The organism is Litoreibacter ponti, assembly GCF_003054285.1.
GTDB lineage: Bacteria > Pseudomonadota > Alphaproteobacteria > Rhodobacterales > Rhodobacteraceae > Litoreibacter > Litoreibacter ponti.
On the sequence record NZ_QBKS01000002.1, the window covers coordinates 892,443 to 1,002,500 of the forward strand.

The following is a 110,058-nucleotide window of genomic DNA, read 5'->3' on the forward strand; positions in this document are numbered from 1 at the left end:
CCGCCGCCAAACCGAAGGAGCGCCGCGTGATCACGCGGGCCTCGACCTCCGGCGGGCGGCACTGGTCGATTTCACTGGGCCACTACAACACCCGCAACACCGCAGAACGACTGCTGCTGAAAACCGCGCTGCAAGAGATCGGAACGCTCGACGAGGCGCTGCGCAAGGTCGTGAACCGTCCGCGCGGATGGCAGGCCAATTTCGTGGGTCTTTCCAAGGAGAAAGCAGCTCAAGCCTGTCAGCGCCTCAGCGCGCGCGGGCATAGTTGCGAGGTGCGCGGCCCCGGGGCCTGACGCGCTATCCGGTGGCCTTGAGATCCAGAGCCGCCGTCAACAACTGACGGGTGTATTCGGTCTTGGGTGCGGTAAACAACGCCTCACCTTCGCCCATCTCGACCACGTCGCCCTGCTTCATCACCAGCACCTTGTGCGACATCGCGCGCACGACCTTCAGGTCGTGGCTGATGAACAGGTAGGCCAGTCCGTATTTCTTTTGCAGGTCGCGCAGAAGCTCGACGATCTGCACCTGCACCGTCATATCGAGCGCCGAAGTGGGCTCGTCCAGCACCACCAGCTTGGGCCGCAGGATCATCGCACGCGCGATGGCGATGCGCTGCCGCTGTCCGCCCGAGAACTCGTGCGGGTAGCGGTGCATCATCTGCGGCTCCAGCCCGACCTCGGTCATGATATCGGCCACCATCTGCCGCTGATCCATGCCTGCCGCTGTGCCGTGAACAGACAGGCCTTCGGCGATGATCTGCTCGACCGTCATGCGCGGGCTGAGCGAGCCATAGGGGTCCTGGAACACGATCTGCATGTCCGCGCGCAGCGGGCGGAGTTGCTTGTTCGACAGCCCTTGCACATTGTCGCCCTGAAAGATGATCGGCCCTTGGGATGAAATCAGCCGCATGATCGCCAGCGCCAGCGTCGTCTTGCCAGACCCGGATTCACCCACGATGCCCAGCGTCTCCCCCCGCCGCACCGACACGGTCGCGGCGTTGACCGCTTTCACATGGCCGGTCGTACGCTTCAGCAGACCGGTCTGGATCGGGAACCAAATTCGCAATTCCTCGGTCGAGACGATCTCTTCCGCGCCGTCCGGCACGGGGCCGGGCACGCCTGTCGCCTCCGCATCGAGAAGAAGCTTGGTATAGGGATGCTGCGGGTTGTCGAAGATCTCCGCCGTTGGGCCTGTCTCGACGATCTTGCCGTGCTGCATCACGCAGACCCGATCCGCGATCTTGCGCACCACGCCAAGGTCATGGGTAATGAACAGCAGCGACATGTTCTCGCGCCGCTTCAGGTCCGCCAGCAGCTCCAGAATCTGCGCCTGAATGGTCACGTCGAGCGCGGTCGTCGGCTCGTCGGCGATCAGAAGCTCCGGCCCGTTGGCGAGCGACATGGCGATCATGACACGCTGGCGCTGCCCACCGGACAGCTGGTGCGGGTAGCTCGACAGCCGGCTCTCAGCATCACGGATGCCGACCTTTTCCAGCAGCTCGATCACCCGGGCGCGCGCCTTTTCACCGCGCAGGCCCTGATGCAGCGTCAGGCTTTCGGTGATCTGCTTTTCAAGCGTGTGCAGCGGGTTGAGCGAGGTCATCGGCTCTTGAAATATGAAGCTGATGTCATTGCCGCGCACAGCGCGCAGCTCCCGCTCGGTCGCCCCCGCCAGATCCCGCCCGTCATAGGTGATCTCGCCCGTGACCGTCGCGCTGTCGGGCAGAAGCTGCACCGTGGACAGAGCCGAGACCGACTTGCCGGACCCGGACTCGCCCACCAGTGCCACCGTCTCGCCGCGATCGACGTGGAAAGAGACCCCTTTGACCGCCTCGGTCGTCTCGCCGTCCTGACGGAAAGAGACCCGCAGATCCCGCACGTCCAAAAGCCTGCTCATTGGAAGGTCTTTCTCGGATCGAAGGCGTCGCGCACGCCCTCGAAGATGAACACCAGCAGCGACAACATGATCGCGAAGGTGAAGAAGGCGGTGAAGGCCAGCCACGGCGCCTGCAGGTTCTGCTTGGCCTGCAGGGTCAGCTCGCCCAGCGACGGGGAGGATGAGGGCAGGCCGAAGCCCAGAAAGTCGAGCGAGGCCAACATCCCGATCGTCCCGGTGATGATGAAGGGCAGGATCGTCAGCGTCGCCACCATGGCGTTCGGCAGCATGTGGCGGAACATGATGACGGTGTTGTTCACGCCTAAGGCCCGCGCCGCCCGGACATACTCGAAGTTGCGCGCGCGCAGGAATTCCGCCCGCACCACGCCCACCAGCGCGGGCCAGCCGAACAGGATCGCAAGGAAGACCAGCAGCCAGAAACTTCGCCCCAGGATCGCGAACATGATGATGATCACATACAGCGACGGCGTCGCGCCCCAGATCTCCAGAACGCGCTGGAAGATCAGGTCGGTGCGGCCCCCGAAGAAGCCCTGCACCGCCCCCGCGGCGATGCCGATGATCGACGAGAAGAAGGTCACGACCAGCGTGAAGACGATGGACAGCCGGAAGCCGTAGATCACCCGCGCCGCCACATCGCGAGAGGTGTTGTCCGTGCCCAGAATGTTTTGCGCATCGGGCCGCGCGGGGGCCGATCCGTCGCGGTCCACGATGGTGTTGTAGCTGTAGGGAATGGGCGGCATCAGGATCCAGCCCTTGTTGATCTGCTCGCCGCCGATTTCGCCGTCCTGCGCGTCATCGATGAAGCCATCCGGGTCGTCGAAACAGTCCTCCAGCCCGCCCGTGATGATCAGGCACTGTACCTCAATATCGCCGTAGGGAGCCTCGGTGCGGAAATCGCCGCCAAAGGCCGTCTCGGGATAGAAGCGGAAGGTCGGGAAGTAATACTCGCCCTGATACTGCACCAGAATGGGCTTCTCGTTGGCGATGAATTCTGCCAGCAAGGACAGCCCGAACAGGATCGCGAAAATCCAAAGTGACCAAAAGGCCCGCCTATTGCGCTTGAAGTTGGTCCAGCGGCGCTGATTGAGGGGCGACAGCGTCATGTCTCGCGGCTCTCGAAGTCAATGCGCGGATCGACGAAGACATACATCAGGTCCGAGAGGATCCCGACGAGCAACCCGATCAGGCCGAAGAAATAGAGTGTCCCGAAGACCACGGGGTAGTCCCGCGCCACCGCTGCCTCAAAGGCGAGCCGCCCGAGGCCGTCGAGCGAGAAGATCGTCTCGATAATCAGGGATCCGGTCAGGAAAATCCCCAGGAACAGCGACGGGAACCCGGCGATCACGATCAGCATCGCATTGCGGAAGACGTGGCCGTAAAGGACGCTCGATTCCTTCAGACCCTTCGCTTTCGCCGTAGTGACATACTGCTTCTTGATCTCGTCGAGGAAGCTGTTCTTGGTCAGCAGCGTCAAGGTCGCGAAGGCCGAGATCGTCGTCGCCAACACCGGCAGCGCGATGTGGTGCAGGTAGTCGAGGATCTTACCAAAGAAGCTCAGCTGGTCGAAATTGTCCGAGGTCAGCCCCCGCAGCGGGAAAATTTGCAAGTATGACCCGCCCGCAAACAGCACCAGAAGCAGGATTGCGAACAGGAAGCCGGGGATCGCGTAGGCCACGATGATCGCACCGGATGTCCATGTGTCAAAGGTCGAGCCGTCGCGCACCGCCTTGCGGATGCCCAGCGGGATCGAGACGACATAGGCGATCAGGGTCGACCACAGGCCTAGCGTGATCGAGACGGGCAATTTCTCCCACACCAGTTCCAGCACACCGACCGAGCGGAAGTAGCTCTCCCCGAAGTCAAACATCAGATAGTTGCCCATCATCGTCAGGAAACGCTGGAGCGGCGGCTTGTCGAAGCCGAACTCCTTTTCCAGCTGCTCGATGAAATCGGCAGGCAAGCCTTCGGCCCCGGCATATTCGCTGGTGCTTGAGCTTTCGAGACTTTGCGCGCCCGCGCCGCTGATCCCCTCGAACACATCACCGCCGCCTTCCATCTGGGCGATGATCTGCTCGATCGGACCGCCGGGGACGAATTGCGTGAGCGTGAAGTTCACGACCATGATCCCGATCAGCGTCGGGATCACCAGCAACAGGCGTCGTAGGATATAACTGCCCATGGCGGCTCCGGGGTCCTGACTGTCGCGGCGCTAGCGCAGGGCGCCTGCGGCGCGCAGCTGCTCGCCCGCTTCGGCGTCATACCACCAGAAATCGTAGAGCCCGACGCCCAGTTCAGGCATGTTTTCGGGGTGACGATACTGGTCATAATAGGCCAGCCAGAAGTCCTTGTTGTACCATTGCGGGATCGAGAACCCGACATGGCGCAGCACCCGGTCGAGCGCGTGAACGCGGGTCTCGAGGTCCTCGAGCGTGTCGGCCTCGATGACCTGCGGGATAATCCGGTCGACCGCCTCGTTGCGCAGCCGCATCAGATTGCGCGAGCTGTTATCCGCGGTGGCGGAATGGAACCACTGGAACAGCACCGTGCCCGGCTCGAACCCCATCTGGAAGCCCTGGTTGGTCATGTCGAACTCACCGGCGCGGCGGCGCTCTACATACTGGGCGGACTCCATCCGCTCGAGACCCGCATCGATGCCGATGCTCTTCAGGTTCTCGACATAAGGATTGATCACCCGGTCATAGAGCGGGTTGAACTGGATGATATTGATCGTCAGCGGCTCGCCGTCTTTGCGGCGGATGCCGTCGTCGCCCGCGATCCAGCCAGCCTCATCAAGCAGCGCACCGGCCTGCCGGAAGACGCGGCGGCTTGGCTTTGCGCGCTCTGGGTCCTGGACGACCGGGACGTAGGCTTCTTCGGTCAGGATCGACTCCGGTAGCAGGCCTTCGGCAACCAATGGCTCAAGGATCGCCAGCTCGCCTTCATCCGGCGCGCCGGTTGCTGCAAGGGGCGTGTTCGGCCAGAACGAGACCGGCCGCGCGAACAGCCCGTCAAAGAGCTTGGCGTTGGTCCATTCGAAGTTGAACATCAGTGACACGGCCTCGCGGGTGCGCGGGTCCTGCCACTTCTCGCGGTCAAGGTTGAACACGAAGGACAGGGCCTGCCCGACATTCCCATCGGGGAGCGTTTCCAGTTTGACATGTCCATCGCGCACGCCCGGGAAGTCGTAGTTCACCGCCCAATCCTTCGCGTCACTCTCCGCACGGAAAGTGTATTCGCCGGCCTTGAACGCCTCGAATGCGGCGGAGCGGTCGCTGAAATACTCGATCCGGATCGCGTCAAAGTTGTTCTTGCCCACGTTGAACGGGTGGTCATTGCCCCAGTAATCCGGGTTGCGCTTATAGATCACCTGCCGGTTGAACTCGTACTCATCGAGCATGTAGGGCCCAGTGCTCATGAACAGCCCGGTGGTGGACTCGTCGAGCCGCGCGCCGGTTTCCTCGAACCACGCTTTCGACCAGACGGGGGTGCCGCCCGCGAAGCCCATGCGGTCGCGCTTCGGCGCGTCGTCGGTAAAGGTGAACTTGATCTTGTAGGGGCTCAGCACCTCGACCGTGTCGATCCATGTCGCGCGCACGGTGCGGTATTCGGGAATGGCCTGCTCGAGGATCAGGTTGAAGCTGAACTCAACGTCATCGGCCGTCACGCCGGTGCCGTCCCAGAACTTGACGTCCTCGCGCAGGGTGAAGGTCACGTAGCTGAGCTCTTCGTCGTATTCCATCTCGGTGCAGATGAAGCAGTAGGCGCCGTAAGGATCATCGAGGGTCGAGGTCAGCAACGCCTCCGACCCGATGCTCGCAAGCGAGGCCGCTCGGCCCGCCCGCGCATAGGGGTTGAACGAATTGAAGTTGCCCAAGGCCCAGGTCGAGATCTCCCCGCCCTTTGGCGCATCGGGATGGACGTAGTCGAGATGGGTGATATCCGCGTCGTATTTCAGCTCCCCGAAGCTGGAATACCCGTGACTGACAATTGCCTCCGAATGCCCGTCGGCCCGCACCATCGTCGCGGCCCCAAGCGCCACCACGGCAGACAGGCCAAGACCCAGGATCCAGCCGCTCTGCGCGCGGGGATGTTCGAGGGCAACGGCACGAGAATGGGGGTGGCGGCGGCGATCATCAGCTGTCATTGGGGGCAGTCCTCCGATTTTTCTGGTCGTCCCGGGCTTCTTTGCGGGCCCGCGTCTTGCCTCGTATATACTAGGGCAGAGAAAATGGCTTTCACATAAAACTCAAGCGCCGATTGCGCGAATGTGAGTGGAAGTGGGTCGTAGACATGAAAAAGGCCGCCCAGGGGCGGCCTTGTTTGCTTGTGTAACTGTGCGGCAGGCTTACCCGCCGATGCTGTCGAGATACGCAATCAGGTTGGCGCGATCTTCGACCTTGTTCAGACCGGCGAAGCCCATCGTCGTGCCGGGGGCCCACTCGCGCGGGGCCTCAAGGAAGCCATTGAGGTTCTCCGGCGTCCACGCCTGGTCCTTGCCCGACAGCGTGTCGGAGTAGCCAAAGCCATCGACTGCGGCAATCTCGCGGCCAACGACGCCATACAGGTGCGGGCCGGTGCCATTCGCGCCGTCTTCAAGCTTGTGGCAGGCGCGGCACTTGTTGAACACGCGCTCGCCCTTGCCGGCATCAGCGGTCTCGAACACGGCTGCGAAGTCGACCTCTTCCTCGACTTCTTCGACCTCATCGCCGCCTTCGACTTCGATGACATAGGCCTGTTGCTTCTCTTCGCCGTGGCCGCCGCCACCGTGATAGATGGTTTCCGCAGCCCAGCTGCCCAGCAAGAACACCAGCAGCGATCCACAGACCGCGCCAAGCGCTTTCGTCAAAGTCATCGTGTCGAACATGGTTGTCTCTCACCTCGTTGGCGTTTGGCGGGTATGTAGTGCCTTCCCAATAGGGAGCGCAAGAGCTACACACCGCGACCAAACGCCCATTTATGCGGAAAAGTTGCATGATCCAGAAAATAGCCTTCCAGGGCGAGCTTGGTGCTTACTCCCACGAGGCCTGCGTCGAGGCGCGACCCGATCTAGAGCCCCTGCCATGCAGCACGTTCGAGGCGGTGATCGAGGCCGTGCGCTCGGGCGAGGCCGCTCTTGCGATGCTGCCGGTGGAGAATACCACCTATGGGCGTGTCGCCGATATTCACCGTCTTCTGCCTGACTCGGGGCTGCATATTGTTGACGAGGCGTTCGTCCGGGTCCGCATTGCCTTGATGGGCAACTCCGGCACGTCGCTTGACGACATCAAACTGGTCCGCGCGCATCTGGTCCTGATCCCGCAATGCCGCGGTTTTCTCGAATCCCATGGCATCCATGGCGAGGCCAGCGCCGACAGCGCGGGTGCCGCAGCAGAGCTGGCCGCACATCCGGAGGCGGGCGTGGGTGTGCTGGCGTCCGAGATGGCCGCGCGAACCTACGGTCTGGACGTGCTCGCCCGCGACATCGAAGATCAGGACACAAACACGACGCGGTTCCTGATCATGTCCCCCGAGGCGAACATGTCGCCGCGCGGTGACACCCATATGATCACATCCTTCGTGTTTCGCGTGCGAAACATTCCTGCCGCGCTCTACAAGGCGATGGGCGGGTTTGCCACCAACGGGATCAACATGACCAAGCTGGAAAGCTACATGGTGGATGGCGAGTTCACCGCGACGCAGTTCTACGCCGATATCGCCGGGCACCCCGAAGATCCAGCGGTCAAGCGCGCGATGGAGGAGCTGGCCTTCTTCACCTCGGAGATCAAGGTGCTCGGCACCTACCCGGCGGCTTTCCCGCGTGACTGACCTGCGCCGCCCCAAGGTCGGCGCCATCGCGGTGGTCCTGCACGAAAGCCGCACGATCCTCGTCCAGCGGCGAAACCCGCCCAATGCGGGTCTGTGGGGTTTTCCGGGCGGCCATGTCGAGCTGGGCGAGACCGCGCTCGACGCCGCCGCCCGCGAGCTGGTCGAGGAGACCGGCGTGATCGCGACCCCGCGCCGCTATCTCACCAATATCGACGCGATCCATCACACCGGCGATGAGGTCGCCCATCATTTCCTGCTGGCTGCCGTGCTATGCGATTACGTGTCTGGCGATCCTGTTGCCGATGATGACGCCTCCGCAGCGGAGTGGGTCACGACGCAGGACGCCCTGAGCGGCGGGCGCGAGATGTCACCGAACGTGGCCAGGGTTCTGCGCCTTGCCCTTGCGGAGCGGCGCTGAGCCTCAGGCCCCCGCGGTGCGCAACGTCTTCTTGTGACGCTCTTCGAGATCGGTGGCGAAATGCGCGATCCGAGTCTTGTAGCGGCGATTGAGCGTGTTGCGGGCCAGCTTGGCCGATTGCATCAGCAGGCGGGCCGACAAGGTTTTCGGGCGCACGTCCAACTCGATCCGCATTCGGGTGCGAGCGCGCGACAGAGCCACCAGCTCTACAAGGAACCCGGCCTCGATATTCTTTGACAGGACTTCGAACCGCATCTGGTTGGGCGCGTCATATTCCGCAAGCCGCGCGTCGAACTCGCGCAGCTTGCCGCGCAGCTTCGCGCGGGCGTGCCAGGTCATGCCAACTCCGGGCCGATCCATCTTATCGGTGCGCGCGACCTCCGCCCCATGGCGCAGAATGGCGCGTTCGAACGCGTCGTAGTCCGACAGCATCGCGAACACGTCGTCTATTGGAACCTCGAGGTCTTCTTTCGTTGAAAACTTCATAACCGCCCGCTTCTTCTTTGCTTGTCAGTCTAGAGTATCCCGTAACCAGTTAAGCAACAGGAAATGCGCGATTGCGCCATTGCGCGCCGGTTTCATCTCTGGATTGTTGCCTGCAAACGTCTCCATCATCTCCTCCCGGGTCACCCATCGCGCGTCTTCGATCTCGTCGGGGTCGATCTTGATCTCGGTCGAAATGGCGTGGCCTCGACACCCAAACATAAGCGACGCCGGGAAAGGCCAGGGCTGGCTCGACAGGTATTCGACCCTGCCGATCTCGATGCCGGCTTCCTCGAATGTTTCGCGGCGCACGGCGGCCTCGATGGTCTCGCCGGGCTCCACAAAACCCGCCAAGCAGGAATACATGCCCTCGGGCCAGCCGGGCGAGCGGCCCATCAGCACCGAGTTGCCATGGGTCACCAGCATGATCACCACCGGATCGGTGCGCGGGAAATGATGCGCGCCGCAGGAGGCACAATCGCGCTGCCAGCCCGCGTTCGAGATTTGCGACTTCGCCCCGCAACGGGCGCAGAAGCCGTGGGTCTCGTGCCAGCTGCCGATGGCCTTGGCCGTCGCGATCAGCTCTGCGTCGCGCGGCTTTAGATGGGTCATGATCGCCCGCAGCTCCGAGAATCGCGCATCGGCGGGCATGCCGGGATAGTGCTGCTCGGATGGGTCGAGAAACTGGTTCAGCGTGTCGAGGTTCTCGTCCGGCTCCCACCCCGACACATCCCGCGAGAACCGCGCGATGCCGTCGTCAAAGCCAAGAAACAGCGGCGCCTCGTCGGCCTCCTCAAAAATCTCGTGATCCGCCACCTGCCACGCCGGGCGATCCCGCCCGTCGCCTGCAATCAAGGGCTTACCGCGCCAGATCGGCAGCACACCGGTGTCGGGCTTGGCCAACAGGGCCTCCAACGCCGCGGCATCGCCGCGCAGATGGGCCGCCCGGTCCAGACCGGAGCCGCCAAAGGTGACCGTTTCCGCAAGTTTCATATCGCTGCCCCTCGTTTGGGGCAGAGAAATGCACTGTCTTGCAAGAATGGCAAGCGCCGCTTATATCAACACTCGAGGGGTTGGCGCGGGCAAGTGCCTCGCCAACCTGGTCAGGACCGGAAGGTAGCAGCCACAACGAGCCCCACTTGGGTCGATGTCCAACCTCTCACCCTATCCTATCCCGCAGTCACTCCGATCTCTGCCAGAGTCAGATCGGCCCCGCCGAGCACCCGGGCAACGACCTTGTCATAAAGCAGGATTTCCGCGCCGGAGCCATCCTCGATATCGCGGATTGTGACATCCGACGCATCGTCGAGGCCGTCCAGATCGAGACTGTCTAAATTGGCGACGAAATCCTCGATAATGATCGGCTGCGGCTCCGCATCCCCGATGGCAGGCGGCAGATACAGCGTGATTGTGTCCGCACCGCGCCCGCCCTGCACAGTATCGCCCTCATCCGCATGGATCGTGTCATTGCCGAAACCGCCACGGATCAGATCCGGCGTCGGCACGGCTTCACTGTCATCATCCAAGCCGATCAACAGGTCCGCCCCCTGGTTTCCGATGATCCGGTTCGCACCGAACCGATCCGACAGCGTGTCGTTCCCGGCACCGCCGCGCACGGTGTCATCGCCAAGCTCCAGCAAGCCCAATGCCCGAAGGTGCTCCGGCTCGTAATCCTCGAGAAACGGATTGAGGCCATAGGTATCATCACCGTGGCCCAAATCGACGCGGTCATTGCCCGCGCCACCGGCCACCAGATCGTCGCCGTCACCAGCAGCGATGATATCGGCCTCGCCGCCCCCGACAACCACATCATCCCCTGCACCGGTATCGATGCGCAACGCGCCGTCGATCCGGGTGGGATCCGGCAAACTGTCGTCAAATTCAGCCAAGACGTCTTCCAGCGTATCAGCATGCTCGTCGGAGACGACAAGGTCGCTCTGGTCGGTAAAGGGCTCCAAGTCCGCATCCGGCCCCGTCGACGGATCATCGCCAGAATTGCCGCCCGCAAGGGACGGCAGGGCCGTCAGCCCGAAGGACAGCGAACCCACGATGAGGGCCAGAATTCCCAGCATGTGATTGGCTCCCGATGTGCGCAGCGTTCGAGCGAGCACACCAGATCCGAAGGGCAATCCTGTGGCGAAGTTAAGGGTTTGTTAAGAATTCAATCCGCGATGATATCGGGCCAGCAGGCGGAGCTGGCCGGGTCGAACACCCCGATATGGCCGATCTTGCGCAAACCATAGGCCGCAGGGCGCAGCGTGGCTTGGGTTTTGCGCGCCTCGTGGTGGCGTTGCATGACCTTCCAGACCGCTTTCGGGGGGACCATCACGTCATCCTCGACCGCGACCATGCGCAACTCGCCGGAGAAGCCGCGCAGGTCCTCGGGCGGCAGCGCGCCCCACAACGCTGTCGAGGCGAAATCCCGCCGCGTGCACAGCGCGCGCCATTGCCAATAGACCTGCGTGGGCAGATCCTGGCCGAAGCCCAGCCGCTTGCCCGGCAGATACCCCGCAACAGACGTGCTAAGCGGCCCGCCGCCATACCAGAAAAAGCGCGCGAGCGCCTGATAGGGCCAAGGATGCTCGGACACATGCACGAAGCCGCTGGCAACGCCGATCGCACGCTCGATCTGATCCAGGTCCTTTTGATAGGACAAAAGCAATCCGCCCAGCGAGTGACCAATGACCCAGACCGGTGAGTCGGGTAGATGCGCACGGGCAGCGTCCCGGGCGGCCTGCGCATCGTGGATGCCCCAATCGAGCATGGTCGCATTGGATTGCCGCATCGGGCCGCGGGCAGACGATCCGAAATCCCGGTAGTCATAGGTCAGGCAGGCGATGCCTTGGCTGACCAGCCATTCCGCGAAGGGGCGATAGAAACGCTGGCGCACTGCCGTTGCCGCATTGATGATCGCGACCGCGCGCGGCGCGCGAACGGGGCGAAACAGCCGGCCCTGCAGTTTCTGGCCGCCGGACAAGATCGCAAGGTCGGTCTGGATCACGTCGGAGGCGCTGGCGATCTGGATATAGGACATGGGCTCTCCGATCAGGGGCGGGCTGGACTAGACTGATTGGTCTAATAGCAACTCTAGACCATTCGGTCTAGGCATGAAATAACCGAACAATCATGTCCCAGACCCTGCCAACCCGCGAACGCCTTGTAATTCAGGCCGCTCTGCTCTTTCAGCAAAAGGGCTATCACGGTGTCGGCATGGCAGAAATTCTGGAGGCGGCGGACGCCCCGAAAGGCTCGCTCTACCACCACTTCCCGAAAGGCAAATCCGATCTCGCCCTCGCGGCCGCGCATTTCGCCTCCGATCAGATGCTGGTGATCCTTGATGCCGCCTTTGCGGAAGGCGATCTTGCCCATGGTGTCACGACCTTTTGCTACAAGATCGCCAAGCTCTTCGACATCAACGGCAAATGGATCGGCTGCCCGGTCAGCGCGACTTTGTTCGAGAGCCCGACGAACGAGGAATTCAAGGACACCGTGCGCGTAATCTTTTCCAAGTGGCTCGACGCGACCTGCGCTCACGCGACCGCCAAACGCGCGACGCAGGCACAGGCCAAGGTTCTGTCAGAGACCCTGTGGATGCTGCTGCAAGGCGCCTGGACCCTGTCGCGGGTGCAGGGCTCGTCCGATCCGATCAAGCGGGTCCCGGCGCTGGTTCTGCGCGCTTCCGAGGTGGACCTTACCAGGCCAGAAGCCTAACCTCGCAAAAGCGACTCGAGGGGGACTTTCATGAGCGACAGCGACGGCGGCTATCAGGTTCTGGCGCGCAAATACCGCCCGGCGACTTTCGCTGATCTGATCGGGCAGGACGCCATGGTCCGCACGCTCAAAAACGCGTTCGAGGCGGGCCGCATCGCGCAGGCTTTCATCATGACCGGCATCCGCGGCACGGGCAAAACCACCACCGCGCGGATCATCGCCAAAGGCATGAATTGTGTGGGTCCCGACGGGCAAGGCGGACCGACCACGGAGCCATGCGACGTCTGCGACAATTGCGTGGCCATCGCCGAAGGCCGCCACGTGGATGTGATGGAGATGGACGCGGCCTCGCGCACGGGCGTGGGCGACATCCGCGAGATCATCGACAGCGTGCACTACCGCGCGGCCTCGGCCCGCTACAAAATCTACATCATCGACGAGGTGCACATGCTGTCCACCTCCGCCTTCAACGCCCTGCTGAAGACGCTCGAGGAGCCGCCCGAGCACGTCAAATTCATCTTCGCCACGACCGAGATCCGCAAGGTGCCGGTCACGGTGCTGTCCCGCTGCCAGCGTTTTGATCTGCGTCGCATCGAGCCTGAAGTGATGATCGCGCATCTGGCCTCGGTCGCTGCGAAAGAGAATGCCCAGATCGCGGAAGACGCGCTGGCCCTGATCACCCGGGCGGCTGAAGGCTCGGTCCGAGATGCAATGTCGCTGATGGATCAGGCGATTTCCCACGGCGCGGGCGAGACCACGGCATTGCAGGTGCGCGCCATGCTGGGCCTGGCCGACCGGGGACGCGTGCTGGACCTGTTCGATCTGATCATGAAGGGCGACGCCGCGGGCGCTTTGCAGGAACTGTCCGCGCAATACGCGGATGGGGCCGATCCAATGGCCGTTCTGCGGGATTTGGCCGAGATCACCCACTGGGTCTCCGTCATCAAGATCACGCCCGAGGCTGCAGATGACCCCACCGTCGGCCCGGACGAGCGCACCCGTGGGGCGCAAATGGCCGAGGGCCTGCCGATGCGCGCCATGTCGCGGATGTGGCAACTGCTACTTAAGGCGCTCGAAGAGGTCGCCGCCGCCCCCAACGCGATGATGGCGGCAGAGATGGCAATCATCCGACTGACCCACATGGCCGACCTGCCATCACCGGACGAGCTGGTGCGCAAGTTGCAAGACGCGCCGCCCCCGGCTCCACCAACGCCGTCGGGCGGTGGAGCCTCTGACGGGGGTGGGATGGCAACCGCGCGGGCGATGACGACGACCCAGACGGTCTCCGCCGGGGGCGGGACATCCGCCGCGCTCGATGTCTCGCCCGAGACCGCGCTGGCGCGCTACCCGACATTTCAGCACGTCACCGGGCTGATCCGCGCCAATCGCGATGTGAAACTGCTGGTCGAGGTCGAGGGCTACGTGCAGCTCGCCCATTACTCCCCAGGTCGCATCGAGTTCGTTCCGACACAGGACGCCCCCCGCGATTTGGCCCAGCGCCTTGGCGCGCGGTTGCAGCAATGGACCGGGCAACGCTGGGCCGTGACGGTGGTCAACGAGGGCGGCGCGCCGACGATCGCGGCCGAGCGGGACGCAGAGATCAACGCGCTCAAGGCAGAGGCCGCGGCGCATCCGCTGATGCAGGCCGTCATCTCCGCCTTCCCGGGCGCGAAGATCCTCGAGGTTAAAACGGCGCAGGACCTTGTGCAGGAGGCCGCGGTCGAGGCCTTGCCCGAGGTCGAAGACGAGTGGGACCCGTTCGAGGATGGCTGAGCCACAAAGCGCAGTGACCATGCGCGGTTTCGCAAGGATCTTGGCGGGTCGGCGCATGGTCGCACTGCCTCCTACCGTGATGGCCTCCATCTCGCCCGCCTGGGCTGAAGTCTGCGACAAGGCCCGCCCGTCCTGGGACGGAGCGCCGGTCTCAGCGCTGCAAGAAGCCGTCTTCCTGTTCTCCACCGTGCCGGCACTAATCCTGGTTATGGCATCGGCGCTCGTGTTGCGCTTTCGCAGCCAGTGGGGCGGGCTCGTGGTCGTGCTTTTGTGGACCGGGCTGGTCACGATGCTGACCATGGTCGACCCGTCCGGTCTGGATGAATTGGCCGTGACAGAGGGCTGCGTCGGCTCCCCGGCCTTGTTCATCAGCGTTGTCGCTGCAATATGTGTGGCAATCGTACTCTACACCCTGCCGCGCGAGACGCGGCTCTGACCTCACGGGAGACAGCAATGCTTAAAGGACTGGGCGGGCTCGGCGATATGGCCGGGATGATGAAAAAAGCCAAGGAAATGCAGGACAAGATGGCCCAGATGCAGGAGGACCTGCAAAACATCGAGGTCGAGGGCGAAAGCGGTGCCGGTCTGGTGCGCGCGAAGGCCACTGCCAAGGGGGTGCTCACGGGCCTCGAAATCGACCCGTCGATCTTCAACCCCGAGGAGAAAGAAGTGGTCGAAGACCTGATCCTCGCCGCGATCAAGGACGCCCAAAGCAAAGCCGCCGACAAGGCCGCCGCCGAGATGGGAAAACTGACCGAAGAGATGGGCATCCCGGCGGGCATGAAGCTGCCGTTCTAGGATGCTCCGCGGCGCGCGTTTCCGCCTCGTTCGGGTGGTGACCGCGGGCGAAATCCCTTAAGTCTGGCAGCATGAGCAACTCCGACCTCGATAACCTCATCGAAATCATGGCCAAGCTGCCCGGGCTCGGGCCCCGCTCGGCCCGTCGTGCGGTGCTGCATATGATCAAGAAGCGCGCCCTGTTGATGGTGCCGCTTGCCGATACACTGCAGCAGGTCGCTACGACCGCGCGCGAGTGCCTGAACTGCAGCAACATCTGCAGCGGGACGGATTTGTGCGACATCTGCAGCTCCGAGAAGCGCCTGAATGGCGAGATTTGCGTGGTCGAGGATGTCGCCGATCTCTGGGCGATGGAGCGCGCGGGCGTCTTCAAGGGGCGCTACCATGTCCTGGGCGGCACATTGTCCGCGCTTGATGCCATCGGCCCCGAAGAGCTGCGCATCCCCAAGCTGATGGACCGGGTCGCCAGCGAGAACGTGCGCGAGGTCATCCTCGCCCTGAACGCCACGATCGATGGTCAGACGACGGCGCATTACATCGCAGGCGAGCTGGAAACCCGAGGCGTCGCCGCAACCTCACTTGCACAGGGCGTGCCGATCGGGGGCGAGTTGGATTATCTCGACGATGGCACGATCACCGCGGCCCTGAAGGCGCGCAAAGCCGTCTGAGCAACATTCGCTTCGCTACATGGAAGTTTGATTTGGGCCTCTGGGTGCTTTTGGGTTAGTGTCCATGAGATTTCGAAGCAGGCACCATTATTTTGAGGGTGGAGATGGCCAAGGTCGGCGACACGGAGAGCCTGACGTGGCGGGTCACACCGGACCTGCTGGCCGTCGTTGACGAAGGGGGCATCTTTCTGGATGTGAACCCGGCTTGGATGCAGACACTTGGGCGAAGGCCTGACGAGCTAAAGAGCCGTCCCTTTCTGGAGTTTCTCCACCCCGACGACGTTGCGGCGACCGAGGATGCCTATCTGAAGCTGCAACACGGCGTCCCGATCCTGAAATTCGAAAATCGCTATAGGCATAAGGATGGAAGCTACCGCTGGCTGGATTGGAATGCGGTGCCCGAGGGCGATCTGATCCTGTGTTCCGCGCGCGATATCACCGAGGCCAAAAAAACCGCACTAGATCTGGCCTATAGCTCTCAGGAAGCGCAATTCCGTGACCAGTTTATTGCCGTGCTGGGCCACGATATGCGCAATCCGATGGCCGCGATTGCGACCTCGCTGCGGATTGCGCTGGAGGAAGAGCAAACTGAGCGCGCAAGGAAATTCCTTGAGATGGCCCGCGAATCGGCCGCGCGCATGTCGGAGCTTATCGACAACGTCACCGACTTCGCCCGCGCCCGTCTGGGCGGCAATATCGGCGTAGAGCCCCAGGATGGCATCGCCCTTGAGCCGGTGGTCAAGAGCGTCGTTCAGGAGCACAGATTGACCGCGCCCGACGCGCTGATCGCAGAACTTTATGACTGCCCGACCCCCGTGCGGTGCGATCCCGACCGCGTCAGGCAAATTGTCTCGAACCTCGTGGCGAATGCCGTCCATCACGGCGAAAGCGGCCACCCGATCGGAGTGCGCGCGTCCGAAGAGAACGGCCGTTTTGTGTTGAGCGTCGTCAATTCCGGACCGCCGATCCCCAAGCGCACCCAAGAGGTGCTGTTCCAGCCCTTCGTGCGCGCCGAATTCCGATCGTCGCAGAATGGTCTGGGCCTGGGGCTTTACATCGCCAAGCAGATTGCCGAAGCCCATGACGGCACGCTGACCTTCACCTCCAGCGAGGAAGAAACCGAGTTCCGGTTCGAAATGCCGCTTTAGCCCCGAAGCCCCGTGACCAGCGCCGCCAGTCCCGACAGATCAGGGATCGCGCGAAAGCGGGGGTGATCCACCGGGGCCTCCGCCTTCTCGATCTCCCACTCGTAGCGCGCGGGCACGTGCACACCCCAGCCGCCGGCCTCAATCGCGGGCACCACGTCGGATTTCATCGAATTGCCCACCATCAGCGCACGCTCCGGCCCGTCGCCGTGGCGCATGAACGCCCGGATGTAGGTCTGGGGGGTTTTCTCTGCGACGATCTCGACAGCATCGAACATCTCACCCAGCCCCGATTGCGCCAGCTTGCGCTCCTGATCCAGCAAATCGCCCTTGGTGATCAGGACCAGTCGGTGATCTTCGCCCATCGCTTCGACCGCGGCGCGGGCGTGGGGCAGCAGATGGATCGGGTGGCTCAGCATCTCTTGTCCGGCCTCGATGATCTGCTGAATCACCGATGCGGGCACGCGGGCGTCGGTCACCTCGATTGCGGTCTCGATCATCGACAGCATGAAGCCTTTGATCCCGAAGCCGTATTGCCCCAGATTGCGCCTCTCCGACTGCAGCAGACGCTGGGCCAAGTGGTCGGGCTCGGCATAGTCGCGCAGCAGGTCGAAGAACAGGTCCTGGGTCAGACGGAAGAACTCTTCGTTCTGCCACAACGTGTCATCTGCATCGAAGCCAATCGTAGAAATACCGCGCGTCACCCGAGCTGCCCCTTTTCTGGACTCACACGGCGCTTATATAGTAGGCCCTGCCACCTGACAGCTTTAAGCCTGAGGGATTCCCGCTCGTGAGCCAGTTTGAGATCAAGATGACTGACAAGGATGATGACGCCGAGGGCGACATCTCCGTTGTCACCAAGACCAAGCCGAAGACGGCTAAGCCGCCGCTCTACAAGGTCTTGCTGCTCAACGACGACTACACCCCGATGGAGTTCGTGGTGCTGGTGCTTGAGCGCTTCTTTGGCCTCAACCACGCGCAGTCGGTCGAGATCATGCTGACGGTGCACAAGAAGGGGCTCGCCGTGGTCGGCGTGTTCGCCTTTGAGATCGCAGAAACCAAGGTCGCGCAGGTGATGGATTTCGCCCGTCGCAACCAGCACCCGCTGCAATGCACGATGGAGAAAGAGTAGGCCGCAAGGCCCGCCCTTCGTCATGATCGATACCCGCTTCTCGCTCGCCCTGTCGCAAGGGGTGATCCCACGGCCCGACGGCGCGATGGCCGTGATCAACCCCGGCGCGGATGTTGACCTATCCTTCGGCGATGTCTCGCAGATCGTGCAGACCTTCTATCCCACCTGCGCGGCCCTCAAGGCTCGCGCTTTCGAGCCTGCGCCGACCCTGTCCGGCCCCGCCACGGGCGCTTTGATCTTCGCCCATCGCGCCAAGCAGGCATCGTTCGATCTGATCGCCCGCGCCGTGGAGGCCGTCACCCCGGGCGGCCTTATCGCCATCGAAGGCGCCAAGACCGACGGGATCGAAAGCATCCTGAAGGCGGCCAAAAAGACCTTTGCGGACGTCGAAACCTACTCGAAAGCCCATGGCAAGCTGATCTGGTTCACCCGGCCCGACACCTTGCCGGACCTCGCCGATTGGCACGCCACGCCGCGTACGCTGCCCGGCGGTTTCGTCACAACCCCGGGCGTCTTCTCCGCCGACGGGATCGACAAGGGCTCCGCCCTGCTGGCGCAGCACTTGCCGCCGCTGTCGGGCCGGGTCGCGGATCTTGGCGCCGGTTGGGGTTACCTGTCCCGCCAAGTGCTGACCTCCGACAAAGTCACCGAGCTTGCCATGATCGAAGCCGAGCACACGGCGCTGGAAAACGCCAAGCAAAACATTGCCGATCCCCGGGCGCGCTTTCACTGGGACGATGCGACCACCTTTACCGGCGCCCCCTTTCAGGCAGTCGTCTGCAACCCGCCTTTCCACACCGGACGCGCCGCGACCCCGGAGCTGGGCCAGCGTTTTATCGCCTCCGCCGCCCGGCTGCTGGATGAGCGCGGTCAGCTCTGGATGGTCGCCAACCGCAACCTGCCCTACGAGCAACAGCTGCAGGAGCGCTTCGTGAAGGTGCAAACCGTCGCCCAAGACAATGGCTTCAAGATCATTCACGCAACGCGCCCGCGTCGCGACACTGGCCCACGCCGCTAAAACCCCGTAATCTGATCGAACCCGAGACCGGAGCCCGCCCATGTCCTTTTCTATCGCCGGCAAGACCGCCATCATCACCGGGGCCGCCAATGGGGTGGGCCTGGCCGTGGCACGCCAGTTCATCACCATGGGCGCTAACGTCATGATGGCCGACCGCGACGAGGAGCGCCTGCGCGCCGAGGTCGACGATGCGAGCGACGAAGAGGGCAACGCCCGAATTTTTGCCTGCGACCTGCGTGAAAAGCTCAGTCAGGCCAACCTGCTTTCCGCCACACTCGATGCCTTCGATCGGGTGGATATTCTCGTCAACGGCTCACGGCAGGTCATGTCGACCGACCCGCTCGACACCGAGGATGACACGATCGAGCAGATGCTCGCCCAGAACCTCATGTCCGGGCTGCGGCTGAGCCAGTTGGTCGCCAAGCGCATGATTAAGCAGGCCGAGGATGACGAGAGCGACGACAACAAGGGCTCTATCGTGAACCTTTCTTCCATTGCCGCGCGCCGGACCCGGCCCGGCCTGATGGGATACTCCATCGCCTCTGCCGCGCTGGACCAGATGACCCGCACAATGGCCATCGCACTTGCACCGGAGCGCATCCGGGTCAATGCCGTAGCGTTCGGCTCGGTTATGAGTTCAAGTCTGAAATATGCGCTGAAAGAGACGGACGGCCTGCGTGACGATATTATCGAGCACACACCGCTTTCCCGCATCGCGTCGGCCAGCGAGGTGGCCGACGCCGTGCAGTTCCTCTGCTCCCCCGGCGCGGGCTTCATCACGGGCGAGATCATCACCGTTGATGGCGGTCGTGCGCTACTCGATCCGGTCGAAACCGCCGCGCACTGACGCGCCGAAGCTACAAGCAATATATGTGGGCCTCTGAGGGCTCACGCCTGCCACGTGCGCCAAGAATCACGCGCGCTTGGGGGCCAGAGGCCATCCAAGCGCACAATCAGGTCACAGCGCGATACGGTAGCGGGCGAAGCCCTCGGGGCCCTCTCCGGCAGGCTCGATGGTCACACCCTTCACGTCATCAATGTACTTCGTGGCCGCTGGCCCAGTGTCAAACAACACCGACGTCCCCTCTAGAGGTTTGAAGGTCCAGTTCGCATCGGCCTTCGGGTCGATAGTCCCCTGCTCCACAATGTAGCGCAAGATCACGTCGCGGTTGGTATCAGGGCCCTCAAACACGACCGTGTCGCCCATCGCACCGGGGAAGCTGCCCCCGCCGGAGGCCCGGTAATTGTTCGTGGCGATGATGAACTCCTGATCCAGGTCGAGCGGCGCGCCGTTGTAGGTCAGGTTCACGATCCGAGAGGCATCCGGGTTCGCCATCTCGCCCTTGGCGGTGAACTTCGATGGCTGGGACAGGTCAATCTGGTATTCCACCCCGTCGATCACGTCGAAATTGTAGCTGGGGAAGTCCGGGTTCAGCAGAACCTGATCCCCCGCCCCCGGCTCCACCTGGTTGAACATGCCCGCAGAGCGTTCCAGCCAGTCCTTCACCTGCGCACCGGTCACGCGAACTGCCCGCACCGTGTTGGGGTAAAGATACAGATCAGCCACGTTCTTGATCGCCACGGCCCCCACGGGAACATCGGTGAAATACTCCGGCCCACCCCGGCCACCGGCCTTGAAGGGCGCCGCCGCGGACAGGATCGGCAGGCCTTCGTGTTCGGTGCCCAGCAGCTGGTCCTTGATGTACCACATCTGGGCGTTGGACACGACCTGCACCGACGGATCATCAGCCACGAGCGCGAAGTAACTGTGGAGCGCCGCGTCGGTCTTGCCCACGGCCCGGCGCACATAGGCCAGCGTCTCTTCATGCTCCTGCGCGACCGAGGCCAGAACAGCCTCGTCGCTTTCCACCAGTGCGGTGACAGAGCGATCTTCGTTCCGCTTCGAGATCGGGCGCGCCTCGCTTTCGTGGCTCACGATCTTCCATTCATCGCCGGAGCGTTCCAGCATCAGGTCGATCACGCCCAGATGCGAGCCCCAGAAACCGCCCATGGCGGCGGGCTTGCCGTGGATCGTGCCCGCGGCGTGGTCGACGCCCGCGAAGCCCTCGTATTTCGGCCCCGGGAACACCAGATGGCTGTGTCCGGTCAGGATCGCATCGATCCCGTCGACCATCGCCAGCGGCACGGACGCGTTCTCCATCCCATCGACCTCATCCGCCGCGCCGATGCCGGAATGCGACAGCGCGATGATGATATCCGCGCCCTGCTCTTTCATTACCGGCACATGAGCGCGCGCGGCCTCCAGAATGTCGCGCGCCTGCACGTTGCCCTCCAGATGCTTGCGGTCCCAGTTCATGATCTGGGGCGGCACGAAGCCGATCAGACCGACCTTGATCGGGTGCGTCTCACCCGCGCCATCCGTCACCGTCCGGTCGAGGATCACAAAAGGCGGCAACAGCGTCTGGTCCTTGGTCGGATCGCCTCCCATTTCCTTGACGACATTGGCCGAGACGATGGGGAACTGCGCCCCCGCCAGCGACTTGGTCAGGAACTCCAGCCCATAGTTGAATTCGTGATTGCCCAGCGTCGAGGCGTCGAAGCCCACGGTGTTCATCGCCTCGATCACCGGGTGCATGTCGCCATCCTTCATGCCGCGCTCGTAGGCGATGTAGTCGCCCATCGGGTTGCCTTGCAGGAAGTCGCCATTGTCGAGCAGCATCGAATTGGTGGCCTCTGCCCGGATCTCCCCGATGATCGACGCCGTGCGCGCGAGGCCCACCGTGTCGCGGGGCTTATCGGCGTAGTAGTCGTACGGGTAGACGTGAACGTGCAGGTCGGTCGTCTCCATGATCCGCAGATGCGCCTGATTGGCGGCGGCGTGCACCGAGAACGGATGGACTGCCACCAAGGCGGCCGATCCGGCCAAGAAGCTGCGACGGTTCAGATGTGGAAATGTCATGGTATAGTCCCCCGGAATGAATGGATCTGCCTACAGTTGGCGGCATGGAGCGCGAGAATCACAACACTATTCTGCCACAGGTACGGATTTTGCGCCCTTTTTTGCCGGAGCCTGATCGGCGGATAGTCACTTCAGGTCGAAATTCCAGTGTTGCAGACACCGGACCTCTGCGGCAGTAGGTGCGCGTGTAACGAAAAGGTGAGTCCCATGTCCGACCCCGCCTCGCGTCTCGAAGGAAAGCATGCCCTTGCCATGAAGGTCTCTGGCCTCGGCACGGGCACCGTCGACTACCTTGGCGACACGATCACGCTCGATGCACGCGCGGCGGAGATTTTCGATCTGGCCGCCAACACGCCACTGTCGCGAGACGCGCTCCATGACCGCATCCATCCCGAGGACCGCCCCGACATCGACCACCGGGTCGACCAGCTTCTGCACCCTGATTACGAGGATGTCATCGACGTCCAGCATCGTATCATCACAAACGATGGCGAGGTGCGTTGGGTCAATGCCCGCAAGCAGGTCGAGTTCGCCACGCCGGACAAGGGTGGCACCCCGGTTCCGGTCTCCGGCCTCGTCGCGATCATGGACATCACCCAGCACAAGCGCGATCAGGAGCAGATCGAATACCTGCTGCGCGAGCTGAACCATCGCTCCAAGAACATGCTAACCGTTGTGCAGGGCCTTGCGCGACAGACGTTCAATTCCGGCCCACCAGAGACGTTTCAGGACAGGTTCTCCAGACGTATCGACGGGCTTGTCTGCAACGCTGACGCGCTGGTGCGCACCACGTGGAGCCACGCGAATCTCGACGATCTTGCCCGCGCGCATCTGCGGGCCTTTACGGATTTCTCCGATGACCGTGTCACTCTCGATGGTCCCCCGGTCCGGCTTCGCCCGGATGCGGCCCAAGCCATCGGAATGGCTTTGCACGAGCTGTCCACCAATGCGGTGAAATACGGCGCGCTGTCCAATGACACCGGCACCATCCGCCTGACCTGGCAGGCCCCGTACGGGGGCGACGACCAGATCGAGCTGGTTTGGGAGGAAAGTGGCGGGCCGCCGGTCACGGCCCCGACCCGCAACGGCTTCGGGCAGACGGTCATGACCGACATGGTCGCGGCCACCGTCGATGGCACGGTGGAGATGGATTACCCCGAGACGGGCCTCATCTGGCGCCTGCGCATGCCCGATAGCAGTCTTAAGTAACAAAAAACGCCGCGCTCCAAAGGGCACGGCGCTTTGTAAAAAGGCTCGTCGAAAAGACGCTTACTTTTCGTCCTCATCGGCGCTCGGCGCGTCAGGCAGGTTGAACAGGCTGTCGGCGTCGACCAGCAGTTCTTCCTCGTCGTCTTCATCGGCATTGCTGTCGTCGTTGCCGGTCAGGCTAAACGTCTCAAGGCCCGAGATCGCGGTCGGCAGCGCCGGCTCCGCCTCTGGCTCCACGCCCAGCGACTGCTCGGTCGAGACAAGCTTGCGGCGCTCCTCGTCAGACATGACCTCGCCATCCTTGGCCTTCTTGGCGTTGGCCTTCTGCACGGCAGCGTCGAGCTCGGACTGTTTACACAGGCCCAACGCGACGGGGTCGATCGGCTGGATGTTCTGGATGTTCCAGTGGGTGCGTTCGCGGATCGCATTGATCGTGGGCTTCGTGGTGCCCACCAGCTTGGAGATCTGGCCGTCGCTGAGTTCAGGGTGGAATTTTACCAGCCACAGGATAGAGGCCGGGCGGTCCTGACGCTTGGACAGCGGCGTGTAGCGCGGGCCACGGCGGACCTGCTCGCCTTCGGCAGCGGCGTTGTACTTCAGCTTAAGGCGGTACTTGCGGTCCTTCTCGGCCCGGTCGATTTCGTCCTGGGTGAGCTGGTTGTTGGCGATCGGGTCAAAGCCCTTCACACCCGCAGCCACGTCGCCATCGGCGATGCCCTGAACCTCCAGCTCATGCAGGCCGCAAAAATCGGCGATCTGCGGGAAGGTAAGTGTGGTGTTGTCCACCAGCCAAACGGCAGTGGCTTTGGCCATAATCGGTAGCGCCATGGGTCGTCTCCTTTAACGTCTCGTCAGACATATCTTTCCCGTCACCCGGCTTAGGGGCTGTCCCGGTTGGAACAAGTTCGTGGTGTTGGGGAACTTGCAGGGTATATAGGGACGGATTGCGCGAAGGGGAAGAGAAAATGCGAAGGTTGCTTGTCGCACTTTGCATGCTGGTGGCGCCCGCATGGGCGGATGGCGAGCGGGCCGGAAACTTCGACTATTACGTGCTCGCCCTCAGCTGGTCGCCGACATGGTGCGCGATCGAAGGCGATGCGCGCGGGTCGGACCAATGCGATGAACGCCATGACTACGGCTGGACGCTGCACGGGCTGTGGCCACAAAACGAGCGCGGCTGGCCGTCCTATTGCCGCACGTCCGAGCGCGACGCCCCGCGCGGTCTGACCCGCTCGATGACCGATATCATGGGGTCGGGCGGGCTGGCGTGGCATCAATGGAAGAAACACGGCCGATGCTCCGGCCTGTCGGCGGAGGACTACTTCGCAGCCTCAAGGCGCGCTTACGCCGCCGTGACGCGCCCGGAGGTCTTTCGCAAGCTGAAAGATCCAGTGAAATTACCCGCGAAGGTCGTGGAAGAGGCGTTCCTGAAGGAAAACTCGGACCTTTCGGCAGATATGCTGACCGTGACCTGTCGCGACCGCCGCATCCAGGAGGTGCGCATCTGCCTGACGAAAGAGCTAGTGCCGCGGCGTTGCGGCGCGGACGTCATCCGCGACTGCACGATGACCGATGCCTTGCTCGACCCGGTGAGGTAGCGCTCAAGGCGCATCGGCGTGAGAGGACTGAAACGGATCCCGGAGATGCCTGAGGCGATATTGGCGCGGCGTCGTCCCGTATTGTCGACGGAACAACCGGTAGAAATAGCTGTTATTGCCGAAGCCGCAGGTCTCGACCACGTCGTCGATGGAGCGCTCGTCGCTGCGCAGCATGTGGGCTGCGAACTCGATGCGAATCTGGTTGATATATTCCGACGGCGACAGGCCGGTGATCGACTTGCAGGTGCGGCAGACATGTTCGTGGCTGCGCCCGGCCGCGGCGATGAAGCCCGCGGTGCCCTTGCTGAAGACCTCTTGCGACTGCGCCGCGCTGCAGGCTTCGGCAAACCAGCGTGGGTGGCGGTTGCTGACGCCGCTTGATGCGTCGGCGACGCGGTTGGTCAGCACCAGCAAGAATTCCTCGATCCGCGCGAGTGAGCGATGCGCCGTTTGCAACTGCTGCGCCACGTTGATCGCGCGCGCGAACCGCGCGGGACCCAAGCGGTGCATATCCGGCAGGGCAGAGGTGGCGTCAAAGAACTTCCCTGAAAGCACGTCACTATAGCGCTGTGTCAGGTGCTCTGCGGTTTCCCGGCGAAACATCACGTTTATGATCTGGCAGCCCTTCGCCCTGTCCGCGCGGAAGGCATGCACATCGGTGGGGCGCACAAAGGCCAGATGCCCGGGCTCAAGCACCTGAGTCTCGCCATTGATCCAATGCAGCGTCTCGCCGCTTTCGATCAGGAACACCTCGAAAAAATCATGGTCATGGGCCGCGTCGGGAAAGCGCGCGGCAAGGCGTTTTCGCGCGAAGTGAAAGGCCTCGTCCGGCCGGATGTAGTTGCCGATCTGGAAGGTCGTCTTCTTCATGCGACAACATTAGCAAACAAAATTGCGACCTAGGGAGCCGAAAATCAAAATAGTGCAGAAAAAAGTCAAACTACGTTGCTGACAAAAGGGGCCGCAAGGCGGATCGTGGTCATGAGGGGGGACTTCGATGTTGGACATTGTTCCGAATCTGAGCTTTCAACCGGTTGACCCGGAGAAAGCAAAAGTTCTGTCAGCCGCAGATATTGCCCACTACAATTCCAAGGGCTTCGTGCAGCCTTTCAACATCTTCGGCGTCGCCGAGATCACGGAGATCCGCCGCTATATCGACGGCCTGATGCAGGACATGGGCCCCGACGGCGCCTACGGCATCAACTGCTACCAAGCGCGACTTTCGGGCCTGTGGGATATCGCCACCGACAGCCGGATTGTCGATCTGGTGCAGGACATCATCGGCCCCGATGTGCTGTGCTGGGCAACCGCGATCCTGTCGAAGAAAGCCCATGACCCGAAGGCAGTACCTTGGCATCAGGACGCGTCTTTCTGGGCCCTGAGCCCGGCGCGCACCGTGACGGTCTGGCTCGCCATCGACGACGCCGATGCCGAGAACTCCGCGATGCGCTTCATCCCCGGGACCCACGACAAGGGCGCGATGAAGGTGCAGGCCACCGGCGTGAACGCGGTGTTCCACAAGGAAACCGCCAATGTAGAAATGTTAGGCGCGCCGTTCACAAACAGCCTGAAGGCGGGGCAGATCTCGCTGCACGCGGATATGCTGGTGCACGGCTCCATGCCCAACACGAGCGACCGACGGCGATGCGGGTTGACCCTGCGCTACTGTCCGCCAAGCGTCGAGATCACCGACCCGGCCTGGGCCAAGGGGGTAGAAGCGATCCTGTGCCGCGGCGCGGCGGGCAAGTGGCGGACCCATCCGCGCCCCGACAACAATGACATCACGCAAACCTTAAGCCCGCATGTCGTGGGGAACAACTGAATGAAGCTGACCTGGTTCGGACACGCCGCCTTCGGGCTGGAGCCCGACGCGGGCCCCACCATCATCACCGATCCCTACACGCCCGAAGGCGTCGGATACGCGCCGATCACACAAGCGGCGGACCTCGTTATCATTTCATCGGATGATGACAGCGCCCATTGCCGCGCCGATCTGATCGACGGCGATCCGGTCGTCGTGAATGCCCTCACCGTAGCGCAGAACGGCGGCGCGACCGAGGCTTTGGGCGTCGAGGTCACCGCGATCGAGGCGGCAGAATGGGATCACCACCCCGAACATGAGGTGCCGGGGCAGAACGGCATGTACCGTTTCACCCTTGATGGCATCCGCTTTGCGCATATGGGGGATGTGGGCAACCCGCTGACTGACGCGCAGCAACGCTTCTTCGAGGGCACGGACGTGCTGTTCGCGCTGGCGGGTGGCTACCTGACGCTGGAGCTGCCGGACCTGATGGAGATGATCCACCGCATGCGCCCAAAGCTGGTCATTCCGATGCATTTCCGCACGCTGACCTACAGGCCGCGCAACACGATGTGGATCGAAAGTTTCCTGAGCCATTTCAAGGAGGACGACATCGATTTCGCCTTCGGTGCGACCCATGACATCAAGAAAGACGATATCCCCGAGCGCACCCGCGTTCTGGTGATGGACTACGTTCGCTGACGCGGACGCAAGAGGGGGCGAATGCCCCGCAAAGGGAGGAAAACATGATACGAAAGACAACTCTTTGGGCAGGCACCGCCTTGGCTCTGGCCGCAATGGCGGGCGCGGCCTCGGCGCAGGATGTCGCGCGCGAGAACACGGTCATCTTCGACCTCGACCGCACCATCCAGGACCCCGAGAATTTCAACTGGATGACCCCGGGCACCAAGCGGATGCATGGCGCGCACCAGACCATGTGGGAGCCGCTTTTCATCCTCAACTACGGCACCGGCGCCATCGACCCATGGCTTGCCACGGGCTTTGACAGCAACGCCGACAGCACCGAGTTTACCATCACCCTGCGCGACGGCGTCGAATGGTCCGATGGCGAGGCATTCAACGCCGACGACGTGGTGTTCACCGTCAACCTCGCCCTGACCAACGAGGAAATCTCCAGCCGCGAGGCCTCGACCATCCGCGCGCAAGTGGCCTCGGTCGAGAAGGTCGATGACCTGACGGTGAAATTCACCCTCAGCAGCGCCAACCCGCGCTTCATCGTCGAGAATTTCGGCGTGCGGATCTTCGGCTCGTTCCTGATCATGCCCGAACACATCTGGGCTGGCGAAAATGCGGCGACCTTTACCTTCAACCCGCCCATCGGCACCGGGCCCTACACCTTCACCTCCGCCGCGTCGAACCGGGCGATCTGGGATCGCAACGACGACTGGTGGGGCGCCAAGACCGGCTTCATGGACCTGCCCGCGCCGCAGCGGGTGATCTTCCTCGAATCCGGTGGCGAGGAAAGCCGCGCGCAGCTCATGGTCTCGAACCAGCTCGATGCGGCGCAGAACGTCACCATCGGCACGTTTGAAGCCATCCAGGCGCAAAATCCCAATGTCATCGCATGGCATGACGGCTACCCCTACGCCGCCGCTGACCCCTGCGCGCGCCAGTTGGAGATCAACACCACCATCGCGCCGTGGGACAATGCCAACATGCGCAAGGCGGTGGCCCGGATCATCGACCGCAGCCAGATCGTGAACGTGGCCTATGAGGGCACCACAGAGGCTAGCCGCACGATGTTTGCGCAATTCGGCTCCATGGCGCCCTTTGTCGACGCGGTGGTCGAGGCGGGCTACGGCCTTCCGGCGGCGGCGGATGTCGCGGCCGGCCAGGCGCTGATCGAAGCGGAAGGCTGGGTGAAGGAAGGCGACTACTACACCAAGGACGGCGAGACGCTGTCGGTCGACATCCACGTGAACTCCGCCTCTACCGAGTACACCCGCACCATCGACGTGATCGTCGAGCAGCTTCAGCGCGCGGGCATCGACGCCAAGGCGGTACCGGTCGAGAATGGTGTCTTCTGGGGCGAGGTCCTGCCGTTCGGGGCCTACGAGATGTCCTATAGCTGGCTGTCCTGCGGCTCGGTGAACGAACCATGGGCCTCGATGGGCCGCTACACCGTCAAGGACGTGGTGCCCGTCGGCGAACGCTCCCCCGGCTTTAACAATACAAGCCGCTGGGATGGCCCCGCCGCAGAGGCCTATTCGGCGATCGTCGATGATATTGCTACGCGCGCCTTGGGCGATCCCGAGGTGCCTGCGCTTGTTGCCGAGGCGTATCAGTATCTCGACGCCGAGCTGCCGTTCATCCCGCTGGTTCAGGCGACCAAGCTGTTGCCGATGAACACCACCTATTGGACCGGTTGGCCGTCAGAGGCGAACTACTACAACCATCCGTTCTTCTGGTGGAACTCGACCCATCAGGTCATTCACAACCTCCAGCCGGCCAACTAGGCCGGGTGCGTGGGGGGCTGGTTTCTCCCTGCCAGCCCCCATTTTTTCGATGGAAGGAGCGGCACAGCCTGTGCCGACAATCCGATCATGTCTTTGGCTCTAGAACGTCCAGTCGATCCTTTCGTGGCAGCGCGTCGCGACCCCGGCGCCGTCGTCCAGCGCTTCGGTGAGGAGGATCTGGTGATGCTGTTGCGCTGGCGCGACGTGCGTGCGGCGGCCAGAGACCACGCGCAGTTTGACAGCGCGCAGCGGGGCCGGGTTCCGACACCGCCAGAGCACGATATTCGCCCCTTTCGCCAACTGCCCATTGAGACCAATCCACCTGAGCACGCCCTCTGGAAAGCGATCGTGTTGCCGTTCTTTCGCCGCCCGGTGAACCCGGACATCATACCGGAATTTCAGGATGTTTTGCGCAGCCACATGCAGCGACTTCTTGACGGAGGGGACGTCGAGGTCGTGCGCGACTTCGCGCTGCCGGTCCAGTCAGCGGCCTTGGCGGTGCTGCTCGATACGGATCGCGACATTGCCCGGGTCTGGCAGGGTTGGGGCCTGCATGCGTTGCGCAGCAATGGCAAAACCGACCCGGCAAAGGCCGCGCGCTTTCTGACGTTCATCGACGAGATGCTGGATCGCGGGCAATCCGACCCTGACATGGGTCTCTTTGCTGCGTTGCATGAGGCGCAGTTTGAGGGGCGGCCCCTCACCCGCGATGAGATGCGCGGCCTTTGTCACCTTGCCCTTGCTGGCGGGCGGGACACACTGATCCATGCCATTTCCGGGACGCTGGCCCACTTGGCGGCGCACCCCGACGACCTGCGGCGGCTCCGCGGCGCGCCGTCCTTGATCCCGCTCGCCGTGGAAGAGCTCTTTCGGGTTCTCTCCCCGCTGGCCATGATCGGGCGCGTCTGCCCGCATGGGCACGAGGTCGGACCCCTGCATATCGCGCCCGACGCGCGGGCTGGATTGTGCTGGGCGGCTGCAAACCGTGACCCGCAGGTGTTCGACAACCCGTTAGAAATACGTATCGACCGTGCCCCCAACCCGCACGTCGCCTTCGGGGCTTGCACCCATACCTGCCTCGGGGCTCCGATGGCACGGCTTATCCTGCGCAGCTTGCTGGCTGAGATCGTTCGGCATGTGGCCGCAATAGCAGTCATCTCGGCCACCCCGCGCGCATCGCCATTTGGCACGCCGTATCTTTACGACAGCCTGACACTCCGCCTGACAAGGATCGAGGACCCATGAGACGCATCCCGCGCGACTACCTCCTCAACCGACTGGTGACGCTGGTGCTGACGATCCTGATCGCTGCGACGATTATCTGGATCATCCCACGCCTGTCCCCCGTGGACCCGGCAGAGATCGCCCTGGGCCGGATGGCCGCGGGCGCCGGGTCGGTGGCAAATTCGGAGGAAATTCTGGCGCAACTGCGCGCGAACATGGGCATCGATCAGCCCTTCATCGTGCAATATCTCAAGTACATCTCCGGCGCGCTGGTGTTCGACTTCGGCCTATCGACGGCGGCCTTCCCCACCCCGGTCTCCACGCTGATCATGAACGCGTTGCCCTGGACGCTGGGGCTGATGATTCTGTCGCTGATCATCACCTTCGTGATCGGCAACCTACTGGGCGCGCTGATGGTGTGGGAGCGGTCGCCGAAGCTGGTGAAGGTCGCCATCCCGGCGGCGATGGTCTTCACCTCGATCCCGCCGATCCTGTCGGGCCTGCTGCTGATGTGGATCTTCGCAGCCAAGCTGCAATGGTTTCCGCTGACCGGCGCCTACAGCATCTTCGTCGAGCCCGGCTGGACCTGGAGCTTCGTGCAATCGGTGCTCTACCACGGGTTTCTCCCGGCGTTGTCCATCGTGGTGGTCACCTTCGGCTTCTGGGCGCTCGGGATGCGCGGGCTGATGATCACCGTGCAGGGCGAGGATTACGTCAAGCTGGCCGAGGCCAAGGGCCTGCGCCCCCGCTACATTCTCTACCGCTACATGATCCGCAACGCGATCCTGCCGCAGATCACGGCCTTTGCTCTGAAGATCGGGCTGCTGATCGCGGGGCAGGTGCTGGTGGAGCGCATCTTCGCCTATAACGGCATGGGCAAGCTGCTTTACGATGCAATCCTCAATCAGGATTTCCCGGTCATTCAAGGCGTCTCCTACGTTATCATCCTGATCACCGCGCTGTCCGTCTTCCTCGTCGATCTGCTCTACCCGTTCATCGACCCGCGCATTCGGCACGAGGCGAATTGAGATGACCAGTCAGGACAACATCCCACCCACCCGGGCCGAGCGCAAACAGGCCAAACGGCTCAAGCGGTTCGACAACCCGTGGATGAACCCCAAGCTGTTGTGGGGTGCGGGGCTTTTGCTGGGCATCATCGCGCTCGGGATTTTCGGACGGCTCGTGTGGAACCTCGATCTGGTGTTCACCGGGTCCAGCCCGCTGAAGCTGCCGCCGCTGGGCTTTGAGAACCTGCGCCGCCAGCCCGGCGTGCTCGATCACCCGCTTGGGACCGATGGCGGGGGGCGCGATCTGCTGGCCCTGATCATCATCGGTGCGCCAAACACGCTGTTCGTGGGGCTGCTCGCCTCGCTCATTGGCATGTCCATTGGCATCTTTCTGGGCTTCTCGGCGGGCTTTCTGGGCGGGCGGATCGACGATGTGATCCGGGTCGGGGCGGATGTGATGATCACGATCCCGCCGCTTCTGATCCTCGTCGTGTTCCAGTCCGCCTTCGGGGACGTGACCCTGACGATGATGGCGCTGCTGATCGCGGGCTTCGTGTGGCAATCGCCCACCCGGCTGATCCGCGCGCAGGTGCTCTCGATGAAGCAATCGGGCTATGTGCAGATGGCGCAGCTCTCCGGCGCCTCCACCGGTCACATCATGTTCCGCGAGATGATGCCGAACCTCGTGCCCTACCTCTTCGGCTCTTTCATCGCCTCGGTCACCACCTCGATCGTGACCGCGGTGGGGCTAGAGGTCTTGGGCCTCGGCCCGCAGCGCATCCCAACCCTTGGCCGCACGATCTACGAGGCGATCAACGCGGGCGCGCTGATCCAGAACCTGTGGTGGTGGTGGGGCATCCCGACCCTGCTTCTGGCGGTCATATTCATCGGGCTTTTGCTGATCAACCTTGGACTGGACGAGGTCTCCAACCCGCGCTTGAGGAAGCTGTCATGACCGACAAACCCGTTCTGACGCTGCGCGATCTGTCGATCGAATTTCCGACCCCGGCCGGGATCGTGAAAGCGGTCAAGCACCTGGACCTGACCATCGAGACGGGCCGACGCGTGGGCTTCGTGGGCGAAAGCGGCTCGGGCAAGACGACGACCGCGCTGGCGGTGATGCAGATGTTGGCCGAGCCCGGACGCATCTCGGGCGGCACCATCGATCTGGCGGGCACGGACGTGCTCGCCCTGTCGGAAGAGGACATGCGTCAGACCCGCCTGTCGCGCATCGCCTACATCCCTCAAGGGGCGATGAACTCGCTCAACCCAGTGATGCGGATCGAGCCGCAGATGTGGGACGGCATCATCGCCCACGAAGGGCACGTGGACCGCGCCGCCCTGAAAGAGCGCTCGGACGCGGCGCTCGTCAGCGTCGGGCTGCCGGTGCACACGGCGGAGCTGTACCCGCACGAGCTGTCGGGTGGGATGAAGCAGCGGGTCTGCATCGCGATGGGGATCATCCTCAACCCAGAGCTCATCATCGCCGACGAGCCCACCTCGGCCCTTGATGTGGTCACGCAGCGGCAGGTGATGCAGACGCTCAAGGACATTCAGCGCACCATCGGCTCCGGTCTGATCCTGATCGGGCACGATATGGGGCTGATGGCCCAGTCGGTCGACGAGCTTGCGGTGCTGAAGGACGGCGAGCTGGTCGAGCACGGCACGGTGCAGCAAATCCTGGAGGCGCCAAAGCATCCCTACACCAAGGACCTGATCTCCTCGGTGCCGCTGGTGGGCGGGGAGAGCTTCCTCAACCCCGATCGTGGCGCGGCTGCCCCCGCCCGCGACAGCAGCGAGCCGCTTTTGCGCTTTGAGCATGTCCGCAAGGATTACGGTGCGGTCACGGCCCTGCATCCGATGTCTTTCACGCTGCAAGGCGACACGCCGCAGATCATTTCTATTGTCGGCCAATCCGGCTCGGGCAAATCCACGATGGGCTCGATCATGCTGGGCTTCAACCCGCCCAGCGAGGGCCGCGTGCTGTTCGAGGGCCAAGACATCCAGTCCATGTCGCAGGCGCAATCGCTGGATTTTCGCAAGAACGTGCAGGCGGTGTTCCAGGACCCCTACGCCTGCTTCAACCCGTTCTACCGGGTGAACCACGCCCTGAAATTCCCTTTCAGGAAATTCGGCCTGGCAAAGAACGAGGCCCACACCCAACGAGCGATGGAGGAGGCCTGCGCCGCCGTCGGGCTGGACCCCGATCTGGTGCTGCAACGTTATCCGCACCAGCTGTCGGGCGGCCAACGCCAGCGCCTGATTGTCGCCCGCGCGCTGATGCTGTCGCCCAAGCTTTTGATTGCGGACGAGCCGGTCAGCATGGTCGATGCGTCCCTGCGCGCCTCGATCCTCGCCAACATCTACGATCTGAAAGACAAATACGGCATCTCGATCCTCTACATCACCCATGATCTGGCCACGGCCTACCATGTCAGCGACTACGTCATGGTGCTGTTCAAGGGGCATGTCGTGGAAGCCGGACCACCCAAAGAGGTCATCGGCGCGCCACAGCACCCCTACACGCAGCTTCTGATCGACTCGATTCCCTGGCCCGACTTGAGCCGCGCTTGGGGCGACGGGCGACTCGATTGGGACCCGGCCGAGAAAGAGGCCGCAGCGGCCAAGGTCGATGCAGTCTACCGCGGCGAAGTCACCGGGTTCGATCTAGCAAAGGCGGCCCGGCGCGCATGACGGGGACCTGGCCCTTCATTGCCGAAAAGATCGCAACCCGCCTTGCCCTGATCGCCCCGCATATCCACCGCAAGCAGCAGCCGCTGCCCAAGTTTCGCTTTCTGCCGCTTCCCAAAGCGGATGTGAACGCACCGATTTTTGGCGATGCCGCGGATTGGGAGACGATCCCGCATAACAGCTACTGGGGCCGCGCCGACCAGAATTTCGTAATGACATGCACCTTTCAGGTGCCGGAAGGGTGGGACCCGGAGCGTGTCGCGCTGCAGTTCCCGCTCGGGGTGATGGGCGATATCTTCAACCACCCGGAGGCGTTGGTCTATCTCGACGACCAGCCGATCGGTTCTGCGGACCGCTACCACCACACGATTCCGCTGCCAGCCTCTGCCAGTGACGGCGCGCCGCACATACTGACCCTTCACGGCTGGACCGGGCTCGCGGGCTGGCCCCCCGACCCGGACAGCGCGGCAAAGCTTTTCATGGGCCGACCCGCGATTGTAGAGCGCGACCCGACGCTTCTGGCCTTTCACCAACTCGCGGAAACCACGCTCGACACCGCGCGCGCGCTCGACCGCGACGATCCTGTCGCCGGCAAGCTGCTCAAGGCGCTTGATCACGCCTTCATCACCCTCGACACGCGCGACCCGATCGGCGACGCACTTTACGACACCGCCACCGATGCGCTGATGGGCCTTGAGGGGGATATCGCCGAGGCAGGTACGCCGCTCGACGTGACGCTCCACGGGATCGGCCACGCGCATATGGACATCGCCTATCTCTGGCCGATCTCTCAAATCCGGCTCAAGAACGCGCGGACCTATACCAACGTTCTGCGGTTGATGGACGAGGACCCGGACTATCGGTTCTCCCACTCCCAGCCGCAGCTCTACGCCATGCTGGCCGAGGACTACCCGGCGATCTTCGAGAAGGTGAAAACCCGCGTCACAGAGGGCCGGTGGGAGGTCATGGGTGGCATGTGGGTCGAGCCGGACCTCAACATCCCGGGCCCTGAAGCCCTGATCCGCCAGCTCACCCTCGGTCGCAGCTATTTCCGCGAGACCTTCGGCGAGGTCGACGCACCCGTCCTTTGGCTGCCGGACACGTTCGGCTTTCCGGCGCAAATCCCGCAGCTGATGAAGCTGGCCGGGCTCAGATGGTTCGCCACCAACAAGCTGAACTGGAATCAGGCGAACCCCGTGCCGTCCTCGACCCACCTCTGGGAGGGGCTCGACGGGACCCAGGTACTCGCCCATGTGCTGACCACCCCGCGCGATGTGCAGTACCTGCCCTTTCCCACCAATTACAAAAGCGATCTGAGCGCGCGCGAGGTGCTTGGCACATGGGCACGTTCGACCGCGCCCGACACGATCCGGGACCTGCCGATTTGCTATGGCTATGGCGATGGTGGCGGCGGGCCGACGGAGACGCTTTTGGCCAAGGCCCGTATCTTCGCGGACATGCCCGGCATGCCACGCATCAAGCACAGCTCCGTGCGCGAGACGTTCGAGGCGTTGGAAGCCTCCGAAGCCGAACTGCCGGTGTGGTCCGGCGAGCATTATCTGGAATGCCATCGCGGCGTGCTCACTTCTCAAGGCTGGATCAAGCGCGCCAACCGCAAGGCCGAGGCCGCCCTGCACGAGGCAGAGGCACTCGCGGCCATGGCAGGCCAGACACCCGAGCTTGGGACAGCGTGGCGACTTCTGTGTCTCAACCAGTTTCACGACATCCTCACCGGCACATCGATCGCGCAAGTGTTCGAGGACGCGCGCGCCGACTTTGCAAGGATCATGGACATTGCCGAGACGGCCAGCCTGCAAGCCGCAAACGCGCTGGCCTTAAGGGAGCCCGCGATTGCGAACGTATCGCCGATGTCTGGCCCACGGGTCGCGCTGGTCGGTGAAGATATCAAGGTCGATGGCCAACTGGTCGAAGGCGGTACACTCGTCCATTTCGACACTCTACCCAGCTACAGCATCACTCCGATCACTGCCGCAACGCGGCCCGCCGCATCTGTCACCTGCGAGACGACAGAAGGCGAGGTCACCCTTGAAAACCCACATCTGCGGGTCGAGATTTCCGCGACGGGACAGGTGACACGGGTGTTCGACAAACGCTCCAACCGGGATGTCCTGATGCCCGGTGAGATCGGCAACCGGCTGATCGCGTTCGAGGACCGCCCGATCTGCTGGGACGCGTGGGATATCGACCCGTTTTACGAAGACCGCCCGGAGATCGTGCAAGGGGATACCAAGGTCCGCACTGTCGAGAGCGGCCCCCTGCGCGCCGCGGTCGAGGTCACGACGAAATGGCGCAGCAGCACGATCTGTCAGCGTATTGAGTTGTGCGCCCATTCCACACGCCTCGACTTCGTCTCCGAGGTAGACTGGCACGAGCGGCACACGCTTATGAAAGCCGCTTTCCCGACGAGCATCCAAGCGACCTCGGCCGACTTCGACATCCAATGGGGCCGCATCACGCGCGCCACGACCCGGGACACCAGCTTCGATGCCGCGCGCTTCGAGGTCCCTGCGCAGAAATGGGGCAGTGTCAGCGACGATGATCTGGCCGTCGCGGTGTTGAACGATTGCAAATACGGATACGACGTCTTGGGTGGCCGGATCAGGATCACGCTCATCAAAAGCTCCACCTCGCCCGATCCCGGCGCGGATCAGGGACATCATGAATTCACCTATAGCTTGTTTTCATTCGACCCTGACCGCCCCGAGCTTCTGAATTCCGAAGCCTACGCCCTGAACATACCGCTTCGGTTGATTGACGCGTCGACCCAGCCCACAGGGCGCTCAGTCGGCCTCATCGAAAGTCAAAACTCGGATATTATCGTGCAGACTCTGAAGCCTGCAGACGATGGGAATGGAATGATACTGCGCGTGTTCGAGACGCTGGGACGCCGAGCCACCACACAGTTGAGCGTGGCGAAAAACATCGAGCGGGTCGAGCGTTGCGATATCTTCGAACGCCCCGGCGACGTGTTGGAATCCAATAAGAATAGCGTTGCGCTAATGTTGGGTCCGTTCGAAATTATGACCTTGCGAATGGTGCTATCGCAGGAGCCCGCGCGGTGATCCTGACCCGTTAATTAAGGCGCGGTCAAACATGTCCCGAGCATCACTTTCTTCGCGCCAGAGGCACCGCTTCGCCTGGTGATTCGCTGGTTCAATTCGCAAGAACTCACGACAATTTGTTCGCTTAATCCCCAAAATAGTTCACGGAGCGTTTTGTCATTTCTCATTGATTCAGAGGCTTACAGGTTTCCAATCCCGAAATCGTTTGGTGAAAACGCTTGGAGCGCCGCATAATTCGCCGTGTTGATTTAACAAGTGATCCCAAGGGGGGAGACATGATTTTAAGAACAACGGCTTTAGCAGGCCTTGCGACGGCAATTTTTGCACTGCCAAGCGTCGCGGCAATCTACAACATCACCAGCATTGAGGACGGCTCCGTTCCCGGTTTCGGGTTCAGCATGTTCCATACCCAATCCGGCGGCCAAATGAGCGGCGGAACACTCGAGGATCCCGATCCTCTGGCGCTCGACTCGGGCAGCTACTGGAACACGACAACGGGAGAGATCTCCTTGAGCTTCGGCCTCGTCGGCGGGGGCAACGTAAGTGGAGCGGGAACGCTCAGCCTCGTGCCAAGTGCAGATTTCGGGTCCAATCTGGCGGTTGGCGGCGATATCTCGTTCAAGTTCTCGGGTGCTACGAATGTGGCCGACGGGGACTATGGCTTCGTCTTCGCGGATGGCCTGCAATCAGGTCCGGCGAACGGCGTAGACAACGCTTTCGGTTTCCTCAGCCTATGGGGCGATCAAGGCAACTACCAGTCAGGCTGCTCGGCACCAACGTGCTTCGGCGTTGACCTGCGTCTCGGACTTGAGCTGAGCGACGACAATGAGCCGGAGCCGGTTCCGCTGCCGGCCTCCATGCTGTTCCTGATGGGCGGTCTTGGTGGGCTGGGCGCATTGCGCAAAATGCGCAAGAAGACGTCCTGAACCATCCCAAAGATGAAAATAACGAAGCGGCGCCCCACGGGGCGCCGGTTTTCGTTTAGCTGACTTTCAGTACGATCTTTCCGATATGGCCGGACGCTTCCATATGGGCGTGGGCCTTGGCGGCCTCTTCCAACGCGAACTCGCTGTCCATGACGGGCGCAATGCGTCCTGCTTCGATCAGCGGCCAAACATCTTGCCGCAGTTTCTCGGCGATCCGCGCCTTGGCCAGATTGCTTTGAGGTCGCAGGGTGGAGCCTGTGATCGTCAACCGGCGCATCATCAGCTGCGCGAAGTTAAGCTCGATCTTGGGACCCTGCAGAAACGCGATCTGCACAAGCCGACCATCATCGGCCAAGGCGCGCACGTTTCGTGGCAGGTAGTCGCCCCCGACCATGTCGAGGATTAGATCCGCGCCGCCCTCGGCCCGCATCATCTCGACAAAATCATCCTCGCGGTAATTCAACGCCTGCTCTGCCCCAAGATCGCGACAGGCCGCGCATTTTTCGTCCGAGCCTGCGGTGGTGAAGACCCGCGCCCCAAAGGTATGAGCCAATTGGATTGCCGTCGTCCCGATGCCCGAAGAGCCGCCATGGACCAGAAACCGCTCGCCCGCCTTCAGCCCGCCGCGCATAAAGACATTTGAATAGACGGTGAAAAACGTCTCCGGCAGCGCGGCGGCCTGCGCCAGCCCAAGACTTTGCGGGATCGGCAGGCAATGCGCGCCCGGGGTGACCACGTATTCCGTGTAGCCCCCGCCCGGCAGCAGGGCACAGACTTGCGTACCGATTTCGACCCCCGCGCCTTCACCTGCGGCGACGACCTCGCCCGCGCCTTCCAGCCCCGGATAGGGCGACGCGCCTTTTGGCGGGTCGTACATGCCTGCCCGCTGAAGCGCGTCGGGGCGGTTGACCCCGGCATAGGCGAGCTTGATCAGCACCTCGCCAGCCCCGGGTTGCGGCACCGGAGCCTCCCGCATTTGCAGCACTTCGGGGCCGCCGGGTTCGGTGATCTCCACCACCCGCATCGTGTCAGGCAAGCTCATCTCGTCAGGTCCTTACTTGGGGGTCATGCGGCCGGGCAGGTTCGGGTCAATTCCCGCCTGCGGCGCCTTGATCTGCGACAGCACCCAGTTCGGGCCCGCCATCAGCTTTGAGGCTAGGGGGTTCGCGTTGACCTGCGCCTTGACCTTCTCGAACTGCATGACATTCTCAATTCGGCGGTCGAGGAATTCCCAGGTGGCCTGATGCCCCTCACTCTCGTCACCCAGCCAATAGAGCACCGTCGCCGCGTAGACGCCCGAGAGCGTCGCGCGTTTGGTGTACCAGTTGAAATCCTGCGCGCTGTCGCCGAGCGTGGTCCAGATTGCGTCCGCCGTGCCCCAGATCAGCTTCGCGCCCTCCGCCGCGTTCTGCGGCAGTGCAAAAAGCGTCGAGCCGCGGCGCACGGCTTCCTTGTCCTCGCCCACGGCCTCGAGCCGGAAACGCACGCCCGCAGCGACCCGGTCGCGGAAGCGCATGGACAGCAGGTTCTCTGCCTTAAGCCGCGCCACCATCTGCGCGTCGCCCCGCTGGTGAAACGCAATCGCCAGATCGAGCGCGCCGCGCGGGAAGATTGCGCGGGCTTGCTCCAGCGGCACGTCCGCGTCTGCGGCGGCGGCGCGAAAGGTGTCCTCCGACCAGCCGTCAAAGGCCACGTGGGGCAGGCTTGCGTCGAGAATTGCGGTCTTGGCGTCTTCCATATCGGGGCCCTCCAAAGGCTTGATGTCCTGTGTAGACAAGGTAGGGGCGCTTTGCTATACGGCCACTTCCTGCAATCTTGCAAATCTAACCTAGGAAGGTGGTGACACCACATGCAGGTAAGCGTTCGCGACAACAACGTCGATCAGGCACTTCGCGCTCTGAAGAAGAAACTTCAACGTGAGGGCGTTTTTCGGGAAATGAAGCTCAAGCAACATTACGAAAAGCCGTCTGAGAAGAAAGCACGCGAGAAGGCCGAGGCCATCCGCCGCTCCCGCAAGCTGGCCCGTAAAAAGGCACAGCGCGAGAACGGGTAAGCCCCGCTTTCAGCACCAAATAGCAGCCCCCCGCAGCGCAAGTTGCGGGGGGCTTGCTCTTTTCGGCCTACGTCGGTCGAGGATCAGTTGGCGGGCAGCTTGCTCGAGTTATCGTCCGGATCGTCATCATAGACCTTGCGAGTCGTGACACCGGGGAGCGCCGCGAAAGCGTCCATCGTCCTTACAGGGAAATAGCTGGACCGAACGCTCTCGAAACCGGGCAGGCGGCTGAGGATCTGTCCTGTGGACAGCGAACACGCCGCCTTCGGGACCGCGCCGTATTCGGCGGCCTCGCGGATGGCCTGATCAGCCACAGCGCGCGGCACTTCGATCTCTTGCAGCACCGTGTGGTAGGTCTCGCGGGTGTGGTAGTCGACATAGACGTCGACCATGCGGTCCGTCATCCCGTAATGCAGATCGTTGCGCTCGGGCGCATTGGGGCTCCACCATGTGCCTGCCGGGTCCCAGACCACGCGCTGCGATCCGTTGATTAAAAGCGCCGAATGCCCGCCCGCGCCGGAGCGGTTGTTGATCACGGTGATCAGCGTCAACGTCGCGGGCCCGCCATGCACATAGGTCTTGGCGCGCACGTCTTCTTCCGGCGCCCAGACGGGCTCCGCCCCGCAGGCCGCCAGCATGGCGACCAGCCCGAGGGCCAGGACCGCGTTTTTCATCCGAGTAAGTTAGCCGTTCACCAGCGCCAGCAGGATCAGGAAGATGATGATCCCGATCACCGAGTAGGTGGTGAATTTCACGAAACCATCAAAGGTCTTTTCCTGATCCTTGATGTCCATGGAGCCGTGTTCGTGCTCTTGATCTGTCATTTTCGTCTCTCCAGCGAAGTGTTTGAGCCGAGTTAGCGGATTCTTGGGCCCCTGTCACGAGGGGGAAGCGGCTTGCGGGTGTGGCATGTTGCGCCGCCGCGCCCCGTTGTCCCACTCGGCGAGCACGTAATTCGGCGAAAGCTCAAGCGATCATCCGTTCTCCAAATCCTGTACCAGCCGGAAGCCGATCCGCTTCGGCTCTGGCTGATCGACATGTTTGGGCAAGGCGCGCAGCAGCACGTTCAACTGGCTGACGTGCTGGATCTGCTGGGTCCGCGCGCCGCCGGGGTCAGAGCCGTAGAAGGTGATGATATCAGGGGCGTAGAAGCCCAACCCCTCGATCCGCATGATGCCTGCATCACCACCGGTAAAGCCCATCGCGACCTCGTGGTCATTGTCGAGCTTTTCCTCGAAATTCTTGATGTAGAGGATCAACCGCTCATAGGCCCATTCGGCGGGGCTTTTCTGCTCGACCGGGGTTTTGGAGACGGACGCTGGCAGCTCTTCTTCCTCGGGCGTGGTGCCGCAATCGGTGACGTGGACGACGCCTGCACGGCGGAGTGCAGCACCCTCAATCGCCTCGGCGGTGGTGCGGATATCGTCGTCCATGGCTTACCCTTTGCGCTGGTAGAGATACGCCCCATCATCGCGCAGAACCCGGGTGGCCTGTCCAGCCAAATAAAGGTGAGCGCAGTGGGCCACGCTTTCGACCAGCGCCAGCCCATACTCGCCGCCGCCGATCTCGCGCTTGAAGAGCGGCATGAAGCAGTCATGCGCCGTGCGCGGCTCGGCCAGATGATCCAGCAGACGCGCCAGCGCGCCGTGGTGGTTGTCGATGAGTTGGCGCATCCGGATGGGCAGGCCGGTGAAGGGCAGCTTGTGGCCGGGCAGGACCAACTGATCCGGTGTCGCATGGCCCCGCAGGCGCTCGCAGGCCTCCAGCCAGTCTTCCACAGGGTCCGCGTCAGGCTCGGTCGGGTAGACGCCAAGGTTCGGGCTGATCGAGGGCAGCAGCTGATCGCCGCCTAACACAAGCCCGTCGGCCCAAAAGGTTGCATGTTCCGGCGCGTGGCCATTGCCGATGCGCACGGTCCAGTCGCGCCCGGCGGCGTGCAGCGTGTCACCTTCGCGAATGCGGCGGTAGCCCAGCGGCATCGGCGCGACGCAATCGGCGAAATTGAACGGACGTTCAGCGGCGCGGGCGGCGAAGATATCCGGATCCATTCCAGCACGGGTCCAGAACTGCAAAGCCTCCGGTGTCGGGCGGTCCTGTTCGTCGAGCACCAGCATCCGGGCCATCAGCCAAGCAGTACGGGTCGTTATCAGCTCCGCGCCACGCTCGGACTGGAACCAGCCAGCCATGCCGATGTGATCGGGGTGGTGATGCGTGACGATCACGCGGGCGACGGGTTTGCCCTGCAGCGGCCCCGCCAGCAGCTTTTGCCACAGCGCGACCCCGCGTTTGGAATAAAAGCCCGTGTCCACGATGGTCCAGGCGTCGCCATCATCCAGCGCGTAGATGTTGACGTGGTCGAGCTTCATCGGCAGCGGCAGGCGCATCCACAGGATGCCCGGTGCGACTTCGATGGCGTCCCCCTCCCCCGGGATGTCCGGGAAAGGGTAGCTCAAAGTGTCGCTCAAGCGGCCAGGTCCTCGTCCGTCAGAGCATAGAGGTCTTGCGCGCCCTGGCGCACATGGTCAGCCAGACCGCCATGCTCTGGCAGGATGCGCTGCACGTAGACTTGTGCCAATCGCGCGCGGGCGCTGTCGGCTCCGGCTGCGTTGGCCGCGCAGAGGTGGTAGTAGCCGCCAAGGACCCGCGCAAAGAGGCGCAGATACGGCACGGCACCGGCGAAACGGTCGTTGAGCTCTTGCTCGACCAGCCACTCGGTGGTTTCGCGCAGCGTCTCGGCGGCGGTGAAGACCGGGCCCGCCAGATCGGGCATCGTACCTTTGCACTCCTCGGCATAGGCCTCGATCTCGTCGATCAGCGCGTAAGCTGCCTCGCCGCCATCCATCATCTTGCGCGCCACGAGGTCCATCGCCTGAATGCCGTTGGTGCCTTCGTAGATCGCGGTGACCCGAACGTCGCGCAGGAATTGCGCCGCGCCGGTTTCCTCGACAAAGCCCATGCCGCCATGGACCTGAATGCCCTGCTGCGAGACTTCAATGCCGACATCGGTGCCGAACGCTTTGGCAATCGGGGTCAGCAGGGCTGCGCGCGCGGTCCACTCGGCCCCGCCCGTGGCGGTCTGCATATCGATGGCCGCCGCACAGGAGGCCGCAATGGCGCGGGCGGCGAATACGTCCGCCTTCATCTGCGCCAGCATCCGGCGCACGTCGGCGTGGCCCAGAATAGTGTCGCCCTGCGCCGCGCGGCCCTGCTTGCGGTCCGTCGCGTAGGCCAGCGCGTGCTGATAGGCGGCTTCCGCCACTGCGATACCCTGCCCGCCGACGCCCACGCGCGCGTTGTTCATCATGGTGAACATCGCCGCCATACCGCCATTAGGCTTGCCGATCATCCAACCGGTCGCACCGTCATATTGCATCACCGCGGTGGGCGAGCCATGAAGGCCCAGCTTATGCTCGAGCGAGACGACCTTCAGGCTGTTGGCCACGCCCGGCACGCCGTTTTCGTCCGGGATCAGCTTCGGCACCATGAAGAGCGAAATGCCCTTGGTGCCCGGCACCGCATCGGGCAGGCGCGCCAGCACAAGGTGGCACACGTTTTCGGAGAAATCATTGTCGCCCCACGAGATGTAGATCTTCTGGCCAGTGATCGCATAAGTGCCGTCGCCATTGTCCTCTGCCTTGGACTTCAGCGCGCCCACGTCGGAGCCCGCTTGCGGCTCCGTCAGGTTCATTGTGCCACACCACTCGCCCGAGATCAGCTTGGGCAGGTAGAGATCCTTGATCGCGTCAGAGGCGTGGTGCTCCAGCGCCTCAATCTGGCCCTGGGTCATCAGCGGGTTCAGCTGCAGCGACAGGCAGGCACCGCCCATCATCTCATTAACCGCGTTTTGCAGGGAATAGGGCAGGCCCATGCCGCCATATTCGGGGCTGGCGGCCATGCCGATCCAGCCGCCCTCCGCGATAGCCTTGTAGCCGTCGCCGAAACCGGGCGAAGTCCGCACAACGCCGTTCTCAAGCTTCGCCGGGTGCAGGTCACCCGCGCGGTTGAGCGGTGCCAGAACCTCGTTCGACATCTTCGCCGCCTCTTCGAGGATCGCGGACGCCACGTCGGCAGTCGCCTCTTCGAAACGGTCGGTCGCGGTCACCTTGTCCAGACCAACAACATGGTCGAACAGGAACTGGTACTCGTCGGCAGGGGCGCGATAGGGCATGATAATCCTCTTTCGGTCACAAGACTTGGGTCAAAGCGTTGGCTTTGGCGGCTTTGCAAGCGCAGCCGCAATCCGCTAAAGGGCGGGTCAATCACGTATAGTTGTGCCGCTCACCTTCGCCCGCTTCAAGCGAAACGCCACGTCAGAACAGGCCCCTGCCCAGATGCCCCAACTCGCCACGGAAGTGCTCGACCCCCCCGCGCTGGAGCGCGCGGCGGAGTTGTTGCGGGCAGGCAGCCTCGTCGCTTTCCCCACAGAGACCGTCTACGGCCTTGGCGCGGATGCCACCAACGGGACCGCTGTTGCCAAGGTCTACGAGGCCAAGGGCCGCCCCGCATTCAATCCGCTGATTGTGCATGTGCCGTCCCTGGTAGAGGCAGAGCAACTGGCCATTTTCGACGATACCGCCCGCGCTTTGGCGCAGGCCTTCTGGCCCGGCCCCGTGTCGCTTGTCGTGCCGCTCAAGCCCGACCACGGCCTGTCCTCGCTGGTCACCGCCGGGCTTGATACAGTCGCCATCCGTGTGCCCGCGCAACCTTTGGCGGTGGCGCTGCTGCGCGCGGTGGGTCGGCCCGTGGCGGCTCCCTCTGCCAACCCATCCGGTGCAATCAGCCCTACCACGGCCGCGCATGTGCTGGATGGTCTCGGCGGGCGGATCGACGCTGTTCTCGATGGTGGTCCCTGCGCGGTCGGGCTTGAAAGCACGATCCTGCGCGCATCGCCCCCCGCCCTTTTGCGCCCGGGCGGGCTTCCGCTGGAGGCCGTCGAGGCTGCTCTCGGCACCCCTCTGACCCACGACACGTCACCTGACACCCCGTCCGCGCCGGGGCAGCTCAGCTCGCATTACGCGCCTGACGCTATGGTCCTGCTGAATCAGAGCGATGGTCCGCTGATGGTGGGCTTTGGAAAGGTCTCCGGGACGCGCAACCTGTCTCCCAGCGGCGACCTGCGGGAGGCTGCCGCGAACCTCTTTGCGATGTTACGCGAGTTGGACGCGATGCCGGGTGACGTGATCCACGTCGCCCCGATCCCGATGACGGGTCTGGGTCTGGCGATCAATGACAGGCTGGCGCGCGCCGCAGCACCACGCGGCTAGGCGGAGCCGCCACCGGGGGACAGCAGCAACGGGTTGATCCCCATCAGCTCCAGGGCGCGGGACCACTTGGCGTCGTTGTCGGGTGAGAAGATCAGCTCCGCGTCTGCATCGCACATCAGCCAGCCATTGCGCTGGATTTCGCCTTCTAGCTGGCCCGGCCCCCAGCCCGCATACCCCATCGCGAGGATGCAGCGGTCCGGCCCATCGCCTTGGGCGATATCCTCGAGAATGTCGAGCGTCGCGGTCAACCCGTATCCACCCGCCACGCGCATGGTGCTGTTGCGGCTGAAGTAATCGCTGCTGTGTAAAACGAAGCCGCGCCCGTAATCCACCGGCCCGCCCACATGCACCTTGATCTGATGCTCGCGGCGGGCTTTTGGGATATCGAGCTGCTTAAGCAGGTCGTTAAATCGCAGATCACGCGACGGCTTGTTGATAATCAGCCCCATGGCGCGCTCGTCCGAGTGGTCGCACATGAAGATGACCGAGCGGTCAAACCGCGGGTCCCCCATGTCGGGCATCGCGACAAGCAGCTTGCCGGTGATCTGGGTCGAATCGAAAGCCATGCAAGCAAGGTGGGGTCTGGTTTGCCCCCGTGCAAGCGCAGGAAGGTCACAGGTCAGGTTCCATGACATTTCATCGCTCAATCGTGAGTTTCTTGTGGCGCAGTGGGCTGTTATGCCAAATCTCATGAACTCGGCCAAAACCTCATTCTTCTGCGCCACAGCTGTGGCGGTCGCAATGACGCCCGCCACAGCTGCGGCACAGGTTTTGGCCGATAACGCCTCGGACGTGGTCGAGGTCAGTCTGCTACCCGGCTGGAGAGAGGCCGACGGCACTCACATGGCCGCGCTGCGCATTACACTGGCACCGGGATGGAAGACCTACTGGCGCGCTCCTGGAGACGGCGGTGTGCCGACGCGCTTTGACTTCTCCAAATCGTACAACCTTGACGAGGCGCGTGTCCTTTGGCCGACGCCCGAGGTCTTTCGGCAGAACGGGCTGCGTTCCATCGGCTACCGCGATGAAGTCGTCGTCCCGCTACAACTTGATGCGCAGGCCGACGCAGATGACATCACGCTGCATGCCTACATGGATTTCGGTGTCTGCGCAGATGTTTGCCTGCCCGTGAACATGGTTCTCGACCACACCTTCGCCGCGGGCGAGGTTTCAAATGTCGATTTGATCGAGGCGGCGTTTGCCGATCGACCCGCACCCGCGGAAACTTCAGGCCTGCACTCAATCGAATGCGACATAAGCTACGGCCCGGAGCAGGCGGAGATTGCGATCAGCATGGAGCTGCCGCAGCTGCCCGGCCGCAACGAAGCACTGGTGATCGAACCGTCCGACCCGTCGCTTTGGGTGAGCGAGCCCAAGGTGACCCGCGACGGTGACCGCCTAAGCGCCAAGGCGTACATCGCGAAGCCCACGGGCGAGCCGTTCACGCTTGATCTGTCCCGCACGCGGATGACCGTTCTGACGACACAAATGGGCGTGGATATTCCCGGCTGCTAGCCGGTCCGGATGCGACGGCCACCGATGGTGGCATGGCCGATCGCTGCGATCACCCAAGCGCTTGCCAGAACTAGGGCGGATCCCCCAAGGAACAGGGCAAATGCCTGACCCGCGGAGCCACCGTCAAGCGTCGGTGAAAGCAGCGCCCACGCCGCCGGTAGTTCCCCCATAACTATGACCGCGCCAAGTGTCGCCGCAAAGAGCGCCACCAGCACCGCCACCAGACCCAGCGTCGCCCATTTGACCCCGGGGGTCGCGCGCAGTGTCCGTCGCATCGCCCGCGTCTGCCGCGAGACATCCGCCTGCATCGCGATCAGCGACGGCACCACCAGCATCACAAGGAAGAACCCGACGCCAAGACCGTAGCATAGGGTTATCACCGTGGGCTTAAGGAACTGCGCCTGCGCCGAGCTCTCGAACAGCAGCGGTGCAAGGCCCAAAACGGTCGTCAGCGTGGTCAGCAGCACCGGACGCAAGCGGTCCGCGGCGCCGTCGATGATTGCGGGGATCAGGCCGCGCTCTTTGGCGTAGTCGTCGATGGTCGAGACCAGCACGATGGAGTCGTTGATGATGATCCCCGTCATCCCGATCAGGCCCACGACCGTGAACATCGACAATGGCACGTCCCAGGCGTGGTGGCCGTATATCGTGCCCACCAAACCGAAGGGAATGATCAGCATGATCACGATGGGCCGGGTCCAGCTGGAGAAAACCCAAGCCAGCGCCAGATAAATTCCGATGAGGCACAGAAGGAAGCCAAGCCCGGCGTCGGTCAGGAAATCCTGCTCCTGCTCGGCCAAGCCCGACATCTGCGTGGCGACGCCAAAATCCTGTTCGACCTGCGGCAGAAGCTCGTTCTCAAGCAGCGCCATGATCTCTTCCGCGCGCACGGGATCGTCCTCCGACAGATCGCCAGTGACCGAGACCAGCCGGATGCCATTCTCCCGCCGCACGGTCGAGAAGCCGGTCTGCGAGGTGACCGACACGATATCGCTCAGTGGCACATACTCCCCTGCCTCCGCCCGCAGGAAGGTGCGTTCCAGGAAATCCGCCGTCAGCTCGCCGCGCGGCAGCTCGACCCGGATCGTGGCAGAGCGTGGCCCGTCAGGATAGGTGGCGGCCTCGATCCCGTTCAGCCGGTTGCGCAGCACCCGGCCCAGCTCGTCAATCGTAAAGCCAAGCGCCTGACCCTGTGCTGTAAGATCAAGGATCAGCTCTTCCTTGTCATAGGCCAGCGTGTCCTCCAGCGCGGAGACCTCCGGGAAGCGCGCAAGCAACGTTTTCAGCTCTTCGGCGGCGGCCTTCAGCGTCTCCGCCTCGGCCCCGTAAAGCTGCACATCAATGGCATCACCGCCGGGGCCGGAGCGCCAGCCGCGGAAGCTCACCGTCTCCAGCATCGGGTGGCGGCGCACCTCGTCCTGCAGCTCGCCCAGGAACTGGAAGCTGGAATAGGGGCGCAGGTCGGCGTCGATCAGCTCAATCGCGATGGAGCCAAGCTGGTCGGTCTCCTTGGTTTCCTGTCCCGCAAGGCCGCGCCCGGTGGTGCCGCCAATTTCCGCAAGGACGTAGTCGATGGGATTGCGGCCATGCTCCTCTTCGTAGCGGGCGGCCAGATCGCGCGTCGCCCGCTGCATCTCCCGCATCATCTCGAACGTGTCATCGCGGGTGGCGCCGGGCAGCATCGAGAAGTTGCCAGAGATCGAACCGCGCTCCGGCGCGTTGAAGAACCGCCAGGTCACGTCGCCCTTGATGAAGAGTGCAGCCTGGCTTGCAAGGATCGCTAGCGCCAGCGCCATTACGGGGTAGCGCGCCCAGATCACGCCCGCGATGAACGGGCGGAACAGCTTGGCGCGGACCCACTCGAACCCGGAGTTTACCGTGCGCGACGGCCAATCGTACCACCGCTCCTTGGCCGAAGACGCCAGCGCGTGCGCCATGTGGTTGGGCAGGATCAGGAAGCATTCCACTAGGGACGCGATCAGCACCACGATCACGGTGAACGGGATATCGATGATCAAATCGCCGAACCGCCCCCCGACCGCCACGAGGCCAAAGAAGGCGATGATCGTGGTGACGGTCGCCGCAAAAACGGGCGATGACATGCGCCGCGCCGCGTTTTCGGCCGCAGACATCGGGTCCTCGCCCAGATATCGCGCGCGGTAGTCGGCATGCTCGCCCACGACGATGGCATCATCGACCACGATTCCGAGCGTAATAATAAGCGCAAAGAGCGAGACCATGTTGATCGTCAGCCCCGCCAGATACATCAGCGCAATCGCACCCAGCATCGCCACGGGGATTCCAGCGGCGACCCAGAAGGCGGTGCGGGCGTTCAGAAAAAGGAACAGCAGCAACACGACCAATCCAAGCCCGACCAGCCCGTTGTCGAGCAGGATGTTCAAACGCCCGGTGATCGCCTCCGAGCGGGTGCGGATCAACTGCACCTCGGTGCCCGTGGGCAGGGTCAGCTCCAGGTCGTCGGCAACCTCCTGCACCTGCGCTTGAATGTCGATGGCGTCGCCCCGGTTGGAACGGTCCACGCGGATGGAGATCGCCGGGTTGTCGTCTACAAAATAGGCACGCTCGCGGTCTGTTCCCCCCACCTCGATCCGGGCCACATCGCCGATCAGCAGCTTGGAGCCGTCGGGGTTCGAGCGCAAAACGATATCCGCGATCTGGGTTGGATCGCGCTTCTCGATGCCCGTGCGCACGCGGGCGTTGGCCCCGTCCACATCACCCGCGGGGTCGGCGGAGGCCTCGCCCCGGATCGCCTCGGCAATCTGCGCCATGGTCACATCATTGCGGATCAGCGAAAGCGATGAGACCTCGACAATCGTCTCTGGCGCGGCCACGCCGCGGATCGTGGCGCGCGTCACCCCGGCGGCAAACAGCCGGGTGACAAATTCATCGGCGAATCGGCCCAGCTGTTCGACCGAGACGGGCCCGGTAATGACCACATCCGTCACCCGGTCGCGCCATGCGCCGCGGCGCACCGTGGGCTCCTCGGCCTCGTCGGGCAGGTTGGTGACGCTGTCAACGGCAACCTGCACCTCGTCGGCGGCGCGGCCCATATCCCAACCCGGCTCGAACTCCAGATCGATGGAGGCGCGGCCCTCGCGCGATGAAGACGACGAGCTTTCCACCCCCTCGACCGCCAGAAGAGCGGGCTCCAGCAACTGCACGATGCCGCTGTCGACATCGTCCGCCCCGGCCCCGTCCCATGTGACATTGACCGACACGCTGTCCACGATGACATCGGGGAAGAACTGCGTGTTCATGCGCGGTACCGCGGCGATGCCCAAGGCTAGCATGATGACAAGGATCAGGTTCGCGGCGGTCCGATGGCGCGTGAAGTAGGACAACACGCCGCCGGGCCCCTTTTTGAACGGCCCGCGCATCCGCTAGCTTCCCATGCGGCTTTCCAGCCGCGTGACCATGTCGGCGGGCACACGCTCTTCCGCCAAGCGTGTCAGCATGCGCTGCTTGACCGCGTCGGGGATGCGCCCATTGCCTTCAACGAAGGCGATCAGGCGGGCGCGGCGATCAGGGTCCAGCTCGACCAGTTCCGGCTCTTCGGGCACACCTGCGGTCGCACCGCGTTGCGGTTTGACCTTGATGCCCGCGCCCAGAAGCTGCGAGCGCTCCGCAACGATCTCGCGCCCGGCAAGGCCGCGCACCCGGACGATCACCTGATCGCCTTGGCGGCGCAAAACGGTAACCTCCCCCTCTTCCAGCCGGTCTTCCTCCCCCAGCACCAGCACCGCGCCGTCAGGCGCGACGGCGGCGGCCGGGATCAGGGCCACCCGATCAAGCGGAGGCTCCTCGATGGACACTGTCACAAAATCGCCGGGCCGCAGGCCGCGGCTCTCATCCAGCTCGGCAAACAGCAAACGGCCCGTTGTGCCTTCCGTCACGGCCGCACTTTCGCGGGTCAGGCGCGCGGGAAAGCTCAAATCGGTGCCGAGCACCTCAAGTGTCACCGTCACGGGTGCATTAATCAGCGCGCCATCGGCGTCCAGCAATCGGGTGTACTGCGCGGTCGAGACCCGAAAGGTCACTTCCAACGCGTTGGGGTCGATCAGCTGCGCGAGCTGCTCATTATTTGCGACCAGCCCGCCCTGCGTCACCGAAACGCCCGACAGCCTGCCGTCGAATTCCGCGTAGATCTCGGTGTCAGCCAACAGGCGCTCTGCATTGGTCAGGTTGATCTGCCGCCGCTCGATCAGCGTGCGGGTCTGGGTCACGCGCGCGTCTGCCTGCTGGATCGCCTGCCTACGCGACAAAACCGCTTGGCGGGCCGACGCGCGGGCCAGCTCCGCGGTCTCCACGGCGGCATCCGTGCCGACCCCACGGGCTTTGAGGTCCTGTTGCCGCTGCAACGCGCGATCCTGCAAGGCAAGCTGGTCCTGCGCCGCCGCCAGATCGTCGCGGGCGAGCGACAGCGCGCTCTGCGCATCCTGCAAATCGGCCTGTGCTTCAACAAGATCGGTGCGGGCGACATCCACGGCCGTCTGGGCATCGGCGGGGTCGATGCGGGCCAGAAGCTGTCCGGCCTCCACCGCTGCGCCTTCGAGGAAATCGGGCGACAGCTCCACCACTGTGCCGCCCACCGGGGCGCGCAGATCAAGCGTTCTTCGCGCCTGAACCTCGCCGAAGCTGGTCAGGATCGGTGTCACAGTGTCCGGCACAAGCTCGATGACCTGCGCGGTGAAGACCCGCTCGCGCGCGGGGCGCGGATTGCTTTCCTTCGACCACCGCTCCTGCAGGGCCGAATAGATCGTGTTGCCGCCCATGGCCAGAAGGCCGGCGGTCAGGGCCAACAAAAACAGACCAACAAGGCTGCGGCGGAAGAATCGCATGGGCGATCAGGCTCCAAAAAAATGTACCCGCTATATGTAAGGCGCGCGGACCGCGTCGTCCAATGAACCTGACACAAACGTGTGAGCCGCCTATTTCCGTCGCTGATGTTCGTCCAATCGCGGAAAAATCTCGACAAAGTTGCAGGGGCGGTGACGGTAATCGAGCTGTTTGGACAGGATTTCGTCCCATGCGTCCTTGCAGGCGCCGGGACTACCGGGCAGCGCGAACAGGTACGTTCCGTTCGCCACGCCGCCCGTCGCGCGCGATTGCACGGCGGACGTGCCGATCTTGTTCATCGAGATGATCGTGAACACCGTGCCAAACGCATCGATCTCTTTTTCGTAGACATCGCGGTGCGCCTCGACTGTCACATCGCGCCCCGTCAGACCCGTCCCGCCGGTAGACAGCACCACGTCGATCTCCGGGTCTGCGCACCAGGCGCGGAGCTGGTTCGCGATCTGGTCCCGCTCATCGGGCAGGATCGTGCGGGCGGCGAGCGTGTGTCCCGCACCCTCCAGCCTCTCGACCAACGTGTTGCCAGAGCGATCATCCTCGGGCGTGCGGGTGTCCGAGACCGTCAGCACCGCGATGCGGACGGGCAGGAACTCGGCGGTCTCGTCAATGCGGCTCATGGGGCTCTTTCCGGGTCAGTTGCTTTGGCAAGGGTCGGCGACAGGCAGGCGGTCGGCCTTCAGGCTGGCATCCAGCGTGGCGCTGAATGTACCATCATCGATCTCGCGCACAAATGGCACCCAGCGCGACATTTCGCGCTCGGAACACAGGCGGCGATCTTTCAGCCGCAGATAGGTTTCGGACATCCTCTGGGCGATCAGGAAGCGCACCTCCCTACGGGGGCGCGGCGGCACATGGTTCTCCGCGATGAACGCGATATGCGCATCGATCGCAGTGTCCATCACCCGCAAGTGATCAGGCCGCGCCAGCCCGCGGCAGGTCTCGGCCATCGCCCGCAATGTCATCGCAAGCTCCAGCGAGCACAGCGCCGGGCGGTGGCCGGAGCGGTCTTCGGCCCTGATCTGAGCACCATGCTTGTAAAGGCGGATATCACCCGGCAAAGCCACATAAGGCGCGACAGGCGATCTAGTCAGGTCCAGCTGCACCTCGCCCGCCACATAAAGCGCGTCCAATTCGTGGGGCTTCGGGGCCAGTTCGTTGCTCCACGCCGTCCCGCAAAGCATCAGCCAAACCGCCAGCGCTCTCACCCGCGCAACCTCGCCTGCAGGCTCAGAAGATCGGCCCAGGTGTCGCGCTTGGCGATGGGCGTGCGCAGCAGATAGGCCGGGTGCAGCATGGGCAGCGTTGGCTTGCCCAGCGCCTCTGACCATGTGCCGCGCAGCTTGGTGATGCCCTTTTGGCCCAAGAGCGCGCCGCAGGCGATGTTGCCCATCAGGACCAGCACCTCCGGCTGCGCCAGCGCCACGTGACGCTCCACGAAAGGCAGCATCATCGCGATCTCGTCGGGCTTTGGGTCGCGATTCTGCGGCGGCCGCCACGGCATGATGTTGGTGATGTAGATCGGGTGCTCCGCCCCGTCGCGACCATGGTCAATGGCGGCGAACATCGCATCAAGCAGCTGGCCCGCGCGCCCGACAAAGGGCCTGCCTTCGCGGTCTTCGTCCCGGCCCGGTGCCTCGCCGATGACCATCACCCGCGCACCCGGCACCCCGTCCGAGAACACCAGATTGCGCGCACCATTCTTGAGCTCGCAATGGGGAAAGGCCGCGACGGCGGCGCGCAGGGCGTCAAGATCTTCCGCCTCGCCTGCCATCTCGCGGGCGACAACGACGGGGTCGGGCCCTTTCTGCGCCGCTGGTGCCGCTGGCGCTTCCGCCTTTACAGCAGGCTTCGGCTTGGGGACTTCCTTCGGGGTCTCGTAGCGATTGATTGGCTCGTCCCCGATGGCCTCATCGGCCCCAAGGTCGATCTGCCACTCCAAGAGCGCCTTCGCCTGATGATAATCCATCGATTCCATGAGGCGCAATCTAGCCCGCCGCCGCACCATTGCCCAGCGAAGCCGCATTGCCTATACGTCGCCCGGAACGAAGGAGGCCGACCATGACATTCCGCGCACAGCATTTGCTGGGGATTGAGCATCTTGGCCCCGATGAGATCAGCACCCTGCTGGACCTCGCCGACCAGTATGTCGAGCTGAACCGCCGCGATGTGAAGCACTCGGAGGTGCTGGCGGGGCTGACCCAGATCAACATGTTCTTCGAGAACTCCACCCGCACGCAGGCCAGCTTCGAGATCGCGGGCAAGCGGCTGGGCGCCGATGTGATGAACATGGCGATGCAGGCGAGCTCGGTCAAAAAGGGCGAGACGCTGATCGACACGGCCCTCACCCTGAACGCGATGCACCCGGACCTGCTGGTCGTGCGCCACCCCCACTCGGGCGCGGTGGACCTGCTGGCCCAGAAGGTCAATTGCGCGGTGCTGAACGCGGGCGATGGCAGGCACGAGCACCCCACCCAAGCGCTGCTCGACGCGCTGACGATCCGGCGCGCCAAGGGGCGGTTGCACCGGCTGTCGATTGCGATTTGTGGCGACATTGCCCACAGCCGTGTGGCCCGGTCGAACCTGATCCTGCTGGGCAAGATGGAGAACCGCGTGCGCCTCGTCGGCCCGCCGACCCTGATGCCTTCGGGCATCTCGGAGTTCGGGGTAGAAGTCTTCGACGACATGCGCGAGGGCCTGCGCGACGTGGATGTGGTGATGATGCTGCGGCTCCAGAAAGAGCGGATGGATGGCGGCTTCATCCCGTCGGAGCGCGAGTATTACCACCGGTACGGGCTCGACCCCGAAAAGCTGGCCTATGCCAAGGATGACGCGATCATCATGCATCCCGGCCCGATGAACCGGGGCGTCGAGATCGACGGGGTGCTGGCCGACGACATCAACCGCTCGGTGATCCAGGAGCAGGTCGAGATGGGCGTCGCCGTGCGCATGGCCGCGATGGAGCTGCTGGTAAAATCCCGGCGCGCCGCCGCCGGTCCGCGCGAGGTCTTGGCGTGAGCGAGCGGGACAGATTGCTTAATGCAGGCGAAGAGATCGTCTGGCAGGGCCAGCGAAGCCCTGCGCTCCGTCTGGAGTTCAAATCACCGATGGAAGGCGCTAAAAGGCAAAACACACACGACCGATGTCGGGTTCGAACTGTTGCAAGACGCCCGTCGTGTTCTCCAGAAAATGCGTGAGATCCAGACGGTCTCTGGCCCAGATGTCGCAGTAAAGGTTTCGGAATGAGTGAAGACCCCAAAGACCCCCGTATGTCCGGTAAGATTGCCACCTATGCCCTCCTTGGCATCTTCGCCTTCACCGGTCTGATGATCTGGCTCGGGAGCTGACAGGTGGTCACCCTGCCTTTCCATCCACTTGAAGTGCGCGAGTCCGAGCATCGCGTCTACCGGCTTTTCACCATTGATCTGGCGACCCATCATATCCCCGCCTTCACCCGGCCCAAGCTCAACAATACCGGCGGCTATGATTACCCGCTGCGCGATGCCCTAGGGCTGTCGGAGCTTGACGACAGCCAGGTTCAGATCCTCAGGCTCAGCGAGCTGGGGGAGCTTGGCCTGACAGGCTACCTCATCGAGGGGCTAGGTATTTCCGAGGCCGATCTCGAAGCCAATGCGGAACGGCTCGATGCCTTGGAGGGTCACGTCGCGGTTCTGCCCTCGCGGGCCTTTTCTGGACCCGCTTTGATCGTGCCGACACCGCCGGTCGCATTGGTCGGCGCATATGCAGAGCATGAGGCGGCAACGGACTTCACCACACTTACCTCTGCGGCGGCGAAACCCGCGCCCCAGCCCGACCCGGTCGCGCCGCCGCCCGTACCCCGTGCGGCGACCCCGCTGTGGTACTGGATCGTGGGCGTGGTCTCTGCGCTGATCATCCTTTACACGCTCTTTGTGATTTTCTTCTCCGGAGGCGCGAGCTGACATGTCCGAGCTGGTTTTGACCAATGCGCGCCTTATCGATCCGGATGCGGGAACCGAGGCGCCGGGCCATCTGCACATCAAGGATGGGCGGATAAACGAAATATTAGCTCAAGATATTGATATATCTGCAAAGTTTACAGCTGTTAACTCGCTCGATTGCGGCGGCAAGGTTCTGGCCCCGGGCATCATCGATATCGGCGTAAAGGTCTGCGAGCCCGGCGAGCGCCACAAGGAAAGTTTCCGCACCGCCGGGCGCGCCGCGGCCGCAGGCGGCGTCACCACCATGGTCACCCGCCCCGACACGATCCCAACCGTCGATACGCCGGAGACGCTGGAATTCGCCAAACGACGCGGCACCGTGATCGCCCCTTTGCGGATCGCGCCGATGGCCGCGCTGACCAAGGACCGTCAAGGGCGCGAGATGGTCGAGATGGGGTTTTTGATGGACGCAGGCGCGGTGGCGTTTTCCGATGGCGATAACGTGGTGACCGACCCCAAGGTTTTGAGCCGCGCAATGACATATGCCCGCTCGCTGGGCGCGCTGGTGATGGGACACCCGCAAGATCCCGGGCTCAGCGCCGGCGCTGCGGTGACATCGGGCAAGTTCGCCTCGCTGCGCGGGCTTCCAGCGGTGTCGCCAATGGCGGAGCGGATGGGGCTGGAGCGGGATTTGGCACTCGTTGAGATGACCGGCGTGCGCTACCACGCCGACCAGCTGTCCACCGCCGCCAGCCTGCCCGCGCTGGAACGCGCCAAGGCTGCGGGGCTGGACGTGACGGCGGGGGTTTCGATCCACCACCTGACGCTGAACGAGCTGGATGTGGGCGACTACCGCACCTTCTTCAAAGTGAAGCCGCCTCTGCGGTCCGAGGACGACCGGCTTGCCATGGTGGAGGCCGTGGCGTCGGGCCTGATCGACGTGGTGTGTTCGATGCACACACCGCAGGACGAAGAAAGCAAGCGGCTGCCGTTCGAGGAAGCGGCCTCGGGTGCGGTCGGGTTGCAAACCTTGCTGCCCGCCGCGATGCGGCTGGTCCATGCGGGTGTCGATCTGCCGACCCTGTGGCGCGCGTTGTCCTTGAACCCGGCCAAGCGGCTGGGTCTGGAGGGCGGCCGCCTAGAGGAAGGCGCGCCCGCCGATCTGGTGCTGTTCGATCCCGACGCGCCGTTTGTGCTGGACCGCGAGACGCTGTTTTCGAAATCCAAGAACACACCTTTCGACGGTCAGCGGATGCAGGGCCGGGTGCTGCGCACCTTCGTGGGTGGCACAGAGGTCTACGCCCGTGCCTGAGATCACTTCCGCCCCCGAATTACTCGCGCTGGTCGCCGTACTGGCCTACCTGCTGGGCTCGGTGCCCTTTGGCCTTGTGATCGCCCGCCTGCTGGGTCTGGGCGATTTGCGAGCCATCGGCTCGGGAAACATCGGGGCGACCAACGTGCTGCGCACGGGCTCCAAGGGCGGCGCGCTCGCCACTCTGGTGCTGGACGCGGGCAAGGGCGGCATTGCCGTTCTGGTCGCGCGGGCTCTCGTGGGTGAGGACGCGGCGCAGCTGGCAGGATTTGCGGCCTTCTTCGGCCATGTCTTCCCGGTCTGGCTGAAATTTCAGGGTGGCAAGGGCGTGGCGACCTATCTGGGCACGCTGCTGGCCCTCGCCTTCCCGGTCGGTTTGGCCGCCTGCCTGACATGGCTCGCCTTCGCGCTGCTGTTCCGTATCTCGTCGCTCGCAGCGCTTGCCGCCGCAGCGCTTGTGCCAATGTGGCTGCAGGTGCTGGGCCTGCCGGAGTTCACCCTGCTCGCCCTTGCCCTTGGCGCACTGATCTGGGTGCGCCATGCGGGCAACATCCGCCGCATCCTCAAAGGCACCGAGAAGAAGATCGCGCTGAAGAAGGAATAGGTCATGAGGCCGTTCGCAGCTTTGAAATCCTGCCTTTTGAAGTCTTTCCGCTGGCGCGGTCGCGCGCCGCGCTCCGAATTCTGGTGGTTCCTGCTGGTCTATTCGGCCGGGTTCTGGGTCGCGCTGATCGAGACGTTGATGCGCCCGGACGAGGTGGTGACCGAGGACGATGTCGGCCCAATGCTGATCTACATGATGGTCTTGTTCCTGCCGATGCTGGCGGTCATGGCGCGCCGCTTGCATGACAAGGGGCTGACGGCGTGGCTCATGTTTTTGCTGCTGCTGCCCTTCGGGCAAGTCGCGCTGTTGATCCTCGCGGCCCTGCCCGGGGATCGTGGCCCGAACGCCCACGGCCCGGACCCGCTGGGTCGCGAGCGCGAGGCGCTGACCTATGGCAGCTCCCGCATCCCGGTGGTGCGCGACGATGACTAGTAGGCGTATTCGTCGTAGATACGGCTCAGGTCACCGCCCCATTCGCCATGGTACTTCTCAAGCAGCTCGTCGGCGGGGGTCTTGCCGCTCTCAATGCTCTCTTTCAGCGCGTTGAGGAAATGCGTCTCGTCGGGCACCAGCCCGCCCGCACCGGGCTTTTCGCGGTTCTTCAGCCCCAGCTCGGAAATAGCGACGACTTCGCGCGCGAGGTCGTGCATCTTTATCCCATTCACCTCTGCCGCGAGCCCATCCACGGAGGCCGCGATGCGTAGGCCTTCGCGGGTCTCGGCGTCCCAGCCCTTGCACAGGTCCCACGCCGCATCGAGCGCCGTTTGATCGTAGAGCAGTCCGACCCAGAAGGCAGGCAGCGCACACAGGCGCCGCCACGGACCGCCATCGGCCCCGCGCATTTCGATGAATTGCTTGATGCGGGCCTCCGGGAACACCGTCGTCAAATGGTCGGCCCAGTCTGACAGCAGCGGCTTCTCGCCCGGCAGCGCGGGCAGCTCGCCCTTCAGGAAGTCGCGGAAAGACTGGCCGAGCGCATCGATATAGACCCCGTCGCGGTAGACGAAATACATCGGCACATCGAGCACGTATTGCACCCAGGCCTCGAACCCGAAGCCGTCCTCAAAGACGAAGGGCAGCATGCCGGTGCGGTCGGCATCCAGATCGCGCCAGATGCGCGAGCGCCATGATTTGTGCCCGTTGGGCTTGCCCTCGAAGAATGGCGAATTGGCAAACAGCGCGACCGCCACGGGCTGCAGCGCCAGCGAGACGCGCAGTTTTTGCACCATATCGGCCTCGGATCCGAAATCGAGGTTCACCTGCACGGTGCAGGTGCGGCGCATCATGGCGGTGCCCATGGTGCCGACCTTTTCCATGTAGTTGTTCATCAGCTTGTAGCGGCCCTTGGGCATCAGCGGCATCTGCTCGTGAGTCCATTCCGGCGCGGCGCCGAGGCCGATGAACTTCACGCCGATCTCGTCGGCCACGGATTTGACCTCGGCCAGATGGGAATTCACCTCGTCGCAGGTCTGGTGCACGGTCTCGAGCGGGGCACCCGACAGCTCGAGCGCGCCGCCGGGTTCCAGCGAGACGTTTGCGCCATCCTTGGTCAGACCGATGATGTTCCCGTCTTCCTCCACCGGTGCCCACTCGAAACGATCGCGCAAGCCGGTCAAAACCGCCTTGATCGAGCGCTCGCCGTCATATGGCAGCGGCTTGTGGGTGTCTTGGCAGAAGCCGAATTTCTCGTGCTCGGTGCCGATGCGCCAAGCCTCACGCGGCTTGCAGCCGTCGCTCAGAAGCTCTGCGAGTTGGTCATGATGGGTGATCGGGCCGCCGCCGGACTGGGGAATGGACATGTGCGAAGGGCTCCGTCTGAACTGTTTGGTCTAGGCGTGCTGGGATTTGCGCGCGATGTCAATGCAACTGCGCCCGCTGTTTCGCCCAGATCACGAAACTCGCATTGGCGGTTGAGCCCATGGCCTTGATCGCGGTATCGAAATCCACGCCTTTGAGCGGGGCGAGCGCATCGAAGAGCTGATCCGCGCCCTCTGCCGAGTTCGGGATCACCAGCCGCCCGCCGCCGTTTTCTTCGAGCAGCCAGTGTACATCTTCCACCGCAGGGCCCTTGTCCGTGGTCAGGATGGTGACCCGTGCGAGATCGTTGATCGACACCGCCCCGCCCTCATAGGGCGCGAAATAGGTGATCTGGCGCTCATCGACCTCGACCACGCCCGGGCCGTCATGGTCTTGCGCGCTGAGCCTGATGCGGCGCCATGCCCCTCCGGCCCATCCCCCACCGATAATGGCCAGGATGATCCCAATGGCCGACCAGAACAGGCTGCTGCTGGTCACGATCCAGATGCCAAGGATGGCAAGGAGTCCGCCCGCGATCACCTCCGCGTAGCGGGTAAAGAACGTAACGATTTCGGGGCGGATCATGTCCAGTCTCCAAGTGCCTGCTGCCACAGCGCCAATGCCGCAACGGCGGCGGTGTCGGCACGCAGGATGCGCGGGCCAAGGCTGATGGCATGGCCCAACTCGCGCAGGCGGGCGCGCTCGGGCTCGGAAAAGCCGCCTTCGGGACCGATGACGATCGCCCAAGGCCCTTGTGGCAGTTGAGACAAGTCGGTGGCCGCGCCCGCGAGCGTCTCGTCGCAGAATAGAAGGTGCCTGTCCGGCGGCCAGTTGTCGAGCACCGCGCCTAGCTTCGCCAGCTCGGCCACCTCCGGCACGTAAGTTCCGCCGCATTGCTCCGCCGCCTCGATGGCGTGGGCCTGCAGCTTGTCCTGGCGGATACGCTCGGAATTGGTGAACTCGGTCGAGACCGGCAGAACGCGCGCCGCGCCCATCTCGGCGGCCTTTTCGACGATGAAGTCGGTGCGCGCCTTCTTGATTGGCGCGAAGAATAGCCAGAGGTCGGGCGGCATCTGCAATGGCAGGGTCTGCGCCTCGCACACGACCATGCCACGCCGCTTGGCGGCGTCGACCACCCGCGCGGTCCATTCGCCATCGCGCGAATTGAACAGCGCAATGCGGTCATCCACCTTCAGGCGCATGACATTGAACAGGTAATTTGCCTGCGGCTGCGTCATCGGGACGGATTGTCCCGCGCCCAAATCGTGGTCTACAAACAGCCGTATCTTCGCGCGTTCCATGGGGCCGACCTTATGACCGAGACAAGCCAAGTTCCAGAGGGGCAAGTCATTGATGCGGTGCCGCAGAACTGGGTGGACACATGGGCCCCGGTCTGGAGCCGCCCCTATCTTCGCCTCAGTCGCGCCGACCGGCCCATCGGCACCTGGCTGCTGCTGCTGCCCTGCTGGTGGGGCGTTCTTCTGGCGGCGGGGGCCGATCCGAAGGGTCTGGCCCTGTTCGATCTCTGGATCATCGCCGGCTGCGCCATGGGGGCGTTCCTGATGCGCGGTGCGGGCTGCACTTGGAACGACATCTCCGACCGGGAGTTCGACGCGCAGGTGGCGCGCACCAAGTCGCGGCCGATCCCCTCGGGCCAGGTCACGGCGAGGCAGGCGGCAGTCTGGATGGTTATCCAGGCTCTGCTGGCGCTTGGTATCCTGCTGACGTTCAAAGCGGCGGCCATCGCGCTTGGGATCCTCGCACTGCTGCCCGTGGCGATCTACCCGTTTGCCAAGCGGTTCACCTGGTGGCCGCAGGTCTTTCTGGGGCTGGCCTTCAACTGGGGCGCGCTTCTGGCCTGGGCGGCGCATACCGGCAGCCTGAGTGCGGCTCCGTTCGTGCTGTATCTGGCGGGGATCGCCTGGACGCTGTTCTACGACACAATCTATGCCCATCAGGACACCGAGGATGATGCCCTGATCGGGGTGAAATCCACCGCGCGGCTCTTCGGGGAAGACAGCCCCAAATGGCTGCGCGCCTTCATGGTGGCGGCGGTGGTCTTGATGAGCGCCGCGGTGATCATCGCGCTGGTGCCCGAGCGCAATGTGATCGCGCTGACCCTTGCGCTGGCCGGGGTCTGGGCCTTTGGCTGGCACATGGTCTGGCAACTGCGCCGCCTCGATACGGATGACCCAGAGAATTGCATGCGGCTCTTTCGGTCCAACCGCGACGCCGGGCTCATCCCCACGCTGTTTCTTGCCGCCGCCGCGCTCCTGTGATTGAACATCGCGCGCGCGCCCGTTACGAACAATCCTGTGCCGCATCCGGCGCAATCGACCACGGTACACTTCGCCCATGAGACTGAAGACTATCGCAGCTTTTGTCGTCGCCGCTGGCCTGTCGGTCGGGGGGGCGTATCTTGCGTCCGGATGGGTTGAGCAGCGCTCCGCCGCGGCTGTCACCTCGACCCTGATCGACGGCGAGCACGAATATATCTCGGTCACGACAGATGGTCTTTTGGTGGCGCTCGGCGGGCAGGCCCCGGACGAGGCCACCCGGTTTCGCATCGTCTCCGCCGTCGGCCGCGTCGTCGATCCCGACCGCATCGTAGACAATATGGATGTCCGGGCCGCGACCCAGATCGAGGCCCCGCGCTTCTCGGTGGAAATGCTGCGCAACGGGGATGGGATTTCGCTGATCGGGCTCGTGCCCGAACGCGGGGATGAGGCGGAAAGCGAAATCGCCATTGTCGAACGGCTGTCGGACGTCGCGGGCGAGGGTGGCGTGACGAATATGCTCGAAAGTGCCAGCTACCCCGTTCCGTTGAATTGGGACCGCGCGCTGGACTTTGCCATCGACGCGCTCCGCGAGCTAGAGCGCTCGAAGATCTCTGTTTCGGCTGATCTGGTCGAAATCACCGCGATATCGAATAGCCCCGAAGATCAGCGCAACATCGAAAGCCGGCTTGCACGGCGCGGGCCGGAAGGCGTGCGGCTCGCTTTGCGCATCTCCGCGCCGCGCCCAGTTATTACACCGTTTACCCTGCGCTTTACGCTGGATGCGGAGGGCCGCGCGGCCTTCGATGCCTGCTCCGCCGACACACCCGCCAGCCGGTCACGCATCCTGCGTGCGGCGACCGAGGCAGGGCAGATCGAAAAGCCCGATTGCGCCATCGGGCTGGGCGTGCCCTCCCCGAACTGGGCGGAGGCGGTCGAGATTGCTATTGCTGGCCTAAAAGATATGGGCGGTGGGTCGCTGACATTTTCGGATGCGGACGTCACGCTGATCGCGCTCGACACGACGCCGCAGGGCACATTTGACCGGGTTGTGGGCGAAATCGACGCCGCCTTGCCCGACGTCTTTTCGATGCATGCGGTCTTGCCGGAAAAGGTCGAGGTGAATGCCGAGGGCGAAGACCTGATCCCGGAGTTCACCGCGACCCGCAGCCCTGAAGGACTGGTCCAGCTGCGCGGCCGTCTCAACGATGACAGCATCGAGCAGATCGTCGGCTCCTTCGCGCGCGCTCAGTTCGGGTCGGACAACGTCTATCTGGCAACGCGTGATGACCCGGGGCTGCCACAGAATTGGGCCGTGCGCGTGCTCGCCGCATTGGAAGGCCTCGCCACTCTGGAAAACGGCTCTGCACTGGTGCAGGAAGACTACGTCGAAATTCGCGGCACAACGGGCGACAAGCAAGCGTCGGACACGATCTCGCGCATGTTGGCCGACAAGCTGGGCGATGCGGAGAATTTCGAGCTGTTCGTGCGCTATGACGAGCTACTCGACACGACGCTGAACATCCCGACGCCAGAGGAATGCGTCAGCCGCATCAACACAATCATCGACGGCGCCAAGATCGTGTTCGAGCCGTCATCTTCGGAGATTACCCCGGATGCCAGCCGCACCATCGACCGCATCGCGGAGATCGCGCGGCAATGCGAGCGGGTGAAGATGGAGATCGGCGGGCACACCGACAGCCAGGGCCGCGAAGTGATGAACGAAGAGCTGAGCCAGCAGCGCGCCGATGCCGTGCTGGCCGCGCTTCTGTCGCGGCGGGTGCTGACGGGCAACATGACCGCGCGCGGCTATGGTGAGGCACAACCGATTGCGGACAATTCGACCGAAGAGGGCCGCGAAGCCAACCGGCGCATCGAGTTCAAGCTGTTGACAGATGCCCGCGCTGCGGCCACACCCGAGGCACCGGCCGAGGATGGCACGGCCGAGACTTCAGAAGAGACCGAGACCCCCAGTGAATAGATCCGAGTTCATCATCGCCACAGCCTTTATCCTGTTCGTGGCGTTCTGCGTGGGCTGGTTCACATGCTGGCTGGTGCAGCGGTTCAGCCGCGTGACGACCGCGGATATCGCAGAGCTCGACGAGATGGCAAAGGCGCTGCATGACGCGGAAGAGACGCGCGATCAGGCGATCACCTACCTGCAGCAGCGCGAGGCGGAGCTGACCAACCAGCTGTCCCAGACAGAGGCCGAATTGAAGGCGGCAATGGACGGGTTGCGCGACGCGCGCCATGAGGCTGAAGAACTGCGCACCTACCTCGAGCGGCAGCAGGGCTAGGCGGGCGGAAGGCCGTTGAACGGCCTTTAAGGCGCGTTGACGCGCCTTACACCCCGCTACGACCAGCGGTCGAGCGCGTCTTCGTCGTCCTGTTTGCTTTCGACCCAATCGGCACCTTGCGCGGTGACCTCCTTCTTCCAGAAGGGCGCGCGGGACTTGAGATAATCCATCAGAAAATCCGCCGCCGCGAACGCATCGGTGCGGTGGCGCGAGGCAGTCGCGACCATCATGATATTGTCGCCCGCTTGCATCAGGCCGTGACGGTGGATCACCAGAACGTCGGCCAGCGACCAGCGCTTTTGCGCCTCTTCACAGATCTGCGTAATCGCGCGTTCGGTCATGCCCGGGTAATGCTCGATCTGCATTTCGCTCAGGCCGCCGGACACATCGCGGGTCACGCCGGTGAAGCTGACAATCGCGCCGATATCGGTGTTGCCGCGGCCAAAGGCGTTCAACTCCGCCCCCGGATCGAACTCGGCCTCTTGCACCACGACCCGCATCGCTCAGCCGCCTGTCATGGGCGGGAAGAACGCAACCTCCCGCGCGCCGTCGAGCGAAGCACCGAAATCGGTCAGGTCCTGGTCCACCGCCACCCGTAGGGATGAGAGATCGGAGAAAGCCAGGGCGTAGCGCTCTTCGCGGGCGCGCAGCTCTTCGACCAGCTCCAGCACGGTCTTGGCCTGCGTCTCAAGCCGCTCCTTGGGCATCCCGATGCGCTCGCGCACCCAGGCGAAGTACAGCACGTCAATCACGACTTCACCTCGTCGCGCAAATACGGCATCGCCTTGCGGAGATAGTCGAACCCGGTGACCAGCGTCAGCACGGCCGCAATCGTCAGCAGCACGGTCCCGATCAGGAAGGTCAGGTTCGCCGCCTCCGAATACCACATCAGCCCCAGCGTATCCTCGGCGCTGCCGCTCATGATCGCCTCCAGCACGGCATTGTCCATGCCGGTCGTCCGGTCGAGGAACTCATGCTCGAACAGACCGGTGGCGAACAGCACGGCGATTGCGACCATCTGCGCTGTGGTTTTCCATTTGGCGAGGTTGGTCACCTTGAGAAGGCCCGCTGTATCGCCCAAAAACTCGCGCAGGCCAGACACGAAAACCTCGCGGAAAATGATCACCGTCGCGGGCAGCAGAATCCACGGGTTCATGCCGGAAAAGCCCGTGATGACGCAAAGGGCAATCACCACCATCGCCTTGTCCGCGATCGGGTCGAGCATCGCGCCGAACTTGCTTTCCTGTTTCCACGCGCGCGCAAGGTAGCCGTCGATCCAGTCGGTCAGCGCCGCGGTGACGAACAGGATCAGCGCGAACCAGTCGGCATAGGGGCGCTGGAAGTAGAGAAACATCACGGCGACGCCGGGGGCGGCCAGCAGGCGCAGAAGCGTCAGGATGTTGGGTATGTTCCACGTCATGGGCCCATGTGTAGCGGAGCCCCGTGGCGGGGGGAAGTCACGAGTTGGGGGGCTGCGCGCGCGTGGTCTTACCCGGCTGGATTTTGACCGGCAGCGCGACACTGCGCGGGGCCTCGACCCCGTGGATACGGGCCAGAAGATTGCGCGCGCCTGTGATGCCCATCAGCTTGCGCGGGGTGGCGACCGTGGTCAGCTCCACCGGCAGCACGGAATTCAGGTCGAGCCCGTTGAAGCCGACGATGCCCATGTCTTCGGGTACGCGCACTCCGCGCGCCTCGCAGGCCATCATGCCACCGAATGCCATGTGATCGTTGAGAAAGAACACCACATCGATCCCGGGCCCGTCCTGCGCCAGCAGCTGCTCCATCCCGCCATGCCCGGTCGCAAAAGCGTTGCCCAGCGCAGGACGCGCGACGGCGACCGATGCGATGCCATCGAACGCCGCGCGCAGCCCCGCGATGCGGGCATCGGCGCGCATGTCGTGGCTCTTGGGCGCGCCGATAAAGCCGGGGCGGCGATATCCCAGCGCGACGAGATAATCGCCGACGTGCCGCCCCGCCTCGAAGTGATCAATGCCGACGTTTAAATCGATCGGATCATCCGTGTGATCCCAAACCTGCAGCACCGGCACACGGGCGTTTTCCAGACGCTCGCGCACCTGCGGGTGGTGGTGGGTGCCGGTCAGGATCACGGCGGCGGGCTGCCAGGACAAGAGCCGCTCGACCCAGGCCTTCTCGGCGTGGATGTCATACTCGGTGGTGTCGATGACGGAGGCATAACCCGCGCTCTCGAACGTGCCGCGCATGCCTTTGAGGATGTCGGCGAAGACCTCCCCCGCGAAGGTCGGAAGCGAGATACCCACGAGGTTGGAGTTGTTGACCGCCAATGAGCGCGCGGCGGAGTTCGGCGTGTAGTTCATCTTGCGCGCGATGCTCAGCACTTCGGCGCGCTTTTTCTCCGAGACGCCCTCGATTCCCCGGATGGCCCGCGACACGGTCATGATCGACACGCCAGCGGCTTCCGCAACGTCTTCAATCTTGGCGGGTTTGCGGGTTCGGGGCAAAGAAGGTTCCTGTCGTTTGAGAGCACGTTACCGAGATTAGGCCATAAGAAACAGAGACCTGAGCGAGATTAACGTTAACGCTAACGTTGTTGCACTATGTTCTCCCTAGCGTCAATCGCCCGAAGCGCCGACACTATCTTACGCTCCGCCTGCGGGGCATCTGCGCGCATCTGGGAGGGTCACGTGCCGAGAATTACCTTTGATCAGGTTCGCAAGGCCTACGGCACCGTTGAGGTGCTGCCTCCCTTTGATCTGGCACTCAATGATGGCGAATTCACTGTGCTTGTCGGCCCCTCGGGCTGTGGCAAGTCGACGACCTTGCGGATGCTCGCGGGGCTCGAAACGCTCTCGGGCGGCGAGATATACTTTGACGACAAGGCGATCAGTACGCTCGAGCCCAAAGAACGCGACATCGCCATGGTGTTCCAAGATTACGCGCTCTACCCGCATATGAATATCGCCAAGAACATGTCATTCGCGCTGCGCCTCGCCCGGGTCTCGAAATCCGAGATCGAGGAGAAAGTGACGAGGGTGGCGAACATGCTCAACATCGGACATCTGCTGGACCGCAAGCCCGCCGAGCTGTCTGGCGGCCAGCGCCAGAGGGTCGCCATGGGCCGCGCACTGGTGCGCGATGCGGGCACGTTTCTGTTCGACGAGCCGCTGTCGAATCTCGACGCCAAGCTGCGCGGCAAGATGCGCACCGAACTCGCAGAGATGCGCGACACCATCGACAAGAACATGGTTTACGTGACCCACGATCAGGTCGAGGCGATGACACTGGGCGAGCGGATCGTCGTCATGGCCGACGGACTGATCCAACAGCAAGGCACGCCAGAGGAGCTGTTCAAGCAGCCGGTCAACAAGTTCGTGGCAGGCTTCATCGGCTCGCCCACGATGAACTTCGTGGATGGCGAGCTGGTGGACGAGAAAGGCCAGATTTGGGTACGCGGCGACGGTTTCATGCTGCCACTGAGCGCCGAGACCTCGTCGCGCATGAAGCAGGGCGCGACAAAGGACGTCACCGTGGGGTTGCGTCCGTCGAGCTTCAGCCAAGACGTGACCACCGGCGCGCCGATCGAGCTGAAAGTGGTCGTAAGCGAATATTTGGGCGCGCAGAGCGTGCTTGTCACTCATTGCGGGGCCGCGGAGGTGCTGGTGGAAACCCAGAGCGCCGCGCCCGTCAAATCCGGAACCATTCAAAGCTTCGGGGTCAACACCGACGAGATCATGGTTTTCGACAAAACGTCAGGGCTGCGGCTCTGATCCAAAAACTAGCATCAGGGAGGAACCAAGAATGCTATCACTCAAGACTATCCTGACCGGGACGGCAGTATCCGTTTCCATGGCAGGTTTCGCAGTGGCCGACGGCCATGGTGGACCCTACGCGCCCTATGCGGGCACCACGCTCGTCATCAACGTCCCGGCACACCCGCATTACAACGCCATGATGAAGGTCTTGCCGCAATTTACCGAAGAGACCGGCATCGAGGTCGAGGTGGACCAGCTGCAATACCTCAAGATGCGCGAGCGCCAGACGCTGGAGCTGACCAAGGATGAGGGCGATTATGACCTGATCTCCTACGTGGTGTTCTCCAAGGCGGATTATGTCTTCGCAGACCAGCTGGAGAACCTTGCGCGTTTCTTCATGAACCCCAAGCTGGCAGACCCGGCCTATGACGCCGAGGACCTGATCGACGGCTATGTCGCCAACATCGGCATCGCGGGCGGCTTCAAGGGCTATCTGCCCGGCGCGACCGGATCGCTGTTCGGTATCCCCTATGGCTCTGAGACCTCGGTGCTTGCCTACCGCAAGGACATCTTCGAGAAGCACGGTATCGCAACGCCGGAAAACTACGACCAACTGCTCGACGCGGCCTGCAAGATCCCTGAAGTCGAAGAAGGCATGGGTGGCATGGCGTCGCGCGCGGCTTCCGGCCACCAAGCCTCACACGCGTTCCTGCTGCACCTTGCCCCGCTGGGCGGGCGCGTGTTTGACGACAACTGGGAGCCGATCATCAACAACGAAGCCGGCGTCGCCGCCGCCAACGCGCTGAAGACCATCGTGGATTGTGGCCCGGAAGGCTCGCAGACCTTCGGCCCATCTGAGGCGGCTGCGGCCTTCAGCCAGGGCCAGGCTGCGATGTTCATGGACTCGATTGCCTTCGCGGCCGGGTTCGAGGACCCCACCAAATCCAAGGTGGCTGGCAAGGTCGGCTACGCGCTGCACCCCGAGGGTGTGCGTCGCGGCTCGCAGACCGGTGGCTTCGGCATCGCGATCCCCAAGAACGCCCAGAACAAAGAGGCTGCCTTCCTGCTGATGCAGTGGCTGACCTCCAAAAAGGGCGATCTGGCTGTGGCAATGGCAGGCGGCAACCCGTCGCGCTTCTCGACCTATGAGAATGCCGAGCTGAACGCGAAATACCCGTATTCCGCGACCTTCGGCGAAGCCCTTAAATATGCCGATCCCGACTGGCGCCCGATCATCCCGACCTGGGGCAAGATCAACGCCGACATCGGCACGACCATGAGCCAGGTGCTGACCGAGGGGCTTGACCCGCAAGAAGCGCTGGACGGTGTCGCCGAGCGTGCGCGTGCCATCATGGACGAGGCCGGCTACTACACCTGGCAATAGTCCCCAGGCGGGGCTTCGCGGCCCCGCACATCAAACACCTCCCCAAGGTCCCGGCGCGCCACAGTTGAGCGTCGGGGCCATGGCCCCCCAAGCCCTCGCACCACGGACCCTGATCTGATGCAAACCGCGAACGTCAACAGGCTGACCCCCTACCTGTTCCTCGCCCCGGCTGCGATCGTGATGGGCGTCGCCCTGCTCTATCCCGTGGGCTACATGATCTACGCCAGCTTCCTTGACTGGAACCCCTCCCAACGCATTGGCGAGGCCGAGTTCGTCGGGCTGCGCAACTACACCAAACTTCTGACCGACGAGGCCTTCCGCGAAAGCTTCTTTGTCACCCTCAAATTCGCCTCGATCGTCGTGTCGCTGGAGATGCTGCTGGGCGTGGGGCTCGCCCTGCTGCTGGACCGCAACATCCGCGGCATGTCCACCCTGCGCACGCTGTTCATCCTGCCGATGATGATAGCACCCATCGTGGTAGGCCTGATGTGGCGCTACATGTACCACCCGACGGTGGGCATCTTTAACCGCACGCTGAAATCGTGGGGGTTCGAGCCGATCCCGTGGCTGTCGGACGGGTCTTGGGCCTTTGCCTCCGTGATCATCGCCGATGTCTGGCAGTGGACGCCGTTCATCTTCATCCTGTCGCTGGCCGCGCTGCAATCGCTGCCGCAATCGGCCATGGAGGCCGCCCGGATCGACGGTGCCAATGGCTGGCAACTGATCTGGTTCGTTAAGCTGCCGCTGATGATGCCGGTGCTGATCGTAACGCTGCTCTTGCGCCTGATCGACGCCTTCAAGGTGCTGGAGGTGATCTTGGTGATGACCAATGGCGGGCCGGGCCTGTCGACAGAAATCCTGTCGCTGCGCATATCGCGCACCGCGTCCGAGTTCCGCGAACTGGGCGAGGCGGCGGCGATGTCGAACTACCTGCTGATCCTCTTGATGATCCTGACGGCGGCGATGTTCCTCTATAACAAGGCGATGGAGGCCCGTGCCGCCCGCCTGCGCGCCGCGGCGGAGGCAGACCTATGAGCGCGAAGACCTACGACAAGCAGAACCCGGCCTTCTACGCCCTGCTGGTGGCGCTGGTCGTGATGGCGATCGGCCCGATCTTCATGATGCTGACCACGTCGCTGAAGCTGAACGTGGACATCACGTCGGACACCTCATCGCTGCTCTTCATGCCGACGCTGCACAATTACGAGACAGTGCTGTGCGACTACCTGTGGTACGAGGCGCCCAACGTCGACTATTGCGACAAGACCTTTGGCCGCGCGCTGGTCAATTCGCTTATCATCGCGCTGATCTCGACCGCGCTGACGCTGGTGATCGGCTGCATGGCCGCCTACGCAATCGTGCGCTTCCGCTTCATGGGGCGCGACACGGTCTCGCTGACGACGTTGATGATGCGCATGGTGCCGCCTGCGGTGCTGCTGGTGCCGGTGTTTGGCATTTGGACCTTTCAATTCGGGCTGGATGGGACGCGTGGGGGGATCATCCTCGTCTATGTCGCAATGAACCTGCCCTTCGTGATCTGGATCTTGCAGAGTTTCATCGTGCAGGTGCCGATCCAGCTGGAAGAGGCCGCCCGCATGGACGGCGCTGGCCCCTTCCAGGTTTTCTTCCTCGTCGTGCTGCCGATCATCAAGCCGGGCCTTGCGGCCGCGTCGATCTTCACCTTCCGGGTGGCGTGGAACGAGTTCCTGCTGGCCAATGCGCTGGCGGATCGAAACTCGCGCACCGTGCCTGTGACCATCGTGAACTCGCTGACCGAGTATGACATCGACTGGGGCGTGATCATGGCGACCGGCATGCTGCTGGCGATCCCACCGATCATCTTCACCTTCGTCGCCTCGCGCCAGATCATCACCGGCATGACCGCCGGTGCGGTCAAGGGCTGATGCTGGAGTGGCTGTTTTCCCCCATGGACGCGACCCGCGGCCATGAGCTGGGTTGGCAGCTGAGCTGGCACGCACGCGCAATGGTCGCGGGTTGGGGCATTTTGGTGCCGTTGGGCATCGTGATCGCCCGGTTTTTCAAGATCGCCCCTTGGCAGGATTGGCCCCGCGCGCTCGACAGTCATTTCTGGTGGAACACGCACCGCATCTGCCAGTATTCGGCCTTTGTCTTGATGTTGATCGGTCTCGCGCTGATCCTGACCGCGCCACCTTTGGCGGCAATCCCCGGCCCCCATTGGTGGCTGGGCTGGGCGGTGGTTATCCTCGGCATTATGCAGGTCGTTGGTGGCATCCTGCGCGGCACGAAGGGTGGCCCGACCGAGCCTGCGCCGGACGGATCATTGAACGGAGACCACTTCGACATGACACCCCGGCGTTTGATGTTCGAATACGTCCATAAGAACCTTGGCTACCTTGCTGTGATCCTGTCTGCTGCCGCGATCCTGTCCGGGCTCTGGCAGGCCAACGGCCCGAACTGGATGTGGCTGACGCTGTGCATCTGGTGGTCCGGCCTGATCGCCGCTTTCGTGGTCCTGCAACGTCGTGGCATGGCGGTCGACACGTATCAGGCGATCTGGGGGCCAGACCCGTCCCTACCCGGCAATCGCCGCCGCCCCATCGGTTTCGGTATTACCCGCCGAGACCAGCAGCCAGGCGAGTAGCCATCTGCGTCACAACGGCTCCGAATTCCTGCGCGATATCGACCGCGAACCCGGCCTCGTCCGCTTGCAGCGGCTCCAAGGTCGCGAATTGGCTGTCGAGCAGGGAGACCGGCATGAAATGCCCCTCACGCTTCGACATACGCGCCTCTATGACTGCGCGGCTGCCCGCGAGATGGGCAAAGATCGTCTCTGGGCACGCGGCGCGGATGCGGTCGCGGTAGGCGCGCTTCAGGGCCGAACATCCAACGAGTGTCGCGCCATCCGCCTCCGCCAGGGCCGCGCCAACCTTGTCGAGCCACGGCGCGCGATCCTCGTCATTCAGGGGCACCCCGGCGGCCATCTTGTCGATGTTGCTTTGCGGGTGCAGATCGTCGCCGTCGAAATAGCGCGCGTTCAATTCCTCCGCTACGGCGGTCCCGACCGAGGACTTACCGCAGCCCGCGACCCCCATGACGATGACCTTCATCACAGCGACGCCGTGATCCCACCATCGACATAAAGCGTGTGCCCATTCACGAAGCTCGACGCTGCGGAAGACAGGAAGATGCAGGCGCCGACCAGCTCGTCGACATTTCCCCAGCGCCCCGCGGGTGTGCGTTTTTCCAGCCATGTGGTGAATTCGGGATCTGCCACCAGCGCCGCATTGAGCGGCGTGTCGAAATAGCCCGGCGCGATCGCGTTGCATTGCAGACCGTGCTTGGCCCAATCCGTGGCCATACCCTTGGTCAGGTTTCCGACCGCGCCCTTGGTCGCCGTGTAGGGCGCGATTCCGGGGCGGGCCAGCGCGGTTTGCACGGACGCGATGTTAATGATTTTGCCCGCCTTACGGTTAATCATATGCCGCGCGACGGCCTGACCGACGTGGAACACGGAGGCGATGTTGGTCTGCAGCAGCGTCTCGAACGCATCCGCCGGGAAGTTCTCCAGCTCTGTCCGGTGCTGCATTCCTGCGTTGTTCACCAGGATGTCGATCGCGCCAGTCGCTGCCTCGAAATCATCGACCGTTTTGCGCACCGCATCGTGGTCGGTCGCGTCAAAAACCAGCGTGTGCGGCGTGTCGAGATCGACCGCCGCCTTTGCCAGCTTTTCGGCATTCCGCCCGTTCAGGATGACCTCGGCCCCGGCCTCTTTCAGGCCTTTTGCCAATGCGTAACCGATGCCTTGCGAAGACCCGGTGACAAGCGCCCGCTTGCCGGTAAGATCGAAAAGGGCTGTGCCTTGGGTCATTGGGTTTTCCTTTAAATATTAACCTGGTTGCGCGTCGATCGCTGCAAGCGCAGCACTGGCGACCGCGATGTCTTGGTCGCCCGTTCCCGAGCCGACGCCGATGCCGCCGACGCACTGTCCGTGCAATATGATCGGAAGGCCACCGGGCAGCCCAGTGACGTCACCATCTGTTGCCAAACCGATGAAAGATCTGACCTGTTCGGGGATGCTCGTGCTCTCCGCCCGAATTGACGCCGCCGTGACCGCTTTTGCTCGCGCACTCTTGAGCGATAGGAATTTTGCCCCACTCATGCGTAGCTCAGCGAGGGTCACTCCGCTGGTATCGACGATAACGATGCACTGGGGTTGGCCGATAGTCTCGGCCTCGGCGACCGCCGCCTGAAGCATGGCGAGCACCGCTGTGTGGGTAAGCTCCAAACTCGCGCGAACATGTGCCATGCGGGACCTTTCAGGTTTGACCGGACTGCGTGTAATCAGTACCATAGTGGCACAAAAATTCCTTGCAGGAAAAGAACTTATGTCATTTTTCGAAGCGGTCGATCCAGTTTTCAACTCCTTTGTTATGGGCAATGCGCCGGTCAAACAACTTGCGACCGGATTCGACTGGGTCGAAGGTCCCGTATGGTTCGGGGATCACGGCTGCCTGCTCTTTTCGGACATTCCCAACAATCGGATCATGCGGTGGTCGGAGGATGGATCCGTGTCAGTGTTCCGCGCGCCTTCGAATTTCTCAAACGGCCACACGCGCGATCATCAGGGCCACTTGATTTCATGCGAACATGGCGCGCGCCGGGTCACCCGGACGGAGCATGACGGATCGATCTCTATCATCGCCGACAGCTTCGAGGGCAAACGGCTGAACTCCCCAAATGATGTCGTCGTGAAATCGGATGGGACGATCTGGTTTACTGATCCGCATTACGGGATCATGACGAATTATGAAGGGTTCAAGTCCGAGCCGGAGCTTCCATTGCAAGTGTACCGCGTTAACCCTGAGACTGGCGAGATTAACGCGATGGTAACCGATATGAACGCGCCTAACGGGCTTGCGTTTTCGCCGTCCGAAGATCTGCTTTATGTCGCGGATACCGGTCGGATGTTCACGGACGATCCGCAGCATATCCGGGTCTACGACTGTAGCGCGGATGGTACACTTTCAAATGGGCGCCTGTTCCATACGGTCGCACCGGGCATGGCGGACGGGTTTCGGATCGATACCGATGGAAACGTCTGGACCAGCGCCGCAGACGGCGTTCATTGCATCGCCCCTGACGGCGCGCTTCTGGGGAAAATATTCGTGCCTGAATTGGTATCGAACGTGTGTTTCGGCGGGCGTGGGAAGCACCGATTGTTCATTACCGCGACCACGTCTGTGTACGCGATCAACCTTAACCGGCAAGGTCTCTGAAACACGGCAAGAGATCGCCTTCGGCTGGTGTCGCCTCGAACACTGCGCGCGAAATCGCGCGGGCAAGACAGGTCGCAGCCGCATGACCGATTTGAGCGAGATCTCCTGTTTTCTGACCATGAGAGACCGCGAAAACCAAATCCCCGTCCATCGGGGTGTGGGATGGGACAATGGCGCGCGCCATCCCGTCATGTGCCGCGATCGCCAAACGTTTCGCCTGTGATTTGCCCAGCTTCGCGTCGGTCGCAACAATTGCGATGGTGGTGTTTGCACCTTCCTGTGCATCGGTTTTCAACGGCAGTCTGGTTTCACCATAAGTGCCAGTATCGGCGCCTAAACCGCCGAATTCTTGGTTAATCTCAAACGGTGCTGCCCAGAATTTTCCACCCGACGTAACCGCCGATCCGACCGGATTTGCAACAACGAGTGCGCCGACGGTCACACCATCATTGAGGGTTAGGGACGCAGAACCGAGCCCTCCTTTCAGACGCGCGCACATCGCGCCGACGCCTGCCCCGACACTTCCGAGACTGAATTCATCCGAAAGCTGAGTTAACGCTTTCTCGCCCAGGTCCGCATAAGGATTGCGGTCCCAATCCTTATCGCCCCCGTTCAGGAGATCAAAGATAATCGCCCCCGGCACGATCGGAACGCGCACGTCCCCGACTGCGAAACCGCGTCCAGTTTTACGCAATCCATTTACCACGCCGGAACACGCGTCCAGACCGAAGGCCGACCCACCGGACAACACCAAGGCATCGACGCTTTGCACGGATTTGTCAGGCTCGAGTAGCGAAAGTTCTCGCGTTCCGGGTGCTCCTCCCATGACGTGAACCGACGCGACAAAAGGCGTATCAGCACTCAGCACCGTGACGCCGGATTTCAGCGTCGCATCGCTTGAGTTTCCAACCTTCAGACCGGCCACATCCGTGATCAGATTTCGCGGTCCCGGACGCATCAGATACACCGTCCACCGTCGACTTCGAGACAGACGCCGGTGATCATGGACGCCTCATCCGAGCATAGGAAACTGGCCGCATTTCCGAGGTCTTCCGGCTGCGAAAACCGGCCCAGCGGGATCGTAGACAGAAACTTTGCCCGCATCTCCGGCGTGTCCTCGCCCATGAAGGATTTCAACAGCGGGGTTTCACCCGCGACGGGGTTCAGCGCGTTCACGCGAACCCCGTCCGGGGCCAGTTCAATCGCCATCGCGCGGGTCGCGGTGATCATCCATCCTTTGGACGCATTGTACCAATTCAGTCGGGGGCGCGGGCTGACACCAGCGGTCGATGCGATGTTCAGAATTGCTCCGGCACCGGCCTTTTTCATTAAGGGAACCATATGCTTAGCCGTCCAAAATACGGACTTGGCATTTACGGCAAGGACCTTGTCAAAATCCTCTTCGCTGACATCTTCCATCGCCTTGGGCAGATGCGTGATGCCCGCATTGTTAACCAAGATATCGATACGACCCCAGGCCGACATCACCGCGTCTGTCAGCTTGGCCACGTCATCACCGGATGACATGTCGCACGCGCAGGACAGCGCACCAACTTCCTCGGCCATAGTCTGCGCCGCCTCGCTATTGATATCCGCGATCATGACCTTCGCGCCCTCGGTCAGAAATTTCGCGACGATGCCCGCCCCGAAACCCGACGCACCGCCGGTCACGATAGCGGTATTACCTTGTAATCTCACAGCTTAACCCTCCCTAGCGCCTCGAAATTATCCATGTTTTGCAGCGACGGTCTTGAGCGCCGAGAAGCCATAAAGCGCCTCGAAACCCTTTTCGCGGCCGTGTCCGGACAAGCCCGTCCCGCCAAAGGGCAATTCGACCCCACCGCCGGCCCCGTAGTTGTTCAAAAAGACCTGGCCGGAGCGAAGCGCCTTCGCCAGCCGCATCTGACGCGCGCCGTCGCGCGACCAGACCGACGCCACGAGCCCGTATTGTGTGCCATTTGCAATTGCGAGCGCTTCTGCCTCGTCGTCGAATGGGATCACGACTTGCACGGGGCCGAAAATCTCGTCCTGTGCCAAGACGTGGGCCGGACTGACGCCCGCGAACAGGACCGGAGCGACGTAGTGACCGCCATCTGGCGCACCTTCGATGATTTGGCCCGAGGCCGCTTTTTCAAGCGAGGATCCTTTCTCCAAAAAACCTTCCACGATCGATTTCTGACGCGCGGAAATTAACGGACCAACGTCCAGATCTGACATCGCCGGACCGACCTGCAACTCGCCATAGCGCGCCGCCATCCGGTCGAGCACCTCGTCGAAAACGCCGCGCTGGACGAGAATACGAGAGGAAGCGGAGCAGGTCTGGCCCGCGTTCTGGACGCCTGCATTAACCAAGAAAGGCAACGCCGCATCGATATCTGCGTCGTCGAAGACCAGTTGAGGGCTCTTGCCACCCAGTTCCAGAGTCACTGGCACGATGTGCTCGGACGCGTACCTCTGGATCAGCTTGCCGACGCCGACCGATCCGGTGAAGGAAACATGGTTAATGTCACCATGGGCGGCGAGAGCCGCACCGGCTTCTGCCCCAAGGCCCGGCACTACGTTCAAGGCACCCTCAGGCAGGCCCGCCTGCCGCGCCAGATCCGCAAAGGCCAAGGCGGTCAGACAGGCTTCTTCTGCCGGTTTCAGGACACAGGCATTCCCCATCGCAAGCGCCGCACCCACGGAACGCCCGATGATTTGCATCGGGTAGTTCCACGGAATGATATGGCCCGTCACCCCATGCGGCTCGCGCAGAGTGTAGACCGTGTATCCGTCAAGATAGGGGATCGTTGTGCCATGGACCTTGTCCGCGGCACCCGCGTAGAACTCCAAATAGCGCGCGAGCGCCACTGCGTCGGCTTTGGCCTGCTTCAAGGGCTTGCCGACATCAAGCGCCTCGAGCCGCGCAAGTCGGTCCGCACTTTCAAGAACCAAGGCGCCCATGCGCGCAAGGATGCGTCCCCGCTCAAAGGCTGCGGCCCGTCCCCATTCGCCCTGTAACGCATCGCGCGCCGCGGTGACCGCGCGGTCGATATCCTCGGTCCCGCCCCGCGCGATTTCACAGATCACGTCGCCTGTGGACGGGTCTGAAAGCTCCAACACTTCGCCGCTTGCGGGATCGACCCACGCGCCGCCGATGAAGCATAAACTCGGGTCGAACCAAAGCTCTTCCACGCCCATTCACCGTCTCCTTCATGATCTTGCGAGGATGCTATAGGCTGGTCGCCCAAAGGGGAACAGGCACTGGCGCGCACGCGCGGAACTTGCTACGCCCTCTCGCGAAACTGCCGAAGGAAAGGCACGACCCAATGAGCGCCACTGCCCGCAAGTCCGCCCCGATGCCTCAAGATATTCTTGCGCGAAAGGGGGGAACGCCCCTGGTGAGCCTGACGGCCTACACGACGCCGATGGCGCAGATGATGGACGGGATTTGCGACTTTGTGCTGGTGGGCGACAGCGTCGGGATGGTGCTGCACGGGCTGCCCTCGACCGTGGGCGTAACGATGGAAATGATGATCCTGCACGGCAAGGCCGTTCGGCGAGGCTTGACCACATCCATGCTGGTGATCGACATGCCGTTCGGCTCCTACGAAGAAAGCCGCGAGCAGGCATTTCGCAACGCCGCGCGCCTGATGGCGGAGACCGGCGCGGGTGCCGTGAAGCTGGAAGGCGGGCGCGAGATGGCGGAAACGATTGCCTTTCTCGTCGCGCGCGGCATCCCGGTGATGGCGCACATAGGGTTAACGCCCCAGTCGATCAACACGCTTGGCGGATACAAGGTGCAGGGTCGCGGCGAGGCGGCGCAGGGCCTGAAAGACGACGCGCAGGCGGTGGCCGATGCGGGCGCGTTCGCTGTGGTCCTGGAGAAGACACCGGAAGGTCTTTCGAACGACATCACCGCGCAGATCCCGATCCCCACGATCGGCATCGGCGCGTCTGCGGGTTGCGATGGACAAATCCTTGTGGTCGATGACATGCTTGGCCTGTTCACCGCGTTCAAGGCAAAATTCGTGAAGCGTTTTGCGCATTTGGGCGACGACGGCCGCAAGGCAATCGAGGCCTACGCGGAAGAGGTCAAGGCGCGGAGCTTCCCGGGACCAGAGCATGTGTTCGCCGACGAGGCCCCGAAGTGAGCGTCCCGATCATCCGCACACTTGCGGAGCTGCGCGAGGCGGTCAGCACTTGGAAAGCCACGGGCGACAGCGTCGGTGTCGTGCCCACGATGGGCGCGTTGCATCAGGGCCATTTGAGCCTTGTTAGGGCCGCCAAGGCGGGCTGCGACCGCGTGATCGTCACGATTTTCATTAACCCAAAGCAGTTCAACAACCCCGAGGATTACGAGAAATACCCGCGCACCGAACAGGACGACGCGCGCAAATTGGAGCCGTTCGAAGTCGACGCAGTCTATGTCCCGGACGGCGCGCAGATGTATCCCGAAGGCTTCAACACGACGGTCTCTGTCGATGGGCTGACGGATGTGCTTTGCGGCGCGCATCGGCCCGGTCATTTCGATGGGGTCGCGACCGTCGTCTCCAAACTGTTCCTGCAAAGCCAGGCGGACCGGGCGTATTTCGGCGAAAAGGATTTTCAACAACTGCAGGTCGTCACCCGCATGGCGCGCGATTTGGACATGCCGATCGAGGTCGTAGGATGCCCAACCATCCGGGAGGAAGACGGCCTGGCGATGTCGTCGCGCAACCTGCTCTTGTCCGACCGCGCACGCACATGGGCCCCGGAGCTGAACGCCGCAATGGAAGAAATGGCCGAAGGCCTGCTGGCAGGCGTCGACATTCAGGAGCTGCGATCGAAGGCTATTGCGCGGATCAAGCGGGCGGGATTCACCGAGGTCGAATATCTAGACCTGCGGGCCTGCGACACGCTTGAAGAGCTTAACGCACCGACCCGGCCCGCCCGCCTGCTGGCGGCCGCGTGGCTCGCCGGGGTGCGACTGATCGACAACATCGCTGTCGGTTGATCAGATCGAAATATCGGCGGGGGCCTGCCCGTCCCGCCAGCGTGCATGGGCCGCTTCGAACCCGGCCTCGAGCGCACGGGTGTAGCCTTCGGTATCGAACAGCGGCAGCTTAAGCCGCTTTGTCTCCAGATGGGTGCGCAGCGCAGCGCGGCGGTCCGGCGCTTGGGCCAATTCGAGGATCAATGCCTCGTATTCTGCCTCGGTCTCGCAAATCAACTCATCCAGCCCCACCGCGCCGAGCAGGCTTGCGCAGACACGCGCCGCGAACTGGCGTCCGCGCAGGGTGATCACCGGCACGCCCATCCACAGCGCGTCGCTGCCGGTGGTATGGGCATTATAGGCAAACGTATCGAGGAAAAGATCGGCATGAGCGTGGCGGGCCAGATGCGCGTCGTTTGAAGCGCGTGGGGCAAAGACCAAGCGGTCGGGGTCAACCCCCGCCGCGATGGCCTGCGCGCGAAGGTTCTCCTTCGCCCAAGCGTTGCTTTCAAGCAGCCACAGCACCGCGCCATCGACCGCCAAAAGCACCCGCATCCAGATCGCCCATTCCCGCAGCGTGATCTTGTAAGCGCTGTTGAAACAGCACAACACCACGCCATCCTCCGGCAAGCCGTGATCCGCCCGGCTCCCGGCGTCTCGCGGGACGGCACGGCGGTTGTCGTTGGGCTGGTAGCAATGCGGCAGCGCGATCAGCGCCTCGCTGACATGGGCGCGCTCGGACGGGGGCACCAGCATCGGATCGACCACGATGTAGTCCATGAAACCCGCCCCGGACGTGCCCGGAAAACCGAGGTAATTGACCTGCACCGGCGCAATCCTCCGGGCAAACAGCGCGCTGCGGGAATGTTGGGTGTAGCTCGTCAGATCGACGGCGATATCCAGCTTGTCGTCGTTGATGCGCCGTGCAGCCTCTGCATCACTGAGCGCGCGGATGTCAGTGAAATTCGAGAATTCCCCAGCCAGCGCGGCACGCATGTCATCGCCCGTGTCGGGGCCGAATGAGTATCCATAAAGCTCAAATCGGGAGCGATCATGGACGGCCAAAGTCCCCGAAATGAGCCGTGCGACCGGGTGGTTGCGAAAATCGGCTGAGAAGTAACCGATGCGAAGCTTTTCGGGCCTTGCAGAGGCGACCGCAACCGGGCGTGGAGCACCTTCGCCGAAGACGGCGTCCGCGTAGGTCTTCGCCCGGGCCAGCTGCCGCTCCGGCGCGTCCTCCATCGCAAGGAGCGTCAGCGGCGGTATCTCGTCCCCGGCGCATCCAAGCTCCGTCGTCTCTGCAAGTAAGTCGAATGCCCGCCAGTCACACAAATGGGTCATCTGATGCAGCCGCTGCGCCTGCGCCATGGCGTGATCCGGATCAGCCTCAACCGCTTTCTTGTAGGCCGCGACCGCTTCGTCCAGACGACCCATTTTCTGCAGGACCGTGCCGAGGTTATTCAGCGTCGCCGCATCATTTGGGGCAAGATCAACGGCTCGGCGCAGGGCGTCTTCGGCGGGCGCGAGTTGCCCCAGCGCCTGCAGCGTGTTGCCAAGGTTGTTAAGGGCGGCGATGAAATTCGGCTTTGCCTTCACGGCAGCGCGATAGTGATCAACGGCGTCCTGCAGGCTGCCGGAGGCCTTTAGGACCAGCCCGTAATTGTAATGCGCATTCGCGTGGGTCGGATCGCGCTTCAGCGCCGTCTGATAGGCGGCGATTGCCTTGTCGTTGCGCCCCTGCGCCTGATGGATATTGCCAAGATTGGTCCAGATTTCCGGATCTTGCGGGCGCAGCTTGGCGGCGTTCTTGAAGGCCTGCTCTGCTCCTTTCACATCGCCTGCATCCTGCAACGCCGTGCCGAGGCCGTTCCATGCCTCCGGGTATCGCTCGCGCAGTTTGATCGCGGACCGAAAGGACCGCACGGCCTTTTCGGGCTCGCCCATCGCGCGCAACGCAAGGCCCAGATTGTTATGCCCCGCGGGACGCCCCGGCTCCGCCAGAACGGCGGCTCTGAAATTGACCTCTGCCTGCTTGGCCTGCCCCAGTTCCATCTGCGCCGCACCGATCAGGGTCAAGGCGGGCACCGAGCCGCGCACGGCCTTCGGCAACGTCTGCGCCCCGCGCAGAACATCGGCAAAGCGGCGCTGCCGGTAGAGCGATTTCAGCCCCGCGAGCGGATCACCGCCAGTGGGTCCGCCCCCCGTTTTTTTCGGAAATATCGGAGCCATGGGAAACGTTCTAAGCTGGATCGAGCAGGTCGACCAGAACCAGCGCCATCACCTTGGCACTGTCGAGCATGTCGTCGACGCCGACATATTCGTCCGGCTTATGCGCCAGCTCCAGCAGGCCCGGACCGTAGGCGATGCAATTGTCGAGCTTGCCAATCCGGTCGATATGCTTCTGGTCGTATGTTCCGGGCGAGACGACATATTCCGCCTCGCGGCCCAGCACGTCCCCAATGGCCTGCGCGACGGAGGTCACCACGGGCGCGTCTTTGGGGGCCATTGTCGGCTCAATCGACCAGATCTCGTTCAGGTCGTAGCGGAATGTCTCCCGCTCGGCGGCGACCTTGTCGAGCACGGCGCGTACCTCGCCCTCGACCTCGGCCTTGGTTTCTTCCATCAGGTAGCGCCGGTCGATGATCATCTTGGCATGATCCGGAACGCAGGCGGATGGAAGACCGGTGAAATCCGGCTGAGGCTCCGCCTGCCCACCGTGCAGCGAATTGATGTTGAGCGTGGAGGATCGCGCGCCGACCGGCACCACCGGCATCGCGGTTTTCTTCCGGGACAGGGCCGGGAACAGGCTCGCCTCCATCTCCGCGATCACGGCGCCCATGTGACGTACGGCGCAGTCTCCCAGAAATGGCATCGAGCCATGGGCGATTTCGCCACGGGTCTCGATCTCGGCCCACCACACGCCGCGATGGCCGAGACATATCCGATCCTTCTGCAACGGCTCAGGAATGATGACGTGTTGCACGTTGGCGTAGTGGCCGTGCTCCGCCAGATAGGCGACGCCACCATAGCCGCCGGTCTCTTCATCGGCGGTGCCGGAGATCTCGATGGAGCCTGCGAAATCCGGATGGCATTCCAGAAACGCCTCCGCCGCGATGATTGAGGCGGCGAGGCCACCCTTCATGTCGCATGCGCCGCGCCCGTAAATCTTGCCGTCCTTTAGAGCCCCGCCAAAGGGGTCTTCCGTCCAGCCTGCGCCGACCTCGACCACGTCAGTGTGGCTGTTGAAATGCACGCAATCGCCCGGGCGGGCGCCGTCGGTCCGCGCGACAATGTTCCAGCGTGGGTAGCGGTCGCTGTCGCCGGGCGTGCCCTCGGCGCGGATCATTTGGCAGGTGAAGCCCCGCGCCTCCAGCCGCGCGCGCAGATACTCGCAAATCTCTCGGTAATTCTCCCCCGGCGGGTTCAGGGTTGGAATGCGGATCAGCTCTTGGGTCAGCGCGATCAGATCATCGCGCTTTTCTTCGATCCGGGACATCAAATCTGAGGTCTTTGCCATAGCCCTAGGCTAGGGCTGCGCACACAGAGTGCCAAGCTTCATATTGGCCAAGAAAGCTACCCCTTCTCATGGAAGAAGTCGTAGATGCTGCGCGCCATGGCTTCCGACACGCCCTCGACCGAGGTCAGGTCGGCGAGGTTCGCCCGCGCCACAGCCTTGGCCGAGCCGAAATGCTGCAACAGCGCCTTCTTGCGCTTCGGGCCCACGCCTTCGATCTCGTCGAGCGGGTTTTTCATTTGCGCCTTGGCGCGCTTGGCGCGGTGGGTTCCGATGGCAAAGCGGTGGGCCTCATCCCGCAGGCGCTGGATAAAGTAGAGAACCGGATCGTTGTGGCGCAACGCGAAAGGGCGTTTGCCGGTGCGGTGAAACTCCTCTTTGCCCGCGTCACGATCAACGCCCTTTGCCACGCCGATCATGGCGATGTCCTCGACCTCCATCTCCCGCATGATCTCGCGCACGGCAGAGACCTGCCCCGCACCGCCGTCGATGAGAAGCAGGTCCGGCCACATTTCCGTCTTGCGGTCGGGGTCTTCCTTTTGCAGCCGTTTGAAGCGGCGCTTCAGCACCTCTTTCATCATTCCGAAATCGTCGCCGGGGACCAGCTCATCGCCCTTGATATTGAACTTGCGGTACTGGCTTTTCAGGAATCCGTCCTCGCCGGCCACGATCATTCCGCCCACAGCATTCGTGCCCTGGATGTGGGAGTTGTCGTAGACTTCGATCCGCTTCGGCGGCTCTGGCAGGTCAAACGCTTCGGCCACACCTTTCAGCAATTTCGCCTGCGTCGCACTCTCGGACATCTTGCGCGCAAGGCTTTCGCGGGCATTGCGCAGGGCGCTGGTGACAAGCTCTTGTTTCTCGCCCCGCAGCGGCACGAGAATTTCGACCTTGCGACCGATCTTCTGGCTCAGAGCTTCGGCCATCAGGTCTTCGTCTTCGATCCCGTGGGACAGGATGATCTGCCGGGGCGGTTCCTTGTCTGAATAGAATTGTCCCATGAACGCCTGCAGCACTTCGGCCTCAGCGGCATTTGCGGTCTTGGGATAGAAATCCCGGTTGCCCCAATTCTGGTTGGCCCGGATGAAGAAGACCTGAACGCAAGCCTGCCCATGTTCGAGATGCAGCGCAATCACGTCCGCCTCGGCGACCGTTTGCGGGTTGATGCCTTGCGCCGTCTGCACCTGGGTCAGCGCGCGGATGCGGTCGCGCAGGGCGGCGGCGCGTTCGAACTCCATCTCCTCGGACGCTTTCTGCATCTCATCGGCGAGCTGTTCCTGCATGTCCGTCGAGCGACCCGACAGAAATCGCTGCGCGTCTTTCACCAACTTGCGGTAATCCGCTTCGCTGATCTTTTCGACACAAGGTGCCGAGCAGCGCTTGATCTGGTATTGAAGGCAGGGTCGCGACCGGGTTTCGAAATCGCTGTCAGAACAGTTGCGCAGCAGGAAGGCCCGCTGCAGCTGGTTCAGCGTGCGGTTCACCGCCCCGGCAGAGGCAAAGGGGCCGTAGTAATCGCCTTTCTCGCGCTTGGCCCCGCGGTGCTTTTTGATCTGCGGGAAGGCGTGAGTCGTCGTCACCAGGATATTCGGGAAGCTTTTGTCGTCGCGCAGCAGCACGTTGAATTTCGGCTTGAGCTGCTTGATCAGGTTCTGCTCAAGCAGCAGCGCCTCGGTCTCAGTCTTGGTGGTCAGAAACATCATCGACGCGGTCTCAGAGATCATCCGCGCGATCCGGGGGCTGTGCCCGTTCGGGTTCGCGTAGTTCGAGACGCGTTTCTTCAGGGCGCGCGCTTTGCCGACATACAGAACCCGCTGCTGCGCATCGAGCATCCGGTAGACGCCGGGTGAATTGTCGATCGTGTTCAGGTAGGACTGAATGCAGGCGTGGCCGGTGACCTTGGGTGAGGTCTCCGACGCGGTCTCGGTCTCAATTTTTGATGTTTCTGGGTCCGACATATTTGGCTACGCGATTCCTTACCTGTCGCTGCAATGTCCCGCAAAGCGGGGCAAGAGAAAAGCTTTCCACTTCTTCTGTGGATAAGCTTGTGGGGTAAAACTCGAGACCCTGAATTTATCGTTGTTTTGCAGGGTCAAACACGGAATGCCTAAAAAATAGGCAACGCACTAGGGCGTTGTTTTAAAAGGGAAAAAATAATGATACATGTCAAATACTTGAAAACATTAAGCTTTTGGTAACAGATTCGTTAAGGATTTGGCACAGGTGGACAAGTCAATGCTGCATCCGCAAATTTCCTCCCCTGTGGCGCAAATTACGCCAAAATGGAACGAACTACTCGACCCCCAGCACATCCGGGGTCTCCCACCCCAAATGCTGCCCTGCGTCGATGCAAAGTAGCTGCCCGGTCAGCGCGGGCGCGCGCAGGATATAGCCCAGCGCTCCCGCAATGTCTTCGGGGTTGGAGCCGCGACCGGAAATAGTCGCTGCGCGCTGTGCCGCGAAATGCTCCGCCGATTGCCGGCCGCCTTGCATCGTGGGTCCGGGGCCGATGGCGTTCACGCGAATGTCCGGCGCAAGAGCCTGTGCGGCGGTCCGCGTCAACGTCCACAGCCCCATTTTGGCCAGCGTGTAGGTCATGAACTCTGGCGTCAGCTTGCGCACGCGTTGATCCGCCATGTTCACCACCGCCGCCCGTGCGATCGGCTCGCCATTCGCATCGGTGCCAGCCTTGGGCGCCTGCGCCGCGAAGCGTTGGATCAGGATAAACGGCCCCTGCAGGTTGGAACGCATATGGCGATCCCAGCTGTCCCGCGTCGCGGTTTCGATCGTGTCATGCTCGAAGATGGAGGCGTTGTTGACCAGAACTGACAGGGGCCCGCCAAGACCGCTTGCGGCAGCATCAATCAACCCTTCGGCGGCATCGAGGTCCAGCAAGTCGGCCTGAACCGCACAGGCCTTGCGCCCCATCGCGGTGATCTCGCCCACGACCCTCTCGGCCGCGTCAGAGGAAGACCCGTAATGGACCGCCACGTCGAACCCCATTTCCGCAAGCCTCAAAGCCATGGCCCGGCCAAGGCGGTTGGAGGCTCCGGTGACCAGCGCGCGTCCTTCGATCATTTAAACGTCCTCAAATCTCAGTGCTCAGCACAACGATGATGTAGGCGACATATAGCGCGCAAAGCACCGTCCCCCAGCGCTTGCCCATCCTCTGATTGCGATAGACCACCGGGAACAGCATGAGCGACGCCGCGAGCATTACCCACAGATCGAAGCGGAGGAACTCCACGGGGACGGGGACTTCGCCCACAAGGCCCGCGGCGCCGATGATAAGCAAGAGGTTGAACAAGTTCGAGCCGATGACATTGCCGAGCGCCACGTCCGCCTGCTTGCGCAGGGCGGCCATGACCGTGGTCGCGAGCTCCGGAAGCGACGTACCGATGGCGACAAGTGTCAGGCCGATGATCGTGTCGGGAACGCCGAGCCGAGTGGCGATTGCGCTGGCATTATCCACGAGCAGGCCGGCACCCAGCGGCAGCCCCACCAGACCCGCCGCCAGAAAGGCTGCGATCTTCCACCCTTTCATGGTTGGATCGGCGCCGTCCGGGTCGAGGTCGTCGTCATTCTTGCGGCTGCTCAGCGCCTCACGGAACTGATCACCGAGGATCAGGAAGAACCCCGCAAGCAGCACGGACGCGTGCACCCAAGTGATCGGGCCCATGAAACACACCAGTATAAACAGCAGCGTCGCAGCGATCATCTGCACGAAGCTCTTTCGCGTGTCCGCGGCGCTGGCGGGAAGACCCGCAAAAAGCGCAGGAATGCCCAGCACCAGCAGAATATTGGCCGTGTTCGAGCCGACTACGTTGCCCAGCGCCAGCCCGGGAACACCCGCCAAGACGGACTGCACGGAGATCAGAAGTTCAGGAGCCGAGGTTCCAAAGGCTACAATGGTCAGGCTGACAATCAGCGCGGGAATACCAAGGCGCAGCGACAGGTTCACCGCTCCGCGCACCAGCGCGTCCCCGGCCACCAACAGGATGATCAAGCCGCCAACGGCCCCGACGATTTCCAGCATCCCTCAGCCCTTTTTCTGGCAAGGACAGGGGCCCTTGCCGATTTTATAACTTCCGCAGTGTTTGCATTTGCTGACCGGGCCGAGGCTCTTGTCGTCGCGCTTTCCGACCTTCGGCATGCGCAGCTTGCCGAACATGGCGAGCACCGCCATGCCGATCAGGAAGAACGTGATGATCTTGACGATCATGGCCTAAAGACCGAAGCGCGCCCAAAGCGCTTTCTCGTCGAGCTGGTCGAGCGTGTCTGTCAGCACACGGGCACCTAGCCGCTGGAACAGCGACCGACGGGGACCGAACACGTTGAAGCGGGTCTTGTCGCCGAAACGGTCCTTCATCACCGGCACCAGATGGCCAATCCCGTCGGCCAATCCCACATCGACGCCGCGCTGGCCCACCCAGATCTCTCCGGTAAACAGATCCGCATCGTCGGACAGCTTGCCCTCCCGGCGGGTTTTCACGTGGTCGATGAACGTGTCGTGAATCTGTTGTTGCAGGTCCTTCAGCCGCTCCACGTCTTCATCTCGCTCGGGGCGGAACGGATCGAGCATGGACTTGTCCTTGCCCGCAGTGTGCACGCGGCGCTCGATCCCCTGGCGCTCCATCAACTCGTGGAAGCCGAAGCTCGCCGAGATCACCCCGATGGAGCCGATGATCGAAGACGCGTCGAGGTAAATCTCATCGGCAGCCGCCGCCAGCCAATAGCCACCAGACGCCGCGACGTCCTCGATGAAAGCCACCACGGGCAGATCATGCTCGGACGCAAGACGCCGGATACGCGCGCCGATCAGAGAACTCTGAACAGGCGAGCCGCCCGGCGAATTCAGCAAAAGCGCGACCGCCGCCGGCTTGCCCTTTTTGAACGCCTTGTCGAGAAGCGGGGCCATGGCCGCGTCGTTGAGGCTGGCGCCCCGACCGCCGGCGGCGATGACTCCGGTCATCCGCACCACGTTCACCGTGGGCTCGGAGCTCATAAATGGGATAAATCTTTTCATTCCCTGCCATGTAGAGGGCTGCTCCGATGCAAACAAGGTGCATGTCGGAATCAGGCTTGCAGTGATGGCAAATAGGCTCAACGGTGGTCCCAATAATTGCCGGAGGCTGCGAAATGAAGGACGACAATTTCCTCAACGCCCATAACGCGCGCCATATGTGGCATCCGATGGGCCATCCCGGAGCGCTGCAAGAGAAGCCGCCCCGTGTCATCAAATCGGCCGATGGCTCGACGATCACCGATCTGAACGGTCATTCGGTCGTGGACGGCGTTGGCGGGCTGTGGTGCGTGAATGTCGGCTACTCCTGCCAGCCCATCAAGGACGCAATCGCCGCGCAAGTTCAGGAGCTGCCCTACTACTCTGCCTTTGCAGGCACGACCAATGCACCCGCGATTGAGCTCAGCTACGAGTTGCGCGAGATGTTCGCATCGGATGGGATGGGCCGCGCATTCTTCACCTCAGGCGGGTCGGACGCGGTCGAGACCGCTCTGCGGCTCGCACGCCAATATCACAAGGTCCGCGGCGATCATGGGCGCACGAAGTTCCTGTCGCTTAAGAAAGGCTACCACGGCACCCATTTTGGCGGCGCGTCGGTCAATGGCAACAACCGCTTCCGGATCAATTACGAGCCGCTGCTGCCGGGCTGCTTCCACCTCCCCTCGCCCTACCCCTATCGCAATCCCTTCGGCGAGACCGACCCCGCGCGGCTGGCGCAGCTTTGCGCGGCGGCCATGGTCGACGAGATCGAATTCCAGGGCGCCGACACGATCGCCGCCTTTATCATGGAGCCAATTCAGGGCGCGGGCGGTGTGATCGTCCCCCATGAAAGCTTCATGGGGCTGATGCGCGAGATTTGCAGCCGTTATGGCATCCTGATGATCGCCGACGAGGTGATCACCGGTTTCGGGCGCACCGGCGACTGGTCCGGCTCGCGTCATTGGGGCGTGCAGCCTGACATGATGACTATGGCAAAAGGCATCACGTCGGGCTACTTCCCGTTCGGCGCCTGCATGGTCTCCGACGCGGTCGCAGAGGTGTTTGAACAGGGCGACGCCACCGACGCGTCGATCTTTCATGGCTACACCTATTCCGCCCACCCGGTCGGTGCTGCCGCCGCCTTGGCGTGCATTCGTGAAAGCCAGCGCATGGCGATCAATGAGAACGCCGCTCCGCGTGGCACGCAGCTGTTCGAAGGCTTGAAGGCCCTCAAGGACAAGCACGAGATGATCGGGGATGTGCGCGGTGGGCATGGTTTGATGGCCGCGGTGGAGCTTGTCTCCGACCGCGACACGAAAGCCCCGGCCGCGCCTGAGACGCTTACCGCGGTCTTCAACACCGCCTACGAGGCCGGAGCGATGGTCCGCATTGGTGGCAACAACCTGTTGATGTCTCCGCCGCTGGTGATCACCGAGCAAGAGATAACTATCATCTTGTCGGCACTGGATGAGGGGCTTTCCGCCCACGGCGGCTGAGTTCGGCAGAATTTCGCACAGCTGTTATACGGCTGTCATATCGGCTCCTATATGAGCGGTCATGCATCATGTCATCGACCCGCTTATCGAAGACCGTGCGCCGTGGTTGTTCCAAGGCACGCCCGCGGCGAAGGCCGCACGTTGGCTTGCGGAGCGCGCGCTGCGCTACCGCAAGACGCTGGGGGTGGCCGAAATGGTCGCTGACATGCCGACCGCTGAGATCATGTCCACAATGGGCAACACGCTGGCGCGAAAACTGGACGTCGCCGGATTGGCAAACATTCCCTCTGAGGGCCCCGCACTGATCGTTGCCAACCACCCGACCGGCATCGCCGACGGCATCATCCTGCACCATCTTATCGCAGCCCGCAGGCCGGACCTGTTCATCTACGCAAACTCCGACATTCTGCGGGTCCTGCCCCAGATGGAGGACCTGATCCTGCCTGTGGAATGGCGGCTGGACCGGCGCACCCACAGCAAGACCAAGGAGACCCTGCGCCTGACCGCCGCAGCGGTGGAGCAGGGGAGGCCCGGGCTGATCTTCCCCTCCGGTCGACTTGCAAAGCGGCGTCTTCTGAAGCTGCATGAGCGCCCGTGGATGACATCCGCGGCAATGATGGCGCGCAAGTTCGGCTTGCCTGTCATCCCGATCAACATTCAGGCCCGCAACTCGGCGCTTTTCTACCTGCTGGACATGATCCACCCGACGCTGCGCGATATCACCCTGTTCCACGAGACGCTGAACAAGCACCGCCAGCCCTACCGCATCCGTGTGGGCCGCCCGATCCTGCCGCAATCTCTGCCGAAATCGGCCAAAGATGGCACAGATCTTTTGCGCGATGCCTGCCTCAGCCTTGGGGCGCAGTCGAAGCCTGCCGTCTCGCTCGTGCGCACGACCGGTTGGCTGCCCAAGCTGACCTGATCACCGCTTGCGGGTGTAAACCAGTCCCATCGAGTCTTTCAGAACAATCGGCCCGCTCTGATACTCCGGCCCAATCCCTGGCGTGCGCAGTGCCAGCGTCCAGCCTGTGCCCTCGATCCCGGGGATCGACTGGGTCAAAGGCTCGATCACGCTGGTCTCGCCGCCTTCCATGTGCAGGATCGTGAAGACCTGCTCCCCGTCAGGCCCGTGCCGCAGGGAGGTAAAGACCGTCCGCCCGTCAATAGGCTTGAGGTAATCGAAATGATCCTTCGGCCCGTAATTGTCCCGCAGCCACGGCCGCGCGCGGCGGAAGTTGCGTATGTCGAGCGCGAAGTCCAACTGCGCCGCGTCCAGATGCGGCAAGGAATGGGAGACGTTGCAATACTCATGCATGTCGTCCATCCACGCCCGTGCCACGGCCTTGACCGAAGCCACGGTGTAGTCCGGACCCGCCAGGGGCGGCTCCGCCTTGCCCAGAAGCCGGGCGATCTCGTCGAGGTCGTATTCCGTGACCTCCACCAGCGCGGGCAGGAACTCGAAGAACCGCGCGAGATCGGCGCGCGTCTCGTAGCCCAGCGCCTTGAGCCGTTTGAAATTCGCGGGCACCGAGTAGCTGTATTCGTCGACCTGCCAGCGCAGGCTGATCGCCTCTTCCGCCACCACCTTAACGCCGTACTGGTCGTCCTGATTGCGGATGAAGCCCCAGCTTGCCCGCGCCATGGCGTTGAGGAAATCCATCGGCACCCCGGGCAGCGCCACGTAGGTCAGCGCGTGCACCACGGGGTTATCATAAGCCTTGTCGAGGATCTCCATCCGGGTCTGCCCCAAACGGGTGTTGGTGTTCATCTTCAGGCTGACCTGCGTGCCGCGCCGGAGCGTGTCGTGGTTCGAGGTGCCCGAAATCCAGTTCGCGCCGACTTCCAGCATCTCGCGGATGCGCCAAAATTTTGATAGCCAAAACGTATACAGGAACGGCGTATTATGAGCGAAGGTCAGCGGGCCCCATTGAAAGACATCCTCGTCGCGCTGGTTCTCGATCACCGAGCGATAGGTGGAGCTGATCTCCCAATCCTCCGCAGGCCAAGGGCGGCCATCCTCGAAAATGAACCACGGGCGATAGGTAGTGCCTGCTACCTCCTGCTCGATATCGGCCATGGATTGCAGGTACTCGTCGTCATGCTTGAGCTCCTGCGCACCCGCATCCCACCATTTAAAGTCCTGCGCACCGTCTACGCGCACCGCCTCGGCCCCGAAATTCACCTTGCGCCGCTGCATCTCCAAGAGGATCGCCCGCACGGCGGGGTTCTGGTAGTCAAGGTTTTGCCCGTACATGTTCGGCCCGGCAAAATAGTGCGAGCAGAGCGCGCGCAGGCCCTGATTGTCGGAATGGCCGAAAACCACATCAAAGCAAAGCATCTTGGGCTTCGAGGGGAAATTGTGCAGCACCGCGGCGAGGTCGACCAACTCGTCCGGGCGACCTGTCTCAAGAAGCACAGGGTTCACCGTTGCCATGCCAGCGATTACCACATCATAGCCCCAGTTCGTCGTATCCGGGCGCAGCAGCGAGACGCTGACGCTGCTGTCCGTGCCATCACTTTCCTGCCAGAAATCCGGTCCGGTCTCGTAGACGGTTGTGGGCTCTACCGGCAGTAGCTGCACCGCGTCATAGCCCAGAAAGAGCTTGTCGGCGGGCTCCAGCTCCATCCCTGCGGCGACACGCTCCGCGAGCCGCGCGTAGTGGCGTGTCAGACTTGCGAGCGTGCCGCCCGCCGTGGCGGTGGGCACGTGGATTTGCAAGATGTTTGTTGGCGGCCCGAACTTGTGCACGCCGCCTTGGAACTGCGCGAAATAGGCCTTGTCCGCGCGCGCCTCCAACATGGCATCCACGTCATAAAGCTCCGCCGGGGCCATCGCCCCGAAAGGCAGCGACATGGCGAGCGGATCCAGAATGCGGTGCCACGCCCCCTCGCTGTCACGCCAGGTCAGCGCGTAGAAATCGCCAACCTGATCGCGGGTTCCGGCGCGCATCCCGCTCACCGCCGTGAAGCAATGCGCGTCGTTGCGTAGAATGGGAATGTAGGCCCGCTGGAACTGGATGTTCTGCTGGGCGCGGGTGAGATCGACTTCGCCTACGGGCGCGAGCACCTCGAGGAAAATGTCGCCATCCGGCACGCGGTGGTCGAGCAGCTCCGGCGTCCAGAAGCCGAACGTCGCCACGTTGCGGGCCACCTGCCCGCCCAAGTGCCGCGCGACCTGCTGCTCGCCCCCGAACCGGGTAGAGGCGGTGTTGAGAAACGTCCGACACCGGTCGCGCAGCGCATTTGCTGCGTCAGGGTCGTAGGAGATCCGGTCCTTAAGGTCGGTCATCGTGTCCTCCTATACGTGCAGCGGCTAAGTGCGCACATCCGGCGCATCGCGTCCCGTGTGCCGGGTGATCCCCGCGATGGCATCTGCGGCAGCGATGACATCGGCCAGCGCCTCCTGCGGGTCATGGTCGAGATGGTCGGGGCGGGTCTCCAGCCGCTCGAGATAGACGCGCAGGGTCGCACCGTCTGTGCCCGTGCCGGAGAGCCGCAGGACAATCCGTCGCCCGCCTTCGAGCATGATCCGGATGCCTTGGCCCTCGCTCACAGAGCCATCGGTGGGGTCCGTGTAGGCGAACTCATCCGCGCCCTCGACAGTCAGGCCCGCAAAGCTTTGGCCGGGCAAATCATCAAGCTTCGCCCGTAACTCTTCCACGAGCGTGTTTGCCGCAGCGCTGTCGACGGCCTCGTAGTCATGGCGGGAATAGTAGTTGCGGCCGAACTTTCGCCAATGTGCCTCGAGCAGCGCGCCGACCGATTGGCCGGTCTCGGCCAGGATGTTGAGCCAGAACAGCACGGCCCAGACCCCATCCTTCTCGCGCACATGGTCCGACCCGGTACCGGCGCTCTCTTCGCCACAAAGCGTGGCCCGGCCCGCATCGAGCAGGTTGCCGAAGAATTTCCAGCCGGTCGGCGTCTCGTGGCATTCGATGCCCAGCGCCTCTGCCACCCGGTCCGTAGCACCAGAGGTCGGCATGGACCGCGCGACACCCGCCAGACCGCCCTTGTAGGCCGGGGCGAGCGTGGCATTCGCCGCCAACACCGCAAGACTGTCTGATGGCGTCACATAGGCACCACGCCCCACGATCATGTTGCGGTCGCCGTCACCATCTGACGCCGCGCCGAAATCCGGCGCATCGGGGCCGAACATTTCGTCCATCAGCGGCTTGGCCCAGATCGGGTTCGGATCCGGGTGGCCGCCGCCAAAATCGGGGGAGGGCACTGCATTGATCACCGACCCTTCGGGCGCGCCCAGCGCGCCTTCGAAGATCGCCTTGGCATAGGGCCCGGTCACTGCATGCATCGCGTCAAAACGCATGGTGAATCCGCCCGCCAAAAGGGCGCGGATCTTATCGAAATCGAACAGGTCCTCCATCATCGCGGCGTAATCCGCCACCGGATCGACAACCTCGACCTCCAACTCGCCCAACTTCTGGGTGCCGACGCCGGAAAAATCCACGTCCTGCGCGTCGAGGATCTTGTATTCGGTGATCCGCGTCGTCTCTTCGTACATTTTTGCCGTCATTCCCTCCGGCGCGGGGCCGCCGTTGGGTCCGTTGAACTTCACGCCGAAGTCTTCATTCGGGCCGCCGGGGTTATGACTGGCGGACATGATAAAGCCGCCATCCGCACCCCGTTTTCGGATGAGGTGCGAGGCCGCGGGCGTCGACAGCAAAGCGTTCTGACCCACGATCACCTTCATTGCACCTTGCGCCGCGAGCATCCGCAAAATTACCTGCGCCGCGCGGTCATTGAAGTAACGCCCATCGCCGCCGAGCACGTAGGTTTTGCCCTGTGCACCGCCCGTCCCGGTGATCACACTCTGAATGAAATTCTCGAGATAGTGCGGACCCATGAAGACCGCGGTCTTTTTGCGCAGGCCAGAGGTCCCGGGTTTCTGCCCCTCGATGGGCGTGGTCTTGACCGTGTGGATCTGCATGCTGTCCTCCTATCGCCCGGCCTTCGCCATGATCTGCGCCGCGCGCTGGACCCGCTCGTCCTGAGCCAGCGCGTCATGTCCAACTGGCAGGCGCTGCCGCCAGTTGGGATAGGCGTCCACCGTGCCGGGCAGGTTCGGCTGCGCCTCAATGTCCAATATGTTCTCGATCTGCAGTGCGACCAGCCGCGCCGGGGCCTTGGCCAAGAAGGCGTGCATCGCGTCGGGACTGTCGCCGCTGGTTCCGGCCAGGGCGTCGAAGGCCGCGACTTCGAGCGTCCGCTCTCGCTGCATGTCTTCTGCTTGCATCGCATCTATGTCGCCGATGTCGCGTCGCGCATCGATTTCCGCGCCTTCGCGCCAGCCTGCCCAGGTGGGCAGATCATGGGTCGAGAAGCTCGCGATCGTAGCGGCGTCATAGGCCTTTGGCCCGCGGAATGTGATCGGTGGACCCATGTCCTTCTCGAACACCGCCACGCGGCACCCCAAGATGCCGGAGCGCGCCAGATCCTGCTGCAAGCCGTCGGGGATGTTGCCCAGATCTTCGCCGACGATCACTGCACCCGCGCGCGCCGCCTCGATCCGGGCGACGGCCAGCATCGCATCGGTGGGCATCTGAACATAACCGCCAGGGGCGCCCTCCGGTACCCAGAACGCACGCTCGAAGCCAAGGATATGATCAATGCGCAGCACGCCCGCAAAGGATAGCTGCCGCCGCAGCGTCTCCGCCAGAGGGCGGAAACCACTTTCGATCAAGGCGTTCGGGTCGAGCGGCGCGAGGCCCCAGTTTTGCCCCTCCTTCGAGAACGCATCCGCCGGTGCGCCAAGAGACGCACCAAAAGCAAAACTTTCGCGGTCCTCCCAGGTTTCCGCGCCGAACGGATGCGTGCCGACGGCGAGATCAAGATACAAGCCCATCTCCATTCCACCAGCCTTGGCTTGGGCATGCGCAGCGCGCAGCTCTTCCTCCGCGCGCCATTGCAGCCACGCGTGAAAGAGGATTTCTGACTGCAGGTCATCCTGCGCGCGGGCGACCGCGTCACTGCCGGGGTCTTGCAACTCCTCGGGCCAATCGCACCAATAGGGACCGTTCCGGTCCGACAGCGCCTGATGGGTCGCGAAGCGGGTCAGACCCTCGCCCTCGCGGGTCAGATACGCCTCGAACCCGGGCCAGTTTTCGCGCGTGTCGAACTCTGCGCGAAGCGCTGTCATGTGGCGGGGAATTTCAGTGCGGAAATCGATCAAATCGCCCCCGGGCGTGTGTCCTGTCGTCGGCAGATACAGGCTGCTCAGACGACGCCGATGCGAGGGGGTGTAGGGGCTGAAGCCTTCGGGCGCGGTCGGAAATCCCGCATGGACCGGGTTCACGCCCAAATAGGACGCTCCCAGCCCGCCCAGATCCTGACCCAATTGCCCGAGGTCGCGGTAGTCCCCGACACCGCCCTGCTCTGCCGTGCGCAGTCCCGCCAAAGGCACGATCATTCCCCAGCAAGGCTCGGGCAACGGCAAGGAGGCGGGCGCAGAGAGAAGCCAGCACCGCTCACGTCCGATATCCAGTCGGTGAATACCAAGCGGCAAAGCGGGCAGCGCATCTTGCCCTTCGAGCTGCGCGCCATCCTCGAAGGTAAGCTCCCAAGCCCCATCGGGCATCGCCAGATTGGGTTTCGTACTGGTCTCGACCACAAGATATCGCGGCAGCGTGCGTTTCGAAGGAAGACCATCCTCGGGGTCGATCCCCATCGCCGCGAGCAAAGCTGCGGCAGTTTCAGGGGACGTTTCGCGCACCTGTTCCATCTGGTCGATGTAGCGTGGCAGAATGCCATAGTGCGCAGCGCGGGCGACGATGTCCTCAGCCATCGCGGGCCTCCGGCTGCAAGACGAAGGCCACCATGCTGTCGGCCGCGACCGTGAAGCGCGTGGCGGTCTCGCCCTCGACACCCGGGCGCGCGGTATCGACCCCAAGGCTCCACGCCCATCCAGAAGACACCTTGGGCAAAGTGACCTCGACCGCTTCGCCCGCGTTCAACGCAATATAGACCGCGGTCGTCTCCAACCCGTAATTCGGCGTGCCGGAGGCCATGCGCATCTCGGCGCAGACCATCTTGCGGCTGTCGTCCTGCCAGTCTTCAACGCCCATCGGCGCACCATCTGGGCGCAGCCAGAACAGGTCCTCCAGACCGTCAGAAACGCGCTCGCGCGAATGCAAAAACCGCTTCTGCCGCAGGATTGGCTGGGCCTTGCGCAAGGCGATGAGCTGCTTGGTAAAGGCCAGCATCTCGGCATCGGCGCCGGGCCAATCGACCCATCCGATCTCGTTGTCTTGGCAATAGGCGTTGTTGTTGCCGCCCTGGCTATTTCCCAGCTCATCCCCGGCCAGGATCATCGGCGTGCCCTGAGACAGCAGCAGTGTTGCCATCAGGTTCCGCCTGCGCCGGGCGCGCGCCGCATTGATGGCATCGTCTTCCGTCGGACCTTCCACACCGAAATTGTCTGAGTAGTTCTCGCCATGACCGTCGCGCCCACCCTCGCCATTGGCCATGTTGTGCTTCTGGTTGTAGGCGGTCAGATCGGCCAGCGTGAAGCCGTCATGGGCGGTGATCAGATTGACAGACGCGGTCGCGGGTCGGCCCGAATGGTCGAATTGCTGGGCAGAGCCCATCACCCACCCGGCGACCTGTCGGGACTGCCCCGCATCGCCGCGCCAGAAGCGGCGTACCCCGTCGCGAAACTTGTCGTTCCATTCGAGGAAAGGCGGCGGGAAGGCCCCGACCTGATAGCCCCCGGGGCCGATATCCCACGGCTCCGCGATCAGCTTGGTGCGGGTCAGAACCGGGTCTTGGCGGAGCGCATCAAAGAAGGCCGCGCCGGGATCGAAGCCCGTGGCCGTGCGCCCAAGGGTCGAGCACAGATCGAAACGGAAGCCATCGACGCCCATCACCTCCACCCAGTAGCGCAGGCTGTCCATCACCATGCGCAGCACCATGGGATGTTCGAGGTTCAGCGTGTTGCCGGTGCCGGTGTCATTGATGTAGTGGCGCTGGTCCTCATGCAGCCGGTAGTAGCTAGCATTGTCGAGCCCGCGAAAGCTCAGCGTGGGGCCAGTGTGATCACCCTCGCAGGTGTGATTGTAGACCACATCCATGATCACCTCGATCCCTGCGGAATGCAGGCGCGCGACCATGTGCTGGAACTCCCAGATTTGCCCTTGGGAAAGGTAGCGCGGCTCGGGCGCGAAGAAGCCCAGCGTCTGGTAGCCCCAGTAATTCACAAGCCCTTTGTCGACCAGAAAACGGTCGTTCAGAAACGCCTGGCTTGGAAGCAGTTCGATGGCGGTAATGCCAAGGTCTGTCAGGTGATCCAGCATCCGGTCAGACGCGAGGCCAAGAAACGTCCCCTTCGGCTCCGCCGCAGGATGCAAGGCGGTCAGGCCCTTCACATGGGCCTCGTAAATGATTGTCTGGTCGATCGGCGTATCCGGCGGGGTCGTCTCGCCCCATGCGAAGCTGGGGTCTTCGACCACACAGCGGGGCATATACGGCGCGCTGTCACGCGTATCGAAACTGAGGTCCTTGTCCTTGTGGCCAACGGTGTAGCCCATCAGCGCGTCGTGCCATTCGGGATGTCCCGTCAGCCGCTTTGCATAGGGATCGAGGAGCAGTTTGTTGACATTGAAGCGGTGCCCGTCCTTGGGCGCGTAGGGGCCGTCGGCCCGGAACGCGTACCGCTGCCCGGGACGCAGGCCGGAGATATATCCATGCCACACCTCCCCGTCGCGCTCGCGCAGTTCCAACCTGTGGGTCTCGGTCTTTCCGTCCGGAGAGAAAAGGCACAGATACATGCGCCGCGCGTGGCCGGAGAAAACGGCAAAATTCACGCCATCGCCGTCAAAGGTCGCGCCAAGCGGAGCGGCGCGCCCCTCGGTCATCGAAAGGTCAGGGGTCATGCGGAGGATACAAGCTCTTGGAACAGATCAGCATAGCGAGCCGCAGATATATCCCATCCCACGGCCTGCGCCATCGCGTTTTGCTGCATCTTGCCCCATGTCTTTGGGTCGCGAAATGTTTCGCACATCTGGGTCAGTGACTGCTCCAGCGCCTGACGGGTCACCGGGTGGAACTGGAAACCGGTGGCCACCCCGCTTTGCATCGCCGCGGGGCTGGCGGGGATCACCGTATCGGCAAGACCGCCTGTCAGCGAGACCAGCGGCAGCGTGCCAAAACGCAGCCCGTACAACTGGGTCAGCCCGCATGGCTCAAATCGCGACGGCACCAAGATCGTATCCCCGCCAGCGATCAGGTCCCGCGCAAGCGCCTCGTCATAGCCGATGCGGACCGCCACATTCTCATGCTCGCCTGCCGCGGCGTGAAAAGCACGCTCCAGCTCAGCATCGCCGCTGCCCAGAAGCGCCAGTTGCCCGCCGCAGTCGAGAAGCGTGGGCAGCGCGTCGAGCAACAAATCAAGGCCTTTCTGCTCCGTCAGGCGAGAGATGACAACGCACAGTGGTCCCTTCGCGTCCGGCAGGCCCATCTTCTTGCGCAATGCCTTCCGCGCCCGGACTTTACCACGTGGCGTCTTGAAAGGTGGGGTCCAGACATCGGTGTCGATACCGTTCAGAATTCCCACGAGATCAGCGCGCCGCTCGCGCAGCACGCCATCAAGCCCCATGCCGAATTCGGGCGTCATCAGCTCGACCGCATAGGTCGGACTGACCGTCGATATCTTGTCTGTCCAGACCAGCCCCGCCTTGAGCGCGCTGATCTTGCCGTAAAACTCCAGACCCTCATGGTCGAAATATTCCGATGGAAGCTCCAACCGGTTTAGCATCTTTGCAGGGGCGAGACCCTGAAATGCGATATTGTGAATGGTCAGAAGCGTCTTCACCCGCTCCGCGGCACCGCGGCGCTTGAGGTAGAACGGCGTAAGCCCCGCTTGCCAGTCATGCAGGTGCAGGACTTGTGGCACCCATTTTCCGACGCCCTGTTCCCCGATCCGCGCCGCGGCCATCGATAGGGCCGCGAACCGTTCCGGGTTGTCGGGCCAGTCATTGCCGTCTTGGCCAAGGTAAATGCTGCCCTCACGGTCAAAGAGATGCGGCGCATCGAGCACGTAAAGCACCGTGTCGCCCAGCTTTCCCTGCCGGATTACGGCCTTCCCGCCAAACAGCGCACCAAGATCAGCGACCTTACGGGCGCGTTTTCCGATATGGGCCAGCACGGCAGGGTAGCCGGGGATCAGGGTCCGCATCTCGACGCCATGGCCTGCCAGCGCGCCTGGAAGAGCCCCCGCGACATCGGCGAGGCCACCGGTTTTCACCAGCGGCACACATTCCGACACGACCGAGAGAACGCGTAGGCTCATGCGATCGATTCAGCTCGCTTGTCGAGCATTGGCTGCGTGATCAGCGTGACCCCACCTTCTGAGACGCGGAACCACTTGGCATCCTCGTCCGGGTCCTCGCCCACGACAAGGCCCTGCGGGATCACCACACCGCGGTCGATGACTACTTTCTTCAGTCGAGCGGAGCGTTCCACCGTCACATTTGGCAGCAAAACCGCATGATCCAGCTGGGCGTAGGAGTTGGTGTGGACACCTGTGTGGAGCAGCGAATTGCTGACCTCGGTGCCGGAGATGATACATCCCCCCGCCACGAGAGAGCTGATCGCCGTTCCGCGACGCGCATCCTCGTTGTGGATGAACTTCGCGGGCGGCACGCTTTCCGAGTATGTCCAGATCGGCCAGTTGCGGTCCCACAGATCGAGGTCCGGGGAAAAGTCCGTCAGGTCGATATTGGCCTTCCAGAAGGCGTCCACAGTGCCCACGTCGCGCCAGTAGCTCGGCGCGTCAGTCGCATGTTTGACGCAGGAACTATCGAACCGGTGCGCCACCGCTTTGCCGTTCTTGACGATCTCGGGGATCAGATCCCCACCAAAGTCATGGGTGGAATCCTTGTTGTCGGCATCCTGCAACAGCAGCATCCGCAAGAAGGACCACTTGAAGACGTAGATTCCCATCGAGGCCAGCGTCTTGTCCGGATCTTCCGGCGTGCCGGGCGGGTCGGCAGGTTTCTCCAGAAACGAGGTGATGATGTCCTTGTCGTCGATGTCCATCACACCGAAGGCGGATGCCTCCTTGCGCGGGACGGTCAGACACCCGACCGTGACGTCCGCGTCGGTTTCCACGTGTTGGCGGATCATCAGCTCATAATCCATCTTGTAGATGTGATCGCCCGCCAAGATCAGCACGTAGTCCACGTCGTAGCTGTCCACGATGTCTATGTTCTGGGTCACGGCGTCTGCGGTGCCGAGATACCATTTGTTCTCCGCCACCCGCTGTGAGGCAGGCAGGATATCGAGATATTCGTTCCGCTCCGCGCGAAAGAAGCTCCAGCCGCGCTGGCAGTGCCGGATCAGGGAGTGCGCCTTGTACTGCGTTGCGATCGCCATCTTTCGGATGCCGGAGTTCAGCGCGTTGGACAGCGCGAAATCGATGATCCGGGTCTTACCGCCGAAGTAGACCGCGGGCTTTGCGCGCACATCGGTAAGCTCTTTCAGGCGGCTCCCCCGCCCCCCCGCAAGAACAAAGGCCATGGTCCGATTGGACAGCCGATTTGGTGAGTTTGTCATATGGTCCTCCCTCCGTGCGAGCCTCTGCTCGCAGTTCTTTTTCGTCGTCACGTTTCGGGTCGCGTCAGTCCTTTTTCAGGAAAATCGTGGAAAGTGGTGGCAGCGTCAGTTGCGCACTGGCTGGCTGGCCGTGGGACGGCTCCGGCTTTGCCGTCACCTTGCCCAGATTGCCGCGATCGGCCCCGCCATAAATCCCGGCGTCGGAGTTCAGAATTTCCGACCACGCGCCTTCGGACGGCAATCCAAGCGTGTAACCCGTCTGCTCCATCGGCGTGAAATTACAGATCACGACGATATCTGCATCGTCGGCGTCGCCGCGCCTGATCCAAGCATAAACGGATCGATCGGCGTCGTTGGCCTCGATCCACTGGAAGCCGCGCTCTTCGCAATCATACTTGTGCAAGGCCGGATGGGCCGCGTAGGCCTTGTTCAAATCGCGAACAAGGCTTTGCACCCCCCCGTGGCGCGGCGTCGCCGCCGCATCCCAGTCGATCTGGGCGTCGTGGTTCCACTCGTGCGCCTGCGCGAACTCCTGACCCATAAAGAGCAGCTTCTTGCCGGGGTGTCCCCACATAAAGCCGTAATAGGCGCGCAGGTTCGCAAAACGCTCCCAATCATTTCCCGGCATCCGGCCCAGCATCGAGCCTTTGCCGTGCACCACCTCGTCATGGCTTATGGGCAGGATGAAGTTCTCCGAAAACGCGTAATGCAGACCGAAGGTCATCTGGTGGTGGTGATGCTTGCGGTAGATCGGGTCCTTCTTGATGTACTCAAGCGTGTCGTTCATCCACCCCATGTTCCACTTGTAGCCAAAGCCAAGACCGCCCTCATGCACCGGGCCAGACACTTTCGGGTAAGAGGTCGACTCCTCAGCAATGGTCATGATCCCCGGCTGGGCGCCATAGGTGGTGATGTTCATCTTCTGAAGCATGTCGATGGCTTCGTAGTTCTCGCGGCCCCCGTCCTTGTTGGGCACCCATTCGCCCTCTTTCCGGGAGTAGTCGCGGTAGAGCATCGACGCGACCGCATCCACCCGCAGCCCGTCGACATGGTACTCGTCGAGCCAGTAAAGGGCGTTCGAGGACAGGAAATTTGTCACCTCGCGACGTCCATAATTGTAGATCAGAGTGTTCCAGTCCTGATGGAACCCCTCCTTCGGGTCGGCATGCTCGTAAAGCGCCGTTCCGTCGAACTGGCCCAGCCCATGCTTGTCCGTCGGAAAATGCCCCGGCACCCAATCGAGGATCACGCCGATCCCGGCCTTGTGCGCCGCGTTGACCAGATCGCGAAACTCGTGCGGCGTGCCGTGGCGGATCGTGGGGGCGAACAGCCCGACCGGCTGGTAACCCCAGGAGCCATCGAACGGATACTCGCTGATCGGCATCAACTCGATATGGGTGAAGCCCATATCCTTCACATAGTCGACCAGCTCGCTCGCGGCCTCGATATAAGAAATCGCGCGGCCATGTTCCTTGCGTCGCCAAGAGCCCAGATGCACCTCGTAGACGGAGATGGGCGCATGGCGGCTGTTCATCGCTTCGCGCTTGCTCATCCACTTCTCGTCCGACCATCCATAGCCGGTGATGTCTCGGACTACGGACGCATTTTCGGGCGGGTGCTCCGAACCGAAGCCCACAGGATCAGCCTTCAGCGGCAGGGTCTCGCCTTGCGCATCCAAGAGCTCGTACTTGTAGATCGTGCCCTCGCCGTGCCCGGGAATAAATAGCTCCCACACGCCGGTTGCGCCACGACGGCGCATGACATGGCGACGACCGTCCCAATGGTTAAAGCCCCCCACGACGGATACGCGTCGGGCGTTTGGTGCCCAGACGGCGAAATGCGTGCCCAGCACGCCTTCGTGCTCCATCACATGCGCACCGAGCGCGCGCCAGATGTGCTGATGTGTTCCCTCGCCGAGCAGATACTCGTCGATCTCGCCCAAAACGGGACCGAAGCGATACGGGTCTTCAATTTCCCATTCAGTCCCGTCTTCGGCCTGGCCGCGCAGCAGGTACGGTTTGGTTCCAGGGGCTTTGCCAGTGAAGAGACCGGGGTGGCCTTCGATCGGCGCTAGCGGATGCGCCTTGGAGCCGATCACGGCCCACATCTTCGCCGCGCCGGGATCGAAGGCGGTCACATACCGGCTGCGGCCCACCTTCTTGGGTCCAAGAATGTCGAACGGCGCATCGAACGTGCCGCGAATGATGTGATCAAAATCGTTCGGCGTACCGATCTCGGCGAAGCGGTCTGCTGTTTTTGAGGTCATGCGTCGAGTCTAAGCCCTATGTCTCAGACTACAACCAAATCACCTCACCTTAGGTTCCATATCCACTACAGGAGCGAAGAAGCACCCCAGATATCAGAGACATAGCCTTTGATCGTCCGGTCAGAGGAGAACCATCCGCTACGTGCTGTATTAAGCGCAGCCATGCGTGCCCAGCCCTTTTCATCGGCAAACGCCGAATCCACCTCGCGCTGAACCCTCCAGTAATCCGAGAAATCCGAAGCCACGAGGAAGTAATCCGGCCCTGCGATGTTATACGCAATCCCGGCATGGCGATCCGTGTCGCCGGGCGCAAAAGTGCCCTTGCGCACCGCCTCGACCGCGCGGGCCAGACGGGGATCGGCTGCAATCGCCTGGGCTGCGTGATCCGCAACAGAGCGACGGTCCATGACTTCCTGCGCTGTCATGCCAAAGAGGAAGAAGTTCTCTTCCCCCACATGTTCGCGAATTTCGACATTCGCGCCGTCCAGCGTGCCAATTGTCGGCGCGCCGTTCAGCGCGAATTTCATGTTGCCGGTGCCGGACGCCTCCTTGCCCGCGGTCGAGATCTGCTCTGACAGGTCCGCGGCCGGGATCAGCTTTTCGGCCAGCGAGACGTTGTAATTCGGAATGAAGGCCACCTTCAGATAGGGGCTCGTGACCGGGTCCGCGTTGACGATTTCCGCCACGTCGTTGATCAGCCGAATGATATCCTTGGCGAAGTAATAGCTCGGCGCGGCCTTACCCGCGAAGAGCTTCAGCCGCGGGGTCCAGCCCGCGTTGGGATTGTCCCGGATTTCCTGCCAGAGTGCGATCGTCTCGAGAATGTTGAGATGCTGCCGCTTGTACTCGTGCATCCGCTTGATCTGCACGTCGAACATCATGTGCGGATCGGCGGCGAAGCCTTGGGTCTGCCCCATCCAGTTCGACAGTTCGGCTTTGTTGTCCTGCTTGGCCGCGTGGTAGGCGTCGAGCCAGGCCGCATCCTCGATATGGCTCTCGAGGCCCTTGAGCTGCTCGAGATCATCAACCCAAGCGTCGCCGATGGACTCGGTGATCAACCCGCTGAGACGCGGGTTGCAGGACAAAAGCCAGCGCCGCGGCGTCACACCATTGGTCTGGTTCACGATCCGCTCGAGGTGCAGGCGGTGCAGCTCCTCGAAAACGGTTTCCTTCATCAGTCCGGTATGCAGCGCGGAGACGCCGTTGACCTTATGGGCCATGATGAAGGACAGCTCCCCCATCTTGACCTGTCCGTCGCCGCGGGCCGCGACCTTGCGGGTCGGGTTCGCCTTGGCGTGGGCCGCGTCAATGCGGTCGACCAGCGTCAGGTGACGGGGCAACAGGCGACCAAACAGACCCTCACCCCAGCTTTCCAGCGCCTCGGGCAAAAGGGTGTGGTTTGTGTAGGACAGGCACGCGCGTGCGGTCTCTACCGCGTCGTCGAAGGTCATCCCGCGCTCATCGTGCAGCAGGCGCACCAATTCTGGCCCGGCAATGGCGGGGTGCGTATCGTTGAGCTGGATGGCCACCCTTTTGGGCAGCTGCGTGATGTCATTATGCGTGCTGTCGTAGCGGCGCAGGATGTCACGCAGCGAGGCCGCGGTGAAGAAGTACTCCTGCTTGAGACGCAGCTCCTTGCCGGCCTCGGTGCTGTCGTCGGGATAGAGGACCCGGCTGATCGTACGCGCGAGCGCCTCCGGCTCGGCGGCGGCGGCATAGGCGCCTTCGTTGAAGCGGTTGAGGTCGAACGGCTCCTGCGCTTTGGCCGACCACAGCCGCAGAGTGTTCGCCCATTTGCCCTGCCAGCCGACGATCGGTGTATCAAAGCCTTCGGCGTCGACCGCCTCGGCCGGGGTCCAGACCGCGCGTTCGCCCGTGACTTTGACCTTGCCGCCAAAGCCAATGGGCAGCCGCACTTCTGGCCGTTCGAACTCCCACGCGTGCTGCTGGCTCAGCCAGGTCTCAGGAGTCTCCACCTGCCGACCGCCGACGATGCCCTGCTTGAACAGCCCGTGCTCGTAGCGGATGCCGTAGCCATAGGCAGGCACACCAAGCGTCGAGAGAGACTCCAGAAAACATGCCGCGAGCCGACCAAGGCCGCCATTGCCGAGCGCCGCATCGGGCTCGTCCTCGACCACGGTCTGGAAATCGAGACCAAGCGTCTCGAACGCCTCCCGCGCTTCATCCAGAAGGCGCAGGTTGATGATCCCGTCCTCAAGAAGTCGCCCGATCAGGAACTCCATCGACAGGTAATAGACCCGCTTCGCGTCAGCGTCGTAGGTTTTGCGAGTGGCCGCAAACCAGCTTTCCACGATCCGGTCGCGCACGGCGAAAGACAACGCCATGCGCCAGTCGTAGGTCTGCGCATGATCGGGGTCCTTGCCCAGGGTGTAGGTCAAATGGCGCAGGATATCGTCTTTGAGAAGGGTCTCGGACATAAGTGAAATTTCCTGATTTTTCGGGAGCTCTGCGCGACGGCGCGCGGCAGGCAAAGTGTCTCGCAAAGGATATGTCTGTATGGGGCGCACGGCCTTTTGGCACCGCGCAATACTGCTTTTGCGGGTGTTGTCTAAAAGCGATTCCAAAGGAAAGAAAGGCCAAACCGGCATCGGGGATGCGCAAATTTCAGCCTGTGTCAGACCCGTGCCGCCCGGGTTGGGGGCGGCACGGGAGCGCTGCGATCAGTTGCTCGGGGTGAGCTTGTGAATAAAGCCTTCATCCACAGCGGCATAGAGGCTGCCATCCGGCCCCTGTACCAGCGAGCGGAAGCGTCCGGCCTCCATTGGAAGGGTCATTTCGGTGACATCGACCACCGACTGCCCATCCTCGCCCAGCTCGACCACATCGATGCGCTGGCCCATGGGCGTGCCGCCGAAGCCGATGCCCATGATACCGACGACCATGTGGCCATCCCAATCGCCCCACTGCTCGCCGGTCAGGAACTCGGCCGAGGACGTGCCTTGCGACCAGCCGTTGTTGTTCCAGATCGGCGGCATGGCATCTGGGTAGGTCGCGAAGTCGGTCATCGGCATGAACGCCGCCCGCTCGAACCGGTTCATCCCCTCCAGCTGGTTCGGCATGTAGCCGCAATACTCATCCGGGCAGTCGCCCCGTCCGGCCATGTTGGGCCGCGGATCCCAACCGGCATTGCCGCCATTGACCAGCACCGTGATCTCGTCCGAGTGCCACGGCCCGTGCTCTGCCACGATCGGCGTGCCATCGGCAGGGTTGAACGTGATGCCCTGCACATTGCGGTGCCCGTAGGTATAGGTGCGCGGGTCGAAGCCTTCGGGTGGCGCATTGTCAGGCGCGGCATTGCCGTCGGTGTCCATGCGCATCACCTTGCTGCCCATCATGGTCGGGCTCTGCGGCACTGCGCTGTTATGGGTGTCGCCGGTGGTGAGATAGAGGAACCCATCAACCGGATTGAACCGCACGCGTCCACCATTGTGAGCTCCGGAGCCCCCGAACGGGTGGTCCGTCGCGGCCGTCTTGTATGGCACATCATCGACGATATCCGTGCGCTCCGAGACGGAGGTGAAGTCATCGCTTACGACAAGACGCATCAACCGGTTGGTCTGCGGGGTGGACATGTTCGAGGTCGAATAGACATAAATCCGTCGGTTCTCGGCGAAGTTTGGATCGACCGCGACCCCGTTCATCCCGGCCTGCCCGTCGCAGAACAGATCATCCGCGGTGCTGTTGTAGCCATCGCTGCCGGTCATGCCGAGAAGCTTGTTCACTTCCCCAGAAGGGGTCATCACCGAAAGGCCAAGGCACTTCTCGGTAAAGAACATTGTTCCGTCGTCAAGGAAGGCTATGTCCCATGGGCTATCAAGTCCTTCAAGCACGACCGTGTGCTGAAGACTTGTGGTATTCGCAGCCTCGACCTGCGCCGGTGTTGCGGCCATCAATCCAGCGGCAGCAAGCACCGACAAGGCGGTCATCGGGCGTGAATGTCTTTGATATTTCATTGGTTCCTCCCAGAAATGAAGTTTGGCCGGCCGAAAGGCCGAGCGGTTTTCTTCCCCTACGTCAACTGATTACTAAGCCTAAGCTAGGACTGCCGCACGCTCGCATCAACGATTCTCGGCATTCACCAATTCTTAGAGCGGGACACTTAAGACAAAAGAAGAAGAACCGCAGCCAAGGGCCGTGCATGCCGTCCATACTTTTCGTTCACGAGAACTTCCCCGCGCAATTTGGCGGGATCGCCAACTACCTTGCCACCCAAGGCTGGCGCGTAGTTTTCGCAACCGGGAATGAAGGCTTTTCTACGGGTCGTGCGCATCAGGTGAACGGCTTTCAGGTCGTACGCTACAAGAACAGTGGCACGGGCCAGACCGGTCATCCTTATCTGGCGGGGACAGAAAAGGCGCTGCGAAATGGTCAGGGCTTTGCCCGTGTTGCGGCCTCCTTGGCGAAAGGGGGCTTCACCCCGGATGTCATCGTCGCCCACTCCGGCTGGGGATCGGGTAGTTTCGCGAAGGTCGTTTGGCCGAAAACCAAGCTCGTGCAGTATCTCGAATGGTGGTACCGGCATCCCCAAGTCGACACCGTTCCCGGCCAGTCATCCAAACGGTTGGAGGACCATCATGCCCGGACGATTGTCCGTAACCTGCCATTCCTGCTCGATTTTCAGCAGGCTGATCTGGTTCTGAGCCCGACCGAGTTTCAGGCGAGCCAGGCCCCAGATTTCGTGCGAGCGCATACGGTCGTGCAGCATGACGGGATTGATTGTCGGACCTTCCGACCGTTGGTAAAAGACGAGCCGCTGCTGTCCTTGAAAGGCGTACCCGATACTGCGCCGATCTTGACCTTTGCAACCCGCGGGATGGAGCCTCTGCGCGGTTTTCCCGATTTCATGGCGGCCGCAGCCCAACTTCTTAAGGACCGGCCGGATCTGCATGTGGTTGTCGCGGGCGAAGACCGCATCGCCTATGGGCCAAAACTGCCGAATGGCGAGAGCTACAAGACGCGCGCGCTTGCGGCACATGATTTTGATGAAAGCCGTCTGCATTTCCCAGGCATCTTGCCCAAAGGAACCTACGCGAGACTGCTGAGACGCAGCGCAGTGCATGCCTACCTGACGCGTCCATTCGTACTGTCGTGGTCGTTGATCGAGGCAATGGCGAGCGGGTGTCCACTCGTCACCACGAATGTAGATCCGGTGATCGAGGCGCTCGGACCGGGTACCCCAGCCCTCGCGGTGGAGCCGGGAGATATTCTAAAGATCGTGCGTGCCGCGAACACTCTTCTTGATAGCCCCGATATGGCGCGGGCCATGGGACGCGCTGCACGCGAGCGGGCTTGTCGGTTTTATGACAGCAAGGTCTGCCATACACGGCTCGCCGCGATTTTGTCTAATCTGGTCGCAAGTCCTGTGAACGCCAGGGACCAGATCGCATTCTCTCCCACCGCAGCTGCCAGTACGAGTGCTCACATCCCGATGCAGTAGAATGGCCTCAGAAACGCAAATGGCCACCCGAGGGTGGCCATTACACGCTACAATTGGTTGCGGGAGTAGGATTTGAACCTACGACCTTCAGGTTATGAGCCTGACGAGCTACCGGGCTGCTCCATCCCGCGCCAATTGCGAGCCCTGTATCTACGGTTCATGTCCTGAGTCTTCAATAGGAAATGCGGAAGTTTTTAGCATTTCTTTCGGCTGTAGCAATTGTCCATGGCTCTCCTGCAGGCTAACCGCTACGGAAGTCCCGATGAAGCAACATGCGGCGCTCTCGGCTGGCTGAGATCGCCCTCACGATGGCCCTGCCAAGATGTTTTCATGTTCGAAACCGGTGTTGCTCGAGGCGTTCGACTCGATCCGTATCGGCGTTTAACGAACAGCCCGCTCAGGGTCTCATCGCTGTATTATGGCGAAAAGTAAGACTCGAGAACGAGGGGAACAATCGTGACTTGGCTTGAATAGCTCGACGCAAGACACAAAAAAGCCGCCACAAAGGGCGGGATTTCGTATTGATCATCGTCAGAGAGATACATGATGTTGCTTGTTAGGTTTGGCGGTGACCTACTCTCCCACGTCTTAAGACGCAGTACCATCGGCGCAAAGGCACTTAACGGCCGAGTTCGGGATGGGATCGGGTGTTTTGCTCTCGCTGTGACCACCAAACCAAACAAACAACATCATATCCAAGTCAAACTGCATTGTGCAGCTCTCTTGAAATCCAGCTTCTACTGGATCAAATCAAGCCTATCGAACAATTAGTACCGGTCAACTGAACGCATTGCTGCGCTTACATCTCCGGCCTATCGACGTAGTGGTCTACTACGGTTCTCAGGGATACCTTGTTTTGAGGGGGGCTTCCCGCTTAGATGCCTTCAGCGGTTATCCTTTCCGATCATAGCTACCCAGCACTGCCATTGGCATGACAACTGGTCCACCAGTGGATCGTTCACCCCGGTCCTCTCGTACTAGGGGCAACTCCTCTCAAGTATCCTACACCCACGGCAGATAGGGACCGAACTGTCTCACGACGTTCTAAACCCAGCTCACGTACCTCTTTAAACGGCGAACAGCCGTACCCTTGGGACCTGCTCCAGCCCCAGGATGAGATGAGCCGACATCGAGGTGCCAAACGGTGCCGTCGATATGGACTCTTGGGCACCATCAGCCTGTTATCCCCGGCGTACCTTTTATCCGTTGAGCGATGGCCCTTCCACTCGGGACCACCGGATCACTATGGCCGTCTTTCGACTCTGCTCGACTTGTCAGTCTCGCAGTCAGGCTGGCTTCTGCCATTGCACTCAACGAGCGATTTCCGACCGCTCTGAGCCAACCTTCGCGCGCCTCCGTTACTGTTTGGGAGGCGACCGCCCCAGTCAAACTACCCGCCACACAGGGTCCCGGATCCGGATAACGGACCGCGGTTAGACATCAAGCAGAACAAGGGTGGTATCTCAAAGGAGGCTCCACGAAGACTGGCGTCTCCGCTTCAAAGCCTACCACCTATTCTGCACATGTTGTGCCTGATGCCAGTGTGAAGCTGTAGTAAAGGTGCACGGGGTCTTTCCGTCTAACCGCGGGAAGCCTGCATCTTGACAGGCAATTCAATTTCGCTGAGTCGATGTTGGAGACAGCGGGGAAGTCGTTACGCCATTCGTGCAGGTCGGAACTTACCCGACAAGGAATTTCGCTACCTTAGGACCGTTATAGTTACGGCCGCCGTTT

Annotated in this window: 100 protein-coding genes, 1 tRNA gene, 2 rRNA genes and 1 other RNA gene (2 of these 104 running past the window's edge); 46 read left to right on the forward strand and 58 right to left on the reverse strand. The window is 62.7% G+C overall.

Features of this window, described 5'->3' with window-relative positions:
* A protein-coding gene (locus tag C8N43_RS18235; RefSeq protein ID WP_211308632.1) for a D-alanyl-D-alanine carboxypeptidase family protein crosses the window boundary here: on the forward strand, positions 1-293 show its 3' portion. It extends 1,012 nt beyond the left edge of the window; 293 of the gene's 1,305 nt are visible here — the last part of the coding sequence; the start codon falls outside the window, past its left edge; its stop codon occupies positions 291-293.
* Positions 294-297: 4 nt separating this feature from the next.
* Here the strand turns inward: C8N43_RS18235 and C8N43_RS18240 are convergent, their stop codons facing one another.
* The 5 genes from C8N43_RS18240 to C8N43_RS18260 all read right to left on the reverse strand — a co-directional run bounded on the left by C8N43_RS18240 (position 298) and on the right by C8N43_RS18260 (position 6,760).
* Positions 298-1,896 (reverse strand): ABC transporter ATP-binding protein, encoded by a 1,599-nt coding sequence (locus tag C8N43_RS18240; protein WP_107847156.1) that lies wholly within the window; start codon positions 1,894-1,896, stop codon positions 298-300.
* Positions 1,893-2,999 carry an ABC transporter permease gene (locus tag C8N43_RS18245; RefSeq protein ID WP_107847157.1) on the reverse strand — a complete coding sequence of 369 codons (1,107 nt, stop codon included), beginning with the start codon at positions 2,997-2,999 and terminating at the stop codon, positions 1,893-1,895. Before C8N43_RS18245 ends, C8N43_RS18240 begins: the two co-directional genes overlap by 4 nt.
* Positions 2,996-4,075 carry a microcin C ABC transporter permease YejB gene (locus tag C8N43_RS18250; protein ID WP_107847158.1) on the reverse strand — a complete coding sequence of 360 codons (1,080 nt, stop codon included), beginning with the start codon at positions 4,073-4,075 and terminating at the stop codon, positions 2,996-2,998. Before C8N43_RS18250 ends, C8N43_RS18245 begins: the two co-directional genes overlap by 4 nt.
* Positions 4,076-4,105: 30 nt before the next feature.
* On the reverse strand, positions 4,106-6,040 hold the full coding sequence (locus C8N43_RS18255; RefSeq protein WP_107847159.1) for an extracellular solute-binding protein: 1,935 nt from the start codon (positions 6,038-6,040) through the stop codon (positions 4,106-4,108).
* A gap of 201 nt (positions 6,041-6,241) precedes the next feature.
* A complete protein-coding gene (locus C8N43_RS18260) occupies positions 6,242-6,760 on the reverse strand; it encodes a c-type cytochrome (RefSeq protein ID WP_107847160.1) in 519 nt (172 codons plus the stop codon).
* A gap of 107 nt (positions 6,761-6,867) precedes the next feature.
* Between C8N43_RS18260 and C8N43_RS18265 the strand changes: the two genes are divergently transcribed.
* Complete coding sequence (locus C8N43_RS18265) at positions 6,868-7,701, forward strand: prephenate dehydratase (RefSeq protein WP_107847161.1); 834 nt, start codon at positions 6,868-6,870, stop codon at positions 7,699-7,701.
* On the forward strand, positions 7,694-8,119 hold the full coding sequence (locus C8N43_RS18270) for an NUDIX hydrolase (protein WP_281257894.1): 426 nt from the start codon (positions 7,694-7,696) through the stop codon (positions 8,117-8,119). The genes C8N43_RS18265 and C8N43_RS18270 overlap by 8 nt, the downstream gene beginning before the upstream one ends.
* Before the next feature lie 3 nt (positions 8,120-8,122).
* Here C8N43_RS18270 and C8N43_RS18275 read toward each other — a convergent pair whose 3' ends face one another.
* On the reverse strand, positions 8,123-8,605 hold the full coding sequence (locus C8N43_RS18275; protein ID WP_107847162.1) for an SRPBCC family protein: 483 nt from the start codon (positions 8,603-8,605) through the stop codon (positions 8,123-8,125).
* A gap of 24 nt (positions 8,606-8,629) precedes the next feature.
* On the reverse strand, positions 8,630-9,595 hold the full coding sequence (gene nudC / locus C8N43_RS18280; protein ID WP_107847163.1) for an NAD(+) diphosphatase: 966 nt from the start codon (positions 9,593-9,595) through the stop codon (positions 8,630-8,632).
* Positions 9,596-9,668: 73 nt separating this feature from the next.
* Here nudC and ffs point away from each other — a divergent pair.
* Positions 9,669-9,767, forward strand: an RNA gene (gene ffs, locus C8N43_RS18285) — signal recognition particle sRNA small type.
* A gap of 4 nt (positions 9,768-9,771) precedes the next feature.
* Here the strand turns inward: ffs and C8N43_RS18290 are convergent.
* Positions 9,772-10,674 carry a calcium-binding protein gene (locus tag C8N43_RS18290; RefSeq protein WP_107847164.1) on the reverse strand — a complete coding sequence of 301 codons (903 nt, stop codon included), beginning with the start codon at positions 10,672-10,674 and terminating at the stop codon, positions 9,772-9,774.
* 89 nt (positions 10,675-10,763) lie between these two features.
* Positions 10,764-11,636 carry an alpha/beta hydrolase family protein gene (locus C8N43_RS18295; protein WP_107847165.1) on the reverse strand — a complete coding sequence of 291 codons (873 nt, stop codon included), beginning with the start codon at positions 11,634-11,636 and terminating at the stop codon, positions 10,764-10,766.
* 92 nt (positions 11,637-11,728) lie between these two features.
* Between C8N43_RS18295 and C8N43_RS18300 the strand changes: the two genes are divergently transcribed.
* The 6 genes from C8N43_RS18300 to C8N43_RS18325 all read left to right on the forward strand — a co-directional run bounded on the left by C8N43_RS18300 (position 11,729) and on the right by C8N43_RS18325 (position 16,700).
* Positions 11,729-12,313, forward strand: coding sequence for a TetR/AcrR family transcriptional regulator (locus C8N43_RS18300; protein ID WP_107847166.1), 585 nt, complete (start codon positions 11,729-11,731; stop codon positions 12,311-12,313).
* A gap of 30 nt (positions 12,314-12,343) precedes the next feature.
* Entirely contained in the window at positions 12,344-14,086 is a 1,743-nt protein-coding gene (locus tag C8N43_RS18305) for a DNA polymerase III subunit gamma/tau (RefSeq protein WP_107847167.1), read from the forward strand.
* A 19-nt stretch (positions 14,087-14,105) separates the two neighbouring features.
* Positions 14,106-14,522, forward strand: a complete 417-nt coding sequence (locus C8N43_RS18310) for a hypothetical protein (RefSeq protein WP_158270017.1) — start codon at positions 14,106-14,108, stop codon at positions 14,520-14,522.
* A gap of 17 nt (positions 14,523-14,539) precedes the next feature.
* Positions 14,540-14,884, forward strand: coding sequence for a YbaB/EbfC family nucleoid-associated protein (locus C8N43_RS18315; RefSeq protein WP_107847169.1), 345 nt, complete (start codon positions 14,540-14,542; stop codon positions 14,882-14,884).
* Positions 14,885-14,955: 71 nt separating this feature from the next.
* Positions 14,956-15,552: a recombination mediator RecR gene (gene recR / locus C8N43_RS18320; protein WP_107847170.1), complete on the forward strand. Its 597-nt coding sequence runs from the start codon at positions 14,956-14,958 to the stop codon at positions 15,550-15,552.
* Between the two features lie 104 nt (positions 15,553-15,656).
* Positions 15,657-16,700 carry a PAS domain-containing sensor histidine kinase gene (locus C8N43_RS18325; RefSeq protein ID WP_245913081.1) on the forward strand — a complete coding sequence of 348 codons (1,044 nt, stop codon included), beginning with the start codon at positions 15,657-15,659 and terminating at the stop codon, positions 16,698-16,700.
* Here C8N43_RS18325 and C8N43_RS18330 read toward each other — a convergent pair.
* Positions 16,697-17,401 (reverse strand): HAD family hydrolase, encoded by a 705-nt coding sequence (locus C8N43_RS18330; protein ID WP_107847171.1) that lies wholly within the window; start codon positions 17,399-17,401, stop codon positions 16,697-16,699. The two genes, C8N43_RS18325 and C8N43_RS18330, sit on opposite strands and share 4 nt — an antisense overlap.
* Before the next feature lie 107 nt (positions 17,402-17,508).
* Between C8N43_RS18330 and clpS the strand changes: the two genes are divergently transcribed.
* From clpS to C8N43_RS18345, 3 genes are read left to right on the forward strand one after another with little or no spacing between them, the layout of a single operon-like run.
* The gene (clpS, locus tag C8N43_RS18335; protein ID WP_107847386.1) at positions 17,509-17,829 is read left to right on the forward strand and encodes an ATP-dependent Clp protease adapter ClpS; all 321 of its coding nucleotides are present in this window, start codon (positions 17,509-17,511) and stop codon (positions 17,827-17,829) included.
* Positions 17,830-17,851: 22 nt separating this feature from the next.
* Complete coding sequence (locus C8N43_RS18340; RefSeq protein WP_170114434.1) at positions 17,852-18,847, forward strand: class I SAM-dependent methyltransferase; 996 nt, start codon at positions 17,852-17,854, stop codon at positions 18,845-18,847.
* A gap of 40 nt (positions 18,848-18,887) precedes the next feature.
* Positions 18,888-19,694: an SDR family NAD(P)-dependent oxidoreductase gene (locus C8N43_RS18345; protein WP_107847172.1), complete on the forward strand. Its 807-nt coding sequence runs from the start codon at positions 18,888-18,890 to the stop codon at positions 19,692-19,694.
* 111 nt (positions 19,695-19,805) lie between these two features.
* Here C8N43_RS18345 and C8N43_RS18350 read toward each other — a convergent pair whose 3' ends face one another.
* A complete protein-coding gene (locus tag C8N43_RS18350) occupies positions 19,806-21,767 on the reverse strand; it encodes a bifunctional 2',3'-cyclic-nucleotide 2'-phosphodiesterase/3'-nucleotidase (RefSeq protein WP_107847173.1) in 1,962 nt (653 codons plus the stop codon).
* Between the two features lie 207 nt (positions 21,768-21,974).
* On the opposite strand from C8N43_RS18350, the gene C8N43_RS18355 reads away from it, so the two are divergent.
* The gene (locus C8N43_RS18355) at positions 21,975-22,976 is read left to right on the forward strand and encodes a sensor histidine kinase (RefSeq protein WP_107847174.1); all 1,002 of its coding nucleotides are present in this window, start codon (positions 21,975-21,977) and stop codon (positions 22,974-22,976) included.
* Positions 22,977-23,036: 60 nt separating this feature from the next.
* Here the strand turns inward: C8N43_RS18355 and C8N43_RS18360 are convergent, their stop codons facing one another.
* Positions 23,037-23,804, reverse strand: coding sequence for a DUF1013 domain-containing protein (locus tag C8N43_RS18360; RefSeq protein WP_107847175.1), 768 nt, complete (start codon positions 23,802-23,804; stop codon positions 23,037-23,039).
* A 137-nt stretch (positions 23,805-23,941) separates the two neighbouring features.
* Between C8N43_RS18360 and C8N43_RS18365 the strand changes: the two genes are divergently transcribed.
* Positions 23,942-24,574, forward strand: coding sequence for a ribonuclease T2 family protein (locus C8N43_RS18365; protein ID WP_107847389.1), 633 nt, complete (start codon positions 23,942-23,944; stop codon positions 24,572-24,574).
* Positions 24,575-24,577: 3 nt separating this feature from the next.
* Here C8N43_RS18365 and C8N43_RS18370 read toward each other — a convergent pair whose 3' ends face one another.
* Positions 24,578-25,444 carry a helix-turn-helix transcriptional regulator gene (locus tag C8N43_RS18370; protein WP_107847176.1) on the reverse strand — a complete coding sequence of 289 codons (867 nt, stop codon included), beginning with the start codon at positions 25,442-25,444 and terminating at the stop codon, positions 24,578-24,580.
* Between the two features lie 127 nt (positions 25,445-25,571).
* On the opposite strand from C8N43_RS18370, the gene C8N43_RS18375 reads away from it, so the two are divergent.
* The 9 genes from C8N43_RS18375 (at position 25,572) to C8N43_RS18415 (ending at position 37,783) form a co-directional block, all read left to right on the forward strand.
* A complete protein-coding gene (locus C8N43_RS18375; RefSeq protein WP_107847177.1) occupies positions 25,572-26,396 on the forward strand; it encodes a phytanoyl-CoA dioxygenase family protein in 825 nt (274 codons plus the stop codon).
* Positions 26,397-27,077 (forward strand): MBL fold metallo-hydrolase, encoded by a 681-nt coding sequence (locus tag C8N43_RS18380; RefSeq protein ID WP_107847178.1) that lies wholly within the window; start codon positions 26,397-26,399, stop codon positions 27,075-27,077. It abuts the gene before it with no gap.
* Between the two features lie 44 nt (positions 27,078-27,121).
* Positions 27,122-28,852, forward strand: a complete 1,731-nt coding sequence (locus C8N43_RS18385; protein WP_107847179.1) for an ABC transporter substrate-binding protein — start codon at positions 27,122-27,124, stop codon at positions 28,850-28,852.
* 87 nt (positions 28,853-28,939) lie between these two features.
* Complete coding sequence (locus C8N43_RS18390) at positions 28,940-30,097, forward strand: cytochrome P450 (protein ID WP_107847180.1); 1,158 nt, start codon at positions 28,940-28,942, stop codon at positions 30,095-30,097.
* Complete coding sequence (locus C8N43_RS18395) at positions 30,094-31,104, forward strand: ABC transporter permease (protein WP_107847181.1); 1,011 nt, start codon at positions 30,094-30,096, stop codon at positions 31,102-31,104. The genes C8N43_RS18390 and C8N43_RS18395 overlap by 4 nt, the downstream gene beginning before the upstream one ends.
* A gap of 1 nt (position 31,105) precedes the next feature.
* Positions 31,106-32,038 carry an ABC transporter permease gene (locus C8N43_RS18400; protein WP_107847182.1) on the forward strand — a complete coding sequence of 311 codons (933 nt, stop codon included), beginning with the start codon at positions 31,106-31,108 and terminating at the stop codon, positions 32,036-32,038.
* On the forward strand, positions 32,035-33,777 hold the full coding sequence (locus tag C8N43_RS18405; protein WP_107847183.1) for an ABC transporter ATP-binding protein: 1,743 nt from the start codon (positions 32,035-32,037) through the stop codon (positions 33,775-33,777). Before C8N43_RS18400 ends, C8N43_RS18405 begins: the two co-directional genes overlap by 4 nt.
* Positions 33,774-36,857 carry an alpha-mannosidase gene (locus tag C8N43_RS18410; protein ID WP_107847184.1) on the forward strand — a complete coding sequence of 1,028 codons (3,084 nt, stop codon included), beginning with the start codon at positions 33,774-33,776 and terminating at the stop codon, positions 36,855-36,857. The genes C8N43_RS18405 and C8N43_RS18410 overlap by 4 nt, the downstream gene beginning before the upstream one ends.
* 275 nt (positions 36,858-37,132) lie before the next feature.
* Complete coding sequence (locus C8N43_RS18415) at positions 37,133-37,783, forward strand: VPLPA-CTERM sorting domain-containing protein (protein WP_107847185.1); 651 nt, start codon at positions 37,133-37,135, stop codon at positions 37,781-37,783.
* Between the two features lie 55 nt (positions 37,784-37,838).
* On the opposite strand, the gene C8N43_RS18420 is transcribed toward C8N43_RS18415, so the two are convergent.
* Complete coding sequence (locus tag C8N43_RS18420) at positions 37,839-38,825, reverse strand: NAD(P)H-quinone oxidoreductase (RefSeq protein ID WP_425437094.1); 987 nt, start codon at positions 38,823-38,825, stop codon at positions 37,839-37,841.
* 12 nt (positions 38,826-38,837) lie between these two features.
* Complete coding sequence (locus C8N43_RS18425) at positions 38,838-39,521, reverse strand: COQ9 family protein (protein WP_107847393.1); 684 nt, start codon at positions 39,519-39,521, stop codon at positions 38,838-38,840.
* Between the two features lie 111 nt (positions 39,522-39,632).
* On the opposite strand from C8N43_RS18425, the gene rpsU reads away from it, so the two are divergent.
* On the forward strand, positions 39,633-39,836 hold the full coding sequence (gene rpsU, locus C8N43_RS18430; protein WP_107847186.1) for a 30S ribosomal protein S21: 204 nt from the start codon (positions 39,633-39,635) through the stop codon (positions 39,834-39,836).
* A gap of 83 nt (positions 39,837-39,919) precedes the next feature.
* Here rpsU and C8N43_RS18435 read toward each other — a convergent pair whose 3' ends face one another.
* From C8N43_RS18435 to C8N43_RS18455, 5 genes are all read right to left on the reverse strand, one after another.
* Positions 39,920-40,510 carry a hypothetical protein gene (locus C8N43_RS18435; RefSeq protein ID WP_107847187.1) on the reverse strand — a complete coding sequence of 197 codons (591 nt, stop codon included), beginning with the start codon at positions 40,508-40,510 and terminating at the stop codon, positions 39,920-39,922.
* Between the two features lie 9 nt (positions 40,511-40,519).
* On the reverse strand, positions 40,520-40,660 hold the full coding sequence (locus C8N43_RS18440) for an aa3-type cytochrome c oxidase subunit IV (protein WP_107847188.1): 141 nt from the start codon (positions 40,658-40,660) through the stop codon (positions 40,520-40,522).
* 150 nt (positions 40,661-40,810) lie between these two features.
* Positions 40,811-41,269: a DUF6173 family protein gene (locus C8N43_RS18445; RefSeq protein ID WP_107847189.1), complete on the reverse strand. Its 459-nt coding sequence runs from the start codon at positions 41,267-41,269 to the stop codon at positions 40,811-40,813.
* 3 nt (positions 41,270-41,272) lie between these two features.
* Positions 41,273-42,301 carry an MBL fold metallo-hydrolase gene (locus C8N43_RS18450; RefSeq protein WP_245913082.1) on the reverse strand — a complete coding sequence of 343 codons (1,029 nt, stop codon included), beginning with the start codon at positions 42,299-42,301 and terminating at the stop codon, positions 41,273-41,275.
* Positions 42,298-44,004, reverse strand: coding sequence for an acyl-CoA dehydrogenase (locus C8N43_RS18455; protein ID WP_107847190.1), 1,707 nt, complete (start codon positions 44,002-44,004; stop codon positions 42,298-42,300). Before C8N43_RS18455 ends, C8N43_RS18450 begins: the two co-directional genes overlap by 4 nt.
* A 163-nt stretch (positions 44,005-44,167) precedes the next feature.
* On the opposite strand from C8N43_RS18455, the gene C8N43_RS18460 reads away from it, so the two are divergent.
* Positions 44,168-45,100, forward strand: coding sequence for an L-threonylcarbamoyladenylate synthase (locus tag C8N43_RS18460; RefSeq protein WP_107847191.1), 933 nt, complete (start codon positions 44,168-44,170; stop codon positions 45,098-45,100).
* On the opposite strand, the gene C8N43_RS18465 is transcribed toward C8N43_RS18460, so the two are convergent.
* On the reverse strand, positions 45,097-45,666 hold the full coding sequence (locus C8N43_RS18465; RefSeq protein WP_107847192.1) for a YqgE/AlgH family protein: 570 nt from the start codon (positions 45,664-45,666) through the stop codon (positions 45,097-45,099). The two genes, C8N43_RS18460 and C8N43_RS18465, sit on opposite strands and share 4 nt — an antisense overlap.
* A 175-nt stretch (positions 45,667-45,841) precedes the next feature.
* On the opposite strand from C8N43_RS18465, the gene C8N43_RS18470 reads away from it, so the two are divergent.
* A complete protein-coding gene (locus C8N43_RS18470; protein WP_158270018.1) occupies positions 45,842-46,615 on the forward strand; it encodes a protein-disulfide reductase DsbD domain-containing protein in 774 nt (257 codons plus the stop codon).
* Here the strand turns inward: C8N43_RS18470 and C8N43_RS18475 are convergent.
* From C8N43_RS18475 to C8N43_RS18495, 5 genes are all read right to left on the reverse strand, one after another.
* Positions 46,612-50,013 (reverse strand): efflux RND transporter permease subunit, encoded by a 3,402-nt coding sequence (locus C8N43_RS18475; RefSeq protein WP_107847193.1) that lies wholly within the window; start codon positions 50,011-50,013, stop codon positions 46,612-46,614. The genes C8N43_RS18470 and C8N43_RS18475 overlap by 4 nt on opposite strands.
* A 3-nt stretch (positions 50,014-50,016) precedes the next feature.
* Complete coding sequence (locus C8N43_RS18480) at positions 50,017-51,474, reverse strand: efflux RND transporter periplasmic adaptor subunit (RefSeq protein WP_107847194.1); 1,458 nt, start codon at positions 51,472-51,474, stop codon at positions 50,017-50,019.
* Positions 51,475-51,564: 90 nt separating this feature from the next.
* Complete coding sequence (moaB, locus tag C8N43_RS18485; RefSeq protein ID WP_107847195.1) at positions 51,565-52,107, reverse strand: molybdenum cofactor biosynthesis protein B; 543 nt, start codon at positions 52,105-52,107, stop codon at positions 51,565-51,567.
* Positions 52,108-52,122: 15 nt separating this feature from the next.
* Positions 52,123-52,695, reverse strand: coding sequence for a hypothetical protein (locus C8N43_RS18490; RefSeq protein ID WP_107847196.1), 573 nt, complete (start codon positions 52,693-52,695; stop codon positions 52,123-52,125).
* Positions 52,692-53,465 carry a uracil-DNA glycosylase gene (locus C8N43_RS18495; protein ID WP_107847197.1) on the reverse strand — a complete coding sequence of 258 codons (774 nt, stop codon included), beginning with the start codon at positions 53,463-53,465 and terminating at the stop codon, positions 52,692-52,694. Before C8N43_RS18495 ends, C8N43_RS18490 begins: the two co-directional genes overlap by 4 nt.
* Positions 53,466-53,548: 83 nt before the next feature.
* Here C8N43_RS18495 and C8N43_RS18500 point away from each other — a divergent pair, with 83 nt between their 5' ends.
* The 5 genes from C8N43_RS18500 to C8N43_RS18520 all read left to right on the forward strand — a co-directional run bounded on the left by C8N43_RS18500 (position 53,549) and on the right by C8N43_RS18520 (position 57,755).
* Positions 53,549-54,505 carry an aspartate carbamoyltransferase catalytic subunit gene (locus C8N43_RS18500; RefSeq protein ID WP_107847198.1) on the forward strand — a complete coding sequence of 319 codons (957 nt, stop codon included), beginning with the start codon at positions 53,549-53,551 and terminating at the stop codon, positions 54,503-54,505.
* Between the two features lie 332 nt (positions 54,506-54,837).
* A complete protein-coding gene (locus C8N43_RS18505) occupies positions 54,838-55,428 on the forward strand; it encodes a hypothetical protein (protein WP_107847199.1) in 591 nt (196 codons plus the stop codon).
* Position 55,429: 1 nt separating this feature from the next.
* Entirely contained in the window at positions 55,430-56,719 is a 1,290-nt protein-coding gene (pyrC, locus tag C8N43_RS18510; RefSeq protein ID WP_107847200.1) for a dihydroorotase, read from the forward strand.
* A complete protein-coding gene (gene plsY, locus C8N43_RS18515) occupies positions 56,712-57,323 on the forward strand; it encodes a glycerol-3-phosphate 1-O-acyltransferase PlsY (RefSeq protein WP_107847201.1) in 612 nt (203 codons plus the stop codon). The genes pyrC and plsY overlap by 8 nt, the downstream gene beginning before the upstream one ends.
* A gap of 3 nt (positions 57,324-57,326) precedes the next feature.
* Positions 57,327-57,755 carry a DUF805 domain-containing protein gene (locus C8N43_RS18520; RefSeq protein ID WP_107847202.1) on the forward strand — a complete coding sequence of 143 codons (429 nt, stop codon included), beginning with the start codon at positions 57,327-57,329 and terminating at the stop codon, positions 57,753-57,755.
* On the opposite strand, the gene C8N43_RS18525 is transcribed toward C8N43_RS18520, so the two are convergent.
* Genes C8N43_RS18525 through C8N43_RS18535 form a run of 3 tightly spaced genes read right to left on the reverse strand, consistent with a single transcriptional unit; the run spans position 57,752 to position 60,421 of the window.
* The gene (locus tag C8N43_RS18525) at positions 57,752-59,122 is read right to left on the reverse strand and encodes a glutamate--cysteine ligase (RefSeq protein ID WP_107847203.1); all 1,371 of its coding nucleotides are present in this window, start codon (positions 59,120-59,122) and stop codon (positions 57,752-57,754) included. The genes C8N43_RS18520 and C8N43_RS18525 overlap by 4 nt on opposite strands.
* Before the next feature lie 58 nt (positions 59,123-59,180).
* Positions 59,181-59,705: a hypothetical protein gene (locus tag C8N43_RS18530; protein WP_107847204.1), complete on the reverse strand. Its 525-nt coding sequence runs from the start codon at positions 59,703-59,705 to the stop codon at positions 59,181-59,183.
* The gene (locus C8N43_RS18535; RefSeq protein ID WP_107847205.1) at positions 59,702-60,421 is read right to left on the reverse strand and encodes a 16S rRNA (uracil(1498)-N(3))-methyltransferase; all 720 of its coding nucleotides are present in this window, start codon (positions 60,419-60,421) and stop codon (positions 59,702-59,704) included. Before C8N43_RS18535 ends, C8N43_RS18530 begins: the two co-directional genes overlap by 4 nt.
* A gap of 12 nt (positions 60,422-60,433) precedes the next feature.
* Between C8N43_RS18535 and ubiA the strand changes: the two genes are divergently transcribed.
* From ubiA to C8N43_RS18550, 3 genes are all read left to right on the forward strand, one after another.
* Positions 60,434-61,399, forward strand: a complete 966-nt coding sequence (gene ubiA, locus C8N43_RS18540) for a 4-hydroxybenzoate octaprenyltransferase (protein WP_107847206.1) — start codon at positions 60,434-60,436, stop codon at positions 61,397-61,399.
* A gap of 76 nt (positions 61,400-61,475) precedes the next feature.
* Positions 61,476-63,377: an OmpA family protein gene (locus C8N43_RS18545; protein ID WP_107847207.1), complete on the forward strand. Its 1,902-nt coding sequence runs from the start codon at positions 61,476-61,478 to the stop codon at positions 63,375-63,377.
* On the forward strand, positions 63,370-63,693 hold the full coding sequence (locus C8N43_RS18550) for a hypothetical protein (RefSeq protein WP_107847208.1): 324 nt from the start codon (positions 63,370-63,372) through the stop codon (positions 63,691-63,693). The genes C8N43_RS18545 and C8N43_RS18550 overlap by 8 nt, the downstream gene beginning before the upstream one ends.
* A gap of 56 nt (positions 63,694-63,749) precedes the next feature.
* On the opposite strand, the gene C8N43_RS18555 is transcribed toward C8N43_RS18550, so the two are convergent.
* The 4 genes from C8N43_RS18555 to C8N43_RS18570 are packed head-to-tail and all read right to left on the reverse strand — an operon-like array spanning position 63,750 to position 66,176.
* The gene (locus C8N43_RS18555) at positions 63,750-64,193 is read right to left on the reverse strand and encodes a molybdenum cofactor biosynthesis protein MoaE (RefSeq protein WP_107847209.1); all 444 of its coding nucleotides are present in this window, start codon (positions 64,191-64,193) and stop codon (positions 63,750-63,752) included.
* A 3-nt stretch (positions 64,194-64,196) separates the two neighbouring features.
* Positions 64,197-64,445, reverse strand: coding sequence for a molybdopterin converting factor subunit 1 (moaD, locus tag C8N43_RS18560; protein ID WP_107847210.1), 249 nt, complete (start codon positions 64,443-64,445; stop codon positions 64,197-64,199).
* The gene (pgsA, locus tag C8N43_RS18565) at positions 64,442-65,113 is read right to left on the reverse strand and encodes a CDP-diacylglycerol--glycerol-3-phosphate 3-phosphatidyltransferase (protein WP_107847211.1); all 672 of its coding nucleotides are present in this window, start codon (positions 65,111-65,113) and stop codon (positions 64,442-64,444) included. Before pgsA ends, moaD begins: the two co-directional genes overlap by 4 nt.
* 37 nt (positions 65,114-65,150) lie before the next feature.
* Complete coding sequence (locus tag C8N43_RS18570) at positions 65,151-66,176, reverse strand: LacI family DNA-binding transcriptional regulator (RefSeq protein WP_107847212.1); 1,026 nt, start codon at positions 66,174-66,176, stop codon at positions 65,151-65,153.
* 183 nt (positions 66,177-66,359) lie between these two features.
* On the opposite strand from C8N43_RS18570, the gene C8N43_RS18575 reads away from it, so the two are divergent.
* The 5 genes from C8N43_RS18575 (at position 66,360) to C8N43_RS18595 (ending at position 71,434) form a co-directional block, all read left to right on the forward strand.
* Entirely contained in the window at positions 66,360-67,442 is a 1,083-nt protein-coding gene (locus C8N43_RS18575) for an ABC transporter ATP-binding protein (RefSeq protein WP_107847213.1), read from the forward strand.
* Positions 67,443-67,521: 79 nt separating this feature from the next.
* Positions 67,522-68,811 (forward strand): extracellular solute-binding protein, encoded by a 1,290-nt coding sequence (locus C8N43_RS18580; protein WP_107847214.1) that lies wholly within the window; start codon positions 67,522-67,524, stop codon positions 68,809-68,811.
* A 117-nt stretch (positions 68,812-68,928) separates the two neighbouring features.
* Entirely contained in the window at positions 68,929-69,846 is a 918-nt protein-coding gene (locus C8N43_RS18585; protein ID WP_107847215.1) for a carbohydrate ABC transporter permease, read from the forward strand.
* Positions 69,843-70,715, forward strand: a complete 873-nt coding sequence (locus tag C8N43_RS18590) for a carbohydrate ABC transporter permease (RefSeq protein WP_107847216.1) — start codon at positions 69,843-69,845, stop codon at positions 70,713-70,715. The genes C8N43_RS18585 and C8N43_RS18590 overlap by 4 nt, the downstream gene beginning before the upstream one ends.
* Positions 70,715-71,434 (forward strand): cytochrome b561 domain-containing protein, encoded by a 720-nt coding sequence (locus tag C8N43_RS18595; RefSeq protein ID WP_245913083.1) that lies wholly within the window; start codon positions 70,715-70,717, stop codon positions 71,432-71,434. Before C8N43_RS18590 ends, C8N43_RS18595 begins: the two co-directional genes overlap by 1 nt.
* Here C8N43_RS18595 and C8N43_RS18600 read toward each other — a convergent pair.
* Genes C8N43_RS18600 through C8N43_RS18610 form a run of 3 tightly spaced genes read right to left on the reverse strand, consistent with a single transcriptional unit; the run spans position 71,403 to position 73,099 of the window.
* Positions 71,403-71,900, reverse strand: a complete 498-nt coding sequence (locus C8N43_RS18600; RefSeq protein ID WP_107847218.1) for a gluconokinase — start codon at positions 71,898-71,900, stop codon at positions 71,403-71,405. The genes C8N43_RS18595 and C8N43_RS18600 overlap by 32 nt on opposite strands.
* The gene (locus C8N43_RS18605) at positions 71,900-72,661 is read right to left on the reverse strand and encodes an SDR family oxidoreductase (protein WP_107847219.1); all 762 of its coding nucleotides are present in this window, start codon (positions 72,659-72,661) and stop codon (positions 71,900-71,902) included. Before C8N43_RS18605 ends, C8N43_RS18600 begins: the two co-directional genes overlap by 1 nt.
* Before the next feature lie 18 nt (positions 72,662-72,679).
* Positions 72,680-73,099 (reverse strand): GlcG/HbpS family heme-binding protein, encoded by a 420-nt coding sequence (locus tag C8N43_RS18610; protein WP_107847399.1) that lies wholly within the window; start codon positions 73,097-73,099, stop codon positions 72,680-72,682.
* Between the two features lie 79 nt (positions 73,100-73,178).
* Between C8N43_RS18610 and C8N43_RS18615 the strand changes: the two genes are divergently transcribed.
* Positions 73,179-74,069 carry an SMP-30/gluconolactonase/LRE family protein gene (locus tag C8N43_RS18615; protein WP_107847220.1) on the forward strand — a complete coding sequence of 297 codons (891 nt, stop codon included), beginning with the start codon at positions 73,179-73,181 and terminating at the stop codon, positions 74,067-74,069.
* Here C8N43_RS18615 and C8N43_RS18620 read toward each other — a convergent pair.
* The 3 genes from C8N43_RS18620 to C8N43_RS18630 are packed head-to-tail and all read right to left on the reverse strand — an operon-like array spanning position 74,050 to position 77,249.
* Entirely contained in the window at positions 74,050-75,027 is a 978-nt protein-coding gene (locus tag C8N43_RS18620; RefSeq protein ID WP_107847221.1) for a P1 family peptidase, read from the reverse strand. The two genes, C8N43_RS18615 and C8N43_RS18620, sit on opposite strands and share 20 nt — an antisense overlap.
* On the reverse strand, positions 75,027-75,767 hold the full coding sequence (locus C8N43_RS18625) for an SDR family oxidoreductase (RefSeq protein WP_107847222.1): 741 nt from the start codon (positions 75,765-75,767) through the stop codon (positions 75,027-75,029). The genes C8N43_RS18620 and C8N43_RS18625 overlap by 1 nt, the downstream gene beginning before the upstream one ends.
* 27 nt (positions 75,768-75,794) lie before the next feature.
* Positions 75,795-77,249 carry an aldehyde dehydrogenase family protein gene (locus tag C8N43_RS18630; RefSeq protein ID WP_107847223.1) on the reverse strand — a complete coding sequence of 485 codons (1,455 nt, stop codon included), beginning with the start codon at positions 77,247-77,249 and terminating at the stop codon, positions 75,795-75,797.
* Positions 77,250-77,377: 128 nt separating this feature from the next.
* On the opposite strand from C8N43_RS18630, the gene panB reads away from it, so the two are divergent.
* Positions 77,378-78,202, forward strand: coding sequence for a 3-methyl-2-oxobutanoate hydroxymethyltransferase (gene panB / locus C8N43_RS18635; RefSeq protein ID WP_107847224.1), 825 nt, complete (start codon positions 77,378-77,380; stop codon positions 78,200-78,202).
* The gene (gene panC / locus C8N43_RS18640; RefSeq protein WP_107847225.1) at positions 78,199-79,044 is read left to right on the forward strand and encodes a pantoate--beta-alanine ligase; all 846 of its coding nucleotides are present in this window, start codon (positions 78,199-78,201) and stop codon (positions 79,042-79,044) included. The genes panB and panC overlap by 4 nt, the downstream gene beginning before the upstream one ends.
* Here panC and C8N43_RS18645 read toward each other — a convergent pair whose 3' ends face one another.
* The 7 genes from C8N43_RS18645 to C8N43_RS18675 form a co-directional block, all read right to left on the reverse strand.
* Positions 79,045-81,252, reverse strand: coding sequence for an O-linked N-acetylglucosamine transferase, SPINDLY family protein (locus C8N43_RS18645; protein ID WP_107847226.1), 2,208 nt, complete (start codon positions 81,250-81,252; stop codon positions 79,045-79,047). It lies immediately after the preceding gene.
* 10 nt (positions 81,253-81,262) lie between these two features.
* The gene (locus tag C8N43_RS18650; protein WP_107847227.1) at positions 81,263-82,540 is read right to left on the reverse strand and encodes an acetylornithine deacetylase/succinyl-diaminopimelate desuccinylase family protein; all 1,278 of its coding nucleotides are present in this window, start codon (positions 82,538-82,540) and stop codon (positions 81,263-81,265) included.
* Between the two features lie 56 nt (positions 82,541-82,596).
* A complete protein-coding gene (uvrC, locus tag C8N43_RS18655) occupies positions 82,597-84,495 on the reverse strand; it encodes an excinuclease ABC subunit UvrC (RefSeq protein ID WP_107847228.1) in 1,899 nt (632 codons plus the stop codon).
* 334 nt (positions 84,496-84,829) lie between these two features.
* Entirely contained in the window at positions 84,830-85,615 is a 786-nt protein-coding gene (locus C8N43_RS18660; protein ID WP_107847229.1) for an SDR family oxidoreductase, read from the reverse strand.
* 10 nt (positions 85,616-85,625) lie between these two features.
* Positions 85,626-86,573, reverse strand: a complete 948-nt coding sequence (locus C8N43_RS18665) for a calcium/sodium antiporter (protein ID WP_107847230.1) — start codon at positions 86,571-86,573, stop codon at positions 85,626-85,628.
* A 3-nt stretch (positions 86,574-86,576) separates the two neighbouring features.
* Positions 86,577-86,759, reverse strand: a complete 183-nt coding sequence (locus C8N43_RS18670) for a hypothetical protein (RefSeq protein ID WP_107847231.1) — start codon at positions 86,757-86,759, stop codon at positions 86,577-86,579.
* Positions 86,760-86,762: 3 nt separating this feature from the next.
* The gene (locus tag C8N43_RS18675) at positions 86,763-87,563 is read right to left on the reverse strand and encodes a S49 family peptidase (protein ID WP_107847232.1); all 801 of its coding nucleotides are present in this window, start codon (positions 87,561-87,563) and stop codon (positions 86,763-86,765) included.
* A gap of 113 nt (positions 87,564-87,676) precedes the next feature.
* Here C8N43_RS18675 and C8N43_RS18680 point away from each other — a divergent pair, with 113 nt between their 5' ends.
* Together C8N43_RS18680 and C8N43_RS18685 are read left to right on the forward strand one after the other, a co-directional pair.
* Positions 87,677-89,035: an aminotransferase class III-fold pyridoxal phosphate-dependent enzyme gene (locus C8N43_RS18680; RefSeq protein WP_107847233.1), complete on the forward strand. Its 1,359-nt coding sequence runs from the start codon at positions 87,677-87,679 to the stop codon at positions 89,033-89,035.
* Positions 89,036-89,096: 61 nt separating this feature from the next.
* Positions 89,097-89,957, forward strand: coding sequence for a lysophospholipid acyltransferase family protein (locus C8N43_RS18685; protein ID WP_107847234.1), 861 nt, complete (start codon positions 89,097-89,099; stop codon positions 89,955-89,957).
* Here C8N43_RS18685 and gghA read toward each other — a convergent pair whose 3' ends face one another.
* From gghA to C8N43_RS18730, 9 genes are all read right to left on the reverse strand, one after another.
* Entirely contained in the window at positions 89,958-92,324 is a 2,367-nt protein-coding gene (gghA, locus tag C8N43_RS18690; protein ID WP_107847235.1) for a glucosylglycerol hydrolase, read from the reverse strand.
* Positions 92,325-92,348: 24 nt separating this feature from the next.
* Positions 92,349-93,980 carry an alpha-D-glucose phosphate-specific phosphoglucomutase gene (locus C8N43_RS18695; RefSeq protein ID WP_107847236.1) on the reverse strand — a complete coding sequence of 544 codons (1,632 nt, stop codon included), beginning with the start codon at positions 93,978-93,980 and terminating at the stop codon, positions 92,349-92,351.
* A 9-nt stretch (positions 93,981-93,989) separates the two neighbouring features.
* The gene (gene malQ / locus C8N43_RS18700; RefSeq protein WP_107847237.1) at positions 93,990-95,834 is read right to left on the reverse strand and encodes a 4-alpha-glucanotransferase; all 1,845 of its coding nucleotides are present in this window, start codon (positions 95,832-95,834) and stop codon (positions 93,990-93,992) included.
* Positions 95,827-97,920 (reverse strand): glycogen debranching protein GlgX, encoded by a 2,094-nt coding sequence (gene glgX / locus C8N43_RS18705; protein ID WP_107847238.1) that lies wholly within the window; start codon positions 97,918-97,920, stop codon positions 95,827-95,829. Before glgX ends, malQ begins: the two co-directional genes overlap by 8 nt.
* Complete coding sequence (gene glgA / locus C8N43_RS18710; RefSeq protein WP_107847239.1) at positions 97,917-99,335, reverse strand: glycogen synthase GlgA; 1,419 nt, start codon at positions 99,333-99,335, stop codon at positions 97,917-97,919. The genes glgX and glgA overlap by 4 nt, the downstream gene beginning before the upstream one ends.
* Positions 99,332-100,600, reverse strand: a complete 1,269-nt coding sequence (gene glgC / locus C8N43_RS18715) for a glucose-1-phosphate adenylyltransferase (RefSeq protein WP_107847240.1) — start codon at positions 100,598-100,600, stop codon at positions 99,332-99,334. The genes glgA and glgC overlap by 4 nt, the downstream gene beginning before the upstream one ends.
* Positions 100,601-100,664: 64 nt before the next feature.
* Positions 100,665-102,866: a 1,4-alpha-glucan branching protein GlgB gene (glgB, locus tag C8N43_RS18720; protein ID WP_107847241.1), complete on the reverse strand. Its 2,202-nt coding sequence runs from the start codon at positions 102,864-102,866 to the stop codon at positions 100,665-100,667.
* Positions 102,867-102,931: 65 nt separating this feature from the next.
* Positions 102,932-105,304 carry a glycogen/starch/alpha-glucan phosphorylase gene (locus tag C8N43_RS18725; RefSeq protein ID WP_107847242.1) on the reverse strand — a complete coding sequence of 791 codons (2,373 nt, stop codon included), beginning with the start codon at positions 105,302-105,304 and terminating at the stop codon, positions 102,932-102,934.
* A gap of 243 nt (positions 105,305-105,547) precedes the next feature.
* A complete protein-coding gene (locus C8N43_RS18730; protein ID WP_245913084.1) occupies positions 105,548-106,840 on the reverse strand; it encodes a PQQ-dependent sugar dehydrogenase in 1,293 nt (430 codons plus the stop codon).
* Between C8N43_RS18730 and C8N43_RS18735 the strand changes: the two genes are divergently transcribed.
* The gene (locus C8N43_RS18735; protein ID WP_158270020.1) at positions 106,819-108,324 is read left to right on the forward strand and encodes a glycosyltransferase; all 1,506 of its coding nucleotides are present in this window, start codon (positions 106,819-106,821) and stop codon (positions 108,322-108,324) included. The two genes, C8N43_RS18730 and C8N43_RS18735, sit on opposite strands and share 22 nt — an antisense overlap.
* 54 nt (positions 108,325-108,378) lie before the next feature.
* On the opposite strand, the gene C8N43_RS18740 is transcribed toward C8N43_RS18735, so the two are convergent.
* From C8N43_RS18740 to C8N43_RS18750, 3 genes are all read right to left on the reverse strand, one after another.
* A tRNA-Met gene (locus C8N43_RS18740) sits at positions 108,379-108,455 on the reverse strand.
* 429 nt (positions 108,456-108,884) lie between these two features.
* Positions 108,885-108,999, reverse strand: a 5S ribosomal RNA gene (rrf, locus tag C8N43_RS18745).
* Between the two features lie 71 nt (positions 109,000-109,070).
* A 23S ribosomal RNA gene (locus C8N43_RS18750) occupies positions 109,071-110,058 on the reverse strand (it continues 1,846 nt past the right edge of the window).

What these genes read in the sequence shown, in the direction of transcription:
- C8N43_RS18380 (WP_107847178.1), top strand. Translation starts at nt 26,397, where the DNA reads ATGAAGCTGACCTGGTTCGGACACGCCGCCTTCGGGCTGGAGCCCGAC.
- C8N43_RS18535 (WP_107847205.1), bottom strand. Translation starts at nt 60,421, where the DNA reads ATGGAACGCGCGAAGATACGGCTGTTTGTAGACCACGATTTGGGCGCG.
- C8N43_RS18650 (WP_107847227.1), bottom strand. Translation starts at nt 82,540, where the DNA reads ATGGCAAAGACCTCAGATTTGATGTCCCGGATCGAAGAAAAGCGCGAT.
- C8N43_RS18425 (WP_107847393.1), bottom strand. Translation starts at nt 39,521, where the DNA reads ATGGAAGACGCCAAGACCGCAATTCTCGACGCAAGCCTGCCCCACGTG.
- C8N43_RS18365 (WP_107847389.1), top strand. Translation starts at nt 23,942, where the DNA reads ATGCGAAGGTTGCTTGTCGCACTTTGCATGCTGGTGGCGCCCGCATGG.
- C8N43_RS18460 (WP_107847191.1), top strand. Translation starts at nt 44,168, where the DNA reads ATGCCCCAACTCGCCACGGAAGTGCTCGACCCCCCCGCGCTGGAGCGC.
- C8N43_RS18500 (WP_107847198.1), top strand. Translation starts at nt 53,549, where the DNA reads ATGACATTCCGCGCACAGCATTTGCTGGGGATTGAGCATCTTGGCCCC.
- C8N43_RS18275 (WP_107847162.1), bottom strand. Translation starts at nt 8,605, where the DNA reads ATGAAGTTTTCAACGAAAGAAGACCTCGAGGTTCCAATAGACGACGTG.
- C8N43_RS18475 (WP_107847193.1), bottom strand. Translation starts at nt 50,013, where the DNA reads ATGCGCGGGCCGTTCAAAAAGGGGCCCGGCGGCGTGTTGTCCTACTTC.
- C8N43_RS18250 (WP_107847158.1), bottom strand. Translation starts at nt 4,075, where the DNA reads ATGGGCAGTTATATCCTACGACGCCTGTTGCTGGTGATCCCGACGCTG.
- C8N43_RS18400 (WP_107847182.1), top strand. Translation starts at nt 31,106, where the DNA reads ATGACCAGTCAGGACAACATCCCACCCACCCGGGCCGAGCGCAAACAG.
- C8N43_RS18290 (WP_107847164.1), bottom strand. Translation starts at nt 10,674, where the DNA reads ATGCTGGGAATTCTGGCCCTCATCGTGGGTTCGCTGTCCTTCGGGCTG.
- C8N43_RS18300 (WP_107847166.1), top strand. Translation starts at nt 11,729, where the DNA reads ATGTCCCAGACCCTGCCAACCCGCGAACGCCTTGTAATTCAGGCCGCT.
- C8N43_RS18730 (WP_245913084.1), bottom strand. Translation starts at nt 106,840, where the DNA reads ATGAAATATCAAAGACATTCACGCCCGATGACCGCCTTGTCGGTGCTT.
- C8N43_RS18370 (WP_107847176.1), bottom strand. Translation starts at nt 25,444, where the DNA reads ATGAAGAAGACGACCTTCCAGATCGGCAACTACATCCGGCCGGACGAG.
- C8N43_RS18415 (WP_107847185.1), top strand. Translation starts at nt 37,133, where the DNA reads ATGATTTTAAGAACAACGGCTTTAGCAGGCCTTGCGACGGCAATTTTT.
- C8N43_RS18615 (WP_107847220.1), top strand. Translation starts at nt 73,179, where the DNA reads ATGTCATTTTTCGAAGCGGTCGATCCAGTTTTCAACTCCTTTGTTATG.
- C8N43_RS18610 (WP_107847399.1), bottom strand. Translation starts at nt 73,099, where the DNA reads ATGGCACATGTTCGCGCGAGTTTGGAGCTTACCCACACAGCGGTGCTC.
- C8N43_RS18470 (WP_158270018.1), top strand. Translation starts at nt 45,842, where the DNA reads ATGACGCCCGCCACAGCTGCGGCACAGGTTTTGGCCGATAACGCCTCG.
- C8N43_RS18725 (WP_107847242.1), bottom strand. Translation starts at nt 105,304, where the DNA reads ATGTCCGAGACCCTTCTCAAAGACGATATCCTGCGCCATTTGACCTAC.
- C8N43_RS18595 (WP_245913083.1), top strand. Translation starts at nt 70,715, where the DNA reads ATGCTGGAGTGGCTGTTTTCCCCCATGGACGCGACCCGCGGCCATGAG.
- glgX (WP_107847238.1), bottom strand. Translation starts at nt 97,920, where the DNA reads ATGACCCCTGACCTTTCGATGACCGAGGGGCGCGCCGCTCCGCTTGGC.
- C8N43_RS18350 (WP_107847173.1), bottom strand. Translation starts at nt 21,767, where the DNA reads ATGACATTTCCACATCTGAACCGTCGCAGCTTCTTGGCCGGATCGGCC.
- rpsU (WP_107847186.1), top strand. Translation starts at nt 39,633, where the DNA reads ATGCAGGTAAGCGTTCGCGACAACAACGTCGATCAGGCACTTCGCGCT.
- C8N43_RS18545 (WP_107847207.1), top strand. Translation starts at nt 61,476, where the DNA reads ATGAGACTGAAGACTATCGCAGCTTTTGTCGTCGCCGCTGGCCTGTCG.
- malQ (WP_107847237.1), bottom strand. Translation starts at nt 95,834, where the DNA reads ATGGCTGAGGACATCGTCGCCCGCGCTGCGCACTATGGCATTCTGCCA.
- clpS (WP_107847386.1), top strand. Translation starts at nt 17,509, where the DNA reads ATGACTGACAAGGATGATGACGCCGAGGGCGACATCTCCGTTGTCACC.
- C8N43_RS18255 (WP_107847159.1), bottom strand. Translation starts at nt 6,040, where the DNA reads ATGACAGCTGATGATCGCCGCCGCCACCCCCATTCTCGTGCCGTTGCC.
- uvrC (WP_107847228.1), bottom strand. Translation starts at nt 84,495, where the DNA reads ATGTCGGACCCAGAAACATCAAAAATTGAGACCGAGACCGCGTCGGAG.
- C8N43_RS18665 (WP_107847230.1), bottom strand. Translation starts at nt 86,573, where the DNA reads ATGCTGGAAATCGTCGGGGCCGTTGGCGGCTTGATCATCCTGTTGGTG.
- C8N43_RS18245 (WP_107847157.1), bottom strand. Translation starts at nt 2,999, where the DNA reads ATGACGCTGTCGCCCCTCAATCAGCGCCGCTGGACCAACTTCAAGCGC.
- moaB (WP_107847195.1), bottom strand. Translation starts at nt 52,107, where the DNA reads ATGAGCCGCATTGACGAGACCGCCGAGTTCCTGCCCGTCCGCATCGCG.
- C8N43_RS18360 (WP_107847175.1), bottom strand. Translation starts at nt 23,804, where the DNA reads ATGGCGCTACCGATTATGGCCAAAGCCACTGCCGTTTGGCTGGTGGAC.
- C8N43_RS18305 (WP_107847167.1), top strand. Translation starts at nt 12,344, where the DNA reads ATGAGCGACAGCGACGGCGGCTATCAGGTTCTGGCGCGCAAATACCGC.
- C8N43_RS18265 (WP_107847161.1), top strand. Translation starts at nt 6,868, where the DNA reads ATGATCCAGAAAATAGCCTTCCAGGGCGAGCTTGGTGCTTACTCCCAC.
- C8N43_RS18345 (WP_107847172.1), top strand. Translation starts at nt 18,888, where the DNA reads ATGTCCTTTTCTATCGCCGGCAAGACCGCCATCATCACCGGGGCCGCC.
- C8N43_RS18455 (WP_107847190.1), bottom strand. Translation starts at nt 44,004, where the DNA reads ATGCCCTATCGCGCCCCTGCCGACGAGTACCAGTTCCTGTTCGACCAT.
- glgB (WP_107847241.1), bottom strand. Translation starts at nt 102,866, where the DNA reads ATGACCTCAAAAACAGCAGACCGCTTCGCCGAGATCGGTACGCCGAAC.
- C8N43_RS18385 (WP_107847179.1), top strand. Translation starts at nt 27,122, where the DNA reads ATGATACGAAAGACAACTCTTTGGGCAGGCACCGCCTTGGCTCTGGCC.
- C8N43_RS18585 (WP_107847215.1), top strand. Translation starts at nt 68,929, where the DNA reads ATGCAAACCGCGAACGTCAACAGGCTGACCCCCTACCTGTTCCTCGCC.
- glgA (WP_107847239.1), bottom strand. Translation starts at nt 99,335, where the DNA reads ATGAGCCTACGCGTTCTCTCGGTCGTGTCGGAATGTGTGCCGCTGGTG.
- C8N43_RS18685 (WP_107847234.1), top strand. Translation starts at nt 89,097, where the DNA reads ATGCATCATGTCATCGACCCGCTTATCGAAGACCGTGCGCCGTGGTTG.
- pgsA (WP_107847211.1), bottom strand. Translation starts at nt 65,113, where the DNA reads ATGACGTGGAACATACCCAACATCCTGACGCTTCTGCGCCTGCTGGCC.
- C8N43_RS18405 (WP_107847183.1), top strand. Translation starts at nt 32,035, where the DNA reads ATGACCGACAAACCCGTTCTGACGCTGCGCGATCTGTCGATCGAATTT.
- pyrC (WP_107847200.1), top strand. Translation starts at nt 55,430, where the DNA reads ATGTCCGAGCTGGTTTTGACCAATGCGCGCCTTATCGATCCGGATGCG.
- C8N43_RS18620 (WP_107847221.1), bottom strand. Translation starts at nt 75,027, where the DNA reads ATGCGTCCGGGACCGCGAAATCTGATCACGGATGTGGCCGGTCTGAAG.
- C8N43_RS18695 (WP_107847236.1), bottom strand. Translation starts at nt 93,980, where the DNA reads ATGCAGATCCACACGGTCAAGACCACGCCCATCGAGGGGCAGAAACCC.
- C8N43_RS18590 (WP_107847216.1), top strand. Translation starts at nt 69,843, where the DNA reads ATGAGCGCGAAGACCTACGACAAGCAGAACCCGGCCTTCTACGCCCTG.
- C8N43_RS18390 (WP_107847180.1), top strand. Translation starts at nt 28,940, where the DNA reads ATGTCTTTGGCTCTAGAACGTCCAGTCGATCCTTTCGTGGCAGCGCGT.
- ubiA (WP_107847206.1), top strand. Translation starts at nt 60,434, where the DNA reads ATGACCGAGACAAGCCAAGTTCCAGAGGGGCAAGTCATTGATGCGGTG.
- recR (WP_107847170.1), top strand. Translation starts at nt 14,956, where the DNA reads ATGAGCAACTCCGACCTCGATAACCTCATCGAAATCATGGCCAAGCTG.
- C8N43_RS18260 (WP_107847160.1), bottom strand. Translation starts at nt 6,760, where the DNA reads ATGTTCGACACGATGACTTTGACGAAAGCGCTTGGCGCGGTCTGTGGA.
- C8N43_RS18440 (WP_107847188.1), bottom strand. Translation starts at nt 40,660, where the DNA reads ATGACAGATCAAGAGCACGAACACGGCTCCATGGACATCAAGGATCAG.
- C8N43_RS18680 (WP_107847233.1), top strand. Translation starts at nt 87,677, where the DNA reads ATGAAGGACGACAATTTCCTCAACGCCCATAACGCGCGCCATATGTGG.
- C8N43_RS18605 (WP_107847219.1), bottom strand. Translation starts at nt 72,661, where the DNA reads ATGACCCAAGGCACAGCCCTTTTCGATCTTACCGGCAAGCGGGCGCTT.
- gghA (WP_107847235.1), bottom strand. Translation starts at nt 92,324, where the DNA reads ATGACCGACCTTAAGGACCGGATCTCCTACGACCCTGACGCAGCAAAT.
- C8N43_RS18630 (WP_107847223.1), bottom strand. Translation starts at nt 77,249, where the DNA reads ATGGGCGTGGAAGAGCTTTGGTTCGACCCGAGTTTATGCTTCATCGGC.
- glgC (WP_107847240.1), bottom strand. Translation starts at nt 100,600, where the DNA reads ATGACAAACTCACCAAATCGGCTGTCCAATCGGACCATGGCCTTTGTT.
- C8N43_RS18480 (WP_107847194.1), bottom strand. Translation starts at nt 51,474, where the DNA reads ATGCGATTCTTCCGCCGCAGCCTTGTTGGTCTGTTTTTGTTGGCCCTG.
- C8N43_RS18530 (WP_107847204.1), bottom strand. Translation starts at nt 59,705, where the DNA reads ATGATCCGCCCCGAAATCGTTACGTTCTTTACCCGCTACGCGGAGGTG.
- C8N43_RS18355 (WP_107847174.1), top strand. Translation starts at nt 21,975, where the DNA reads ATGTCCGACCCCGCCTCGCGTCTCGAAGGAAAGCATGCCCTTGCCATG.
- C8N43_RS18520 (WP_107847202.1), top strand. Translation starts at nt 57,327, where the DNA reads ATGAGGCCGTTCGCAGCTTTGAAATCCTGCCTTTTGAAGTCTTTCCGC.
- C8N43_RS18315 (WP_107847169.1), top strand. Translation starts at nt 14,540, where the DNA reads ATGCTTAAAGGACTGGGCGGGCTCGGCGATATGGCCGGGATGATGAAA.
- C8N43_RS18525 (WP_107847203.1), bottom strand. Translation starts at nt 59,122, where the DNA reads ATGTCCATTCCCCAGTCCGGCGGCGGCCCGATCACCCATCATGACCAA.
- C8N43_RS18240 (WP_107847156.1), bottom strand. Translation starts at nt 1,896, where the DNA reads ATGAGCAGGCTTTTGGACGTGCGGGATCTGCGGGTCTCTTTCCGTCAG.
- panB (WP_107847224.1), top strand. Translation starts at nt 77,378, where the DNA reads ATGAGCGCCACTGCCCGCAAGTCCGCCCCGATGCCTCAAGATATTCTT.
- C8N43_RS18675 (WP_107847232.1), bottom strand. Translation starts at nt 87,563, where the DNA reads ATGAAAAGATTTATCCCATTTATGAGCTCCGAGCCCACGGTGAACGTG.
- C8N43_RS18420 (WP_425437094.1), bottom strand. Translation starts at nt 38,825, where the DNA reads ATGAGCTTGCCTGACACGATGCGGGTGGTGGAGATCACCGAACCCGGC.
- C8N43_RS18410 (WP_107847184.1), top strand. Translation starts at nt 33,774, where the DNA reads ATGACGGGGACCTGGCCCTTCATTGCCGAAAAGATCGCAACCCGCCTT.
- C8N43_RS18555 (WP_107847209.1), bottom strand. Translation starts at nt 64,193, where the DNA reads ATGCGGGTCGTGGTGCAAGAGGCCGAGTTCGATCCGGGGGCGGAGTTG.
- C8N43_RS18375 (WP_107847177.1), top strand. Translation starts at nt 25,572, where the DNA reads ATGTTGGACATTGTTCCGAATCTGAGCTTTCAACCGGTTGACCCGGAG.
- C8N43_RS18435 (WP_107847187.1), bottom strand. Translation starts at nt 40,510, where the DNA reads ATGAAAAACGCGGTCCTGGCCCTCGGGCTGGTCGCCATGCTGGCGGCC.
- C8N43_RS18600 (WP_107847218.1), bottom strand. Translation starts at nt 71,900, where the DNA reads ATGAAGGTCATCGTCATGGGGGTCGCGGGCTGCGGTAAGTCCTCGGTC.
- C8N43_RS18325 (WP_245913081.1), top strand. Translation starts at nt 15,657, where the DNA reads ATGGCCAAGGTCGGCGACACGGAGAGCCTGACGTGGCGGGTCACACCG.
- C8N43_RS18340 (WP_170114434.1), top strand. Translation starts at nt 17,852, where the DNA reads ATGATCGATACCCGCTTCTCGCTCGCCCTGTCGCAAGGGGTGATCCCA.
- nudC (WP_107847163.1), bottom strand. Translation starts at nt 9,595, where the DNA reads ATGAAACTTGCGGAAACGGTCACCTTTGGCGGCTCCGGTCTGGACCGG.
- C8N43_RS18295 (WP_107847165.1), bottom strand. Translation starts at nt 11,636, where the DNA reads ATGTCCTATATCCAGATCGCCAGCGCCTCCGACGTGATCCAGACCGAC.
- C8N43_RS18495 (WP_107847197.1), bottom strand. Translation starts at nt 53,465, where the DNA reads ATGGAATCGATGGATTATCATCAGGCGAAGGCGCTCTTGGAGTGGCAG.
- C8N43_RS18310 (WP_158270017.1), top strand. Translation starts at nt 14,106, where the DNA reads ATGCGCGGTTTCGCAAGGATCTTGGCGGGTCGGCGCATGGTCGCACTG.
- C8N43_RS18670 (WP_107847231.1), bottom strand. Translation starts at nt 86,759, where the DNA reads ATGATCGTCAAGATCATCACGTTCTTCCTGATCGGCATGGCGGTGCTC.
- C8N43_RS18395 (WP_107847181.1), top strand. Translation starts at nt 30,094, where the DNA reads ATGAGACGCATCCCGCGCGACTACCTCCTCAACCGACTGGTGACGCTG.
- C8N43_RS18660 (WP_107847229.1), bottom strand. Translation starts at nt 85,615, where the DNA reads ATGATCGAAGGACGCGCGCTGGTCACCGGAGCCTCCAACCGCCTTGGC.
- C8N43_RS18645 (WP_107847226.1), bottom strand. Translation starts at nt 81,252, where the DNA reads ATGGCTCCGATATTTCCGAAAAAAACGGGGGGCGGACCCACTGGCGGT.
- C8N43_RS18580 (WP_107847214.1), top strand. Translation starts at nt 67,522, where the DNA reads ATGGCAGGTTTCGCAGTGGCCGACGGCCATGGTGGACCCTACGCGCCC.
- C8N43_RS18445 (WP_107847189.1), bottom strand. Translation starts at nt 41,269, where the DNA reads ATGGACGACGATATCCGCACCACCGCCGAGGCGATTGAGGGTGCTGCA.
- C8N43_RS18465 (WP_107847192.1), bottom strand. Translation starts at nt 45,666, where the DNA reads ATGGCTTTCGATTCGACCCAGATCACCGGCAAGCTGCTTGTCGCGATG.